Source organism: Serinicoccus hydrothermalis, assembly GCF_001685415.1.
In the GTDB taxonomy this organism is placed as follows: domain Bacteria; phylum Actinomycetota; class Actinomycetes; order Actinomycetales; family Dermatophilaceae; genus Ornithinicoccus; species Ornithinicoccus hydrothermalis.
The window spans coordinates 2,821,999-2,934,917 of sequence record NZ_CP014989.1; the positions used below are offsets into that span (position 1 = coordinate 2,821,999).

Here is a 112,919-nt window from a genome sequence, read left to right on the forward strand (position 1 = left end):
ATGACACTCACCTCCCCCGAGGAACCCTCCCACGCCCACCAAGGTGGTGGGCTGGTACGACCAGCATACTCGAACACCTGTACGAACACAAGAGCCGCGGCGATCTTTCTTGCGTGTGATGTCTCAGGGCATCGGTGGCAGTTCTGCACCAGGACTTTGGTGACGGTTGATGTGTCAGGACATCGGTGTCGTTCAGCCGTTCTTGGGTCGTGTGCCTGTGGGTCGGCCGGACGTACTCGATGCCGGCCCGGGCAGGCGTGACCGCGGTTCCGGTGCCGCCGCCGGGCCCTCGTCCACCGTGCGTCGCGGGATCGCGTAGAACGTCATGCGCGAGATGCCGTGCTCGAAGCAGAAGGTGCTCACCGCCCCGCGCGGCGCATCAGCCCGGTCCAGCAACACCACCCCGGGCCCAAGACCGCCCAGAAATGTCACCATCACACGACCCTGAACTTGTCACCCATGTCCTGACTCAGAACCGTCACCGATGTCCTGCGAGATGGCAGAGATCAACGATCCGCCGATCCTCAGAAGAGCTTCTTCCACCACTTCGGCTCGGTCTCGCCGGGGTCCAGCGAGAGGACGCGCACGCTGCTGACGGCGCCGTTGTGCACGATCGTGAGCCGCCACATACCCGGGTCCGAGACGCCCTCGTAGTCACCCTTGAGCTCGCTGAAGAGCGCGCTCCCGCCCGGCACGTCCACCCCGACGCCCCGCGGGACGATGACCTTGCAGCTGGAGAAGATGTCGTTGAGCCGCAGCTCCACGACGGGAGAGGTCACGACCGCCTCCCGCAGGTCCAGCACCGACTCGGAGAATCCACCGGAGAGCGTCAGGACCGCGGGCACCTGCCAGCGTCCGATCCGCTGCGTCGTGCTGAAGAAGGTCGTGATGCGCGCAGGGGTCGGCGTCGGCTCCCCGCTCCGGGCCGGCACCTCCGCGCGGCCGCCCGCACCCGCCTGCTCGGGTCGCCAGCCGGGCGAGTCCTCCGCCGCCGGCCCACCGATGATGGTCCTCGGCTGCTCGGTCTCGTCACCCGGCCCGGGCAGCGGGGGCTGCCCGCCCCGCGCGGACGGTCCGTTCTCCTCCGGCGTCCCAGTCATGACCCCAGGGTATGCCGTGGGCCGCGAGGGGCGGATCAGTCCCGGTGCAGCAGGCGCAGGTCCGCCCAGACCAGCCGGTGGTCGCTGGTGGGGAAGGGGTAGGTGCCCACGAGACGGAAGAGGGGGTCGTCCTCGGTCGGCCAGAAGACGCCGGCGTCGAGGATGGGCAGCGTCCGGCTCGGCAGCACGTAGTCCACCCGCAGGTTGCCCGGCTCCGGGGAGTCGGTGAAGTCCGCGGTGTCAAAGGCCGGGTCCGCGACGTGGTCCAGGTTGGCGCCACCCTGCAGCTCTGCCTGCTCCACGGCCCCCTCGCTGTCGGGCACCACCCTCGTCCGGACGTCGCGGCTGTCCAGGAGCTGGTTGATCGCGCCGTCCCGCGAGTCCCCGTCGACCGGGTCGGCGTTGTAGTCGCCGACGATGACGAAGCGCTCGAAGCGGCCCAGCCCGCCGGACCGGCCCTGGTCGTCGTAGATGTAGGAGGAGGCGCGCTTGCCCGCCACGTAGTCCGCCCAGAACCGGATCTCGTCGTGGTTGCGCCTGCCGTTGCGGTCCTCCTCGCCGTCGAAGGTCGGCGGCGTGGGGTGGGCCGCGAGCACGTGCAGGGTCCGGCCGCCCACCTCGACCGGCACGTCCCAGTGCGACTTGCTGGACAGGCGCAGGTCCTTGCGCTCCTTCGCGTCGTAGAAGCGCTTCGGGATGAGGTTGCCGGGCATGTCCTGCCAGCGGAACTGCCGGAAGGTGCGCACCTCGTCGGTGTCGATCGGGTAGCGCGAGTAGACGACCATGCCGTACTGGCCCGGGTAGAGCCCGAAGCCGTAGGCGTCGTCCGGCCCGCCGACCGTCCCGTCGTTGTTGAGGTCGTGGCCGCTCGGGACCCCGGTGTTGGACGGCGCGATATAGGCGTAGGGGTAGTCGACCGGCTCGGCTCCGCGCTGCCCGACCTCGAGGTAGTTCTCCCGGAAGAGATCCTCGTTGCCGGGGGCGTAGTCGAACTCGTTGACGAGGACGACGTCGGGCCGGGTGCGCTGGATCGTCTCGGCCACGTTGCGTGCCTGCTCGTCCTCGCCGTCGGAGAGGTCGCTCGTGAGCTCGCCCTCGGCCGACCGGTTCAGCGAGGCGTTGAAGGTCGCCACCCGGACGTCGCGGTCCAGACCGCCGCGGTCGCGACCGGACCGGTCCGGCGTGGCACCGGCGGGGGCGGCGAGGGTGCCGACGAGAGCGGTCGCCACCAGGGCGGAGAAGTATGCCGTGCGCGTCGTCATACCTTTCACCGTAGGGGTTGACCGGGTTTGTGCAAGAGTTCACCCATGAGCGAGAGCACCGCCACGGCGCGGCTCAGCGAGACCGAGCGCCGTCTCGTCGAGACCAACGGCATCGAGATCATCGACGAGACCGAGCGCACCGCACGACCGGCAGACCTGTTCTGGCCGTGGTTCGCCGCCAACGTCTCGGTCTTCGGCATCAGCTACGCCAGCTACGTCTTCGGCTTCGGGATCAACTTCACCCAGGCCCTGATCGTCACCGTCATCGGCGTCGTGGCCTCCTTCCTCGCCTGCGGCATCATCGCCATCGCCGGCAAGCGGGGCTCGGCGCCCACGATGGTGCTCTCCCGGGCCGCCTTCGGCGTCAAGGGCCAGAAGGTCCCCGGCGTCTTCTCCTGGCTGATCTCCATGGGCTGGGAGACCTTCCTCGCGATCATGGCGGTGCTCGCCACCGCGACCGTCTTCACCCAGCTCGGGTGGGGCGGCGGCACGACGACCAAGGTGCTCGCCTGCGCCGTCATCGCGGCCCTCATCGTGGCCGCCTCGGTCGCGGGCTACCACACGATCATGCGGCTGCAGTCGATCCTCACCTGGCTGACCGGCGCGGCGACCATCGCCTACATCCTCATGACCTTGGACCGGATCGACATGGCCGCGGTGACCTCCCGGGAGCCCGGCTCCGTCGAGTCCGTCATCGGCGCCCTGGTCCTGCTCATGACCGGCTTCGGCCTGGGCTGGATCAACATCGCGGCGGACTGGTCGCGCTACCAGCGGCGTGACGCCAGCGGCGGGGCGATCGTCCTGTGGAACACCCTCGGCGGTGCCCTGGCGCCGACCCTGCTCGTCCTCTACGGCCTCCTGCTCATCGGCTCCCAGCCCGAGCTCGAGGCGGGTATCGTCAACGACCCGATCGGCACCCTGGCCACGATCCTGCCGATCTGGTTCCTCGTGCCCTTCCTCCTGGCCGCGGTCCTCGCGCTGGTCAGCGGTGCCGTGCTCGGCATCTACTCCTCCGGCCTGACGCTGCTCTCCCTGGGCATCGACATCCCCCGCCCCGCGGCGGCCCTCGTCGACGGCACGATCCTCACCCTCGGCACCATCTGGGTCGTCTTCTTCGCCCAGAGCTTCCTCGCGCCCTTCCAGAGCTTCCTCATCACGCTCGGCGTCCCGATCGCGGCGTGGGCGGGCATCCTCATGGCGGACGTCGCGCTGCGCCGTCGCGACTACGACGAGCGCGCCCTCTTCGACCCGCGGGGCCGCTACGGCGACTGGAACTGGACCGCGATCGGCCTCATGGTCCTCGCCGCGCTCGTCGGGTGGGGCCTGGTCATCAACACCTTCGCCGACGCCGCCGCGTGGAACAACTGGCAGGGCTACCTGCTCAGTCCGCTCGGCCTGGGCGGCAAGGAGGGCACCTGGGCCTGGGCCAACCTCGGCGTCCTCGTCGCCCTCGCGATCGGCTTCGTCGGGTGGCTCACCCTGGGCCGCGCGATCGTGCGCCGGCAGGAGAACGACTGACCCTCGCCGCGGGTATGCCCGCCCCTCCGGCGCGGGTGCACAATGTCCCTCGTGCCTGCCGAGACCGTGATCCTCGGGCTGGTGGTCGTGGTCGCCCTGGCCTTCGACTTCACCAACGGCTTCCACGACACCGCCAACGCGATGGCCACCTCCATCGCGACGCAGGCCCTGCGCCCCCGGACGGCGGTGCTGCTGTCGGCGGTGCTCAACCTCGTCGGTGCGTTCCTGTCGATCGAGGTGGCCCTCACGGTCACCAACGCCGTCATCAACATCCAGGACTCCGACGGCTCGCCCCGACCTGAGCTCATCGGCGACGGGGGAGTGGCGCTGCTGCTCATCCTGCTCGCCGGGCTCGTGGGGGCGATCGTCTGGAACGTCCTCACCTGGCTCTTCGGGCTGCCCTCGTCCTCCTCGCACGCCCTCTTCGGCGGCCTCATCGGCGCCACCGTGGCCGGGCTCGGCTGGTCCGGGGTGAAGTGGGTCGGCGACGGCTCCACCCTGGACGGGGTGGTGGGCAAGGTGATCCTGCCCGCCGTCATGTCGCCGGCCATCGCCCTCGTGGTGGCGACGGTCGGCACCTGGCTGGTCTTCCGGGTCACCGAGGGGGTCGCGAAGAAGTACCGCGCGGCCGGCTTCCGATGGGGGCAGATCGGGTCCGCCTCCCTGGTGTCCCTGGCGCACGGCACCAACGACGCGCAGAAGACCATGGGCATCATCACGCTCGCGCTGCTCGCGACCGGGCACTGGACCGACACCGGCAGCGTGCCCTTCTGGGTCAAGGCCTCGTGCGCGCTCGCCATCGCCGTGGGCACCTACCTCGGGGGGTGGCGCATCATCCGCACCCTGGGGCAGGGGCTGGTGAAGATCTCCTCGCCGCAGGGGATGGCGGCCGAGTCGGCCTCCGCCGCGGTGATCCTGGCCGCCAGCCACCTCGGGTTCGCCATCTCCACGACGCACGTCGCGACCGGGTCGATCCTCGGCTCCGGGGTGGGCAAGCCCGGGGCGGAGGTGCGCTGGAGCGTGGCGGTCCGGATGGTGACGGCGTGGCTCATCACGCTGCCGATGGCGGGTATGGCGGGTGCCCTCACCTGGCTGCTCGGCCACCTGCTGGGTGGCGGTGCCCTCGCCGCCGCGGTGATGGTGCTGCTGCTGCTCCTCGCGGTCGGCGTGATGTACCGCCGCTCCCGGCAGGCGCCGGTGAACCCCGGCAACGTCAACGAGGAGTGGGCGCAGACCCGGAGCGGCACGGCGGGAGGGGGACGCTGATGGGCGATCTGCTCCTGCTCTGGCTCGCCGGTGGCGGGCAGCTGCTCGTGGCCGGTCTGCTCCTCGGCGCCGGCCTGCCGCTGGTCTTCGCCCTCGGCATACGCGCGCTGGCGCTCGCCGACGGCGGCGACGCGGAGACCGGCAGCCCCGCACCTCCCCGCCCCTGGGCGCGTCCCGTGGCCTGGCTCTGCTTCGCCGCCGTGGTGGCCGGGGTCCTCCTGGGTCTGGCGGTCATCGTGTCATCCGGCGCCGGCTACGAGCTGGTCCTCGACGGCGTCCTGCCGACGCTGCAGAAGGAGGGCTGAGGTGGAGCGGGCAGGTCTGCTGCAGAAGATCGTCGGCTGGCTGCGTGCCGGCTATCCCGAGGGTGTCCCCGACGGCGACTACGTGGCCCTGCTCGGTGTGCTGCGCCGCAAGCTCACCGAGGACGACATCGAGGCGATCGTCACCGAGCTCCTCGCCGACACCGACGGTGCCGTCACCCGGGAGCAGATCCGCGAGCTCGTCGAGGCGTATGCCCTGCAGCAGGCCAGCGACAAGGACGTCGCCCGGGTGAGCGCGCACCTGGCGGCGGGCGGCTGGCCGCTGGCCGACCCGGACGTACCCTAGCGCCATGAGCACCGCGTCCTGGCTCGTCGTCGTCGACGCCCAACGGATCTTCGCCGACCCGTCCTCGGAGTGGTGCGCACCGCGCTTCGCGCAGACCCTGGGGCCGATCCGGAAGCTCGTCGCCGACCACGACGACGGCGCCCGCGTGGTGCAGACCCGGTGGATCCCGCCGCACGTCAAGCACGGCTCCTGGGTGCCCTACTTCGAGCGCTTCCCCTTCGCCGACCGGGAGCAGTTCGACCCCCTCTTCGACCTCGTCGACGACATCGCGGACCTGTCGCTGCCCTACACCGTCTCCGAGCCGACCTTCGGCAAGTGGGGCGAGGGCCTGCGCGAGGTCGTGGGGGCCGACGCCCACCTCGTCCTGGCCGGGGTCGCCACCGACTGCTGCGTGCTGTCGACCGCCCTCGCCGCCGCCGACGCCGGGTGCACGGTCGAGGTCGTCGCCGCCGCCTGCGCCGGGTCCGGCGACGAGGCGCACGAGCGGGCCCTGGCCGCCATGGAGCTCTACGCCCCGCAGATCACCGTCCGCCGCTAGAACCGCTCACCCGCTGCCGGCAGCTGGCGGTGCAGCGCGAACGCACGCAGCGCCGAGGCGATGCCCACCAGCGCCGCCACGAGCACGGCGGGACCCTGCGCGTAGTCCACCTCCTGCAACGGGATCCCGCGGACCAGCCGGACGACCTGCCAGGCGGTCACGAGACCGACGAGGGTGGCGACGGCCCGCACGGCGGTCATCGCGGTGAGCCAGAGCCAGCGCACCGGCCCGGCCGCCCAGCCGCGGGGCATCCGCACGGCCACCGCCCGGCGGACCCCGGCCAGCGCCCACGCGAGCAGCCAGAGCGGCGTGAGCACCCCGATGCCGAGCAGGAGCGCGCCCCACCAGTGCTCGCGCGCCCCCTGCGCCCAGCCCTCCGGGAGCAGCTCGACGATCCCCTCGCTCCAGGGCGGGTAGGCCGCGAGCACGTCGTCGAGGGCGAGCACCGAGCCCAGCGCGAGCAGCGCGGGGATCAGCCAGAGCATCCCGCAGCCGGCGTTGCGCGACCGCTGCGCGGCAGCGGCGTCCTCGGCCGCCTCACGCTGCTGCCGGAGGTACTCGTAGTGGCCGCGGTCGGAGTGGAAGAACTCGGTCTCGTCGGGCGCCATGCCCGAGGATAGCGTCGGCGGACCCGGCTCGGGGGTCGTCGTTCAGTGGCGGTGCGCGAGCACGGCGAGCGTCGCCAGGCCGTAGGCCTCCTCGGCGTTGCGGTGCGTGAAGGTCTGCGGCGCGCCCTCGACGAGCGCGACGACGGCATACACGTCGTCCGGCTCGGTGCCGCGCTTGCCGAGCCCGACGAAGTCGTGCCCGAGCACCGCCCGCAGCTGGTCCTCCCGGGGCAGCCACACGGTGTCGTCCAGCGCGACCGAGTCCAGCGCCCACTCGGCGACCCCGTTGAAGCCGATCACCGAGCCGCCCACGAACTCGTGGACCTCGACCGTCATGTCGGCGAGATAGAAGACGTCGTGCGTCATCCCGGGACGGTCCACGACGAAGCGGTCCCCGGCCAGCGGCGACCAGATGAGACCGGCGTCGTGGAGCTGGTTGGCGAGGTCGACGCTGAGCATGCGCCCATCGTGCCTCTCCGGGTCATCACTCACAATGGGAGGCGATGCCCACCGACCAGACCCTCACCGCACGGCTGCCGCAGGACGGGACGGCCCTCGACCCCGACACGCTCTTCACCGCCTTCGCGACGTGGGCGCAGGAGCGGGGCACCGAGCTCTACCCGCACCAGGAGGAGGCGCTGCTGCACCTGCTCGAGGGCAGCAACGTCGTGCTCGCCACCCCGACCGGCAGCGGCAAGTCGTTGGTCGCGACGGCCGCCTGCTTCCTCGCGCTGGCGCGCGACGAGGTCGCCTTCCTCACCGCGCCGATCAAGGCCCTGGTCAGCGAGAAGTTCTTCGACGCCTGCCGGATCTTCGGCGCGGAGAACGTCGGGATGCTCACCGGGGACGCCGCGGTCAACGCCGACGCACCGATCGTCGTGTGCACCGCCGAGGTCCTCGCCAACATCGCCCTGCGCGAGGGCGAGGGCGCGGACATCGGGGTCGTCGTCATGGACGAGTTCCACTTTTACGGGGACGGGCAGCGCGGCTGGGCCTGGCAGGTCCCGCTGCTCACCCTGCCGCAGGCGCAGTTCGTGCTCATGTCCGCCACCCTGGGCGACACGACCCGCTTCCGCGAGGACCTCACCCGGCGCACCGGGCGACCCACGGCCCTCGTCGCGGGAGCCGAGCGCCCGGTACCGCTGCACTTCGCCCCCGAGCTGGCCATGACCCCGGTCCCGGAGACCATCCAGACGCTGCTCGAGGAGCGTCAGGCGCCCGTCTACGTCGTGCACTTCACCCAGCGGGAGGCCCTGGAGCGGGCACAGTCGCTGCTGTCGGTCCCGCTCGTCGACGCCGCGGAGAAGGAGGCGATCCGCACCCGCATCGGGGCGTTCCGCTTCACCGCGGGCTTCGGTCGCACCCTGTCGCAGCTGGTCCGGCACGGGATCGGCGTGCACCACGCGGGCATGCTGCCCCGCTACCGCCGGCTGGTCGAGCAGCTCGCGCAGGACGGCCTGCTCAAGGTCATCTGCGGCACCGACACCCTGGGCGTCGGCATCAACGTGCCCATCCGCACGGTGCTCTTCACCGGGCTGGCGAAGTTCGACGGGACCCGGCAGCGGGTGCTGCGGGCGCGCGAGTTCCACCAGATCGCCGGCCGGGCCGGCCGAGCGGGTTTCGACACCTCCGGGTATGTCGTGGTCCAGGCCCCGGAGCACGCCATCGAGAACGCCCGGGCCCTGGCCAAGGCGGGCGACGACCCCAAGAAGCAGAAGAAGGTCCAGAAGAAGAAGCCGCCCGAGGGCTCGGTGTCCTGGAGCGAGCAGACCTACACCAAGCTCGTGGGGGCCGAGCCCGAGGCGCTGCAGTCGAAGATGAAGGTCGACCACGCGGTCATCCTCAACACCGTCGCCCGCCGCGGGGACCCGGTCGGCCACCTGTCCCGACTGCTGCGGGACAACCACGAGACGCCGGCCGCGCAGAACCGCCTCGCCCGCCGGGCCGTCGCCCTGGGCCGCTCGCTGCTGGACACCGACGTGCTGGTCCGGACCGACCCGGCCGAGCGCGAGGGGCGCAGCATCGACCTGGCGCCGGGGGTGGCGGAGAACTTCGCGCTCAACCAGCCCCTCGCACCCTTCGCCCTCGCCGCGCTCGAGCTCTTCGACCGGGAGGCGCCCGCATACCCGCTCGACGTCGTCTCGGTGGTGGAGTCGGTCCTGGACGACCCGATGCCGATCCTGCTGGCGCAGCGCTACCGCGCGCGGGGCGAGGCGGTCGCGCAGATGAAGGCCGACGGCGTGGACTACGACGAGCGGATGGCGCTGCTCGAGGACGTGACGTGGCCCCGGCCGCTGGCCGAGCTGCTGGAGGGCACCCTGGCGATCTACCGCCAGTCCCACCCCTGGGTGCGCGAGGACGCGCTCTCCCCGAAGGCGGTCGTGCGCGACATGTGGGAGCGCGCGATGAGCTTCACCGAGTTCGTCGGCTACTACCAGCTGGCGCGCTCGGAGGGAGTGGTGCTGCGCTACCTCACCGACGCCTACCGCACGCTGCGCCAGACGGTCCCGGAGTCGGCCTACACCGAGGGGCTGCACGACCTCGTCCACTGGCTGGGGGAGACCATCCGGCAGACCGACTCCTCGCTGCTGGAGGAGTGGGAGGCGCTCACCGACCCCGAGCGCGTCGCGGAGGCCGCGGCCCGGGAGGCCGCCGGCGCCCCCGCGACACCGGCCCGGCCGATCACCGGCAACGAGCGCGCCTTCCGGGTGATGATCCGCAACGCCATGTGGCGCAGGGTCGAGCTGGTCGCGGACGACGCCTGGGAGGCGCTGGGCGACCTGGAGGCCCAGGTCGCGGCGCTGCCCGAGGAGGCGATCGAGCCGCTCATGGGCCGGGAGGACTGGGACGAGGCGGTCGGCGGCTACTACGACGAGCACGACCAGGTCGTCCTCGACGCCGACGCCCGCGGGCCGCAGCACCTGCGGGTCGCCCCGGTCCCCGCGGCGCAGGCCCAGGTCTCCGGCGGTCGCGCCCGTCGCGTCTGGCAGGTCGCCCAGACCGTCAGCGACCCCGACGGCGACCTGGACTGGGTGATCGAGGCCGAGTGCGACCTGGACGCCTCGGACGAGGCGGGCGAGCCGGTGCTGCTGGCAACGGCCTTCCGCCGGCTCTGACGGGGACGCCGCTCAGCCGCCCGGCGCCTCCTCGCCGTCCGCGTCGAGCCCGAGGACGGCGCGCAGCGCCGGGACGCTCTCGACCGTGCCCCGGCGCTCCCGCGGCGGCCGGTCCAGCGGCGCCCAGTAGCGCAGGTGGTCGTGCATCGGGAGCAGCCGGTGCCACCGGTGCCGGTGCCGCCCGGAGTGGTGCACGGCGAGGTCGCGGATCCCGGTCCCGAAGGTCCCGCGAAGGGGACCGGCGACGGGGTCGCCGAAGAGCCACCCGCGGCGGGGGAAGTAGAGATTGGTCCAGCGGGTCGGCCCGAAGGATGCCCCGTGGTTGCCGACCAGCGCCGTGCGCTCCAGCTCGCCCTTGCGCAGCACCGTCGGGTAGAACGCGCCGGACCGGTCGTCCGCCTCGGCGGTCGGGGCCAGGGACGGCATCGGCGGGCACATCGGCAGCTCCAGGTCGTCCTGGCGGCGCTGCAGCGAGGAGGCGCGGGTGTCGAGCAGCAGCCGGCCGTGCGCCAGCGGCGAGCCCAGGGTGACGAAGTCGGTGACCAGCCAGGGTACGCCCCGTTGCCGGCACTCGCGCCACAGCCGCCGCTGGACGTGCTGGTAGACCTCCACCTCGCCCCGCTCCAGCCCGAGGGGGTTGCTGTAGTCGTGGACCAGGCGCTCCGCCTCGGGCTGCGGGCCGGCCTTCTCGAAGGTGGGGTGCCGTGCCTCGTCCCAGTAGAGCCGGAGGATGTCGTAGCCGATGACCGAGCCGAGCGAGTGGCCCACGACCACCACCTCGTCGTAGACCTCGGTGGCGTGCAGCCGCCGCATGAGCTCCAGCCCCTCGACGCGGATGGCGGTCCGGGCGCGCACCCCGGCCGGGTCCGGGGTGAGGTAGCGCTCGGCGTCGGCGAGCCGCCGGGTGAGCACCTGGCGCAGCCCGGACTGGAGCAGGGCGAAGGCCAGCGCGATCCAGAAGGGCGGCTCGGTCAGCCAGGCGCGCACCCCGTCGCGCATGACCATGACCACCGCGATCGCGGCTGCGGCGGCGAGGGTCAGGACGAGCAGCACGGTGAGCAGGTTGAGGACCGGCGCCGAGGGACTCCCGGACCAGGCCGAGCGGCGGCGCAGCAGCCGGGCCATCCAGCCCAGCACCTGGGGGACGGTGGACGACGGCGCGTGGTGGGCCCAGTAGAGCTCGTAGAGGTCGGTCGGCACCGAGCGACCGCGCCCGGAACGGCCGTAGACCGACATCCGGCGCAGCTCGAGGTTGTCGCTCACCCGGTCCGGCTTGCTCCAGGCGTCCTCCCCGAGCCCCAGGCCGTCCACGAAGCCGCGCAGCGTGCCGGTCGGCTCCTGCTCGCCGATCCCGTGGATGAGCACCACCGCGCGCCGCACCCGGCCGTCGCCCTCGCCGGCGACCGGCCGGGGCGGCTCCGTCGGAGGCGTGCCCCAGCTGCTCATGCCGTCATCCTGGCAGCCGCCACCGACACTGGTGGCCGGGTCAGGCGTCCAGGACCCCGCCGAGGTAGTCCAGCAACGGTGCCCGGACCGGCATGAGGTAGGCGTGGTGGCCGCGCTCGCGGGCGAAGTCGACGACGCGGCGGGCGAAGTCGCGCTGCCAGGGCATACCCGAGTCGAAGCCGTCGGGGAAGACGACCCGGTTGCGCCGCCGCCAGTAGCCCATCGCGCCGCTCGTGGTCACCGACGTCGCACCCCACCAGACCGGCACGTCGCGGGGCAGGACCGCGGCCCAGGCGGACATGAGGTGGGTGTCGAAGAACGGCTGGGTGAAGACGCCGCTCGCCCCGGCCGCCAGCTTGCGGTCGAGGTAGCGCATCTCGGTGGTCATCGCCTGGCGGTAGGGGTCGAGGCCGGCGTAGATCGTCACCTCGGGCAGCTCGGCGCGCACCCGGCGGATGACGTCGACCGCGTCGACCGGGTAGGTCGAGGAGTGGAAGTAGTCGGCGTCGTCGCCGGAGACGACGAGCAGCTCGCCGGTGCGCCGTGCCTCCTGCGCCATCGGCAGCGGTGCGTCCGGGTCGACGTCGGCGGCCCGGATGTGCGGGATCGTGCGGTATGCCGCGCCGTCCTGCCGGGTGGTCGATTCGCGGGCGACCTCGGTCGCCTGCCAGCTGCGCAGGTCGAACTTCAGCAGGTCGGGGATGTTGATGGTGTCGACCACGGGCAGCCGCTCGGCGACCTGGGCCATCTCCGCACGCACCGACTCGGGGCTGCGGGGGACGAGCTCGACGGAGATGCGGGTCTGGGTGGTGGACATCGCCGCCCAGTTTCCCAGCAGGCCCCGCGGGTCGGGAAATCGCCGCCGGCACCGCACCACCTGCGGCGGGCTCCGGTCAGCTCCGCAGCAGGTCCAGCGCCTCTCGATCTTGGTCTCGAGGCTCCCGACCGTGGTCTCGACCCCGGTCAGCCGGGCCTCCACAGCATCCATCCTGGTGCCGAGGTCGGCGATGTCCGCCGTGCCGAGGGGGGCCCGGACAGGCTCGGCAAAGATCTGTGGACAACGCCTCGCCGACAGACCGAGGGCCCCGCGGCAGGTGCGCCGCGGGGCCCTCGGGTCGGGGAGTGGGGGTCAGCCCTCCTCGGTGATCTCCGTCTCGAAGGCGTCCGGGTACTCCTCCAGGAAGGCGTCGATCGCCTCGGCCTCCTGGCCCTCGCCGTACTCGTTGACGACCATGTCCTCGAGGGCGCCGTACTGCTCGTCGTCCAGCTGGATGCCGGCGATGAGCTCGGCGGCCTCCGGGAACTCCTCGGAGAAGCCCTCGGTGCCGAGGAAGTGCAGAGCCTCGGCCTCGCCGAGCGCACCCTCGGGGTCCTCCAGCGTCTTCACGTCGAAGGCGCTGTTGGCCCAGAAGGGCTGCCACAGCGTGACGACGATGTCCTCCTGGTTGTCGATCGCCTCGCCGAGCTCGGTGAGCATCGCCGCGGTGGAGGAGGTGACCAGCTCGTAGTCGCCCTCCAGGTCGTAGGTCGGCATGACCGAGTCCTGGGTGGCGGCGGTGAGGCCCGCACCGGGTTCGATGCCGATGATCTGCCCGCCGAACATGTCGGCGTTGCCGGTGAGGTCGGCGATCGAGTCGATGTCGGTGTAGGTCGGCACCGCGAAGGTGAGCTTCGCGTTGTCGTAGTAGGCGCCGAGGTCCTCGATCCGGTCGCCGTACTCCTCCATGTACTGCGCGTGGGTGACCTCGGGCCACGCCGACGGGTACATGTCCACGTCGCCCTCGGCCAGGCCCGTGTAGAGCAGGGCGGCCTCGGTGAGCTCCTGCATCTCGACGTCGTAGCCCTGCTTGGTGAGCTGGTCCTCGAGCAGGTAGGCGGTGGACAGGCCGTCGGTCCAGGACGGGATGAAGCCGAGGGTGATGGTGCCCTCCGCGCCGCCGGCCTCCGAGCTGCCGCCGTCGCCGCCGGCCTCGGTGTCGCCGCCGGAGTCCCCGCCGCCGCAGGCGGCGAGGGTGAGGCTGGTGGCCAGGGCGGCCCCGGCCAGGGTCATGGTGCGGTTGCGTCGCAGTGTCATTACTGGTTGCTTCCCTTCTTCTGGTGCGACCGCCACGGGACGGTCCGTTCTGTGTGGTCTGGTGTCAGGCGCTGGGTGTCAGTCTCCGACCTGGGCGAGCCCGCGGCCCTTGTCGGCGCCGCCCTCGACCCGCTCCTCGGCCTCGCCCTGCGCCGCGTCGGAGCCGGAGTCGGAGTCCCCACCGACCCGTCGGCGCAGCGCGCTCAGGGCGGAGTGCGGGTAGTCGCCCGGGCGGCCCAGCGCGGCCGTGACCCGGTCGAGGTAGATGGCGATGATGACGACGGACAGGCCGGCCTCGATGCCCTGCGGCCCGTCGAGGGTGGAGATCGAGGCGACGACCTCCTTGCCGAGGCCGTCGGCGCCGGCGATGCCGGCGATGACCGCCATCGACAGCGACAGCATGATCACCTGGTTGACGCCGGCCATGATGGTCGGCATCGCCAGGGGGAGCTGGATCCCGCGCAGGATCTGGCTGGGGGTGGCACCGAAGGCCTGCCCGGCCTCGACGGTCTCCGCGTCCACGCCGCGGATCCCGAGTTCGGTGAGCCGCACGCCCGGCGGGAGGGCGAAGATGACCGTGGCGAAGATGCCGGGGACGACGCCGATGCCGAAGAAGACGACCGCGGGGATGAGGTAGACGAAGGCCGGCATCGTCTGCATGAAGTCGAGCACCGGCCGGACGATGGCGCTGACGCGGTCGTTCCGGGCGGAGAGTATACCGATCGGCACCGCGACCAGGATCGCCACGAGGGTCGCCATGAGGACCAGGGCGAGCGTCTGCATCGCCGTCACCCACTGGTCCATGGCGATGATGAGCAGGAAGGTGATGACCGTGCCGACCGCCAGCTCCCAGGAGCGCACGAGCAGCCCGACGAGCGCGAAGACGACGACGAGCACCAGGGCGGGGAGGAAGATGAGCACGTCGGTCACGGTGGTGACGAGCCAGTTGAGGACCGTGGCCAGGAAGTCCAGCAGCCACTCGAAGTTGTCGTTGATCCAGTCGAGCGTGTTGTCGCCCCACACGCCGATCTCGATGCGGGGGACGATCGAGTCGTTCTCGTTCATGCCGCACCTCCGGTCGGCTGCAGGTCACCGGTGGTGGCCTCGTCGGTCGTGCTCGTGGTGGCGGTCGCGCCCTCGCCGGAGCGGGTGTGCAGCGCCGCCAGCAGGTCGGTCCGCCTGATGGTGCCGACGGTCTGGCCCGAGGCGTCCTGCACCAGCAGCTGCTCGTGCTCGGTGGCCTCGGAGAAGAGGTCCGCCAGCGTGGCGTCCGCGGGCACGACGGCCCCCTCGGACGGGGCCGAGGCGCCGTCCACCGACGTCATGATGTCGGAGGCGGTGAGCACCCGGGAGCGGTCAACGTCCTGGACGAAGTCCGCGACGTAGCGGTTGACCGGGTCGTTGAGGATCTCCTGCGCGGTGCCGATCTGCTCGATCCGGCCGTCGCGCATCATGGCGATCCGGTCGCCGAGGCGCATGGCCTCGTTGAGGTCGTGGGTGATGAACAGGATGGTCTTGTCCAGCTCCTGCTGCAGCTCGATGAGCTGGTCCTGCATGTCGCGCCGGATCAGCGGGTCCAGGGCGCTGAAGGCCTCGTCCATGAGCATGATGTCGGTGCCCGAGGCCAGGGCGCGGGCCAGGCCCACGCGCTGGCGCATGCCGCCGGAGAGCTCACCGGGCATCGAGCCGCCCCAGCCACCCAGGCCGACCATCTCCAGCGCCCGGTCGGCGCGCTTCTCGCGCTCGGCGCGGTTCGTCCCGCTGACCTCGAGGGCATACGCGGCGTTCTCCCCGACCGTGCGGTGCGGGAGCAGCGCGAAGTGCTGGAAGACCATGCTGACCTTCTCGCGGCGCACGGCGCGCAGCTTGTCGCCGGTGAGCCGGGTGACGTCGTCGCCGTCGATGGAGACGCTGCCGCTCGTGGGCTCCAGGAGCCCGTTGACCATGCGGATGAGCGTGGACTTGCCGGACCCGGACAGGCCCATGACGACGAAGATCTCGCCGTCCTTGACGTCGAAGGAGGCGTCGATGACGGCCGGGGTCAGGTCCTGCTGGCGCAGGTCGGCGCGCGTCGCGCCCTTCTCGAGGGCGTCGACGCCGCGCTCGGGACGACGACCGAAGATCTTGTAGAGCTTCTCGGCAGAGATGGAGGCCACGGGACTCCTGTGGGGTGTCGGGATGTGCCGCAGAGCACACGTAACTTTTCGAAAGTAGCAGCGACACGCCGCGTGACGGGGGCTCAGGAGCCGCCCTCGCGGGCATCGTGACGCGACCGTTACGAAGGAAACGGTTGGGTCACGATCGCCGGCGCCAGGAATGCGACCCCGACGAATCGCGAATCCGCTGGTCAGCGCCTCGCGCTCAGGAGAGGATCGGGCCGAGCCAGCGCTGCGCGGTCTCCAGGTCCCAGCCCTTGCGGGCGGCGTAGTCCGCCACCTGGTCCTCGTCGATGGGCCCGACGGAGAAGTAGCGGGCCTCGGGGTGGCCCAGGATGATGCCCGACACCGCGCTGTTCGGGCTCATCGCGCCGTGCTCGGTGAGCGTCATCCCGGCGCTGCGCTCGGCGTCGAGCAGCTCCCACAGCGTGAACTTCTCGGTGTGGTCCGGCTGCGCCGGGTAGCCGGGAGCCGGGCGGATCCCGTCGTAGCGCTCCTTGATGAGGTCGGCGACCGGCAGGTCCTCCTCCGGCGCGTAGCCCCACAGCGTGGTGCGCACCTCCCGGTGCACCCACTCGGCGAAGGCCTCGGCCAGCCGGTCGGCCAGCACCTGCACCATGATCGCGCCGTAGTCGTCCTGCTCCTCCTCCCGCAGCCGCCGGGCGAGGGTCTCGGCGCCGTGGATCGACACGGCGAAGGCACCGACGTGGTCGTCGGCGGGCGCCACGAAGTCGGCGAGCGCGGCATACCCGCCCTGGGTGCGCTCGCGCTGCTGCCGGAGGGTATGCAGGGTCACCGGTGCGCCGTCGACGTCCAGCTCGATGTCGTCACCGTCGGCCGTGCGTCGCGCCGGCCACAGGCCGACCACGCCGCGGGGGGTGAAGAGGTCCTCCTCGAGGATGCGCTCCAGCCAGCGCTGCCCGTCCGCCCAGGTGGCCCGGGCCTGCTCCCCGACCTTGGGGTCCTCGAGGATGCGGGGGTAGGAGCCGCGCAGCTCCCAGGCGGTGAAGAAGGGGGTCCAGTCGACGATCTCGACCAGCTCGGCCACGCTCGGGCTCACCGTGCGGGTCCCCAGGAGCCGCGGCGTAGCCGCCACCGGCTCGCTCACCGCGCGGCTGTCGCCCCGCGCCTTGTCCAGGCTGACGAGGCGCACCTGCTTGCCGCCGTGCCGCTCGCGCAGCTCCTGGTAGGTCCCGGCGACCCGGTCGCGGAGCCGGTCCTGGTGGTGGATCGCGTCGGCGACGACGCCGACGGCCCGGGAGGCGTCGACGACGTGGACCACCGTGCCCTCGTAGGCCGGGTCGATCTTCACCGCGGTGTGGGCCGCCGAGGTGGTGGCACCCCCGATGAGCAGGGGCGTGGTGAGGGTCCGGCGCTGCATCTCGGCGGCGAGCGAGACCATCTCGTCCAGGCTCGGCGTGATGAGTCCCGAGACGCCGATGACCTCGGCCCCCACCTCGTCCGCGGTGGCGAGGATCTTCTCGGCCGGCACCATGACCCCGAGGTCGATGACCTCGTAGCCGTTGCAGCCCAGGACGACGCCCACGATGTTCTTGCCGATGTCGTGCACGTCGCCCTTGACCGTCGCCATGACCACCTTGCCCTTGCTGTGGCCGCCGGTCTCCGCGGCCGCGGCCTCGAGGTAGGGCGTGAGGTGCGCGACGGCCTTCTTCATGACGCGCGCCGACTTCACCACCTGGGGGAGGAACATCTTGCCGGCGCCGAAGAGGTCGCCGACGACGTCCATGCCCGCCATGAGCGGGCCCTCGATCACCGCCAGCGGCGACCCGAGCTCCTGGTAGGCCTCCTCGGCGTCCTCGACGGCATACGTGTCGATGCCCTGGACCAGTGCGTGCCGCAGCCGCTCGGCGACCGGCTCCTCGCGCCAGGCCAGCTTCGCGGCCGCCGCGGCGCTGCGCTCGCCGGGCGCCGCCCCCTCGCCCTGCGCCTTGATCCGCTCGGCCAGCTCGATGAGGCGCTCGGTCGCGTCCTCGCGCCGGGCCAGCACGACGTCCTCGACCGTGTCGCGCAGCTCGGGGTCGAGCTCGGCGTAGACGCCGAGCATGCCGGCGTTGACGATCCCCATGTCCAGCCCGGCCTCGATGGCGTGGAAGAGGAAGACCGCGTGCATCGCCTCGCGGACGGTGTTGTTGCCGCGGAAGGAGAAGGAGACGTTGGAGACGCCGCCCGAGACCAGCGCCCCCGGCAGGTTGGCCTTGATCCAGCGGGTCGCCTCGATGAAGTCCAGGGCATACCGGTCGTGCTCGCTCATGCCCGTCGCGACGGTGAGGATGTTGGGGTCGAAGATGACGTCGTGCGGCGGGAAGGGGTCCGGCAGCGCCTCGCTGCGCGTGGTGAGCAGCCGGTATGCCCGCTCGCACACCTCGATCCGGCGCTGGTAGGTGTCGGCCTGGCCGGTCTCGTCGAAGGCCATGACGACCGCCGCCGCGCCGTAGCGGCGCACGATCGCCGCCCGGCGCAGGAACTCCTCCTCGCCGTCCTTGAGCGAGAGGCTGTTGACGACGCCCTTGCCCTGGATGCAGCGCAGCCCGGCCTCGAGCACCTCCCAGCGGGAGGAGTCGATCATCACCGGCACCCGGGCGACGTCGGGCTCGCCGGCGAGCAGGTTGAGGAAGTGGGTCATCGTCTCCGGCCCGTCGAGCATGCCCTCGTCGACGTTGACGTCCACGATCTGGGCACCGGCCTCGACCTGCTGCCGGGCGATCGCGACGGCGGCGTCCCAGTCGCCCTCCTTGACGTGGCGGGCGAACTTCGGGGAACCGGTGATGTTGGTCCGCTCGCCGACGTTGACGAAGTTGACGTCCGGCGTGAGGGTGAACGCCTCCAGGCCCGAGGTCCGCAGGTATGCCGACGGCTGGGGAGCCTGCCGCGGCGCCACCCCGTCGACGGCCTCGGCGATGGCCCGGATGTGCTCGGGCGTCGTCCCGCAGCAGCCGCCGACGATGTTGATGAGCCCTTCGCGGGCCATGTCGCCGAGCACCTCCGCCATGTCCTCGGGGGTGTCGTCGTAGCCGCCGAAGGCGTTGGGCAGCCCGGCGTTGGGGTGGACCGAGGCCAGGGCGGTGCTCGCGGCGCCGAGCTCGCGCAGGTGCGGGCGCATCTCCTGGGCGCCGAGGGCGCAGTTGAGACCGACGGAGACCAGGTCGACGTGCTCGGTCGAGACCGCGAAGGCCTCCGGGGTCTGGCCGGACAGGGTCCGGCCCGAGGCGTCGGTGATCGTGCCGGACAGCATGATTGGGACCCGGGGCATACCGGCCGCCTGCCGGGTCGCGAGGACGTCGGCGACCGCGTGCAGCGCCGCCTTGGCGTTGAGGGTGTCGAAGACGGTCTCGACCATGAGCAGGTCGGCGCCGCCCTCGAGCAGCCCGTCGGCCTGCTCGGCGTAGGCCGCGCGCAGCTGCTCGTAGGTGATCGCGCGGAACTCGGGGCGCTCGACGTCGGGGGAGAGGGACGCGGTGCGGTTGGTGGGGCCGAGCGTCCCGACCACCCAGCGCGGCCGGCCGGACTCCGCCTCGACCTCGTCGGCGACCTGGCGGGCGACCTGCGCGGAGGCGACGTTCATCGCGTGCGCCAGGTGGCCGGCCTCGTAGTCGGCCTGGGCGATGGTGGTCGAGGTGAAGGTGTTGGTCGTGAGCAGGTCGGCGCCGGCGTCGAGGTAGGCGCGGTGCACCTGGGCCAGCACGTCCGGCCGGGTCAGCGCCAGGATGTCGAAGTTGCCCTTGAGCGTGACCTCGCGCAGCGCCTCCCACTGCTCGCCCTCGCCGTGGAAGTCCTCCTCGACCAGGCCCTCCTGCTGCAGCAGGGTGCCGTAGCCGCCGTCGAGCACGAGGATGCGCTCGCGGGCGAGGTCGCGCAGGTCGGGGCGGGAGGCAGACACCCTGAAGATTCTACGGTCACGGTGCGGCCGGTCGGCGCAGACCGTGCGGCCGGTCGGGCGGTGAGAGACTGGTGCGCGAGATGACAGCGCCCAGCACCCGTCCCCTGACCGCCACCTACCGCCTGCAGCTGCACGCCGGGTTCACCTGCGCCGACGCCGAGCAGGTCGTGCCCTACCTGCACGCGCTCGGGGTGAGCCACGTCTACCTCTCCCCGGTGCTCACCGCGGTCCCGGGCTCCGAGCACGGCTACGACGTGCTCGACCACACCCAGGTCAACCCCGAGATCGGCGGCCGCGAGGGCCTGGAGTCCCTGGCCCGGGCCTGCCACGACGTCGGGATCGGCGTCGTCGTCGACGTCGTGCCCAACCACATGGCCATGGTCGCGCCGCTGTGGTGCAACGCGCCGTTGTGGGAGGTGCTGCGCGACGGGCCGACCGCGTCGCGGGCCGCCTGGTTCGACGTCGACTGGGACCACCTGGGCGGGCGCTTCGGCCTGCCGGTCCTCGGCGAGGACCTCGACGCCGTGCTCGAGCAGGGCCAGATCACCCTCGGCACCGGCCGCGACGACGAGGGACCCGCCGCCGGTATGCCCGTCGCCCGCTACTACGAGCACGTGCTCCCGCTCGCGCCCGGCACCGAGACGATGCCCGCCGGGACCCCCCAGGAGCTGGCCGCCGTGCTCGACGCGCAGCGCTGGCTGCTCGCCTCCTGGCGGGACGCCGCCGACGTCCTCAACTACCGCCGCTTCTTCGAGGTGGACGGGCTCATCGGGGTCCGGGTCGAGGAGCCCGACATCTTCGCCGCCACCCACGAGCTGCTCCTCGAGCTGCACCGCAACGGGGTCGTCGACGGCTTCCGCATCGACCACCCGGACGGCCTGGCGGACCCCACGGCATACCTCCAGGAGCTCACCGACGCCGTGCGCCCGGGCACCCCGGTCTGGGTGGAGAAGATCCTCGAGGGCGACGAGCGCCTTCCCGCCGGCTGGGCGTGCTCCGGCACCACCGGCTACGACGCCAACGCCGCCCTCTCGGCGGCCCTGGTCGACCCCACCACCACCGAGGTCGTCAGCCGGGAGTGGGAGGCCACCGGCGGCGAGCCGGACGTCCACACCGAGATCGAGCGGTGCAAGCGGCTGGCGGCCACCGAGCTGCTGCGCCCCGAGGTGGCCCGGCTGCTGCGGCGCGCCGTCGAGGCGCTCCCCGCGCTCGACCCCGAGCGGCTGCGCGAGGCCCTGCTCGAGATGCTCGTCTCGGTCCACGTCTACCGCGCCTACGTCCGCCCCGGCGCGCCGCCGGACGAGCACGACGAGGCCATGGTCGCGCCCCTGTTCACCGGGCAGGAGCGAGCCCTCGCCGCCCGCCCGGACCTGCGCGAGGAGATCGACGCCCTGGTCACGGTGCTCGCCGACCCGCAGGGGTGCAGCACCGACCCGCTCGCCGCGACGGACCTGTGCGTCCGCTTCCAGCAGACCACCGGCCCGGTCATGGCCAAGGGCATCGAGGACACCGCCTTCTACCGCTGGCACCGGCTGGTCGCCCTCAACGAGGTCGGGGCCGACCCCGCCGTCGGCCTCGACGCCGCCCACGGCGTCGCGACGCTGCACGCCTGGGCCGAGCACCAGGCCGAGCACTGGCCGCAGGGCATGACCACCCTGTCGACGCACGACACCAAGCGCAGCGAGGACGTCCGGGCCCGCATCCTCGCGGTCTCGGGCGACGCCGACGGCTGGACCCGGATCTCGCAGGCCGCCCGGGCCGCCGCGGACCGGCACGGCGTCGACGGGCCGACCGCCCACCTCATCTGGCAGACCCTCGTCGGCGCCGGACGGGTCGACCACGAGCGGCTCTCCACCTACGTCACCAAGGCCCTGCGCGAGGCCAAGGAGCGCACCACCTGGACCGACCCGGACGAGGACTACGAGGCCCGGGTGCTCGCGCTCGCCGACGAGATGCTCGCGGGCGGGGAGGTTGGCGACGCCATCGCCGCGACCCTCGCGGACAACGTGCTGACCACCCGCACCCTCACCCTCGCGCAGAAGATCCTGCAGCTCACCCTGCCCGGGATCCCCGACACCTACCAGGGCTCCGGCGTCGTCGACCTGTCCCTCGTGGACCCGGACAACCGTCGCCCGGTGGACTACGACGAGCGCATCGCCCGGCTCGACCGGCTGGACGCCACCGGCTGGACCGGCGACCTCTCCGACGAGGTGCTCTGGGTCACCTCCCGGGTGCTGCGGCTGCGGGCGTGGCTGCCGCAGGCCTACGGCCCCGGCGCGGGCTACCGCCCCGTCGAGGCGGGCCCCCACGTCCTGGGCTTCCTGCGCGGCGACGTCGCCGCGACCCTCACCATCCGCGCGCCGCGCAGCCTCGGCGCCGAAGGTGGCCTCGGCGACACCCGCATACCCCTCCCGCCGGACCTGTGGGTCGACGCGCTCACCGGGGCCGAGCACCCCGTGGGCGAGGAGGGCGCGCTCGCGGCCGAGGTCTTCGCCGGCGGCCCGGTGGCGCTGCTCGTCCGCGCCGAGCACCTGCAGGAGGGAGCGCAGTGAGCGAGACCCACGAGTTCGGCCTGTGGGCACCCGACGCCGAGCGGGTCGACCTGCTGCTCGGTCCCCGTCCCGAGGACGCCACCTCCGTGCCCATGGAGGTGGGCGAGGACGGCTGGTGGCGGGCGGGCGCCGACCCCGAGCCGCACGAGGGCCGGTATGCCTTCTCCGTCGACGGCGGCATCGCCATCCCCGACCCGCGCTCGCGGCACCAGCCGGACGGCGTGCACGCGCCGAGCCGGCTGGTGGACACCGCCGGCTTCGCGTGGTCGGACGACGCCTGGGCAGGCGTGGAGCTGGAGCGGGCCGCGGTCTACGAGCTGCACGTCGGGACCTTCACCCCCGAGGGCACCTTCGAGGCCGCCGCCGGCCACCTCGACCACCTCGTCGACCTCGGCGTCACCGTCGTCGAGCTCATGCCGGTGGCCGCCTTCCCGGGCCGCCACGGCTGGGGCTACGACGGGGTGGCGCCGTATGCCGTGCACGACCCCTACGGCGGGCCGGAGGGCCTGGCCGCCTTCGTCGACGCGGCCCACGCCGCAGGGCTGGCCGTGTGGCTGGACGTCGTCTACAACCACCTCGGGCCGAGCGGCAACTACCTCTCCCAGGCGGGTCCCTACTTCACCGACCGGCACCACACGCCGTGGGGCGAGGCGGTCAACCTCGACGGACCGGGCAGCGACGAGGTGCGGGACTACCTGCTCGACAACACCGCGATGTGGCTCGAGGACTACCACCTCGACGGGCTCCGGCTCGACGCCGTCCACGCCCTGCACGACGAGCGCGCCGTGCACCTGCTCGAGGAGCTCGCCGAGCTGGCCGACCAGATCGGGGAGCGTACGGGCATACCCCGCTCGCTCGTCGCCGAGTCCGACCGCAACGACCCGGCCACGGTGTCGCGGCGGGGCCCCGGAGGCGCCGGCGGCCTCGGGCTGCACGGGCAGTGGGCCGACGACGTCCACCACGCCCTGCACGTGCTGCTCACCGGCGAGGCGCAGGGCTACTACGCCGACTTCGCCGATCCGGCCGCGATCCCCAAGGTGCTGGGCCGGACCCCGTTCTTCCACGACGGGACCTTTTCCACCTTCCGCGAGCGGGTGCACGGGCGCCCGGTCGACCTCGGGGTCACCGAGCCGTGGCGCTTCGTGGCCTCGCTGCAGACGCACGACCAGGTCGGCAACCGGGCGGTCGGTGACCGCGTGCACCACGGCATACCCCTGGGCCGGCACGCGATCGGGGCGGCGCTGCTGCTCACCGCCGCGTGGACGCCGATGCTCTTCATGGGCGAGGAGTGGTCCGCGGGGACCCCGTGGCAGTACTTCACCGACCACGAGGAGGAGTGGCTCGCGCAGTCGATCCGGGAGGGGCGGCAGGCCGAGTTCGCCGAGCACGGCTGGGCCGGGCAGGTCCCGGACCCCCAGGACGCCGGCACCGTCGAGGCCTCGACCCTGGACTGGTCCGAGCCGGGCCGCGAGCCGCACGCGCAGATGCTCGAGCTCTACCGCACCCTCCTGCGGTGGCGCGCCACGACGCCCGCCTCCGCGCGCGGCACCACCGCCACCGTGACCCGCGAGGCCGACGGGGCCGGGGGAGAGGTGCTCACCGTCGACCGTCCCGGCGTGCTCGTGCTGGCCCGGCTCGGGGGAGAGGGCGCCGTCCGCCGTGAGGTGCCGCAGGGCACGCACGTCCTCATCTCCCACCCGCCGCAGGAGCCGGTGGACGGCGCCGTGGAGCTGGGGCCGGACGGCGTGGTGGTGATGACCCGATGAGCGGCGAGCAGGGCCGGCGGCCCTTCCACCGCCCCACCCTGCGACCGCCGGACCGGCTGGAGGACGCCGCCGCCGGCCCGGACCCGCTGGAGGTGGCCGAGGCCGCCCACCGCAGCGCCGAGCTCGTCGTCGGTCGTGGGCGGGCCGAGTCGGCCGGCGACAGCGAGCTCACCTCGCGCCTCGTCGGGCTGGTGAGCGAGGTCGGTCTGGCCACGGTGGCCCAGCTCTGGTCGGACCGCCCGGCGCGGAGCCTGCCGGGCGCCCTGTGGCGGCTCTACCTGCTGCACGAGTGGGTGCTCCGGCAGCCGGAGGAGGTCGGGCGCCAGTTCGCCGCCGGCTCCGGCCACGCCGAGGTCTACCGCGCCATCGCCGGGGTGGCCGAGCCACCCGACCCGGACGGGCTGCGCCACCTCACCGAGCAGATCCTCGGCGGCGTCTTCACCGGGGACTTCGCGATCGCCCTGGAGCGCGCCAGCGCCTTCTGCCACGTCATGGCGGTCGGGCTCGTCGAGCCCGGCGGCGGGGACATCCCGGGCGAGCAGGTCACCCGGGCGGCGCGGCTGCGGGACACCGCGGACGACCTCACCGCCTGCGCCCGGCTGTGGCGCCTCGGCGACCTGCACTGACGGCCCCCGCCCAAAGTTGGGGAACATCTGCCAGGGGCGTACCGTTGTGCAGTGCGTGCCGGGCCGCGGCAGCCCCGGGCTCCAACACACGCCGCTTCGAGCGGCCACGCGCCGAGAGGCGCTCCCGGCCCGGCACGCACCACTTCCTACGCAGGACGATGCCGCTCGACGGCGACGACGCGGGCCTTCCTCCCGGCGCCGAGCATCGTGCACGCGAGCACCTCACCCTTGTCCATCGGCCGCCCGGCCAGCCGCTTCAGCATGCGCCGGTCGGAGGACTCCAGCGAGGCGTCGGCGCGGGCCAGCAGCATCCCGGCCAGGTCGGGCAGCAGCGGGCCGTGGGTGCACAGCGCCGTCCCGACGCCCTGCGCCATGACCCGCTCGACGTGCTTGGCCAGCGCGCCCGGGTGCGCCTCGAAGCCCTCCTCGGAGAGCCCCTTCTTGGTGGTCAGCGGTATGCCCTCGGCCGCCGCGAAGGGCTCGACCGTCTCCGTGCACCGCACCGACGGCGAGCTGAGGACCACCTCGGGGCCGTAGGCCGAGAGCAGGGCCTGGACCCGGCCGCGCGCCCGCTGGCGCCCCGGCCGGGTGAGGGGGCGGCGGGGGTCCGGGTCGTGCCACTCCGAGCGGGGGACCGCCAGGGCGTGCCGCACCACGAGGAGGGACCAGGTGGCCAGCCGGTCGGCGTCGTCGAGCGCGACGAGGGCGTCGAGCTGGTCCCGGTCGCGGGGGTAGCTGAGCCGCCGGCTCGCCTGCTTCGGGGAGAGCCAGGCCACCTCGTCGACCTCGTGGTCGAGGGCGCCCGCGCCGCCGCTGACCTCACCGGTCCAGTAGTGCACCAGCTTGTCCGGACCGCTCGTGAGGCGGTAGCGCGCCGGGGGCAGCGGCATACCCAGCCGGACCCGCAGCCCGGTCTCCTCCCAGGTCTCGCGCACCGCCGCAGAGGGGAAGTCCTCGCCCCGGTCCAGCTTGCCCTTGGGCCAGGACCAGTCGTCGTACTTCGGCCGGTGGACCAGCGCCACCTCCAGCTTGCCGTGGCGTCGGCGCACCGGCAGCACCCCACCGGCGCGCACGACCGGCGGACCGCCCCCGCTCATGCGTCCGCGTCTCCCGCGGCATACATGACGTCGATCGCGGACCGCTCGAAGCCGAGCCGGTGGTAGGTGGCGATCGCGGGGTCGTTGTCCCCGTCGACGTAGAGCGTGGCCGTCTCCACACCGCGGTTGCGCAGGTGCTGCAGGCCCAGCAGGGTCACCGCCGAGCCGAGGCCGCGGCCCTGGTAGTCGGGGTCGACCCCGACGACGTAGACCTCACCGGTGTCCGGGTGGTCGGTCTCCACCTTGGTCCAGTGGAAGGCGGCCAGCCGCGGCTCGCCCTCGGGGTCGACGTCGGTCGTGTCGACGACGACGAGGAAGCCGGAGGGGTCGAACCACGGCTCCTCCTGCCGGTCGTGCAGGTCCGCCAGCGTCATCCGGCCCTGCTCGGGGTGGTCGGCGAAGGCGCGGGCGTTCAGCGCGAGCCAGGGCTCGTCGTCGGCGCCGACGCGGTAGGTCCGGACCTCGAAGCCGTCCGGCAGCTCGACCTCGGCCGGCAGGTCCGACCACTCGCCGGCCAGCGGGCGGGACATCTGCCACAGCTCGCGCACGACGCGCAGCCCGCGCGAGCCGTAGAGGGTCCGCGCGTCCTGCAGGTCGCCGTGGCTCCACAGCCGGACCTGCGGCCAGCGGCGGAGCACGTGGTCGAGCAGGGTCCCGCCGAGCCCGCGACGCCGGTGCTCCGGGTCGACGACGATCTCGGCCGAGGGGGCGTCCGGGTCGCTGAGGTCGACGTGGCCGTAGCCCGCCACGCCGCCGTCGGTGCGCAGCACGAGGTGGGTGCCGGACTCGTGGCTGTCGGCCTGCTCCGGGAGCCGCCGCGCCTGGAGCACGGTCTGCTCCGAGAGGGGTCTGACCCCGTCGTGCCGGGCCGCGCGGACGGCCAGGGCGAGGACGTCCCCGGACACCTGGCCGGGCAGTGCAGGGAGCTCGTCGATGTCGGGCCGCGGTCCAGGCATGGGGGTCAGTCTGGCACGGAGCCCGGGCGCTCGGGTCCGCGCGCCCCGACGAAGCGGTAGCCCACCCCGCGGATCGTGCCGATGAGGGACTCGCGCTCCGGCCCGAGCTTGGCCCGCAGCCGCCGGATGTGCACGTCGACCGTCCGCGTCCCGCCGTAGTAGTCCCCGCCCCACACCTGCTGCAGCAGCGTGTCGCGGGTGACGACGCGGCCGGGGTGCTGCACGAGGTAGCGCAGCAGCTCGAACTCCTTGAAGGTGAGGTCCAGCGCCCGGCCACCGGCGCGCACCGTCCAGCTCGCCTCGTCGACGACGACGTCGGCGACCCGGATGGCCTCCGGCTCGTCCTCGGGGTCCGCCGCGCCGGCGCGCTCGGCGCCGGTGCTCCGCGGCCCGCGGCCCAGCGCGAGCCGCAGCCGGGCCGCGAGCTCGGCCGGGCCGGCGGTGGCGAGGACGAGGTCGTCGAGCGGCCACTGCTCGTCGAGGACCGCCAGCGCACCCTCGCCGACCACGGCGAGCACGGGCACCTGCAGGCCGAGGGCGGCGAGCGAGCGCAGCACCCCCCGGGCCTGGACGAGGTCGGCCGTGGCGTCGACGAGCACGAGGTCAGTCTCGCTGTCGCTGCGGGTCAGCAGCGCCCCGACGTCCATCCCGGACACCGAGACCCGGTGCGGCAGCAGCGGGAGCCCGGGCAGCACGAGGGCCGCCGACGCGTCGTCGGCGGGGCGGGGGGTCAGCAGGACCAGGTCGGCCACGCACCCAGGATAAGGAGCCTGCGCCTGCGGTCCCGACCGGTCCGGGTGGGGCAAGATGGAGGTATGCCCGTGCCCACCTCCGGCGAGCGCCCCGCGGACCGCCCGACCCGGGGCCTCGTGGGCTCGCTGGTGCTCGTGGTCGTGAGCGTCTCCGGGCTGCTGGCCCTGGCGGCGGTGGCCGCCCCGTGGCTGCTCGCCGTGGGCCTGGCCGCGTGCACCGTCGTCATCGCCTGGGGGTGGTCGGGGACCTTCGGGCTGCCCTCGCCCCGCGGCACGGTCGGGGTGCTGCTCGTGGGCGGGCTCGCGCTGGTGACCTCCGTCGGGGTCCGGGAGGAGGAGCCGTGGCTGGGGTGGGCACCGGCCGCGCTCGCGCTCGCGATGATCGCGGCCTTCGTGCACCAGCTGCTCCGCGTCGACGGGCGGCCGCGCGTCGTGCAGTCGATCAGCTCGGTCGTCCTCGGGCTCGCGCTCGTGGGCTGCGGGATCCTCATGGTGCCCGCGAGCCACACCGCCGAGGGCATCGCGCTGCTGCTGGGCGCGCTCGGCGCCGCGGGAGCGTCCTCGCTCAGCGACCTGCTGGGGCTGTGGGCGCCGCTGCGCGGCTGGGCGATGGCGCTGGCGATGCTCGCGGGAGGGGCGGCGGCGCTGGCCGTCGCCCTGGCGCTGCACGCCAGCCCGACGACCTGGCTCGTCGTGGGCGTGGCGGCCGGCGCGCTGAGCCACGCGCTGCGCAGCGTGCTCGTGGGGCTGCCGCCGCTGGCGCACGCCCGGCCCCGGCTCGTCGCCGGGGTGGTGTCCGTGCTCGTGGTCGGCGTGGTGCCCTACCTCGTGGGGCTGGCCTTCGTGCCGTCGGCCTTCCCCGGATGAGGCCTCAGACCCGCTTGAGCTCGGCGGACATGTAGGACTGCATCTCGTAGCCCTCGGCCGCCATGTCCATGACCCACATGAGGTTGCCGCCGACGTAGCCGTAGAGGCGCTGGGCCGCCGAGTAGTCGCGGGAGCGGGGGCTGCGCACGATGCTGTCCGTGGCGACCTCGACCTTGGCCTGCTCGGTCCGCCCGTAGTACATCTCGACGACGCCGGTGGGGTGGGCCAGGAGCAGCTCGACCTCGCCGTCGGGCTGCGGGCACCAGAAGCCGGTCTCGGTGGCGAAGAGCTCCTCCTTGCCACCCTGCTCGTCCAGCAGCCAGGTGCTCGAGGACCAGTGCAGGAAGGGGCGACCGTCGTGGGTCACCTCGACCTCCTGCCCGAAGTTGCGGGACTCCATCGTGGGGTAGCCGACGACGCCGGCGCCGGCCCAGGAGCCGAGCAGCCAGGCGAGCGGCGCGTTGTCGGGGTGCATGGTCGGGTCGAGTTCGATGGGCACCCGACCATCGTAGGGCCCGGGCGGGTCAGCCGCCGAAGCCGGAACGGGGCGACACCGGGTCGGTGTAGTCCTCCATGGTGTCGTTCCTCAGGTGCTCGGAGAGGTCCGCCATCTGGTCGTCGGCCATGACGACGATGGAGCCGGCCACCGGGTGGTTGGCGATGCCGGTCCACGGGGCGGTCTCGAAGTGGATGTCGTCACCGCGCACCCCGCGCATCTGGAAGCCCAGGTCGCGCATGTCGCCCACCTGCAGGTCGGCGTCCACGGTGAGGTTGGTCGTCGCCGCGTCGACGAAGCTCGCGAGCCGCGCCGGGTTGGTCAGCGTCTCCCGGGACAGCGCCTTGGTCATGATCCCCTGGATGAAGGCCTGCTGGCGCTGGCCGCGCGAGATGTCGCCCTGGGAGAGGGCATACCGCTCGCGGACGAACTCCAGCCCGGTCGCGCCGTCCATGTGCATGACGCCCTCGGGGAAGCCGGGCGAGGACTCGGCGACGTCGACGTCGACCCCGCCGATGGCGTCGGTCATGGCCTGGAAGCTCTGGAAGTTGACGACGACGACGTGGTCGATCGGCACGTCGACCAGCGGCTGCAGGGTCTGGACCAGCAGCGGCGCCCCGCCGTAGGAGTAGGCGGCGTTGATCTTGGAGGAGCCGCCGGTGCCCGCGATGGGGACGAAGAGGTCGCGCGGGAAGTGGATGAGGTCGACCCGGTCGCGCTCGTCGTTGATGTGCATGAGCACGATGACGTCGGAGCGGCCCCGCTCGACCGACAGGTCGCGGCTGTCCGAGCCGATGATGAGGAAGTTCTGCGCCTCCCCGGCCTCGGCCGGCCGCTCCGGCGTCTCCGCCTGGAACTCGCTCTCCCCGACCTCGATCGCCTGACCGTCCTCGCCGACGATCGGGGCGGCGCTCTCCTCCTCGGTCTCCACCGTGCCCTCGAGGTCCACCGACCCCTCCGGGTCCTCGGCGTCCGCCTCGCTGTCCTCGGGCTGCTCGGAGCCGAAGCGGTCCGGCGAGATCGTCACCGTCGAGTCGTCCTGCGCGTTGAGGTCCTCCCGCTCGATGTTGCCCTCGACCGTGCGCTGGAGGAAGAAGGCATACCCCCCGAGCGCGAGGACCCCGACGAGCGCCAGCACGCCGATGCCGGCGGCGAACAGGCGCAGCGGTCGCCGCCGTCGGCGGTCCGGGGTGCCTCCCCCGGGAGTGTGGTCATCCCTCATGGGGGAGGAGTCTACGACCGGTTCCTTCGGACTTCCTGGACCCGCGTACCGTGGAGGTGCTGGTCAGAGAGCAGGCACCGCGACGAGAGGGAGCCCCATGGACGTGCTGCTGGACCGCCCCGGGGCGGTGGACGGTCTCGGCGTCGACGCCGGGGTCGCGGCGCACTACGGCGACCCGCACCGGGAGCAGCGCCTGCTCGAGGAGGGGCTGGCCGTCGTCGACCTGTCGCACCGCGGCGTGGTCACGGTCTCCGGGCCGGACCGGCTCAGCTGGTTGCACTCGCTCACCAGCCAGCAGCTCACCGACCTGCCGCCGCGCACGTCCACCGAGACGCTCGTCCTGACGCCCAAGGGCCACGTCGAGCACGCCCTGCACGTCGTCGACGACGGCGGGACGACCTGGATCACCACCGAGCCCGGCGCCGCGCCCGCCGTGGCCGGCTGGCTGGACTCGATGCGCTTCATGCTCCGGGTCGAGGTCGAGGACGTCACCGCCCGGTATGCCGTGCTCGGCGAGCCGGTGGCGCGCGAGTCCGCCGAGGGAGAGCCGCTCGCCTGGGTCGACCCGTGGCCGGGCCCCGTGGGCGACACGTACTGCTACGGGCCGGAGGGCGATGACCACCCCGGCTCGGGGCGGGCCTGGCGCGAGCTCATCGTGCCGCGCGAGGAGCTCGCCGCCGCGGTCGGCGACCGGCCGCTCGCCGGCACCTGGGCCGCCGAGGCGCTGCGGGTCGCCGCCTGGCGCCCGCGGGCCGGCGTCGACACCGACCACCGCACGATCCCGCACGAGCTGGACTGGCTGCGCACCGCCGTGCACCTGCACAAGGGGTGCTACCGCGGGCAGGAGACGGTCGCCCGGGTGAAGAACCTCGGCCGCCCGCCCCGCCGGGTGGTCTTCCTCCACCTCGACGGCTCCGGGCACGTCATCCCCGAGGCCGGTGCCGAGCTGACCCCGCTCGAGGGCGGGCGCCCCGTCGGCCACCTCACCAGCGTCGCCCGGCACGCCGAGGACGGCCCGGTCGCCCTGGCCCTGGTCAAGCGCACCCTCGACCCCGGTCTGACCCTCCTCGCCGAGGGCACCGCCGCCGCGCAGACGGTGATCGTCCCGGCCGACGGTCCGAGGGCGCGCCGGCCCTGACAGGATCAGGCCCATGCCCACCCAGACCCATCAGACCTCCGGCTCGCCGCTGGCCACCGCTCCCGTCGTCGCGGAGGTGGTGCGCGGCGGCTTCGTGGAGTCGGTGCACCACGGCGTGGTCGCGCTGACCGCGGCCGACGGTGCCGTGCACCTGGCGGTCGGACCGGTCGACGCCCCGATCCTGCCGCGCTCCTCGCTCAAGCCCATGCAGGCGATCGCCATGCTGCGGGCCGGCGCGGACCTGCAGGACGAGCTGCTCGCCCTGGCCTGCGCCAGCCACTCCGGGGAGGAGCACCACCTCGAGGGCGCGCGCCGCATCCTCGCCTCGGTGGGGCTGGACGAGTCGGCGCTGCGCAACACCCCCGACCTCCCGCTCGACGAGGAGCAGCGGCGCGCCTGGATCCAGGAGGGCGCCCCGCCCACCTCCCTCGGGCAGAACTGCTCGGGCAAGCACGCCGGCATGCTCGCGGCGTGCGTCGCCGCGGGGTGGGACACCGCCACCTACCTCGACCCGGAGCACCCGCTGCAGCGCCTCGTGGTCGAGGTCATCGAAGAGTTCACCGGAGAGCAGGTCGAGGTCGCGACCGTCGACGGGTGCGGGGCACCGGCGCTCGGGGTCTCCTCGGCCGGGCTGGCCCGCGCCTTCGGCCGGATCGCGGCCGCCGGGCCGGAGACCGAGGCGGGCCGGGTGGCCGCGGCGATCCGGGCCTACCCGGAGCATCTCGGCGGCACCGGCCGCGACGTCACCGAGCTCGTCCGCGCGGTGCCCGGGCTCATCGCCAAGGACGGCGCCGAGTCGGTGTATGCCGTCGGCCTGCCGGACGGGCGCGGCCTGTCGGTGAAGATCACCGACGGCGGCGAGCGGGCGAGGGTGGTCGTGGCCACCGCGGTGCTGCGCCGGGCCGGCGCGGCGGAGCTGGGGCCGCAGGCCGGGTCGACGATGGACGCGCTCGACGCCCGGGCGGTCGTGCGGGGGCACGGCGAGCCGGTGGGCGGGGTGCGCGCGGTGCTCCCCGACGGGGCCTGAGGTGCGGGCCGTCCTGCAGCGGGTGAGCCGCGCCGCCGTCCGCGTCGAGGGCGAGGTCGTGGGCGAGATCGACCGTCCTGGTCTGCTCGCCCTCGTGGCCGCCACCCACGACGACGGGCCGGCCGACGTCGCGACGGTGGCCCGCAAGATCGCCGAGCTGCGCATCCTGCGCGAGGAGCGCTCGGTCGAGGACAGCGGCGGTGCCGTGCTCGTCGTCAGCCAGTTCACGCTCTACGGCAGCACCCGCAAGGGGCGGCGCCCCTCGTGGGGCGACGCCGCGCCCGGCCCGGTGGCCGAGCCGCTCGTGGACGCCGTCGTCGCCGCGCTGCGGGAGCGGGGGATCGAGGTCGCGACCGGGCGCTTCGGCGCGATGATGGAGGTCGAGCTGGTGAACGACGGCCCGGTCACGGTGATCGTCGACACCTGAGCGCCGCCCCGTCTGGGTGCTGCGTCCAGGGACGGGGACTAGTCTGGGCGCATGGGTCTCATCTACCAGGCGCAGAACACGGTCGAGCTCGTGCTGAGCCTCGGGCTCTTCGCGATGATGATCTGGGCGCTGGTCGACTGCCTGCGGACCCGCCAGGACGCCTTCGCCGCCGCGGGCAAGCGCACCAAGACCTTCTGGTCGCTCATCACCGGCGGGGCCGCGCTGCTCGGCTTCATCTCGATCGGCAACGTCCTGTCGATCTTCACGGTCATCTCGGTCGTCGCGGCCGGTGTCTACCTCGCCGACGTCCGTCCCGCGGTGAAGACGGTGCAGGGCCGTGGCGGCTCCAACAACCACATGGGTCCCTACGGCCCCTGGTGACCGGGCATACCTCCCGTCCGCTCCCGCCTCGCCCTCGGCCGACCGGACAGACCTTCTGTCCGGTGCCGACGCGGACACAAGGGGTGTCCGGTCCGGGGTGAGGGGCTGGTCAGCTGATCAGCCCGGCGCGACGGCGGCCCAGTCGACGGTGAGCTCGCCGAGGCGCCAGCGTGCCGCCCCGCCGCGCACCGGCCACCCCTCCTCACGCAGCGACCGTGCCGTCGCGACGAAGCGCTGACGCGCCCCGAAGCTCGCCAGCGGTGCCGCGCGCTCCCACGCCCGGTCCAGCGCGGTGAGGAAGGTATGCACCCGCTCGCCCGGCACGTTGCGGTGGATGAGCACCTTGGGCAGCCGCTCCGCGACCACCGAGGGCGCGTCCAGACCGGCGAGCCGCAGCGAGATCGTGAGCGTCCGCGGCGTCGGCTCCCCGTTCTCCCCTCTCCGCACGTCGACCCACGCCGCGAGTCGTCCCAGCTCGTCGCAGGTGCCCTCCACCAGCGCACCGCCGGGCGCCAGCCGGCCGACCATCTGCGCCCACGCGGGCGCGACCTCGGGCTCGGCATACTGCCGCAGCACGTTGAAGGCGCGCACCACGGTCGGCCGCACCCCCGTCCCCAGGCCCGCCGGCAGCGGGACCTCGAAGCCGCCGAGCGCGAAGTCCACCCGTGGCGGGTCGGCGAGCGGGGCCCCGCGCCGCACCCGCTCGGGGTCGATCTCCACCCCCACCACCCGGACGTCGGACCGCACCGTGCCCAGCCGGTCGGCGAGCTCGAGGACGGTCACCGGGGAGGCGCCGTAGCCCAGGTCCACGACCACCGGCGGGTCCGGCGCGGAGCGGAGGAGCCCGCCCAGGGCATACCCCATCCAGCGGTCCACCCGCCGCAGCCGGTTGGGGTTCGTCGTGCCGCGGGTCACGGTCCCGACGGGGCGGCGGGCGGGCTGCGGCATGCGGTCAGCCTAGAGGCGTGACCGGCGCCGCGGCCGTGCCACACTGGCGCCCGTGAGCGAGGACCCGACCCGGCGGCCGCCGGTGCGCCGGGTCGCGATGGTCTCGCTGCACACCTCGCCGCTGCTGCGGCCCGGCACGGGGGACGCCGGGGGTCTCAACGTCTACGTCGTCGAGACGGCCGCCGAGCTGGCCCGCCGCGGGGTGGAGGTCGACATCTTCACCCGGGCGACGGGGGCCGGGCAGGCGCGCAGCGTCGACCTCGAGCCGGGGCTGCCGGTGAGCGTCCACCACGTCCCCGCAGGACCGCTGGAAGGGGTGCCGAAGGACCAGCTGCCGGGGCACGTGTGCGCGTTCGCCGACGACCTGTCCCGGCACGTCGCGGGGCTGGCCGAGGGCCACTACGACGTCATCCACGCGCACTACTGGCTCAGCGGGCAGGCGGGCGGGCTCACCTCACGGCGCTTCGACGTCCCGCTCGTGCAGACGATGCACACGATGGCGCGGGTCAAGAACCGCTCCCTGGCGGCGGGGGAGACCCCGGAGCCGCAGGCGCGGGTCGAGGGGGAGCAGGAGCTGGTGGACCGCGCCGACGCGCTCGTCGCCAACACCCCGGCCGAGGCGCGCGACCTCGTCGAGCTGTATGCCGCGGCCCCGGACAAGGTGCACGTGGTGCCCCCCGGCGTGGCCCTGGACACCTTCGCCCCGGGCGACCGGGAGGAGGCGCGGCGCGCGACCGGGCTGGACCCGGACGCGGAGGTGCTGCTCTTCGTCGGGCGGATCCAGCCGCTCAAGGGGCCGGACGTGCTGGTGCGCGCCGCCGGGGAGCTGGTCCGGCGCGACCCGGCCCGCCGGGAGCGGCTGGTCGTGGCGGTCCTCGGTGGTCTCTCGGGGTCCGGCCTGACCCGGCCGGGCAGCCTGGGGCAGGTGGCGCGGGAGGAGGGTGTCGCCGACCTGGTGCACCTCGTGCCCCCGGTGTCCCGGGAGGAGCTGGCGACGTGGATGCGGGCCGCCGACGTGGTCGCGATCCCCTCCCACCACGAGTCGTTCGGGCTGGTGGCCGTCGAGGCGCTGGCCTGCGGCACCCCCGTCGTCGCCGCCCGGGTCGGAGGGCTGCCGCTCGCGGTCGGGGACGTCGGGGTGCTCGTCGACGGGCACGACCCGGGGGAGTGGGCCGACGCGCTGGCCGAGGTGCTGGACGCCAGGGAGGACGGGTCCGGGCTCGCCTTCGCGGCCCGCGCCCGGGAGCACGCGCAGGCATACTCCTGGGAGCGGACCGTCGACGCGCTGCTCGACGCCTACGCCGCCGCCGTGACCACCCGCCGAGGAGGACACCATGGATGAGAACGCCCTCGCGACGCTGCGCACCCACCTGGACGCGCTCGGGGTGGAGTGGGAGGAGGGCACCCGGCCGGGCGAGACGGTCGTCGCCCTGCCCGGCGAGCGCAAGCTGCGCACCGTCGTCTCGCTCGTCGTCGGCGAGCGCGCCGTGGAGCTGCGCGCGTTCGTCATCCGCAACCCGGACGAGAACCACGAGGGGGTCTACCGCTACCTGCTGCGGCGCGCGCTGCGGCTGCCCGGCGTGGGGTATGCCGTCGACGCCAGCGGCGACGTCTACCTCACCGGGCGGGTGCCGCTGGCCGGCCTCGACGAGGACGTGCTCGACGACCTGCTCGGCGCGGTGCTGGCCGCCTGCGACGAGCCCTTCAACGAGCTGCTGCGGCTGGGGTTCTGGACCTCGATCCGGCGGGAGTGGGCCTGGCGCAACGACCGCGGCGAGTCCACCGCCAACCTCGAGGCGTTCCGGGCCGAGCTGGAGTCGCTGCCCGCCGCCGGGCCCGACCAGCGCTGATCGGTAGGGTGGGCGCCATGAGCGAGGCCGCATACACCCTGATCCTGCTGCGCCACGGCGAGAGCCGGTGGAACGAGAAGAACCTCTTCACCGGCTGGGTCGACGTCGACCTGACCGAGAAGGGCCACGAGGAGGCGCGGCGCGCCGGCGAGCTGCTGCGCGAGGAGGGGCTGCTGCCCGACGTGCTGCACACCTCGCTGCTGCGCCGCGCGATCACCACCGCCAACACGGCGCTGGACGTCGCCGACCGGCACTGGATCCCGGTGCACCGCAACTGGCGGCTCAACGAGCGCCACTACGGCGCGCTGCAGGGGCTGGACAAGGCGCAGACGCGGGACAAGTACGGCGAGGAGCAGTTCATGGCCTGGCGCCGCGGCTTCGACACCCCGCCGCCGCCGATCGAGGACGACGACGAGTTCTCCCAGGCCGGCGACCCGCGGTATGCCGACCTCGGCGCCGACCTGCCGCGCACCGAGTGCCTCAAGGACGTCGTCACCCGCATGCTGCCCTACTGGGACAGCGACATCGTGCCGGACCTGCGCGAGGGGCAGACGGTGCTCGTCGCGGCGCACGGCAACAGCCTGCGCGCCCTGGTCAAGCACCTGGACGGCATCAGCGACGAGGACATCGCCGGCCTCAACATCCCCACCGGTATCCCGCTGCTCTACGAGCTCGACGCCGACCTCGCCCCCGTCACCCCCGGCGGGCGCTACCTCGACCCCTCGGCCGCCGCCGAGGCGATCCAGCAGGTCGCCAACCAGGGCAAGAAGTAGGCGCCCGAGTCCCTCCCGGTCAGGTGGTCTCGAACTTGTAGCCCAGGCCGCGCACGGTGACGATGTGCTGCGGGTGCGAGGGGTCGGGCTCGATCTTGGCGCGCAGCCGCTTGACGTGCACGTCGAGGGTCTTGGTGTCGCCGACGTAGTCGCTGCCCCAGATGCGGTCGATGAGCTGGCCCCGGGTGAGCACCCGCCCGGCGTTGCGCAGCAGCATCTCCAGCAGCTCGAACTCCTTGAGCGGCAGCGAGACCGACTCACCGTCGACGGAGACGGTGTGCCGCTCGACGTCCATGCGCACCGGCCCGGACTCGACGGTCGAGGGCATGAGCTCCTCGGGCTCGCTCAGCCGGCGCAGCACCGCCTTGATGCGGGCGAGCAGCTCCCGGCCGGAGTAGGGCTTGGTGACGTAGTCGTCCGCGCCGAGCTCCAGCCCGACGACCTTGTCCACCTCGGAGTCCTTGGCCGTGAGCATGATGACCGGGACGCTGGAGCGCTGCCGCAGGGCGCGGCACACGTCCACGCCGGACATCCCCGGCAGCATGAGGTCGAGGAGCACCAGGTCGGCACCGCCGCGGTCGAAGGCGGCCAGCCCCTCGGTCCCGGACTCGGTGACGGTGACGTCATACCCCTCCTTCTCGAGCAGGTAGGACAGCGGGTCGGAGAAGGACTCCTCGTCCTCGACCACCAGGATCCTCGTCATCGGGTCACCTTTCCTCGGGGTATGCCGGCCAGGGCGGTCGGCGGCGCCGTCTCGCCGTGGGCGGGGTCGGGCACCCGGGCCGGCCGGCCCTGGCGGTGCGGGGCGGGGGAGCCGGGCTCGCGGGGGTCGTCGACCGCGGGCAGGCGCAGGGTGAAGGTCGACCCCTGCCCCTCCTCGCTCCAGACGGTCACCGACCCGCCGTGCCCCGCGCTGATGTGCTTGACGATGGACAGGCCGAGCCCGGTGCCGCCGGTGCGGCGCGAGCGGGCGGGGTCCACCCGGTAGAAGCGCTCGAAGATCCGCTCCTGGTCCTCGGGCGAGATGCCCCGCCCCTGGTCGGACACGGAGACCTCGACGACGTCCTTGACGCGGCGGGTGACGACGCCGACCCGGGTGCTGTCCTCGGAGTAGGCGATGGCGTTGGTCACGAGGTTGCGGATCGCCGTCGTCACCAGCTCGCGGTCGCCGTAGATCCGCAGCTCCTCCGGGCGGCCCGCGGGCGCCGCCACGACGGTCCGCTCACCGGCCACCACCCGAGTCTGCTCGACGGCCTCCGCCGCGCACGCGGCGACGTCGACGAGCACCATGTCGGCGAGCAGGTCGTTGGCCTGGAGCCGGGACAGGTCGACGATCTCGGCGACGAGCCGGGTGAGCCGCTCGCTCTCGGTCTTCATCCGTCCGGCGAAGCGGCGGACCGCCTCCGGGTCCTCCGCGGCGTCCAGCACGGCCTCGGCAAGGAGGGCGAGCCCGCCGACCGGGGTCTTGAGCTCGTGGCTGACGTTGACCACGAAGTCGCGGCGCACCGCCTCGACCCGTCGCGCCTGGGTGCGGTCGTCGACGAGGATGAGCGCCAGCCCGTCCGCGAAGGGGGCGACCCGCACGGCGAGCAGCACCTGGCTCGAGGAGAGCGGGCCGCGCACGATCTCCAGCTCGGCCTCCTCGACGGTCCGCTCGCCGAGCACCTGGCCGACCATCTCCCGCAGCCGCGCGTTGACGAGGTTGTCGCCCCGCACCAGGCCGAAGGCGAGGGCCGCCCCGGTCGCGACGTGGACCCGCGCCGACCCGTCCACGACGATGGCCCCCGAGCGCAGCACCGACAGGACCTCCTTGACCCCCTCGGGCACGACGAGCTCCGGGGCCGACTCGACCGGCACCCCGGCAGCACGCCACTCGCGCCGCAGCCACCACAGCAGGAGCACCGCGAGGACGCCCAGCGCGGCACCCAGCAGGCCGGAGGTCAGTGGTGTCACATGACCAGCCTAGGGTCATCCGGGGACCCCTTCGTGCACGACAGATGCCCGCAGGGTGTCCTGTCGGGCCAGTGTTCATCTGCGGGTCGCGCGTCGTTCACGTCCTGCTGCGACCGTCTCACCTTGGTGCCGGATGCCCGGGCGCCGACAATGGGTGGGTCCGACCCTCCGCCCGCACGAGCGACGACCGACGAGGAGCATGCATGCGCAGCGCGTTCAACGAAGAGCTCGACCTCATCAGCGAGCAGCTGGTGCAGATGAGTCGGCTGTCCGCGACGGCGCTCCAGCGGGCGACGAGGTCGCTCATGGAGACCGACCTCGGGCTGGCCCAGGAGGTCATCTCCGACGACCAGCTCATCGACGCCCTGCGGCGCGAACTGGACAACCGGGCGATCGACGTCCTGGCCCGGCAGCAGCCGGTCGCCACCGACCTGCGGCAGATGGTGACCGCGCTGCGGATGAGCTCGGACCTCGAGCGCAGCGGCGACCTGGCCCGGCACGTGGCCAAGCTGACCCGGCTGCGCTACCCGGGCCACGCGCTGCCCGAGCAGCTGCGCGCGATCTTCGCCGAGATGGCGACGACCGCCGAGGCGATGATCCTGCGCGCCGGCGACATCATCGGGAGCAAGGACCCCGACGGCGCCGCCGAGCTCATGAAGGCGGACGACACGATGGACCGGCTGCACCGGGAGGTCTTCCAGTCGCTGCTCGACCCGTCCTGGTCCCAGTCGACCCAGGTGACGGTCGACGCCACGCTGCTGTCCCGCTACTACGAGCGGTATGCCGACCACGCCGTCTCGGTCGCGCTGCGGGTGGTCTACCTCGTCACCGGGGTGTGGCACGACGAGCAGCTGCCCGGCGACGACGAGCGCTTCGCCTCGAGGGTGCCGCGGGAGGGCTGAGGGCCGACCCGGCCGAGGGGGGTCCGACCTAGTGGTCGTCCTCGCCCTCCTCGGCGGCCGGGGTCTCGACGGGGCCGCCGGCGTCGTCGACGAACTGGGCGTAGGGCCCCTGCGGCAGCAGGACCGGCGCGAGGGTCGACAGCGTCTCCTGGCCCTCGACCTCGACGCGGACCTCGACGGTCTGCCCGGCGGGCGACTCCAGCTCCGGCAGGATGAGGGGCTCGCCGTCGGAGCCGTCGGCGTCGACGCCGTCCAGGCGCACCGTGGAGTGCGCCCCGACGCTGACCGTCGGGGTGACCTCCGTCCCGGAGACCGACACCAGGACGGTCACGGGCTCGGAGGAGGAGTTGATGACCGAGCCGGAGACGACGGCCGGGGCGCCCTCGCCGTGGCTGACCACGAGCAGGTCGCGCACGTCGACGGTGTCGCCGTCGAGCTCGACGCCGTCCGCCGGGGCGTACCGCAGCGTCGTGGCCGCAGGGGAGTTGACCGAGCATCCGGCGAGGACGAGGGCAGCGCCGGCGGCGAGCAGGGCGCCGGCCCGGCGGGCGGGGCGGGAGGTGCGTGCAGTCGTCACGGCACCAGCCTAGCGCCCACCCCCGGGTGAGGCCCTGCGCGCCCTGCGACCTGCGGGAACACCTGCTTCGGGAGGGGTCGCACGGGCTGCCGGGGCGGGCGTCCGGGCATACCCTAGGAGGGTGTCTGCGGACTCCCTGGATGCACACAGACTCGAGGTTGTCAAGCCCCTGACCAGCGGAAATATCATTCCCGTGATTCCGGGACGGCGCCGGTGCGTGGTATCCTGGAGGTCCGCGAAAGGGGCTTTACCACGATGACGTTCAAGGTCGGAGAGACGGTTGTCTACCCCCACCACGGGGCCGCTCTCATTGAAGAGATGAAGACGCGAACCATCAAGGGCGAGGAGAAGCTCTACCTCAAGCTCAAGGTCGCCCAGGGCGATCTGACGATCGAGGTTCCTGCTGACAACTGCGACCTGGTCGGCGTGCGTGACGTCGTCGGCAAGGAGGGCCTGGACAAGGTCTTCGCGGTCCTGCGTGCCGAGCACACCGAGGAGCCGACCAACTGGTCGCGCCGCTATAAGGCGAACCTCGAGAAGCTCGCGTCCGGTGACGTGATCAAGGTCGCCGAGGTCGTCCGCGACCTGTGGCGCCGCGACAAGGACCGGGGCTTGTCCACCGGGGAGAAGCGGCTGCTGTCCAAGGCCCGCCAGATCCTGGTGAGCGAGCTCGCGCTCGCGGAGAAGACCAACGAGGACACCGCCGAGGCCACGCTCGACGAGGTCCTCGCCTCCTGAACGTCGGGCTGATCCTGGTCGCTGCCGGCCAGGGGACCCGTCTCGCCGCCGGCCGGCCCAAGGCGCTGGTCCGCGTCCCCGACACCTCCTACGGACGGTCGCTGGTCGCGCACGCGCTCGACCACGCCGCCCGGACGACGGGGCTGACCCAGGTCGTCGTCGTGGCCCCTCCCGGCCCCGGCACTGCCGAGGTCGAGGAGGCCCTGGCGGAGGTGCCGGTGCCTGAGGACGTCCACGTCGCGGTCGTGCCGGGGGGCGCGGAGCGCACCGACTCCGTGTCGGCCGGGCTGGCGACGCTGCGCACCGACGTCGGCATCGTGCTCGTCCACGACGCGGCCCGCGCCTTCACCCCGCCCGAGGTCTTCGACCGCGTGGTCCACACCGTGCGCTCCGGGCACGCCGCCGTCGTGCCGGCGCTGCCCGTCACCGACACGGTCAAGGCGGTCCGCAGCCACGGCGACGTCGAGATCGTCACCGGCACCCCCGACCGGGCGAGCCTGCGGGCCGTGCAGACGCCGCAGGGCTTCCTGCGCGAGACGCTCGAGCGGGCGCACGCGCAGGTCGTAGGGGCGCGACGGCATACCGACGACGCGGGGATGGTCGAGGCCAGCGGCGTCCACGTCGCCGTCGTGCCGGGTCACCCGCGTGCCATGAAGGTGACCACGCCGCTGGACCTCGTCGTCGCCACGGCCTGGGCCGAGGTGCAGGGCGAGGGCGCGAGGACAGGTCCGTGCCTCGTGGTGCTCTCCGGGCTCCCGGGCGTGGGCAAGACCACGCTGGCGCGCGAGCTGTGCGCTCGGCGCGGCGCGGTGCACCTGCGCGTCGACACCGTCGAGCAGTCCCTGCTCGGCTCGGGCATCAGGGAGACCGAGCTGGGTGCAGGCGGGTATGCCGCCACCCTCGCGATCGCCGCGGACCAGCTGCGGGTGGGGCTGGACGCCGTGGCCGACCTGGTCAACGCGGTGCCGGAGGCACGCGAGGCCTGGGAGGAGCTGGCGGAGAGCGCTGGGGCGCGTCTCGTGCGGGTCGAGCTCGTGTGCGCCGACGAGGAGGTGCACCGCGCCCGCGTCGAGGACCGGACCGGCGACATCGAGGGTCACCGGCTGCCGACCTGGGCGCAGGTGGTGGAGCGCGCTTGGGAGCCCTGGCCCGGCGCCGAGCTGAGGATCGACACCGGGCGCACCTCCGTCGCGGACGCCGCGACGCTGGTCGAGGAGGCCTGCCGATGAGCGACCGACTGCCGCGCACCGGGATCGGGGTGGACGTCCACGGGTATGCCGAGGACGACCGGAGACTCATGCTCGCCTGCCTGGAGTGGCCGGGGGAGCGCGGCATCGAGGGGCACTCCGACGGCGACGTCGCGGCGCACGCCGCCTGCGACGCGCTGCTGTCGGCGGCCGGTCTGGGCGACCTGGGCTCGGTCTTCGGGACCGGCCGGCCGGAGATGGCCGGAGCGAGCGGACAGCAGATGCTCGAGCACGTCCTGCGCCTGCTCCGCGCGGACGGCTGGGCGGTCGGCAACGTGGCCGTCCAGGTGATCGGCAACCGGCCCAAGGTCGGGCCGCGGCGGGACGAGGCGGCCGCCGCGATGTCGGCGGCCCTCGGCGGTGCACCGGTCTCGGTGAGCGCGACGACCACCGACGGGCTCGGCCTCACCGGCCGCGGCGAGGGCGTCGCCTGCCTCGCCACCGCCCTCGTCGTCCCGGCCCCCTGACCCCCTGGGCCGACCCCCTACGCCGATCCGTCCGTGCTGACGACCTCCGGGTCCTCGTCCGGCGTGGGTGCCTCGAAGCCGTCGACCCAGCTGCGCAGCACCTCCGGGTCGAGCCGCGCGTCGTCGGGGTGCGCCCCGGCCCGCCGGGCCACCCGCCCCAGCAGCACCTCCAGCGGTGCCGTGACGAAGACCAGCCGGGTCGGTGCGCCCAGGCCCGCGGCGAGCGCGCGGTACTCGTCGCGCATCGCCCGGGTCGAGAAGGAGTAGTCCAGGACGACGTCGCCGCCCTGGGCCACCAGCTCCTCCAGGCGGGCGTCCAGGTCGACCTTGACCTCCTCGGCCAGCTCCTTCGGTGCGGGGTGCGTGCCGCGGAAGCCGCGACGCCAGAACTCCTCGTCGTAGGACAGACGGGTGGCGCCCGCCGCCTCCAGGGCGCGGGCGTGCGTCGTCTTGCCGGCGCCCGCCGGACCGCACATGAGGATCACCGTGCCGACCACGTCCGCAGCCTAGGGAGCTCCTCAGGGGCCGCGGACGTCCGGGTCGTTGAGCGGCAGCAGCGGCGCGATCTGCGGGAAGACCCAGGTGAAGCAGACCACCACGACTGCAGCGAGCGCGAGCAGCACGAGCAGCAGCCGGACCCAGACCGGGCCGGGCAGGGCGCGCCAGAGAGCGGCATACACGTCAACCACCGACCTCGGGTGGGGGACCGTCGGACCGCGGCACGAAGCGGTCGAGCAGCGCGAAGGCCGCGATCCGCTGGGCGGCGCTGAACTTCGGGTGGCACGCGGTCATGACCATCCACGCCTCCGTCGGCTCCGCACCGGGTCGCCGGGGACGTCCGCGATGACCTCGGTCTGCGTCGGCGCGATGATCTCGGTGCGGTCGAGCCTGCAGACGTTCCACCCCTGCGCCGTCTCGACGACGATCGGGTCGCCCAATGCCATCTCCCCGATCGCCCACAGCGGGGCGCCGTAGGTCGTGCGGTGCCCCGCGACGGCGAAGTTGCCGACCTCCCCGGGCAGGTCGCTGCTGGGGTAGTGCCCCAGCACCCCGAGGTTGAGGATCGGCAGGGTCACGCCTGCGCGACCGGGCGCAGCTCGCCGATGGTGGGCAGGTGGACCAGGGCCAGGTCCTCGCCCTGGGCCCAGGTCTGCCGCCCCTGGTCGGACGCGTTCCCCTCGCCGTCCGGCCCGCCCGGCGTGCCGTCGGCCCCGCCGTCATCGCCCTCGGCCTCGGCCTCGGTCTCGTTGCCGGCGTCCGCGGTCGGTCCGCCGCTGCCGGGGAACTCGGCCCCCGAGGCGAAGGACTCCTGCAGCGCCGCGACGCGGTCCTCGCTCGCCGCGTCGGCGACGACGTCGGTCCACCAGAACTGCCACAGCGCGAAGAGCAGGACGAGCGCGCCGGCGCTGATCATGAGCTCCCCGAGCACACCGGTGGCGACGCGCGCCGGTCCCCGGGGTGCTGCACTCACAAGCAGAGGGTATGCCGTCGGCCCACCCCTCAGGCACGCTTGTGCGACAGGGTGTGCGTGCGCTGGTGTCTCAGGCGTGCCCAGGAGCACGCGTGAGACACACGAAGATGCACAAGGGTGAGGGTGGAGCCTCGGTCAGCGCGGTGGGACGACGCGCACCTGTGGTGGCGGCGTGGGCGGGCCGAGCCGGACGAGGGCGTCCACCCGGCTCAGGAAGCTGCCCGGTCGTCGGTACAGCGTCCACGGAGTCACCCCGAGAACCCGCAGGCCGGCGCTGACCATGGCACTGTCCTTCTCCACCGTGTGGGCCCAGCGGTCGCCGCCGCGGTCGTCGATGCCCTGGTGATGCTGGCGGGAGTGGACCTGGATCACCAGCCCGAGCGCAGCGGCAAAGCCGTCCGGGCACCCGAGGAACTGGCCGGAGGACACCTGCTCCAGGCCGACGTTGGTCTGGAGCGGCGGCAGGTCCGGCCGACCCTCCCAGACCCGTCGCAGCGCCGCCTCGGGCCGCGACCAGGCGCCGTCCTGGAAGGCGTCCAGACCGCGGCGTGCGGCCTCGACCTCGCGTTGCGGCCGGTGCCACAGCTCGAGGTCGAGCTCGTGCGGGGTGGTGAGCCCACGCTGCAGGCTCGAGATCGTCAGGGCCTCGAGGTCGTCGGGGCGCACCTGATCCCGGGCCGCCGCCTCGGCGAGCGAGCGCGCTGCACCGGTCATCGCCACCACTCCGACGCGCTTGGCCACAGGCACCGGGCGGGAGGTCCGCACGACCTCGAGGTCGCCGTGCCGACGACTGCGCGCGGAAGCCGGGACCAGGAAGTAGGCCCGCTGGGCACGTGGCGTCTGCAGGCCCCACTCGCCCAGCGCCACCAGTCCTGTGAGGACAGCACGGTCACCGGCCCAGAGGGCCGCCGCAGCGAGCTGGGTCGGTGCGTCGAGCGGACCTCTGTGGGCGGCGACGACCTGGGGGTATGCCGTCTGCCACGTCGTCGACCGCCGGTGCCGGATCTGGTGCGCGCTCCAACCCGCGTCCAGGAGCTGGGCATGCGTCGCCAGCCCGTGCTGGCCGGGGATCGTCGGGAACGCGGGTTCGTCCGTGGGCATGCCTCCCAGGGTGGCGCGAACGGCATACCTCGCGCTGCGGGCCTGTGGACAAAGCACGCCTGTGCATCTCCTCGTGCCGCAGCCTGCGTCCCACGCGTGCTCAGAAGCACGCGTGGGACACCAGGAGATGCACGAGAGGGCGCACAAGGGTGCGGGTGGCGTGGGTGGGAGGAGACATCGGGCGGGCGGGGTGTGCGTCGGTCGGCGGCGCGGCATACCGTGGGCGGCAGCACCGTGACCCCGCGTCAGAGAGGACCGCAGCCATGCCGCAGACCGTCAAGGGCGTCATCGCCCGCAGCAAGGGGGCCGACGTCGAGGTCGTCGACATCGTCGTGCCCGACCCCGGCCCGGGGGAGGCGGTGGTCAAGGTCGAGGCGTGCGGCGTGTGCCACACCGACCTGCACTACCGCGAGGGCGGCATCAACGACGAGTTCCCGTTCCTGCTCGGTCACGAGGCCGCCGGCACGGTCGAGGCGGTGGGCGAGGGCGTCACCGAGGTCGAGCCCGGTGACTTCGTCATCCTCAACTGGCGCGCGGTCTGCGGCCAGTGCCGGGCCTGCGCGAAGGGCCAGCCGTGGTACTGCTTCGCCACGCACAACGCGGGCCAGAAGATGACCCTCGCCGAGGGCGACGAGATGGCGGGCGCCGAGCTGAGCCCGGCCCTGGGCATCGGCGCCTTCGTCGAGAAGACGCTGGTCCACGCCGGCCAGTGCACCAAGGTCGACCGGGAGGCCTCGGCCGTCGCGGCGGGCCTGCTCGGCTGCGGCGTCATGGCCGGCTTCGGGGCGGCCGTCAACACCGGCGGGGTGACCCGCGGCGACTCGGTGGCCGTCATCGGCTGCGGCGGGGTCGGCGACGCCGCGATCGCCGGGGCCTCCCTGGCCGGCGCCACCACGGTCATCGCCGTCGACGTGGACGACCGCAAGCTGGAGACCGCGAGGTCGTTCGGCGCCACGCATACCGTGAACAGCAAGGAGAAGGACCCGGTGGAGGCGATCCAGGAGCTCACCGGCGGCAACGGCGCCGACGTCGTCGTCGAGGCGGTGGGGCGCCCGGAGACCTACAAGCAGGCGTTCTACGCCCGCGACCTGGCCGGCACCGTCGTGCTCGTCGGGGTGCCCACCCCCGAGATGGAGGTGACGCTGCCGCTGCTCGACGTCTTCGGGCGGGGCGGTGCGCTGAAGTCCAGCTGGTACGGCGACTGCCTGCCCAGCCGCGACTTCCCCATGCTCATCGACCTCTACCGCCAGGGGCGCTTCGACCTCGACGCCTTCGTCACCGAGCGGATCGGGCTCGGCGACGTCGAGGCGGCCTTCGACAAGATGCACGGCGGCGACGTGCTGCGCTCGGTCGTGGTCGTCGACGAGGCCGCCGCGGCCGGCGGAGGGAGCCCGGCATGAGCGCGCGCATCGACCACGGCACGACGAGCGGGACCTTCGAGCTGGACGGCGGCTCGTGGGAGGTCGACAACAACGTCTGGCTGCTCGGCGACGACACCGAGTGCGTCGTCATCGACGCCCCGCACGACGCGCAGGCCATCGCCGACCTCGTCGGCGACCGCACGGTGCGGGCGATCCTGCTCACCCACGCCCACTCCGACCACGTCGACGCCGCCCTCGACCTGCGTGAGCGCACCGGCGCGCCGCTGCACCTGCACCCCGACGAGGCGCCGGTCTGGGAGCTCACCCACCCCGACGCGCGCTGGGACACCGACCTCGCCGACGGTGAGCGGATCGAGGTCGCGGGCGTCACCGTCGAGGTGCTGCACACCCCCGGGCACGCCCCGGGCGCCTGCTGCTTCCACGTCCCCGAGCTGGGGGTGGTCTTCTCGGGGGACACCCTCTTCCAGGGCGGCCCGGGCGCGACGGGCCGGTCCTTCAGCGACTTCGACGTCATCGTGGAGTCGATCACCGACCGGCTGCTGACCCTTCCTGAGGACACCGTGGTCCACACCGGCCACGGCGACACCACGACGATCGGCGAGGAGAAGCCGCACCGGCAGGAGTGGATCGACCGGGGGCACTGAGCAGTGTGCCGGGCTGCAGAGAGTCCTGCCGCAGCAGCGCGTGAGTGGACTCATCCGATGCGCCGTCTGGCATGGGGCCTGGCGTTCTTCGCCGTGCTGTTCCTGCTCCTGGCCGCGTGGGAGGTGGTCGACGGCAATCTGGGCGAGGCTGCGTGGAGGGCCGTCTTCGGGGGAGTTGTTGGTCTGCAGGCGTGGATGACCCTGAGCACGCGCACGACCGCCGACACCACGGGACTCCGGTTGCGGCAACCGCCGTCTCGCACGGTTCACCTGGCCTGGGACGACGTCGTCGATGTCGAGGTGCGGCGCGAGCCGAAGATGCTCGCGCGCGTCGTGGTCGAGACCGTCGACGGTCGGGAGATCCGTCCACCGATGGTGCCCGTCGAGGACGTCGAGGAGCTCCGCTCGTGGTGGCTCGCCGCGCGCCGACCGGAGGAGCACGGGCTCGCGGACGACGGCGGGCCGGCCAGGGACGAGTAGGCTGGCCCCATGAGCAGCCGGGTCGAGCAGGTGCCCCTCCTGGGGTTCGTGCTGCCGCTGCTCGCGGTGATGGCCATGGTCTCGGCCGCCGCGACCCCTGACCACCTCCTCGTGGCGCTCGCCGCCGCGGCGGTCGTCGCGCTCGCCGCCGACCGGGGCGCGCTGCCCCTGCGGGCCCAGGTCGTCTCCGCCCACCACCGCAGCGAGGTATGCCGGTGCGCCGGCGTGCGCTCCAGCGACCCGGACCGCTCCGGCTGGGTCCGGCCGCGGGCACCCGGGCAGGCCTGACCCGGCTCCTCCACCGGTCAGCGACCTGACCGCACGCAGGAGCCGGGGCTCTCCCAGCCGCCCTGCCCACGGCATACCCCCGCGGTGTGCCCCCGCCCCTGGAGACCCGCGTGTTCGCCTTCCTGGATCCTCTGCTCATCCACGTGCACGACCTGCTCGCCGTCCTCGACGAGTGGCTGCCACCAGCCCTGGTCATCATCCTCGTCACCCTCGCGGTGCGCTTCGCCCTGCACCCCATGAACCGCGGCCTCGCGCGCGGCACGGTCCGCCGCCGCGACCTGCAGCCGCGCATCGCCCAGCTGCGGTCCGAGCACCAGGGCGACCCCCGCGCGCTCCAGCAGGCGATCCTCGAGCTGCACCGCGAGGAAGGGGTCTCGCCGCTGCCGGGCTGCCTGCCCATCCTCATCCAGATCCCGATCTTCTCGATGATCTACCGGCTGTTCAACTCCCCCCAGATCGACGGCCGGCACAACGAGCTCTTCGACCACACCTTCCTCGGGGTGGGGCTGTCCGACCACCTGTTCACCGCGGGCGCCGGTGACCGCTGGGTCTTCTTCGTGCTCATCGGCCTCACCGTGCTCGTCGCGGCCTTCGCCTCCCGGCAGATGCGGCGGCACATGGCGCAGGACCGCGAGCGGCTCGCCGCGCTCGACCCCGGCGCGCGGGAGCGGCTCACCGACGCGCAGCGGGCGATGCAGGACTCGATGGAGCAGATGACCAAGGTGCTGCCGATGCTGTCCTTCCTCACCGTGCTCGCCGTGGTGTCGCTGCCGCTCGCCGCCGGCCTCTACCTCGTCACCAGCTCGATCTGGGGGCTGCTGGAGCGGGCCAGCCTGCGGCGGATCAGTGCACCGCCACCCGCCCCCGCGGGCTAGGACTGCCCTAGTCTGGCGCGATGGAGCAGGGGACGCGGGTATGGCGGGAGGTGCCGCGAGTCCTGCGTGTCCTCATGGTCGTCGCTCTTGCCCTCTTCGCGGTCGCAGCGGTGCTCCTCGTCATCGAAGGTGTGCGATCCGGGCTGGACGGGACGAGCGTCTTCCTCGCCTGGCTCCTGCCCTTCAACGCGGTGACCGTGGCCGTGCTGTGGTGGTCGTCCCGGGCCCGCTGGACCGAGGCCGACCGGCACGGCCTTCGCCTCCACGAGCCCTGGCACGGGTCGGTCGACCTGCCCTGGGGCAGTATCGCGGACATCCGGTCCCGGGGAGGGGTGCTGCACTCTACGATCTTCGTGATCACCGAGGGCGGCCGCGAGTATGCCCTGGGCTGCGTCCCTCCCCGCGACCTCCCCGAGCTGCAGGAGATCTGGCGACGGCACACAGACCCCGCCGACCTCTAGCTCGCCGTGACGATCTCGGTCAGCGCGCCGACGAGCCCGTCGTCGAGGTCGACCGAGCGCAGCTCGTCGGCGGCCCGCGCCGCCCCGGCGCCACCGTCGCCGAGCCCGCGCCGCAGCACGGCCCAGGCCCGCTCCTTGGCGTGGTGCCCCACCTCGGCGGCGTCGAGCAGCGCGAAGCACTCGCCCAGCACGTCCGGCGCGTCGTTCACCCGCACCGTGTAGGTGCGGCCCTCGGGGAGCAGCGCGGCATCGCCCTCGACCGTCCCGACGTCCAGCCGTGAGGAGGCGTCGTCCCAGCGCAGCGGGGTGCGGGCGACCCGGCGGGTCGCCTCGGGGCCGTCGTCGTCCTCGACGAGCACGTGCTCGCCGTCGGCGCCGGGGAAGACCACAACGTCGAGGTGCTCGGGCAGGTCCACGCCGTTGACCGGCTCGCCCGCGCTCAGCGGCAGCACGGTGCCCGCCCGCGCGAAGACCGGGGTGTGCCCCAGGTCGCGGTATGCCGTGACCGTCCGCCCGTGCGCGCCCGCGGCGTAGCGCCGCCCGGTCTGCACGTCGAACCAGTCGCCGGGCGGCAGCCACAGCGTCGTCGCAGCGAGCCCGAGCCCGGGCAGCCGCGGCGTCACCACCGGCGCGCAGAGCAGGTCCTCGCCGAAGAAGAAGCTCGCCGGGTGGGCATACGCCTCGTCACGGTCCGGGTGGCGGTGGTAGACCGGCTCGACCAGCGAGATGCCCGCCGCCGCGGTCCGCTCGGCCATCGTCGCGAGGTAGGGCAGCAGCCGGTGCCGCAGCCGCAGCGCCTCGCCCATGAGCCGCTCGCCCTCCGGGCCGAAGCGCCACGGCTCCTTGCCCTGGAACGGGCTGGCGCTCGCGTGCAGCCGGTTGACCGGCGACCACACGCCGAGCTGCACCCAGCGCACCGCGAGCTCGACGTCCTTGGCGCCGTGCCAGTGGCCGCCGATGTCGTGGCTCCACCAGCCGTAGCCGATGTTGGCCGCGCTCGCGGTGAAGACCGGCTGGAAGGCCAGCGACTCCCAGCTGATCAACGTGTCACCGCTGAAGCCGATCGGGGTGCGGTGAGAGCCAGGCCCGGCATACCGGGAGAAGACCAGCGGCCGCCGCCCGTCGGCCTCCTGCTGCGCGAAGTGCCGCTCGTTGAGCAGCCACAGGGGGTCGAGCCCGGGCAGCGCGGTGTGCGTGCCCTGCTGCCAGTCGATCCACCAGAAGTCGACGCCCTGCTCGGTGAGCGGCCCGGCGACGTGCTCGAAGAAGGCGCGCCAGAAGCGCTCGGAGGTGGGGTCGAACTCCACCGGCTCCCCGCCCGCCGGGTCGATGCCCATCACCTTTGCCATCTGCGGGTAGGCCTCTTCGTGCCGGCGGATCCCGTCGGCCGGGTGGTCGTTGAGCGTCACCGCGAGCCCGCGCCGGTGCAGGTCGTCGAGGAAGGCCTGCGGGTCGGGGAAGAGGTCGCGGTTCCAGGTGTAGCCGGTCCACCCGCTCCCGATCTGCGGGTCGACGTCGACCAGGTGCCAGTCCATGTCGATGACCGCGACCGAGAGCGGCAGCCGGTCGGCCTCGAAGCGGTCCAGCAGCGCGGCATACTCCTGCGCGGAGTAGGGGTGGTAGCGGCTCCACCAGTTGCCGAGCACGAAGCGCGGCACCCGCGGCACCGGCCCGGTCAGCGCGTGGAAGTCGCGCAGCGCACCGCGGAAGTCGAGGCCGTGCGCGAAGACGTAGAGGTCGACCGCGCCGGGCTCGCGCGGGGCGAGGTCGGTGAGCCCGGGCCCGGTGCGCACCAGCGCGGCGGAGTCGTCGAGCACCCCGATCCCGCCGCGGGACAGGATCGAGGGCTCCAGCGGCACCGCCCCGTCGGCGTCGTCGAGGGTCCGCGTCGTGCCCGGCAGCGGCGACTCCACGGGCTCCCCGAAACGCCAGGTGGAGTGGTATGACGTGAGCCCGCCGCGGGCCTGCACGCTCAGCCCCGCGGGGGAGGGGTCGGCGCCGTCGTAGCGGACGTCGAAGCCGTGGCTGACCACCCGCACCCCGCCGCGCCAGGGCTCGACGTGCAGCGCCGGCTCGCCGCGGTCGGCCGGCCAGAGGTCGCGGTCGACCACCGTCTGGGTCGGCGCGTCGGTGAAGGTCCCGGTCGGGGACCACTCGATCCGGAGCAGGTGCGGGGTGAGGGCGGTGAGGCGGCAGCGGTCGTTCTCGTGGACGATCGGCATACCCCGACCCTACGGGGCCTCGCCGCCGCCGATCGGGTGGGCGTCGAGGAAGGTGGTGACCGCGCCGGCCACGTCGGCGGCGTGCGTCAGGGCGAGGTCGTGCCCGGCTCCCTGCACCAGGTGCTCGTCCGCGTGCGGGAGGATGCCGCGGACCCAGTCACGCACCTGGGCGAACCACGGCCCGCTGGCCGTCCCGCTCACCGACAGCACCGGCGCGGTCACCCGCGCCACGGCGGCGTCGTCCATCCGCCAGGTGAGCAGCGCCGGCACGTCGACCTCGAAGAAGGTCCGGGCGTCACGTCGCGCCTGCGCGACCGCGCCGGGGAGCAGGTGCTCGTAGGCAGCGGCCCACCCCGGGCCGGACACCAGCGTGAGGAAGTGCTCCAGGGCGGCGGCCGGTCCGTCCGCCAGCGAGCGCTCGAGCAAGTCGGCGTTCGCGGCGCGGAAGTCCGGTCCGGCCGGGACGTGCACGGGTGGTGGCTCGATCAGGGTGAGGGTGGCGACCCGGTCGGGGTGGTCGGCCCCCAGCCGTAGCGCGACGGCCGCGGCGTAGGACAGGCCGACGACGTGCGCCCGCGGCCGCGCGCAGGCGTCCAGGACGCCCAGCGCGTCCAGGGCGTCCCGCCCCACCGAGCCCGGAGAGGTGGCCGCGTCGCTGCCGGCATACCCACGTCGGTGCTGCAGGACCGAGGCATACCTCCCGGTCGCGGTGACGATGCGGGCGCACGGCACCAGCTCGTCCGCGAGCAACGCCGTCTGGATCCACAGCACCGGCTCGCCGGTCCCGAGGACGTCGACCTCGAGGTCGACCTCCCCGACCGGCACGCGGGACCAGGCCATGGGCAGGAGCATAGGGCGACGGGTGCGGCGGGTCGCGGACCGCAGGGACGGCATACCCTCCGCCAGCCCGTAACCTTGACCCTCGTGAGCCTGCACCTGTTCGACACCGCCACCCGGGAGCTGCGGCCCTTCGTGCCGCTGCAGGAGGGCAGCGTCGGCATCTACATCTGCGGGCTCACCACCCAGGGCAGCCCGCACATCGGGCACGTGCGCTTCGCCGTCGCCTTCGACGTCCTGCGCCGCTGGCTCGAGCGCGGGCACGGCTACGACGTCACCCTGGTCCGCAACGTCACCGACATCGACGACAAGATCCTCACCAAGGCGGCGGACGCCGGGCGGCCGTGGTGGGCCTGGTCCTACCAGCACGAGCGCGAGACGAGCGCCGCGCTGGACCTGCTCGGCGTGCTCCCGGCGACCTACGAGCCGCGGGCGACCGGGCACATCACCGAGCAGGTCGCGCTCATCGACGCCTTGGTCGAGAAGGGGCATGCGTATGCCGCGGAGGACGGCTCGGGCGACGTCTACTTCGACGTGCGCTCCTGGCCGGACTACGGCTCCCTGACCCGGCAGCAGCTCGCCGACATGGAGCCGGCCGGCGACGCCGACCCGCGCGGCAAGCGCGACCCGCGCGACTTCGCGCTGTGGAAGGGGCACAAGGAGGGCGAGCCGGAGACCGCCAGCTGGCCGACGCCGTGGGGGCGCGGCCGCCCGGGCTGGCACCTGGAGTGCTCGGCGATGGCGCGCAAGTACCTCGGTGACGCCTTCGACATCCACGGCGGCGGCGTCGACCTGCGCTTCCCGCACCACGAGAACGAGCAGGCCCAGTCGCACGCCGCCGGGCTCGGTTTCACCAACTTCTGGCTGCACAACGCCTGGGTCACGGTCAAGGGCGCCAAGATGGGCAAGTCGCTCGGCAACGCGCTCGCCGTGACCGAGCTGACGAGGACGGTGCGGCCGCTGGTGCTGCGCTTCTACCTCGGGGCGGTGCACTACCGCTCCGTCATCGAGTATGCCGAGGGCTCGCTGGAGGAGGCGGCCGCGTCCGTCGAGCGCATCGAGGGCTTCCTGGAGCGTGCACTGGAGGTGCTCGGCACGTCGGCCGACGAGGTGGTCGAGGCCTCGGCGGCCCTGGCCGTCGACGAGGCCTTCCCGGCCGCCTTCCGTGCCGCCCTCGACGACGACGTCAACGTCTCGGAGGGGCTCGCGGTGGTCTTCGGCGCGGTGCGCGAGGGCAACCGGGCGCTCGAGGCGGGCGGCGACCTGACGGCGGACGGCGAGCTGCGGCATACCGTGCTGCAGGTCGTCGCGATGCTCGACGTGCTCGGCGCCAACCCGCTCGACCCGCGCTGGAGCGGCGGGCCCGGCGCCGCCGACGGGCAGGCCCGGGGCGCCGAAGTGCTCGCGGCCCTGGTCCAGGAGCGGCTCGACGCCCGGGCGCGGGCCCGCGCCGACAAGGACTTCGCCGCCGCCGACGCCATCCGCGACCAGCTGGGCGAGCTCGGCGTGGTCATCGAGGACACACCGGCAGGGGCCCGCTGGGCCCTGCGCTGAAGGAGAGGGACATGGCAGGCAACCAGCGGCGTCGCGCCGCGCGCACGAGCAACAAGAAGGGTGCGGTCGTCGGCTCCGGCGGCCAGCGCCGCAAGCAGCTCAAGGGCAGGGGGCCGACCCCGCGGGCCGAGGACCGCACCGGTCACCCCGCGGCCCGGCGCGCCGCGCGCGCGGACAAGGCCGCCGCACCGCGCGGCGGTCGCCGCAGCGGCGGCGGCGGCAAGGCCTCGACCGAGGTCGTCGCCGGGCGCAACAGCGTGCTCGAGGCGCTGCGCACCGGGGTCCCGGGCACGGCGCTGCACGTCGGGACCCGGATGGAGTCCGACGACCGGGTCAAGGAGAGCATCGCGCTGGCGACCGAGGCGGGCATCCCCGTCATGGAGTCGCCCCGCGGCGAGCTGGACCGGATGACCGACGGCGCGGTCCACCAGGGGCTGGCGCTCGCGGTGCCGCCCTACGAGTACGCCCACCCCGACGACCTGCTCGGCCAGCAGCTGTCCGGCACCCCGCTCGTCGTGGCGCTGGACGGCATCACCGACCCGCGCAACCTCGGCGCCATCGTCCGCTCGGCCGGGGCCTTCGGCGCGCACGGCGTGCTGGTGCCGGCCCGCCGCTCCGCCGGGATGACCGCTGCGGCGTGGAAGACCTCGGCCGGGGCCGCGGCCCGGGTGCCCGTCGCCCAGGCGACCAACCTCACCCGGGCGCTGGAGGCCTACCGCAAGGCGGGCTTCTTCGTCGTCGGGCTGGACGCCGACGGCGACGTCTCGCTGCCCGGGCTCGACCTGGCCGACCAGCCGCTCGTGGTCGTCGTGGGCTCGGAGGGCAAGGGGCTGTCCCGGCTGGTGCGGGAGACCTGCGACCAGGTGGTCTCGATCCCCATGGCCGCGGTGACCGAGTCGCTCAACGCCGGGATCGCGACCGCCGTGACGCTCTACGAGATCGCCCGGCTGCGCGCCCGCCGCTGACCAGCGCGAGCCGCTATCTTCGGTCTCGTGACCAGGTCGACACGGGACAGCAGCTGGGCGCTCGTGCGCCTGGCCTCCGCCGCGCTCGTCCTCGCCGCGGTGCTGGCCCAGGCCCGCGTGACCCTGATGCTGGCGGTGGACGGCGACCGTGACCTCGTGACGACGGTCGTCAACTTCGTCAGCTTCTTCACCATCCTGTCCAACGCGTCCTCCGTCGTCGTCCTGGCGTGGGCAGGGGTGTGGCTGCTGCGCCGGCGGGGGGCGTCGGACGGCCGCGAGCCGGCCGGCCTCGCCGTCGCGCTCGCGTGCGTGACGACATAAATGCTGGTCACGGCTGTCGTCTACAACACCCTGCTGCGGGGGATCGAGCTGCCGCAGGGCACGACCGTGGCCTGGTCCAACGAGGTCCTGCACGTCGTCGGGCCCGCGCTGCTCCTGCTCGACCTGCTGCTCGCGCCGAGGCGTCGCGCGCTGCCGTGGCGTGCCGTACAGGTGGTGGTCGCCGTCCCGGTCGTCTGGGTGGCCTACACCCTCGTGCGCGGCCCGCTGGTGACCAACCCGGTCACCAGGGTGGGCCACTGGTACCCCTACCCGTTCCTCGACCCGAGCAACCCCGACCTCGTGCCGGCGGGGTATGCCGGTGTCGCGGTCTACGTCGTCGGGATCGCCCTGGTCATCGGCCTGGTCGCCGCGGGGGTCGTCGGGGTCGGTCGCGCCCGGGCCTGAACCCGGTCAGATCGAGATCCGCGCGCGGATCGGGATCTCCTCGGTGTCGACGCCGAGCACCGAGATCTCGTCCGGCTTGGTGGGCAGGACGGTGGCGACGTAGTCCTCGACCGCGTCCTCGATGGGGATGTCGTGCCCGCGCCGCTCGGAGAGGTACCAGCGGTGCTCGAGGATCTCGTGGAAGAGCTCGGCCGGCTCGAGCTTGGTGCGCAGCTCGCGCGGGACCGAGCGGGTGATGGGCTCGTAGATGCGGGAGAGCCAGTCGTGCGCGACGAGCTCCTCGTCCTCGTCCTGCCGGTCGGTGCCGGCGCGGTAGGCGTCGAGGTCGTTGAGCAGGCGGCGCGCCTGGTTCTCCTCCACGTCGAGGCCGGTGAGGCGCATGAGGCGGCGGGAGTGGTGCCCGGCGTCGACGACCTTGGGCTGGATGCGGATGTATGCCCCGTCGAAGTCGGTCGTCATCTCCAGCTCGTCGACGTCGAAGCCGAGGTTGTTGAGCCGGCGCATCCGCTCGTCCACGCGCCAGCGGTCGCCCTGCTCGAAGCGCTCCTCGCCGGTGAGCTCGTCCCAGAGCAGCTCGTAGCGGTGCATGATCCGGTTGGCGATCTCGATCGGGTCCTCGCCCTCGTCCAGCGCCCCTGCGGCCTCGAGGTCCATGAGCTCGCCGGCGATGTTGCCGTGGGCGACGTAGAGGTCGTGCTCGCGCTGGCCCCGGGACAGCTCGGGGTGGAGCTCGGCGGTCTCGGCGTCGACGAGGTAGGCCGCGAAGTCGCCGGCGTCGCGGCGGAAGAGGGTGTTGGAGAGGGACACGTCGCCCCAGAAGCAGCCGGTCAGGTGGAGCCGGACGAGCAGGACGGCGAGGGCGTCGAGGGTGCGCCGGGCGGTGTCCGGGCGCATGCGCTGGCTGAAGACGGCGCGGTAGGGGAGCGAGAACTTCAGGTGCTGCGTGACCAGGCAGGCGTCCAGCGGCTCCCCGTCGGCGTCGATACGTCCCGCGACGACGGCCAGCGGCTTGACCGCCGGCAGGTCGAGGCGGCGCAGGTTGCGCAGGGTCTGGAACTCGCGGCGGGCCAGCGGCTCGGCGATCTCCTTGATCGCGAGCACCTTGCCGTTGAGCTTGACGAAGCGCACGACGTGGCGCGAGATGCCGCGGGGCAGCGCCGCGAGGTGGCTCTCGGGCCAGTCCTCGAGCGGGAGGTCCCAGGGGAGGTCGAGCATCGCCGGGTCGAGCTTGATCGCGCTGATGTCGAGCGGCATACCCGAAAGCGTAGCGGGACACGACGAGGCCGCCTGCCCCGAAGGGGAGCAGGCGGCCTCGTGGGGTTCAGTTGCTGATGCGCTCGCCGGACTCGACGTTGAAGAGGTGCACGTGGTCGCCCTTGGGGGTGAAGTGCACGACCTCGCCCTTCTTCGGCGGGGTGCGGCCGTCGACGCGCGCGATGAACGGCTTGTCGGTGGCGCCGGCGCCGGGCAGCTCGCCGTAGACGTAGGCGTCCGCGCCGAGCTCCTCGACGACGTCGATCTCGATCGGCAGACCGCGACCGGAGTCGGACAGGTCGACGTCCTCCGGGCGGACACCGAGCACGAGCTCGTTGCCGGCCTTGGCGAGCACGTCGCGCTCGACCGGGTGGACGTAGTCGCCGAGCTTGATGCCGCCGTCGGCGACCGGCACGGTCATGAGGTTCATGGCCGGGGAGCCGATGAAACCGGCGACGAAGACGTTGTTCGGGTGGTCGTACATGTGCCGCGGGCTGTCGCACTGCTGCAGGATGCCGTCCTTGAGGACCGCCACCCGGTCGCCCATCGTCATGGCCTCGACCTGGTCGTGGGTGACGTAGACGGTGGTGACGCCGAGGCGGCGCTGCAGCGAGGCGATCTGGGTGCGGGTCTGGACACGCAGCTTGGCGTCGAGGTTCGACAGCGGCTCGTCCATGAGGAAGACCTGCGGCTGGCGCACGATCGCGCGACCCATGGCGACGCGCTGACGCTGACCGCCGGAGAGGGCCTTCGGCTTGCGCTCGAGGTACTGCGTCAGGTCCAGGATCTTGGCCGCCTCCTCGACCCGCTCGCGGATCTCGGACTTGGACTTGCCGGCGATCTTGAGCGCGAAGCCCATGTTGTCGGCGACGCTCATGTGCGGGTAGAGCGCGTAGTTCTGGAAGACCATCGCGACGTCGCGGTCCTTGGGCGGCATGTGGGTGACGTCCTTGTCGCCGATGAGGATGCGACCGCCGTTCACCTCCTCCAGGCCGGCGAGCATGCGCAGGGAAGTCGACTTGCCGCAGCCGGAGGGGCCGACGAGGACGAGGAACTCGCCGTCGGCGATCTCGATCTCGAGCTCGTCCACGGAGGGGGTGTCCGCCCCCGGGTAGATGCGCGTGGCCTTGTCATAGGTCACCGTTGCCATGATGCTTCTCCTTCACCGGCAGGTACGTGCCGGACGATCCGTCGTAAAGGACTGACTCCGCGCCGGTTGACGCTGGGTCATCTCCGGGCGGCGAGGGTGGCGGCGGTATGCCGTCACGGGCGCCGTTGCCGGTGACGGGCGTCACGTTAGCAGATCGTGACCGACAGATCCCTTGCAAGTTCTTGCACTCGCCGACGCGTTCTTGCATACTGACGTCACCGGTTGCCGCCCCACCCTTCCGTGGCGGCAACCGGCGGCACCGTCGCCGCTCCTCGAGCAGCGCCGGGCCGGTGACCTCATCACTGTTCGAAGGAGAACCATGAAGCGCACCACCGGTGCTGTAGCCATCACCAGCGCGGCGGCGCTGCTGCTGTCCGCCTGCGGCGGCGACTCGTCCGAGGAGAACACCGACTCCGGCGCAGCCGCCGAGGAGAGCGCGGACGACCCGGCCGCCGAGGAGGACGACGCCGCCGAGGACGAGGAGGCCGCCGGCGATGACGCCGCCTCCACCGAGGCCCCCGTCCGCGACGAGAACGCCGAGCTCGTCATCTGGTCCGACGACGTCCGCGCCCCCATCCTCACCGAGTGGGCCGAGCAGTTCGGCGAGGAGTACGGCATCACCACGCAGGTGCAGGTCGCCACCGACGTCCGCCAGCAGTTCAAGGACGCCGCCAACGTCGACCAGGGCCCGGACATCGTCGTCGGAGCCCACGACTGGCTGGGCGAGTTCGTCCAGAACGGCATCGTCTCCCCGGTCCAGATGTCCTCCGACACCCAGGGCATGTTCACCGAGGACTCGCTGGCCGCCACGATGTACGACGGCCAGATCTACGGCGTCCCCTACGCCACCGAGTCGCTCGGCGTGATCCGCAACACCGCGCTCGCCCCCGACGCCCCGGCCACCATGGAGGAGCTCGTCTCCACCGGCCAGGAGCTCGTCGACGCCGGTGACGCGGACCAGCCGATGGTCACCGTCGTGTCCTCGGTCGGCGATGCCTACCACGCCTACCCCTACCTGTCGGCCTACGGCGGCGGCATCTTCGGCACCAACGACGACGGCGGCTGGGACGCCCAGAACGTCATCGTCGACTCCGAGGAGACCATCCAGGGCGCCGAGAAGATGGCCTGGCTGGCCGAGGAGAACGCGCTCAACGTCAACATCGACTTCCCGACCATGGAGTCGCTGTTCGCCGAGGGCCGCACGCCCTACATGATCGCCGGTCCGTGGACCATCCCCAACGTCGAGGGCGCCGACATCGAGTACGCCATCGACCCGATCCCGGACTTCGAGGACGGCGGCGACCCGGTGCCGTTCCTCGGGGTTCAGATGTTCTACGTCGCCTCTGGTGCCCAGAACCCGACCCTGGCGCAGGAGTTCGTCAACACCTACGTCACCACCGAGGACATGCAGCTCGCGCTCTTCGAGGCGGGCCAGCGTCCCCCGGCACTGCAGTCCGCGCTGGACACCGTGTCCGCCGAGGACGAGGACATCGAGGCCTGGTCGGCGGCGGGCGAGGGTGCCTCGCCGATGCCGAACATCCCGGCGATGAACGCCGTCTGGCAGCCGCTGGGCCAGGCGACGGCCGACATCGTCTCCGGCTCCGACCCCGCTGAGCGGCTCGAGGCCGCCCAGGAGGAGATCGTCTCCAACATCGGTCGCTGACCCCGGCCGGCAGTCCCTGCCCGGCGGTGCGGACGTGAGTCCCACCGCCGGGCACGGGGCCCGTGCCCGGCGGCCCTGCCCCCACCTTCTTCTCCAGCAGCACTACCCCAGCCCAACCGTCACCTCGGCCGCGGCCGTGATCAGAGAGGGACGATGATGTCCGAGACAGAGCGCAGCGAGCGGGACGCTGCACTGCAGAGCCTCGAGCCCACCGGGGAGGGCCTCGAGTTCAGCTCGCGCACCCCGCTGTGGGTGCAGATCGTCAAGTGGGGCTCCATCGGCCTCAGCATCGTCGTCCTCGGCTGGATGGCCCAGCAGATCATCGAGGCGGGCCACTGGCTCATGGTGTCGATGGTGGGCTTCATCGCCCTGTGCGTCATCGCGGTCTACGCCACCCGGCGGGCGATCCCGGCGAAGTACCTCTTCCCCGGCGTCCTGCTCATGCTGCTGCTGCAGATCTGGCCGCTCGTCTACACGGTGCAGATCTCCTTCACCAACTTCGGCGACGGACACATCAGCTCCAAGGAGGAGGCGATCGCCTCCATCACCTCCAACTCGGTGCGCGAGGTCGAGGGGTCCTCGCGGTATGCCCTCAACATCGCCGTCCCGGAGGGGTCCGACGTGGCCACCGGTGACGTGGCCTACCTCCTCACCGACGCCGAGGACAACTACTACGTCGGCACGCTGGACGGCCTCGAGGAGCTCCCGGCCGACGGCGTGGAGGCCGGCCCGACCGGCCGCATCATCTCCGCCCCCGGCTGGACCACCCTGACGCCGCAGCAGGTCAACGAGCGGTCCGCCGACCTCGCCGACTTCGGCGTCCCGGTCTTCGACGACGCGGGCGAGCAGACCGCCGGCATCAAGCAGGTGGGCCTGTCCGAGGCTTTCGTCGGCACGCCGACCAAGGTCTACGACGAGGAGGCCGACACGATCACCGACACGGTGACGGGCACGGTCTACGTCGCCGAGGACGCCAACTTCGTGCCGGAGAACGGCGAGGGGGCCGCGCTGCCGCAGGGCTGGCGCGAGTTCGTCGGCTTCGACAACTACACCAGCGCCTTCACCAACCCGACGCTGCGGGAGGGCCTGACCAAGGTCTTCGTGTGGAACGTCTTCTTCGCCGCGTTCACCGTCGGCGCGACCTTCATCCTGGGCATGGCGATCGCCATCCTCATGAACGACGAGCGGCTCAAGGGCAAGGCGATCTACCGCTCGATCCTCATCCTTCCCTACGCCCTGCCGATCTACGTGACGGCGCTCGTCTGGGCCTCGATGTTCAACCAGGACTTCGGCCTCATCAACGGCCTCTTCGGGCTGGACATCCCGTGGCTGACCAACGCGTGGTGGGCGAGGGCGGCGCTGCTGCTCACCAACCTCTGGCTCGGCTTCCCCTACTGGTTCATCGTCTGCACCGGTGCCCTCCAGGCGATCCCCAACGACGTCAAGGAGGCCGCGCAGATCGACGGCGCCGGACCGCTCACGACGATCCGCAAGGTGATCATGCCGCTGCTGCTCGTCGCCGTGGGGCCGCTGATGATCGCGTCCTTCGCGTTCAACTTCAACAACTTCTCGCTCATCTGGCTCTTCAACCAGGGCGGGCCCTTCGTCGGCGGGCAGAGCTCGATCGGCTCGACCGACCTGCTCATCAGCCTCGCCTACCGGCTGGCGCTGGGCGGGGCGACCCCGAGCTTCGGCTTCGCCTCCGCCATCTCGGTCATCATCTTCTTCCTGGTGGCCACCATCAGCTACTTCGGCTTCCGGCAGACCGCCGCCCTCGAGGACGTGAACTGAGATGACCGCACCCACCCAGACCCCGGCCGCCAAGCCGAACGACTCCGTCTACACGGTCACCACGAAGTCCCGTCGCAGCTCCTTCCGCGCCGTCTGGTGGCGGCACGCGCTGGCCCTGCTGGCGCTGGCCTTCGCGCTCTTCCCGGTGATCTTCATCGTGTCCTCGGCCTTCAACGACGCGGGCACCCTGTCGACGTCCGGCCTGCTGCCGACCCGTCCCGGGCTGCGCAACTTCGACGCCCTCTTCAGCGACGGCGCCCGCCCCTACTGGACGTGGTACAAGAACTCGCTCATCATCTGCGGGGTCGCCACGATCATGACGCTGGTGCTCGGCGCCTCGGCCGCGTATGCCTTCTCCCGGCTCCGCTGGACCGGTCGCCGGTTCGGGCTCCTCTTCATCCTGCTGGTCCAGATGTTCCCCGCGATGCTGGCCTTCATCGCGCTCTACATCACCTTCGCCAACGTCGGCGAGGTCATCCCGCAGATCGGCCTCAACACCCTCTGGGGCCTGCTCCTCGTCTACCTGGGCGGCGCGATGGGTTCCAACATCTGGCTCTTCAAGGGCTACTTCGACACCATCCCCAAGGAGCTGGACGAGGCGGCCAAGATCGACGGCGCCAGCCACGCCCGGGTCTTCTTCACCATCATCCTGCCCCTGGTGAAGCCGATCCTCGCGACCGTCGGCATCCTCGCCTTCGTCGGCCTGTGGGGCGAGTTCCTGCTGGCCAGCATCTTCCTCACCCAGGCCGACAGCCAGACCCTCGCGGTCGGCCTCTACAACACCCGCGAGGCGGACCAGAACCGCTACTTCGGCCAGTTCGTCGCCGGCGCCCTGCTGGCCTCGCTGCCCGTCGTGCTGGTCTACCTGAGCCTGCAGCGGCTGCTCATCGGCGGGATGACCCAGGGCTCGGTCAAGTGATCACGGCGGAGAGTCCTCATCACGACGGGTCTCCGCTCTACGTCAGCGACCAGCGGCCCGCCACCGGGGCCGTCGTCTCGGTGCGGGTGCGGGTGCCCCGCGGGTCCGGGGTGGGTGCCGTGCACGTGCGGACCACCCCGGACGGCGAGCAGTTCTTCACCGACGCCCGCCTCGTCTCGCGCGAGGAGCACGAGGACTGGTGGCAGGCCGAGATCACCTGCCACAACCCGGTGACCAACTACCGCTTCCTGCTCGAGGGCGGCGAGGAGGCGGCGGACGGCGGCGGGCAGGCATACCGGTGGCTCAACGGCGACGGCGTGCACCCGCGCGACGTGCCCGACACCAGCGACTTCCGCATCACCACCCACCCGGCCCCGCCGGCGTGGGCGCAGCGGGCGGTGGTCTACCAGGTCTTCCCCGACCGCTTCGCCCGGGACGCCGGCGCCGAGCCGGTCGGTGACCCCGGCGGGCCGCGCACCGACCTGCCGGACTGGGCGGTCCCGGCCCGCTGGGACGACACGGTGGTGCTGGACCGGGGCAACCCGGCGCAGGTCTTCGGCGGCACCCTCGACGGGGTGCGCGAGCGGCTGGACCACCTCGTCGGCCTCGGGGTCGACGTCCTCTACCTCACGCCCGTCTTCCCGGCCCGCTCCAACCACCGCTACGACGCGTCGACCTTCGAGGCGGTCGACCCGGTGCTGGGCGGCGACGCGGCGCTGCTGCGGCTGCAGGAGGCGGCGCACGAGCGCGGCATACGCGTCATGGGCGACATCACGACCAACCACACCGGGGACGCGCACGAGTGGTATGCCGCCGCGCGCCGGGACCCGGACGGCGAGTTCGGCGCGTGGTACGTCCGCGACGGCGAGGACCGCGGCCGCTGGGTGACCTGGCTCGGCGTCGAGAGCCTGCCCAAGCTGGACCACGCCAACGCCGGGCTGCGCGCCCGGCTCACCGAGGGACCGCAGTCGGTCATCGAGCGCTGGCTGGGGGAGGGCGGCGGCTTCGACTCGTGGCGGGTCGACGTCGCCAACATGACCGGGCGCTACAAGGGCAGCGACCTCACCCACGTCGTCGCCCGCGAGACCCGTGCGGCCGTCGACCGGGCGACCGGCGGGCAGGGGCTGCTCGTGGCCGAGCACACCCACGACCACAGCCGGGACGTCGACGGCGACGGCTGGCACGGGGTGATGAACTACTCGGGCTTCACCCGGCCGGTGTGGACCTGGCTGCGCGCGCCGGGCTTCGCGCCGAAGTTCCTGGGCAGCCCGCTGCCCGTGCCGCGGCTGGGGGCCGAGCTGGTGGCGGAGACGATGCGCGAGTTCTCCTCGATCGTGCCGTGGCGCTCCTGGGTGCACAGCATGACGCTGGTGGGCTCGCACGACACGACCCGGATCCGCACCCTGGTCGGTGAGGACGTCGAGCAGGTCAAGGTCGCGGCCGGGCTGCTGCTCACCATGCCGGGGATCCCGATGATCACCTACGGCGACGAGATCGGCATACCGGGGGACTTCGGCGAGGACGGCCGGCGGCCGATGCCGTGGGACTCGCAGGGTGCCGGTGACGGCCGGTGGGACGAGGACCTGGCCGCGCACTACCGCGAGCTCATCGCGCTGCGTCGCGACTGCCCCGCGCTCTGGGGCGGCGGGATGCGCTGGCTCTATGCTGAGGGGGACGTCATGGTCTTCCTGCGGGAGCACCCGGAGCAGACGGCCCTCGTGCACGTCGCGCGGGCGGCCCACGACGGCGTCGAGATCCCGACCACCCAGGTGGCCGGAGCAGGGGCCGCGCAGGGCCGGACACCGCAGACCGCGGGGCTCGACGTGACCGGGAGCGGGGTGCGGCTGGCCGCGCCCGGCCCGACCGTGCAGGTGTGGACCTGGGCGACCGACGCACCGGCCTGGGAGCCGGTGCCCGAGACCTACCGAGGTGGTTGGTGAGCAGCACATCCGTCCCCGTGCGCCCCGGCGCGGGTGAGGGCTCGGGCGCCTCGCGCGGCCGGCTCGCCGACCTCGCGGCGTACGCCGGGGTGAGCGAGGCGACCGTCAGCCGGGTGCTCAACGACAAGCCCGGCGTGGCGGTGGCGACCCGCCAGGCCGTGCTCACCGCGGTCGACGTCCTGGGCTACGAGCGGCCCAGCAAGCTGTCCCGCAACAGCGCCGGCCTCGTCGGGCTCATCACCCCCGAGCTCACCAACCCGGTCTTCCCGATGTTCGCCCAGTCGATCGAGACGCAGATGGCGGCCGCCGGGTTCACGCCGGTGCTGTGCACCCAGACCCCCGGCGGGGTGCACGAGGACGAGTACGTCCAGATGCTGCTCGACCGCGGTGTCTCGGCGATGGTCTTCGTCAGCGGCTACCACGCGGACAGCAGGGCCGGGGTCGAGCGCTACGCCGCGCTGCGCGAGCGGGGGCTGCCGATCGCGCTGGTCAACGGCTACCGCGAGGGGATCGACGCCACCTTCATCAGCCACGACGACCATGCCTCGATGCGGGTGGCGGTGCGGCACCTGCGCGACCTCGGGCACACCCGGATCGGCTTCGCGACCGGGCCGGCGCGGTATGTGCCGGTCCAGCGGCGGATCGAGGGGTTCCGTGAGGCGATGGCCGACCTCGTCACGGGAGGGCAGGGGGGCGAGCCGGTCGACCTCGACGAGCTGATCTGCACCACGCTCTTCTCCGTGGAGGGGGGCGCGGCGGCCGGGCGCCAGCTCATCGAGGCGGGCGCCACCGGCATCATCTGCGGCTCCGACGTCATGGCGCTCGGGGTCTTCCGGGCGGCGACCCAGCTGGGCAAGCGGGTGCCGGACGACCTCTCGGTCGTCGGTGGTGACGACGTGCCGTTCATGACCTTCGTCGACCCGCCGCTGACGACGGTGCGGATGGATGTCATGGGGATGGCCGAGGCCGCGGTGACGGCGGTGCTCGAGGAGATCGCGGGCGAGCCGGTGGACCGGCGGGAGTACCTCTTCGACCCCGAGCTCATCCTGCGCGAGTCGACCGGGCCGGCGCCGCGCTGACGGTCAGCCGCGGCGGGCGGCAAGGAGGGTCTGCAGCAGCTCGACCATCTCGTGCTCGTCGGCGACCCGGTGGCGGGCTGACGTGTCGCTGTCTCCGACGTGCACGGTGAGCGCGCGGGCGGTGTGGGGGTCGTCGGCCAGCGCCTCGAAGCCGTGCTCGTCGGTGAGGTCGTCGCCGGCGTAGAACACGGCCTGCGCATCGACGTCCCGGGCGAGCGCGACGAGGGCGACGCCCTTGCCGACGTGCGCGACGGCCAGCTCGACGACATCCTTGCCGGGCGTCACATCGAGGGCGGTATGCCGTGCCCCCAGCTCCTGCGCGGCGTCGAGGGCGGCACGCGCCTCGTCGTCGGGGAGTCCGCGGGTGTGGACGACCCGGCTGGCCGGCTTCTCCTCCACACGCAGGCCGGGGTGCTCCTCGCGCAGGGTGGCGAGCTCGTCGCCCAGGGTCTCCAGCAGCTCCTGCTGGTCGGCGTCGAGGGCGAGGCCGCTCTCGGACCGGGAGTCCTCGGCGCCGTGGCTGCCGATGAGCACGAGCGGGCCGTCGGGGTCCGCGCCGGAGAGCTCGCGCAGCGGCCCCAGTGCACGGCCGCTGACGAGCGCGACCGTGGTCCCTGGGAGCTCGGCGAGCGAGGTGAGAGCGGGCATACCCCCGTCGACGGGGCGGGAATCCATCGGGTCCTGCACGAGGGGTGCGAGGACGCCGTCGAAGTCGGTGGCGACGAGCACGCGGTCGAGCCGGGCGAAGTCCTGGACCGCGGCGACGAGGTCGGGGGAGAGGCTCACGACGTCTCCTTCGACCCGCCCCGGCCCGGCTTCTCGGGTGCGGCGGCCAGGCCGGCGAGGAAGTCCTGGGCCCAGGTCTGGACGTCGTGCTTGCGGACGCGGCGTCGCAGCCCGCGCATCCGCCGCTCCTTCTCCGCGGGCTCGTCGCGGATCGCCTGCAGAATGGTCTCCTTGAGCCCGGCGATGTCGTGCGGGTTGCAGCGGTAGGCCTGCGGCATCTCCTCGGCGGCGCCGGTGAACTCCGACAGCACGAGCGCGCCGCCGCCGTCGTGGCGGGCGGTGACGTACTCCTTGGCGACGAGGTTCATGCCGTCACGCAGCGGGGTGACGAGCATGACGTCGGCCACCTGGAAGAGCGCGGCCATCTCCTCGCGACCGTAGGACTGGTGCAGGTAGTGGACCGCGGTCGCCCCCAGGTGGGAGACGTCGCCGTTGATGCGCCCGACCATGCCCTCGATCTGCTCGCGCAGGGTGCGGTATGCCTCGACCCGCTCCCGGCTGGGGGTCGCCACCTGCACGAAGGTGACCTGGTCGGGGGAGATCTCGCCGTCCTCGAAGAGCTCACCGATCGCGCGCAGCCGGTGCCGGATGCCCTTGGTGTAGTCGAGCCGGTCGACCCCGAGCAGCACGACGTCGGGGTCGCCGAGGGACTCGCGGATCTCCTCGGCGCGGGCCTGCACCTCGGGGGAGTCGGCGAGCTCGCGGAAGCCCGAGGCGTCGATGGAGATGGGCACGGCCGCGGCCCGGACGGTGCGGGGAGCGGCGCCGAGGCGGCCGTCGTCGGCGCCGGCCCACTCGACCTTGTCGCCCTTGGTCGTGGCGCCGAGGACGGCGCGGCAGGAACGGGCGAAGTTGCGGGCGTCGTCGGGGCGCTGGAAGCCGAGGAAGTCGGCCCCGAGCAGCCCGCGCAGCACGGTCGCGCGCCACGGGAGCTGGGCGAAGAGCTCGACCGGGGGGAACGGGATGTGGTTGAACCAGCCGATCCGCAGGTCCGGGCGCTGGTCGCGCACCATCGCGGGCACGAGCTGCAGCTGGTAGTCGTGGATCCAGACCTGCGCGCCCTCCGCGGCGACCTCGCAGACGGCGTCCGCGAAGCGCTGGTTGATGGTGCGGTAGCAGGTGAACCACGAGCGGTGGAAGGTCGGCGCCACGATGACGTCGTGGTAGAGCGGCCACAGGGTGTCGTTGGAGAAGCCCTCGTAGTAGTCCGACAGCTCCTTGCCGGAGAGCGGGACGGGGTGCAGCCGCAGCTTGCCGTCGTCGAAGGGCTCAGGCGCCTCACCAGGGAAGCCGGCCCAGCCCACCCAGGCCGCGCCGCTCTCCCAGCCGCGCATGACCGAGTCCATGGCCGTGACCAGGCCTCCGGGGGCGGTGCGCCACTCGGTGCTGCCGTCGGGGTGGACGTGCCGGTCCACCGGCAGCCGGTTTGCGGCGATCACGAAGTCATACGTCTGCTGGCTGCTCATGCACGCTCCTCCAGGTCCCCCGTGGTCAACTCGGTGCCCAGCCTAGGAGGTGGGCGGCCCCCGTGCTTGTGCGGGCGGCTCGGGGGCCGGGTCCCCGCGCTGCTGCTGCTCAGAAGGGTGGGGGTTCGTGGTCGCGGGGTGGGGGGTGCTGGTCCCGGGGTGGGGCGTTGCGTGACTGGTCGTGGTCGTGATTGGCGTCGGTGTCGGCGCGGTGCCTGGTCCGGGTGTGGCGTTCGTTCTTGGTGATGAACATCCAGCGGGAGAGGGGTCCGCCGTGGTCGCCGGTGCCGGGGTGGTCGTCGTGGTCGGTGAGCAGGGCGTCGGGTCCGCGTTCGGAGAGCAGGGTGTAGAGGGCGCGGTTGAGCAGGTCGCGCTGGGCGTCGGGGTCGGCGTGCTGCTGGTGGGCAGGGGTGTCCTGCTCGTGTGGAGGCTGCGGTGGGGGTGTGTGGTAGTGGCGGTAGTCGTGGGTGCGGGTGGTGGTGGTGTGGCCGAGCAGGGTGGTCCAGGTGAGGTCGCGTAGGTGGTTGATGGTGGCGGTGGCGATGCCGAGGGTCTTGAGCTGGTGGTGGCGTTTGTCGAGGGTGACGAGGTTGGTCTCGGTGGTGGTGCCGCCGGGGGCTTGGCCGGTGGTGGGGTCGGGTGGTCCGGTCCAGGGGGTGACGTGGTCGAGCTCGCAGCTGGTGGCGGGGTGGCCGGTGCCGGGGGCGCGGGAGTGGACGTCGGCGGCGTGGATCTGGGTGCGCATGGCGGTGTCGGGCCGGTAGGTGCTCTGGGTGCGTTCGATCAGGCGCCCGTCGGCGGGGTCGGTCAGCAGCCGGGACAGGGTGGTGCCCGGGGCCAGGGCGAGCTCGCGGGCGTGCCCGGGGGTCAGGTAGGCCGGGTACCCGATGAGGTGACCCACCCCCCGGCCCGGCGGTTCACGATCTGTGCTGCCGTGCCCATCAGGCCGGTGCTGGGTGTGGGTGCAGGCGGGGGTTGCGGTGAGGGTGTCCCAGGGGATGATGACCTGCAGCTGGATCGCGGGCATCCCGGCCACGACGCGGGCGATGGTTCCAGGTCCGGGGTCTGCAGGTCCCGCCACACCGCCTCGGCATCCCTGACATCTTCGTCCCTGGCCTGTGTGTCGCCGGTCGTGGTGTCCCCGGCCTGGGTGCTCCCGTCGCTGCCCCGGTGTGGGGCAGGGGGAGGTGTCCGTGGATGAGCAGGGTGGCGGCGATGTCGGCGCGCAGCTGGTCCAGGGTGCGGGTGTCGCCGTGCTTGCGGAGGAGGCGGGCGGCGCGTTCGATACGGGTGTGGGCGGCGGCCATCGCGATCAGCGGGCCGGTGATGGACAGGGTGGCGGTGCCGTCCTCGCCGACGGTCATGGTGGCGCGGCGGGCCTGGTAGGCCGCGCGGCGGCGTTCTCTTTCTGCTTGGGCGTCGGTGCCCTCGGCGCGGGTGGCCTCCCGTTCCAGCGCGGCCTTGTAGTCGGCGGCGTACCACGGTGTGCCGCGCAGGTCACCGCCGGGGGTGAGACGCTCACGGGCGGCGGTCGCGGGATCGGTCCCGAAGAGGGCCTCGGCGACCAGGGCGCCCTGGTCGACCGGGAGCCGGGCGCAGCGGGCCCAGAAGTCGCGGACCATGGCCCAGGTCGCCTCCCCGGCGTCCAGCGCGGCCAGGACCGGTCCCCGGATGGTAGCCGGTGCGCAGGCGATCCCGACCAGGTGCCGGGTCTCCCCGACGCCCATGCCGAGGGTGGCCTCGATCTCGGCGCACGCGGCCCGTTTGGCCTCGGCGCGCCACATCTTGCGGCGCGTCTTGGAGAGCTCGTCGACGCTGGTGAAGCCCTTGTCCGCGAGCAGCACCGCCCCGGTCGTGGCGACCACCACCCGGGCGGCCTCGATCAGTCTGGCCTCCAGGCCACCCCGGGCGGTCGCGATCACCCCCAACGCCCCCAGCACCGCCGACTGCGGACCCTCCCGTCCCGGCTCGACCACCGTGACCGCCATGACACCCACCTCCCCCGAGGACCCTCCAACACCCACCACCGTAGTGGGCTAATACGACCAGCATACTCGAACATGTGTACGAAGGCAAGACCGACGTCCATCGCGTGTCCTGGCAATCCGCCCGACGTCGCGCACTCGAACCCTCGCTGCGGCCGCTGGACGGGAACCACCGCCCACCCTCGGTCGTTCACCCGCTCGTGCGGGGCCCCGCCACACCATGTCCACCGTGAACACACCGCAGATCCAGGAAGAGCGCATACCGTGGAACTCGTGACCGCCGACCTGCCTCGCACCGACGACGCGCGCCGAGCTGCGACGCGCGCGGTGCCCTCGGGGGGTCGGGGCGCAGGTCCGGCGCAGTCGGACGCGACCGAGGCGGTGCCGGTGGTCGTGCCCCGCACGCTCGGTCCGTGGACGCTGCGCGAGCGCGTCGGCGAGGGCGGCATGGGGGTCGTCTGGCGCGCCGAGGACGACCGCGGCCGGGAGGTCGCCATCAAGGTGCTGCGCCCCCACATCGCGCACGACGAGGGCGCGCGCGCCCGGCTGCGGCGCGAGGTCACGACCCTGGCGCGCGTCCATCACCCGCAGGTCGCGTCGGTCATCGACGCCGACGTGGACGGGCCGGCGCCCTACATCGTGACCGACTTCGTCCCCGGTCGTCCGCTCGACGTCGTGATCGAGGAGCAGGGTCCGCTGGGGCGCGAGGCGCTGCTGCGCCTGGCGCGCGGCCTGGCGGGCGCGCTGCAGGCGATCCACGCGCTCGGCATCGTGCACCGCGACCTCAAGCCGGGCAACGTGCTGCTCGTCGGCGAGGGCGACAACCTCGAGCCGGTCGTCATCGACTTCGGGATCGCGCAGGTCGCCGACGACGTGCGCCTCACCTCGACCGGTCTGGTCATGGGCACGCCCGGCTATCTCTCGCCCGAGCTGGTCGACGGCGGCGAGATCACCGAGGCGACCGACTGGTGGGGCTGGGCGGCGTGCCTCGCGTATGCCGCCTCCGGCCAGCCGCCCTTCGGCCGCGGCCCCATGACCGTGGTCCTCGACCGCGTCGTGCGCGGCCGGGTGCAGCTGGACGGGGTCGACCCCGAGCTCGCGCCGCTCCTGGCGACGGCGCTCTCGCCCAAGCCGTCGTGGCGGCCCAGCGCCGAGGAGGTGCTCGAGGCGGTCGAGCTGTATGCCCGGGGTCAGGACGTCACCGGGGCGCTACCCCGCTTCCCGCACGAGGAGCCCGCGCACGACGTCACGCGCGGAGCCGACGCCACCCAGGTCACCCCGCAGGTGCACCACACCCGCGAGGCCCCTCAGCGCGTCCCCGACGCCACCCGCGCGGCACCGACCGGCCCGCGCACCCGTCAGTGGCAGCAGCCCGCCCGCGGCGCCGTGGCCCCCGCGCCGACGCAGCCGCGCGAGCCGCAGCAGTGGCCGATCTCGGCCGAGCAGCAGCGCTACGCGGCCGCCCAGGCCCCGGACCAGCGGTCCCAGGGCTGGGCGCCGGCCCCCGACCAGCAGGACCCCTACCTCCCGCGCCGCGCCGAGGGTGGGGCATACCCGGCGGTCGGCGGTCCCCAGGGCCCCGAGCAGGGCCAGCCGGACCCCCGGATCGGGCGCAGCGCGCGCAGCGGCACCCTGGCGGCGATGCTGGTCGCCTTCGCCGCAGTCGCCTCGGTGGCGCCGCTGCTCGCGTGGGGTCTGTATGCCGCGTGGGGGCTGTCGACACGGACGGTGGACCGCGCGCTCACCGGGCTCGTCGTGCGCCGGCACGAGGCCGGGCGGCGGCGCAGCGACGTCCCGATGGCTGTGCTCGCCTCGCCCTGGCACCTCGTGGCCGCCGCGCTGTCGACGGTACTCTCCCTGCTGCTGCCGCTGGCGATCGCCGGCGTGGTGGCACTGGTCGTCTCCGGGCTGCTCAGCACGACCGCGATCGCGCCGGGCATCGGCGTGACCCATCCCATCTCGGTCGCTGTCGGCTCGCTCGTCGGCGGCTGGCTCGGGTGGTGGGGTCCGGGCAGCACGGCGCTGCGGCGGGGGTCGCGCACGCTGGTGCGTGGCGCGGTGCCGCCGGGCCTCCCGACCCTCGTCGTCGTGACGCTGTGCCTGGTGGGCGGGGCGGCGCTGGCGTACTGGTCGCTTCTCGACGGCGACGTCGTCTCCTGGTGGCCGCTGCCGGGCGGGATGACGCCGCTGGACTACCTGCCGTTCGGGCTTTCCTGAGCCATGCGCATACCGTCACACGAGCCTCACGCGTCGCATTTGTCGACGTGAGTCTCGTCACACAAGTCTTCCCAGGCCCGGCCTGCTGCCCTACGGTGGTTCGGGCGCCACGTCCCAGGCGTCACATCAGTCCCATCCGGAAGGACCACTATGGCCCGCCCTGCCCGTCCTCGCGTCGCCCGCACCGGTGCCGCCCTGCGCCGCGCCGGTCAGGCCACGCTCGCCGGCACCGCGTCGTTGGCCTCGGTCGGCCTGACCGCGCCGAGCGCTGCGGCGGACGACCACAACGTGTGGGACCGCGTGGCGGACTGCGAGTCGAGCGGCAACTGGAGCATCAACACCGGCAACGGGTTCTACGGCGGGCTGCAGTTCTGGCACCCGACGTGGAAGGGCTTCGGCGGGCAGGAGTTCGCCGGGTATGCCCACCAGGCGACGAAGGCGGAGCAGATCACCGTCGCGCAGCGCGTGCTGCGGGTGCAGGGGCCGGGCGCCTGGCCGGTGTGTTCGGTACGCGCCGGGCTGACGATGAGCAACGGTCTCGAGCCCTACCCCGGTGGCGGCAGTCCTGCCCCCGAGCCGGAGCCCCAGCCGGATCCGGAGCCGCCGCGCGGCGAGGTGCAGACGTGGAAGGTGAGCGCTGGAGCCGGCGCCAACATCCGCTCCGGCCCGAGCACCGGGCACAGCGTCATCGGCGGTGCGGCCAACGGCACCCGCTTCCAGGGGGTGCAGAGCAACGGCTGGGTGAAGCTGCAGGGCCGCTCGGGGTGGATCAGCGCCAGCATCATGACCCGCGTCGGTGACGACGGCGGCGGTGGGGGAGGTGGCGGCTCGCTGATGGCGCCGCTCGTCGCCGACGGCATCCGCGGCCCGCTGACGACCAAGGCGATCCAGCGCTGGGTGGGCGTCTCCGAGACCGGCCGGTGGGACGGCACGACCATCCGCGCCGTGCAGGCCCGCGTCGGCACCGGCGTCGACGGCGTCTGGGGCCCGAAGTCGCAGGCCGCGCTGCAGAGCTACATCGGCGTCTCCCGCGACGGCTCGACCTACATGAACCACCGCACCGTCGTGGGCCTGCAGAAGTGGCTCAACAGCAACGTCATCGGCTGAGACGGGTAGCATCGACGCGCTGTCCGGCCTCCGGGCTGGACGCGCTGGCGTGGCGCAATTGGTAGCGCACCTGTCTTGTAAACAGGTGGTTGAGGGTTCGAGTCCCTTCGCCAGCTCTCCTCGTGACCAGCGATTTCACCCCTCTGACCTGCGGAAACGCGGCTGGCATGCCCCGAACCAGCATGGTCACACGTTGTCAGAAGTGGGCACGAAGTGGCACCCTTAGTGCACGTATGATGCACGAAATGGGGACGCGATGGCATCGAGACGAGGCTTCGGAACGCTGAGGCGGCTGCCCTCCAAGCGGTGGCAGGCCACCTACGTGGGGCCCGACCTCGCGCGCCACACCGCTCCGCACACCTTCGCCGCGAAGGTTGACGCGGAGGCCTGGCTGGCCAAGGAGTGGGCCCTGGTGAACAGCGACGGCTGGGTCGCGCCGAAGCGGCGGGTGGAGCTCGCTGAGCGGCTGGCACCACCGACGTTCGGCGAGTTCGCCCGCCAGTGGCTCACCGACCGGTCCCTCAAGCCTCGGACACGTGAGGGCTACGAGCATCTCCTCCGGCGCTACCTCGAACCTGAGTTCGGCGACCTGCTCGTCTCCGACCTCACGCCGGCACTCGTGCGCCGGTGGTGGGCCGGCCTGTCGGCGGACCACCCCACGGTCAACGCCCGCGCCTACGCACTCCTCCGGGCCATCCTGACCACCGCGGTCACCGACGAGCTCCTGGCCAGCAACCCGTGCCGCGTCCGCGCCGCCTCGAACCCACCGACCAAGAAGGAAATCCGTCCCGCGGCGCTCGCCGAGCTGGACGTGCTCGTGAAGGAGATGCCCGAGCAGCTCGGCGCGCTGGTCCTGCTGTGCGCCTGGTGCGCGCTGCGCGTGGGGGAGGTGCTCGAGCTGCGCCGGCGCGACCTCGACCTGAACCGCGGCGTCGTCAAGGTGACCCGGGCGGTGTCATGGGTCCGCGGCCAGCCGATCGTCGGCACTCCTAAATCGGCCGCCGGCACCCGCGAGGTGACCGTGCCGCCGCACATCGTCCCCACCCTGGAGCGGCACCTGGAGAAGCACGTGCGCTCCGGAGCAGACGCCCTGCTGTTCCCCTCCATGCGTGATCACCAGCGTCATCTGCAACCGACGGTTCTGCACACGGCATGGCGCAAGGCCCGAGCCGCTGCCGGACGGGAGGACCTGAGGATTCATGACCTCAGGCATACCGGAGCGACCATGGCCGCTATGACCGGCGCTACGCTCGCCGAGCTGCAGGCTCGTCTCGGCCACTCGACCGTGGCGGCCGCCCTTCGTTACCAGCACGCCGCTCAAGGTCGTGACGCGGAGATTGCCGCCAAACTTTCCGACCTCGCCCGTCCCAAAGGAGAGTAGAACGAACATCTCGGGCAAGGTGGCAAGCCGGGTAGAGGCGTGACATCGCGCTCACGCCGAGAGTCGGACGTCTGCTGACTGAGCAGGGGTGGGCCGCTGATGAGAAGAGGACGATATGCCCGCGTTTGAACCGGCACTGACACGATGCCACTCCTTACTAGTCGTTTCCATAGTCATCATCAATAACGTCCTGCTGGAATCGCTCAGTCAGGTCCTCCCACTCCTCCTGCACAAACTGCTGGCGTAAGCCAGCAGCCACAATCTCAGCCGTACTGGTTAGTTCCAGCGTGCAGATGGGGCAATGGAAGGCAACGGCGACGTAGATCGCATCCCGGACCAAACCGTCGTCTACGAACCGCTCGCCACTTGCTCGGACGCGCTCCATAACAATCGGGACTTCGTGCTGGCAGCCCGGGCAAATCACGACGCGGACTGGGGGACGTGCAAACGAGGCTACCGCGATGGGCATCCGACTAGCAATCTCCTCCTCCGTTAGCTTCGAGAAGAACGCCTGCGCCTCCCTTATTCGCTGATTCACTTCGTGCGCAAGTTTCTTGTCCTCCAGATCGACTAGGGAGCGGGCGAGTTCGATTACTTCTGGGTCAAGCACATCCTGAAGATTCGCCTCCAGGTAGGCGCACACAACCTCGCCTACTCTAAGGAGCTTGGGTAGCCAGAAATCGTTGGCAACATTCCCTGCGGCGGCCTCGCCCGTATGTAGTTCAACGTTACGAATGTTGAGCAGGGTAACCGAATCCTGTTGTCTTTCCTTCGTGAAGTTGGGCACTATTTGCATGAGGCGGCTGATAACTGTATGGGAAGGAATCGACTTCGACTCGTTGGACGTCGGGATACCGTTAGCTGCGAGGATGCTCTCCCCTTCGGGTGCGGCGAGCAGGCTCGGATGCACTTTCGCCAACGGCGCCCGCAGCAGAAACTCAAAGCCTAAGAGGTGCCAAAGAACGAACTCCTCATCGTCGGAGTGTTCGTGCGCCGCACCCCGCGCGAAATAGACTTTCGCCTTACCGTAAATGCTATCGAAATCCCACATCATGTCACCTCTCGATGTACGTCCGCACCAGCCTTCGGGGCGCTGCCGGAGAGACTGGAGGACGCCTATGCAGTAGGCCCCAGTTGTCGACAACTAGGATGCGACCCTCTTTCCAAAGACATACAGCGCTCGGACCTTGTTCTTCTATGAGACGAGGAAGCTCTGCGTCGTTGACTTCACACACCCGGGGGTCCCAACGGAGTCGCATTTCACCCGCTCCGGTCGGCGAAACCGCTGGGAGATGCCTCACTCTCCCCGTTCTGTTCCGCACAACCATTGCACACCGACGCAAGCGCCCCAGCAACTCCTTACTCGGCCTCAAAAGCTCTGTGGCTGTGCTCTCCTCCGCCATCACGCACTCCAACACCATCCATCGGGGTGGCTCAGACGTTAGTGCACCGTCAGTGTGCCACGGAAAGGCGCCGAACCCGTACCGATCTGAGTGGCTCCATTGACGGCCATTCGTCGGTTTAGGCTCGAGGACCTCTCTGTGGTCTTCAGTACCGAGTGATGCGAGAACAGGCTCGGCCTCTGCTCGCGATTCGAAGATCAGGAAGCCGTGCTCTCGCAGTACCTGCCGCCTCGATCCAGGTGCTTGGGACTGCAACATGTCGCTGAATCTAGCAGGGTACGGAACGGAGCAGGTCGACCGTCGCGCGGTCGAGGTAGGTTCTGCTTGTCACGAATTGCCGTCCCTTGTTCTGCGGGACCGAGCTCGGGCCTTGTCACTGTGACAGCGCAGGTCAACAGCTGAGGTCCGGCCGTGCGGTATCTCTAGCGACAGCGCCTGTTCTTATGCGGGAAGACTCCGTCGGCGGTGCTCGCCAATGCCTGTGCGGACGGCCCCTGGTTATCGGCGTCCTGACTGGATAGATGGCGGAAACGCGTCAATGCAGCCTCCTCCTGGGCCGGCCTTAGCTCCATAACTCCGTGAAGCCCACCCCGATCTCGAAGACGGGTGCACTCGTATACACCCGATAGATCCGCGTCGAGCTCGAGCTCCGGTGAGGGTCAACGACGGCAAGGCGCGGGCTTCACTGAGCCTCAAGGAGTTCGGGTGAGGTGCTATACGACGTCCGCACGCACGCTCATCCTCAGCTCTCGGTCGTCAGGATCCGGCTCCCCAGTGCGGGAGAGCTCCACGCGGTCGAAAAGCGCGTTGTTCCAAGGATGGTCCACCCAGAGCCTTCGTGTTCGCGAACTGCTGTGCCCAGTCGGAGTCGAGTTCCTTTGCGCTCCTCGTGGTCGAACAGATCCATGTCCCAGGACAAGATCAGGCTGGGCTCCTCGGGGCACACCGCCCGGTCTCGGTGCCCGTCCGAGACGCCGTACGAGAAGTGACCGTCGGCCACGCCCCCCATACAACACGCGGTGGTGGAAGTCTGAGCTTTCGCCGCTCGTGCGCGATCGATGTCCCGATCCCGTCCTACCCCGTCGCGCTACCCGGTCGCCTCGTCGTCCACGATCTCTCCCTCGACCACCTCACCACCAGGGTTCCCGACTGTCGGGCCCTCCTCGATCCCGGTCGCCTCCATCAAGGGGCCCAACTGGTTCAAGCCCGCCCCCTCCGGAAAGAAGACCTCAAGCATCAGCCGCAGGAAGTGGACGATGAGCGGGCCCCACTCCTTGAGCAACTCAACGCCCCCGAGCCGCTGAGGCGACAGAGCGACCGCGCCCACAGCCCTCTCAGCCGCATGCTGAACGCCTTCGGGACCAGCGACTTTGTAGTACCGGAGAGCCCACTCGACGTTCTGCAGGGCGTCCACCATTGCGGACTTCGCCGGGTTCGCGATCGTGCGGTCTGCATCGATCTGACGACGGAGGTCGGCAACCTCGTCGGCCCATGCGAGGCGGCGGTCCTCGTCATCCTCCACCTCGGTCGCTGGGCGCACCCTGTCCAGATAGGAGGCGACAGCCTCCAGGTGCTCCATCGCGTCGTCATCGATGTGCGCAATGCGAGGGTTGGCCTCTGCGATCACCCCGTTACCTCCCACCGGTATGAATACCCCGGTGAGGGCCGGCAGCGACTTGTGGAACAGCCGAAGCATCGCCTTGTTATTCGCTGCAACCAGTGCCCGGTCAATGTCGTCCACCAGGCCAAGCACCCGGATGGCCGCGATGTCTAGGTCAGGCGACACCCCCGGAACGAGGCTCTGCTTCCAAGCTGCTCGGAGGCTGGCAGAGGGCTGTGCCCTCACCTCCGCATGCACTTCGTCGAGGAGGAGGTGGAGGCGCCAGGCCGGGTTTGCCAAGTTGAGTTCGTCATCTGCCATGTGTCGGAGACTATCCACAGCCCGTGACACATCCCGCGGTTATCTACAGATGTTGTCTTACGCGGTCAGGCCAACCCACCCGCACGTCTGCCCACGGCTCCGCGTTCGGCGCACACGCCCGCTGGCCGCGCGCCCGCTGGCGCTGGACGAGTGCGCCCCACGCGACGATTTTCGCGCATCTCCCGGTCGGCCACCCGGCGGGCGGGATCCTCTTCGCGCCCGGTCTCGACGTCCGGTATTGGTTCCCCTCTGTGTCAAGGGGCCCGGGTCCGTCGCTTTCTAGGGTGCGCCGCCGTTGGTCGCCGTCAAGGTCGTTCGTCCTGTGGGGCGCTCCACCTTGACGGCTCCGGCGCGGCGACGCTGGGTGGCCGCTGCCGGGACCGGGAGGGGGTGGTCGCCGGGGTCGGGCGGGGGTAGCGTCGGGTGTGCGGGTCCGGGAAGTGGCTGATCCGAAGTGCCGATGTGCGGGGGCAGGTCGGCCGCGCTGGATACGTCAGACGCCCCGCAGTGCCCTCCCGGACCCGCCTGAACGTCTGCGTCGTCGAGTGGTTCGGCGTCGGCGACGAGCTGGCGGTACACCACGTCGGACAGGCGCCGTTTGAGTGCGCGCAGCGCCTCCATCGACGTCTTGCCGGCGGCGACCTTGCGGTCGAAGTAGGCCCGGCCCTCGGTGTTGTTGCGCAGCTGCACGGTCGCGGCGATGTGCAGGACGTGGTTCATCCGGCGGTTCCCCGCGCGGGAGAGGCGGTGGCGGATCTGCTGGCCGGAGGACGCGTCCAGGGGCGCGGTCCCGGTCCAGGACGCGAAGCGCGCCCTGGTCGGGAACCGGGCGACGTCGCCGGTGTCGGCCAGGATCCGTGCCGCGCCGACGGGGCCGACACCGTGGATGTCCATTAGGTGCGACCCGCGCGCGAGGACCGCGGTCTTCAGCTCGGCGTTGAGCGCCTTGAGCTTGGCGTCGACGGCGACCAGGTCAGCCAGCTCCTCGACCGCCATCCGGCGCCGGGTCCGTCCGGCCACGTCACGGGGTCGGACGCCGGCGAGCATCTTCTTGGCCTGCAACGCCGACAGGTCCCGCTTCCGCTTGCCCGGGATCAGTTCACCGAGGAGCCGTTGCAGCCGGTTGACCGTCTGTACCCGTAGGCGGGACAGCTCGTCCCTGCGGTCCGCGAGCATCCGCAGCGCCTCGAGCTCCCCGTCGCGGTGCACCACCCGCAGCCCCGGCGTGCGGACGGCGACGACGGCGATGGAGTGCGCGTCCAGGGCGTCGGTCTTGCGGTTGTGCCCGGTGTCAAACAACCGGACCCGGGCGGCCAGCTTGGCCGGGACGTCGACGACGCGTTCTCCGTCCTGGACCAGGCGCTGGGCCAATGGCCGGCCGGTGCCGTTGGCGCCCTCGACCGCCCAGAGCCGGTTGCGGGAAGGTGCGCACGTAGGACCGCATCGCGGTGTACCCGCGCTGGTCGGTGTCGAACCGGCCGGTGGCGACCAGCCGTTCCTGACGGTCCACGACCTCGATCGTCGCAGACAGCTTGTGGGGGTCGACCCCGATGATGACCTCTGCCATGCTCCTCGCCTCCATGGGCGACTCGAACCGATATGAGGAACGGCGAGGTGGGCAGTGCTACTACGAGCAGGGCAATCCCCTCTTGAGCCACGCCTCGTCAGCGGCGCCCGACGAGGCACAGTCCAATAGAGAGCCACACCCCCTTACAGGGTGGGCAGCCGCGATAGGGAGCGTCCCGCCGGGCACCTAGATCGAGTCTGGCCCGACCCGATCATGAAGAGAAGTCTCCTAGTAGCCGCGCCCAGCACGTGGCGCACGCGTCCGTCGACAAGGAGCCACTTAGGCTAGATCGGTGCTTGCTGCCGCACGGAACTCGTCGAGTGCTATCACCACCTTCGCCTCGAGTGCTTTCCGCGCCCGGCTGACGGAAGGTTTGAAGCCGCCGCGGGCATGGGATTGGGCGCTGCGATCCGTGGCTAGCGTTGTCAATGCGTCCACGAGTTCCTGACCCTTCTCGACGACCTTGGGCGATCCGATGGTTGCCACCGCCTCCCAAGCGCGCGAGAGGCCCACCAAGTCGTCTGCGAGGCGGTCAACCATCTCGACGTGGACACGGTAGCCAGTGATCGCCGGGACGACCGCGAGGCGGCGTCGCCTACCCGCAACCACGGCGTGCAACAGGTTCAGCCGGACATGCGCGCGCTGAATACGCGAGGTGAACTCCTGATAGGCGACGGCTCTCGCGTCAGCCTTCGCCGATCGAGCACCGAGCCATCGGTGTCCTGCATGGACGGTCTCGCCGATCGCGACCTCGAACAGCTTCATGACGGCTACCTGGATGTCGATCATGGTGGGCAGTCTGTCGCTCCCCACCGACACACTCATTTGCCGCACTGAGCGTGGCCGCACGCTACTGCCACCACTCGGTTCTCGCCCACCGGGTGCGATCACATCTGGGGCGTCTGACGCCGGGTTGTCGGCAACGCGGCCGGACTGGCTTCAGGGGCGGCTCATATAGAACGCCCGCGGTGGAGCTTGTTGCTGCGTTCGGAGAAGGAGATCAACACCCGCGACAGGGCAGGCTCCAGCTCGGCGAGGTCCGCCTTATCCATGCGGTTCGTGTTCAGAGCCCAAGTGAGACGGTCGAGCACGTCGATCCACTCGCGGGTGGAGTGCGGGGACTGCCGAACCGGCACGTTGACTCGGCGTTCGACGACCTTCTCCCTCTCGACGATCACCTCGACCGGTCGGTCGACGATCTTCACCGCTGCGAGGCCGGCGTCAGCGGCACGGCGTTGCTCCCAAGCTCGATGCCGACAGGAGCTGGAGCACCACTTCGGAACACGCCCACGAGAGGGGATCGGGGCCTCCGCTCCGCACCATCCGCAACGGACCGTCTGCCCCGGTTTGCGGCCAGTGACAGGTGCGCCCCCACCGCTGGGGACGTTGCCCGAGTTGGTATCCATGGGAGCACCTCCAGGGCTCGCACCGGCGAGGTTTATTCTGTGCCAACGATATACCCTACTGGTGGACAGCCCTATCGGAACCAGTCCTTATAGCTGGCCCGAAGCAGGCGACGCCCCGCAGGTCAGGCGCCCGGAATGGGAGGCGTCACGCTCCGTCGTTCGGCGCTTCGTAGGGTCCCGGTTTGTCAGAGTCCGAATGCGCCGCCGCTGACGAGGATGGCTATGCCGAGGCCGATCAGGACGATCGGGAAGAGCACGTGTTCCCATCGCTCGAGCACCTCGGCGATAGGCCTGCGGGTGGCGACATACCTGGCGAGAAGGACCAGCACGCCGACGAGCAGCAGGAACACGACGCAGAAGATGACCACGGTTGCCGTGCTGACGTTCAGGAACACCGGGACGTAGACGCCGATGTTGTCTCCGCCGTTGGCGAAGGTGACCGCGGCGACAGTCAGGATGCCGACCTTCTTGCCCTCGACCTTCTCGTCGTCGTCGTCACCGTCGCCTCGCCATGCCTGCCACGCCGCCCAGATACCGAGCGCCAGGGGGATGAGCCCGAAGTAGGGAATGGCGCTGGACGGCAGGACCAGCCCGGCCCCCCAGGCGACCAGCAGCGCAGCACCGAGGATCCCGACGAACCCCAGGTACTGCCCCAGCGCGATCCGGGTGGTGGTGCCTCGTTGGCCGGCGCCTCGGGCGAAGAACAGAGAAAGAATGATGATGTCATCGATGTTGGTGGCCATGAACAGCCCGATCGCCTGCAGGACCGTGGTGAGGATCACCGGCTGACCTCGCAGCCGGCGACGGGGCACTGCGGATCCAGGCACGGGGCGTCCTCGTTCACGGCGAGGGTCACCTCGACCAGCGCGAGCAGCGCGTTGGTGAGGTGCGGGTCGGCGATCGCGTAGAGGGTCTGTCGTCCCTGCGGTTCGGCCACGACGATGCCGCAGTCGCGCAGACAGGTCAGGTGGTTGGACACGTTGGGCCGCGTCAGGCCGAGGTCCTCGGCAAGTCCAGCGGGATAGGCAGGCCGTTCGAGCAGCGACAGCAGGATCCGAGCCCGCGTCGGATCTGCCAGGGCCCGGCCGATCCGATGCATCGCGTCCAGCTTGGAGGAAGTAGTCAGCACGGGCTGAACTATACAGTTTGTGCTGAACCGTCCGTGAGGTCGGGGGTGCAACGGGAAGTCATCAGCTTCAGCGTCGGAGGTGGGTGTCGCGTTGGGCGGTGTAGGCGCTCCAGTCTCGTGAGGCCAGGGCGGCCCACCGGGTGGCGGTGTTGGGGGCCAGGCCGAGCACCTCTGCCAGGATCGGGGTGGGCATGCTCGCAGCAAGCTGGAACATGGCGGCGTTGCGGGCGGCCATGGGCTGGATGCCGCGTTCGACGAGCTGGGCGCGGACGTTCTCCGTCGCCAGGTGCTTGCCCGGGATGCCGCCGGGGAAGAGCCAGGTGTCGGGACGGCTGACGTAGGAGGCCTGCCCGCGACGGGTCAGGTGGGTGCGGACGAGGCGGTCGAGCGGGCCCGGCAGCTCGACGGGGAAGGTGTCGAACGTGGCCGTGGTGACGCCGACGGCGTCAACGGTGATCTGGTCGGCGCGCATGCGACAAACCCGGGCCAGGGGTTGGGCGTAGAGCAGGACGAAGAGACCGGCGACGCGGGCGTAGAGGCGGATCGTGTCGTCGTGCAGGAGCAGCTGGACGTGCGACCACCTGTCCTCGTCGGAGAGGGTGACGGCGGGCTGCGTGGTGGGGCGGGTGGCCGCGGACAGATCCCCTCCGAGGCCGGTGCGGGCACACCAGGCCAGGAACGGTCGCAGCGCGAGGGCGCGGGCGCGGTGCTCCTCGGCGAACCGGTCCAGGTCACCCTGTTCGATGTCGGCGAGGTCCGTGCCGTGCTCGGTGAGCCAGTTCATGAAGCGGGCGGTGACGACGATGGTCGCTCGGGCTGCGGAGATCGCGCCGTGGGTGAGGGTCCCGTGCTGCTCCTGGCGGCGCAGCCTGCTCAGCACCTGCCAGCGGGCGAACCGGGCCAGTACCTCGGACTGCCCGGCCGGCAGGGTGCCCAGCAGCTCCTCCAGCCACGGGCTGACCCGCTCGAGCTCGGCGTGGAAGGGCGGCAGGACCCCCAGGGCGGTGAGCAGGTCGCGCAGGTTAGGTGTTGGTCCTGTCGGCCGGGAGCGTGTCGAAGGTCGCGTGGGAGATTTCGAGCTCGTCGCGGGCCATCGCGCCCAGGGTGGCCGGGCCGGTGGAGCGGGTGAACCAGTACAGGGTGGTCTGCGGTCGTGGCCCCGAGATCAGGGCTTCGTACACCGGCCGCAGTCGCGGGTTGATGCCGCCGTCGGGGCCGGACAGCAGCGCGGTGGTCTTCTCCTTCAGGGCGCAGTGCCCGCACAGCCGGCCCCACGGGGAGTCCTCCCTCCCGCAGGCGGTGCAGGCGTAGACGGCCTCGTTGCCGGTGCAGGGCGCGCACGCCGGCCGGCGGTCGGCGTAGAAGGCCAGCACCCTGATGTTGGCGCAACCGGGGCAGGGTTGGGCGGTCCGGGCGAAGCGCAGGGTGCAGCGCTGGCAGACCGCCTCCTCCAGGACGATCCGGGTGCACCGGTCGTGTCGCCCGCAGTGCGCGCAGTCCTGGCGCGGCAGCCGCGGACGTGGGCTCACCGGCCCTCGGGCGGGCGGCGGACCCGGGCCCGGATCGGGCGCAGGTCACCGATGCCCGGACCGCGGTCCCCGGTGCCGGTCTTGGCGGGTTGGTCCTCGACGACGGTGGGGACCAGCAGGTCGTTGGGTTCGCAGTCCAGGATGTCGCACAGGGCCGCCAGGACGTCCATGTTCAGCCGTTGCGGGGTCCGGGCCACCAGCCGGTAGACGTGCTCTCGGGACAGGTGGACCCCGCGCTCGGCCAGCAGCGGGACGAGCTCGGAGGTCTGGTACATGCCGTGGGTGGCCATCACCTGGCGCAGGTTCCACCCCATCACGGTGCGGACGGTCATCCCTGGTCCTCCTCATCGGTGGGTGCGTAGACGCGGGCCAGCGCGGCCTTGAGCGTCTTGTCCTTGAAGTCGTTGCTGACCGAGGCGTAGATCGCGGTGGTCGAGGCGTAGGCGTGCCCGACCTGCTCCTGGACGAACCGTTCGGGATAGCCGAACTCGACCAGGTGGGTCACGTAGGAGTGGCGCAGGCAGTGCAGCGACAGCACCGGGTCCAGGCCCGCCTGGTTGCGGACCGCCGCGAAGCGGGCGTCGAAGTGGCGCAACGAGACCCGCGAGAGCCGCTCGGTCACCCACAGGGCCGGGTGGCCAGGCACGCCGAACAGCGGCCTTGCCTGCTCGACCCACTGGCGCATCCCCTCGATGGCCCAGTCGAACTCCGGCACCGCCAGGACCGTGCGGCGGCGCGGGGTTCCACCGCGGACAGCCTTGCCGTAGCGGACGTGCACCGAGCCGTAGGTACCCCACCGGGGCACGTGCGGGTTGGGCCGCAGGTCGGCCACGTCCAGTCGGCACAGCTCGTTGCGGCGCAGGCCGAACGCGTAGGCGGTCTTGAAGACCTGCGCGTCACGCAACGCGCTCAACGCTCCCTTGCGGCCCGAGGACGCGGCCCGTTCGACCTGGGCGTCCAGGTGGTCGAAGAGATCCTGCAGCTCTCCGTAGGTCAGCGGCCGTCGTGCCGGACGGCCCTCGTACTCGTTCAGGTGCGCCACCGTGTTCCACTCGTGGCACACCTGCGAGGGCACCGAGCCGAACCGGTCGCGACACTGCCGGGGCCACTCGTACCGGGCGTCGGTCAGGTAGTCGCAGAACATCCGCAGCGCCAGGTGGTACCCGCGGATCGTCGAGGGTGACCGCCGACCGTCCCCGCTGGCCAGGGAGACGGTGAAGTCCTCCACGTCCCCAGGACCCCACGCCCACGGGTAGGACTCGGCGAACTCGGTGAACCGACGGACCAACCGGACCCGGTCGCCGATGGTCTTCTCACCCAGCAGCCGGGAGGCCTGCTGACGACCCCACCCGGTCAGCATCGCCTCGAAGACGGCGCTCTCCTCGTTCAGATGAGCCACGCCGGCGATCAGGACGAGCCCCGCTGATCCGGGTATGCCGACCATCAGGACCGCCGATCCGTCGTTGCCGCAGAAGCCATATTGTTGCTCCTGACGTTACACCTAGTAGGACGTCCCTGGTCAACGAACTCGCGTGGGGACGTCGGCGTCCCTACTAATCCGCAGACCACCCAACGGGTGTGACTTCTGACGCGATAATGCTCGCTTGGTCCGGCAATGCAAGAGGTGTAACGGAGTTGGGACCTGCGGTCCCTGTGCCGGTCGCTGAGAATGGGGGTGTCGTCCGGCGACGTCGGCACACACTGGTGCGGGGAGAGCCCGTAGAGGTGTATGGCGCGAGGTCCTCGGGTGCCGCTGGATTGTTGCTACGAGCACGTGGGTCTGTGTCCTGGCAGAGGATCTTCCGGGCGGCGTCGGTCGCGAGGGCCGCGGCCGCTGACCGGAAAGGGGGCTGGGTCGGGGTGGAAGTGCTTTTCGAGCGGGTGGCCGGCCTTGACGTCGGCAAGGACTCGGTGACGGCGTGCGTGCGCATCCCGGGGGCGCGACGCGGCCGGCACACCGAGACGCGCACGTTCAAGACGACGACCGGATCGCTGCGGGTGATGCGGGAATGGCTGCTGGAGTGCTGGTCACGATCGCGGCGATGGAGTCGACCTCGACGTACTGGAAGCCGCCGTTCTACTGCCTGGAGGAGGTGATGGAGGTCTGGCTCCTGAACGCCGCGCAGATGAAGGCGGTGCCTGGACGTAAGACCGACGTGCGCGACGCGGAGTGGATCGCCCAGCTGCTCGAGCACGGGTTGCTGGCGCCCTCGTTCGTGCCGCCACCACCGATCCGTTTCTTGCGGATGCTGACCCGCTACCGGATGCAGCTGATGGGTGACCGCACCCGGGAGTGCATCCGGCTTGAGATGATGTTGGAGGACGCTTCGATCAAGCTGTTCACCGTCGCCTCGACGCTGACCACGGTGTCGGTGCGGGTCATCCTGGCGGCGATGATCGAGGGGGAACGGGACCCGGTGGTGCTGGCCCAGCTGGCCAAGGGCAAGATCCGCCGCAAGATCCCTGACCTGGCCCAGGCGCTGGAAGGACACTTTGAACCGCCCCGGGTTTGGTGGAGGGTCTTGATCTCTACGGGAGAGTGGAGTCATGCCTGCACCGAGGAAGTACAGCGACGAGCTGCGTGAGCGTGCGATCCGCACGGTGAACGAGACGATCAGGGAGAATCCGGGGATGCCGGTCAAACGCGCCTGCAGCCAGGTGGGTGAGCAGCTGGGCATCCCGGGGCCGACCCTGCGGAACTGGTTCCGTGGGCCCGGTCCCGCCGCCGGGTCGACCGCAACGGCGACTGACCCCCACGAGCGGTTGGTGCAGCTGGAGAAGGAGAACCGCGAGCTGCGCCGGGCGAATGCGATCCTGCGGTCGGCATCGGCTTTTTTCGCGGCGGAGCTCGACCGCCCCTCAAGTCGCTGATCGCCTACGTCGACGAGCACAAGGACCAGTTCGGGGTCGAGCCGATCTGCACCGTCCTCACCGAGGCCGGTGCCAAGATCGCCCCGAGCACCTACTACGCGGCCAAGAAGCGCCCACCGTCGAACCGGGCGCTGACCGACGCCGCGATCGATGAGCGCATCCAGGCCACCTACGAGGCCAACTACCAGGTCTACGGGGTGATGAAGATGTGGAAGGTGCTCAACCGCCAGGAGGTCCTCGACGAGCACGGCCGGCCCACCGGGCGCCGCTACCCGCCGGTGGCGCGGTGCACCGTGGCCAGGCGGATGAAGGCCCTGGGCCTGGTTGGCGCGGTCGCCGGTGACCACAAGCGGCCGCGGACGACGATCCCGGGCAAGGACGTCCACCCGGCCGACCAGCTGAACCGGAACTTCACCGCCCCGGCACCGGACAACCGCTGGGTGGCCGACATCACCTACGTGCCGACCTGGGCCGGGTTCGTCTACGTCGCCTTCGTCATGGACCTGTTCTCCCGGCGCATCGTCGGCTGGCGGGTCACCAGCTCGTTGCACACCGACCTGGCCCTGGACGCCCTCGAGCACGCCGTCTGGCAGCGCCAGCGCCAGGGACGAGACCTGACCGGCCTGGTCCACCACGCCGACCGCGGAGTCCAATATCGAGCCATCCGCTACACCGAACGCCTGGAGGAGCTCGGGATCGTGGCCTCGGTCGGGTCCAAGGGCGACTCCTACGACAACGCCGCCGCCGAGGCGCTGAACCGCGTCTTCAAGACCGAGCTCATCCGCCGCCAAGGCCCGTGGAAGACGCTCGAGCACGTCGAGCTCGAAGTCCTGCGGTGGGTCGACTGGTACAACACGACCCGCCCGCACTCCTGGTGCGACTACCTCGCACCCGCAGCGTACGAGAACGGCTACTACGCTGCCCGCAACCCTTCGACGGCGACCGCCGCCGAAGCACACACGACTCTCCACTGAACCCGGGGCGGTTCATCGTGCTGCCGGTGACGAAGCTGGCGCGCTCTGAGCAGACGAACGAGACGGCGTCGGCGACCTCGTCGACGTGGGCCAGGCGCCCCATCGGTGTGCGGCTGACCACCGCGGCCGAGTCGAAGCCGCCGTCCTCCATGGCGACCCGGACGTGGTCGGTCTCGGTGTAGCCGGGGGCCACGGCGACTACGCGCACCCCGTCGGGGGCCCACTCCGTGGCAAGGGCCTTGGTGAGGCCGATCAGGCCGTGCTTGCTGCTGACATAGGCCGCGCGTCGGCCCGCGGACATGCGTGAGTAGACGGAGCCGATGTTGACGATGACGCCGCCCCCGCCCTCGCCCTGGGTCATCCGTGGATGGGCGCACTGGGCGGTCACGAACGGCGCGGTCAGGTTCAGAGTCAGCACGCGGTTCCAGTGCCGCAACGGCATCGACGTGGAGTCGGCGATGGAGGCCATCCCGGCGTTGTTGATCAGCGCGTCGAGGCGCTCGAACCGAGCGTCGAACCGCGTGAACAGGTCCTCGATCTCTTCCGGCCTGGACAGGTCCGCAGCGAAGCCGTGGGCCGTGCCTCCGTTGCCCCGGATCCACCCCACCGTCGCGTGGGTGTGCTCCTCGGCCCGGGCTGTGACCGCGATTCTGAAGCCCTCTCGGGACAACCGTTTCGCGATCGCGGCTCCGATGCCGGTGCTCGATCCGGTGACCAGAGCAACCCTCGGTGTGTCGGCATCCTCGCTGATCATCTCCACCTCTTCCCTTCACGGATCCATGAGTCGTGTGCGCCTAGCGCAAGGCGCTGCTCCTGATGAGGCCCTCCTGGGTCACCGTGCAGACCAGCCGGCCGTCCTGTCGGTAGACGTGCCCGCGGGCCAGCCCGGTCCGCGCCGTCCCGGCCGAGGAGAACTGGTCGAAGAGCAGCCACTCCGACACGTCGGGCTCGGCGTGGAACCACATGGAGTGGTCCAGCGAGGCCACGTTCTGGGCACCCGGCATGACGGTGCCCCACCGGGCAGTGAGGACCGGGTCGAGGATCGTCTGGTCACTGGCGTAGGCGAGCAAGCAGCGCTGCATGAGCGGGTCGTCAGGGACGTCCCCGCGGGCGCGCACCCAGACCTGGCTCCGGGGGCCGGGATCCTGCTCGCCGTCGGCGGCCAGCCGCGGTGGGACGTCGGGGTAGTGCAGGTCAAAGGGGCGGGGGCGCACGAACCATCCCTCCCACTCGTCGGCGTACGGGGTGAGCTGCTCCTGGACGGGGGAGAGCCCCTCCGGGCCAGAGACCTGCGGCATCGGGTCGTGGCTGGTGGTCTCCGGCCAGCGGGGCCCGCCGGCCACCATGAGCTCGAGGATCGCGTCACCCTGCTGGGACACCACGACGCGACGCGCGGACAGGGCGCCGCCGTCCCGGTGCCGGACGACCGAGAAGTCGAGTGGCCGGGTGAAGTCGCCGGGTCGGATGAAGTAGGCGTGCAGACTCTGCGGCAGCCGCCCGTGCGGGAGGGTCCGGCCGGTTGCTAGCAGCGCCTGAGCCAGGACGTGACCGCCGAAGGCCCGGGTGCTCACCGGGTGGGGCTGGGGCGCATGGCCACGAAAGGTGTCCGGCCCGACCTGCTCGATCCGGAGGTCTTGGATCACCGTCGAGACGTCCATCGCCACTCCTTCCGCTCGTCATCGACAAGACGCAAGCATACGATAATGTATACATGTAGCGAGCCGCAGCCTACCCAGAGCGGATGACACCATGAAGACTTTCGATAGTGCACAGTCCCTGCTTGACGCCGTGGGGGAGGAACTCGGCACGAGCTCCTGGCTCACGGTCGACCAGGACCGGGTGAACGCCTTCGCCGACGCGACCGGCGACCACCAGTGGATCCACGTCGACGTCGAGCGCGCCAAGGACGGGCCGTTCGGGGGAACCATCGTCCACGGCTACCTCACCCTGTCGCTCCTGGTCCCCCTCATGAAGGAGACCTTCCAGGTCAGCGGTCACCGCATGGCGTTGAACTACGGTCTCGACAAGGTGCGCTTCCCGGCCCCCGCCCCGGTAGGCAGCCCCATGCGCGTCACCACCTCGGTCCACGAGGCGAGGGAGGTGGCCGGCGGTGTGCAGGTCACCTGGCGCGCGACGGTGACCGCGGAGGGCGTGGATAAGCCGGTCTGCGTCGCAGAACCGGTATCGCGCTACTACTTCTGATGGTCGGCGGGCGAGGTGGTCGGATCGCGGATGATCCCGGCGCGCCACGGGCCGGCCGATGACGGGGGAAGGGTCGCCCCTCGGCGCCGCGGGCGTGCCGGCGCCGCGCAGCCTGCTGCGCATCGCCATGGACCGGGTCTTCGGTCCGTTCTTCGTCGGCAAACTGCTGGCGAACGTTGGCATCTGGATCTTCAACATCGCCACGGTGATCCTGGTCTTCGACAGCACCGGCTCTCCGCTGTTGGTCGGTTTGGTGAGCGTCATGCTGTTCGCCCCGCAGGTGCTCCTGGTCACGGTCAGCGGCGCCGTCGCTGACCGGGCGAACCGCAAGGTCCAGCTGCTGGCCGGGCGACTGCTCTGCACCGCCGGCACTCTGGCAATCTGGCTCCTGCTGTGGGTCGGCGGCGAGTCCCCGCCGACCTGGGCGGTCATGGCGGCGGTCGCCACCGTCGGCGTCGGTTTCACCGTCGGTGGCCCGGCCATGCAGGCGATGCTCCCCTCCCTGGTGCGTCCTGGCGAGACGCCGAAGGCCGTTGCGCTGGACAACTTCTCGTTCGCGATCGGCCGCGCCTTCGGGCCGGCGGTCGGCGGGGTCATGGCCGTGACGGTAGGTCTCACCTGGGCGTTCGGCGTCAGCACGGTGCTGCACGTCGTCTTCGGGGTCGTGGTCGCCACCCTCCCGTCCGGCGATCATCCGCGCGACGCTGCTGATGACGTCTCGATCCGAGCCGGCCTCGCCTACGTGGCCAGCCGGCCGGCGATCGCCGCTGTGCTCCTGGGGGTTGCGGCGATCGGCATCGGCGCCGACCCGGCGATCACTCTGGCGCCGAGCCTGGCGAGCCAGGTCGGCGGGGGTGCCGACCTGGTGGGCACGTTTGCGTCTGCCTTCGGGCTCGGTGCCTTTGTGGCCTTCTTTCCGCAGTCGCTCCTCACCCGCCGACTGGGCAGTGAGCGGCTGGCGAGCCTCGGTCTCCTCTGCATGGCGGCGGGCGCGGTCGTGCTGATCGTCGCCACCGCGACGTGGGTGGCGGTGCTGGCCTTTGGGCTGGCCGGGGTCGGCATGACGATCTCGCTCACGGCGCTGGGGACCGAGCTGTACGCGCGGGTGCCGGGCGCTTTCCGCGGCAGGGTAATGGCGCTGTGGCTCCTCGGCTTTTTGGGGTCCAGGCCGCTTGCCGCAGGCCTGAACGGCGTGCTCGCGGACGTCCTGTCCGTCGGGGCCGCCCTGGCTGCCACCGCCGTGCTCGTGCTCGGGGCAGCCTGGGCGTGCCGGCCGCTGGTGCTGCGCGAGCCGCCAAGCGGGATCGAACCAGGTGCGAGCGGGTCAGCGACGACGTGATCGGCCGAGACGCTCTATCGCGAGCCGCTCGGTGCCCTTGCGATGCTCATCGGTCACCCGAATCAGTTCCTCGATGTCCTCGTCGCGGACTGCCTCGATGATCAGGCCGTGTTCGTGCAGGACCTGCAGCGTGGTCGGTGCCTCGTGAAGGTAGAGCGACCGGTAGAAGCCCGAGCGATACCAGAGGCGGTCAACCTCCTCGCGGACCAGGCGCAGGGGGGAGGCGTCGAACAGGTGGAAGTGGAACTCGTGGTTGATGGCTTGGTAGGTCTCCGGGTCGGTCGCGACGTCCACCTTGCGCAGACGCTCGTTGATCTCCTGCAGACGGTCGGCCTGCTGCGCCCCGAGCGGGGCGCTGCGCAGGAGCTCGGTCTCGAGGAGTCGGCGCATCAGGTAGAGCTCGGTCAGGTCCTCACTGCTGAAGCGGGAGACCTGGTAGCCGGAGTTGGGTCGGTGCGTCAGCACGCCCTCTGCCTGGAGTCGGGACAGTGCCTCACGCAGCGGGATGCGGCTGACGGAGAGCTGTGCCGCCAGGTCCGCCTGGTGCACCTTCTCCCCCGGCAGGAGCTCGCCGGTCAGGATCATGTTGCGCACCTCGACCAAGCACCGCTCCACGCTGGAGGTGCCAGTCTGCCCTGTGGCTTCGCCGACGGTCATCGCACTTCCTCTTCTCCTGTTGTCAGGCAGCAGCCTGCGTACCCGACCTGTCGGATAGGCCCTGTTGACATCCGGAATCAATCCTTAGTATACATTTGTGCATGATCTTCAGTATGCATAACTCCCGACAGCTGGAGCAGTAAGCATGAGCAATGACGCTACACAGGATGCGCGCCCCTCGGTGGGCGCGCCTCGCCTACACGGCTTGGAGGCTGTGTTCGCGCCGCGGTCCGTCGCGGTCATCGGAGCGTCGTCGCACCAGTTGAAGATCGGTGGCCGACCGATCCACCACATGAAGAGCCACGGGTTCGAGGGGGCGATCTACCCGATCAACCCGAGCTACACCGAGGTGCAGGGCGTGCAGGCCTACCCCTCGCTCGAGGCGCTCCCGGAGGTCCCCGACCTGGCCGTCGTCGCGGTCCCCGGGCCAGCGGTGATGGAGGCGGTGCGCGGCTGCGCTGACGCCGGTGTCAAGGCAGTCGTCCTCTTCAGCGCCGGATTCGCCGAGGCAGGCGAGGACGGGGAGCGGCTGCAGGCGGAGCTGACCCGGATCGCCTTGACGAGCGGCATGCGCATCATCGGACCGAACTGCATCGGCGCCGCGAACATGGTCACCGGGGCGCTCCCGACCTTCGCCGCGGCCGTCATGATTCCTCGTGACCACGTCATCGCCGACGTGCCGCGCATCGCGCTGGTGAGCCAGAGCGGTGCCCTCGGTGGGCACTGTGTCGCGCTGGCAGCGAACCGGGGGTTCGAGTTCACTCCGTGGATCACGACCGGCAACGAGTGCGACGTCGATGTCGCCGACTCGATCGCCTACTTTGCGGAGCAGGACGAGGTGTCAGCGATCGCCGTCTACATGGAGGGGTGCAAGGACGGTCGCCGGCTCCAGGCGGCCCTGGCCTCGGCACGTCGACGCCGGAAGCCGGTCATCATGCTCAAGGCCGGGGTCTCGGACGTCGGGGCAGCTGCCGCGAGCTCGCACACGGCTTCCCTCGTCGGTTCGGACGACGCCTACGACGCCCTGTTCCGGCAGTATGACGTGTGCCGGGTCACCTCGGTCTCCGAGCTGATGGACCTCAGTCACGCCCTCGCGCTGGGCGGGCTGCCGCGGGGCGGCCAGGTCGCCATCTTCACGGGCTCCGGCGGCGCGGGCATCCTGATGGCCGACGCCGCCGAGGAGGCGGGCCTGCAGGTCACTCCGCTGCCGCTCGGGGTGCAACAGCAGCTCAAGAGGATCTGGCCGCCCGCGGGGGTCACCAACCCAATCGACACGACGGCCCAGGTCACCAACGACCCCGCCCTCTTCCCCGCCTTCCTCAATACGGTCATCGACGGCACGGACTACGACATGGTGCTCGTCTTCCTGACCTACCTGGGCCTGATGGAGCCGTGGGCCACCACCGTCGTCGACTCGTTGCGCACGGTGCGTGAGGCCCACCCGGGGGCCCACATTATGGTCTCCTCGCTCACCAGTCCCGAGACCGCCCACGCGCTCAACACTTTGGGGATGCCCCACTACGAAGACCTGCGCAGCATGGTGGAGACGGCCGGGCGTCTGGCCAGGCTCGGCTCGGTCCTGAGCGTCCCGATGGCCAAGGAGTTTCGCCCCCTGTCCGCCTCGTCGGCCTCATTGACCGGGGAACTGACCGAGGACCGGGCCAAGAAGATCCTTCGTGACGCCGGTGTCCCGACGGTGCCCGATCGTGTCGTGCAGTCGGCCGACCATGCGGTGCGTGCCGCGAAGGAGTTCGGTTACCCGGTGGCGCTCAAGATCGTCTCGCCTGACATCGCCCACAAGAGCGACGTCGGTGGCGTCCGACTCGACCTGACCGACGCAGCGCAGGTCGAGGCCGCCTACGCACAGATCCTCGCCTCGGCGCAGGCTGCGGTGCCGCAGGCACGCCTGTCCGGAGTCCTGGTGACCCCGATGGTCACGGGCGGGGTCGAGACCATTCTGGGCGTCAAGAACGACCCGTCGCTGGGGATGACCGTGGCCTTCGGCCTCGGCGGGGTCTTCGTCGAGGTGCTCCAGGACGTCACGCTGCGGCTGGCCCCTTTCGACGTCGCGACCGCCGCGGAGATGATCCGCGAGGTGCGCGGGTTCGAGCTCCTCGACGGGGCCCGCGGGACCGAGCCTGCGGACACAGAGGCACTCGCCCATGCGCTCAGCGACCTCTCGGCCTTTGCCGCCGCCCATGCCGACTCGATCGAGAGCATCGACGTGAACCCCTTCGTCGTCATGCCGCGTGGACAGGGCGCCTATGCGCTTGACGCCCTGATCAGCACCCACACACCAGGTCCGGAGCCAACTCCGGAGCCGGGGCCGCCGCCTCACGCCGTGGTCACCTCCCCTCAAAGAAGCTGAGAGATTGGAATACGCATGTCCAAGAGCAAGGTTCTTGCTGCATTTGCCGCTGGTGCGTCACTCCTCGTGGTGACCGCCTGCGGTGGCTCCGACGGCGCGTCGTCATCCGACGAGTTCCCGTCCGATGACGTCAACATGATCATCAGCTATGCCGCGGGAGGCCCCACCGACGTCGGCGGCCGCGCGATCGCTTCGTTCATGGAGAAGGACCTCGGCACCACGTTCGTCGTGGAGAACAAGGAAGGTGCCTCCGGGTCCGTCGGGACGGCGGACGTCGTCCGGTCTGAGCCAGACGGTTACACGATCGGGATGACCACTTCGTCAGCGGCGGGCCGGGTCCCCCTCATCGAGGACGTCGGCTACGACCTGGAGGACGTCCAGGCCATCGGCGTGGGCACCTTTGGCCCGGGCCTCATCATCGTGCCGGCCGACTCCGGCTACAGCAGCATCGACGATCTGATCGAGGAGGCCAAGGCCAACCCGGGCGGGATCAAGGTAGGCACCGCGGGAGCGAGCTCGCCGCAGCACGTGGAACTAGTGCGGATGGCCGAAGAGTACGACGTGGAGTTGACCGCGGTGCCGTTCAAGGGCGAGGCCCCGGCGGTGACGGCGCTGCTCGGCGATAACGTCGACGCCTGTTTCTGCTCCAACGCGCAGACCACTATGGCGCAGGTGGATGCCGGTGAGTTCACCATCCTGGCGACCGGTGCGCCCGACCGGCTGGGCTGGATTCCTGACGTCCCCACGCTGGCGGAGTCGGGCTTCGAGAGCCTGATCTACGGGAACTCCTACTTCATCCTGGTGGCCCCCGCCGACATCCCCGAGGACGTCCTCGCCACCCTGGAGGGATCGCTGGAGAAGGCTCTGCAGGACCCCGCGACCGTCGAGGTCATCGGTGAGGTCCGGCTTCTCGACGAGTTCATGGGCGCCGACGCGCTGCAGGAGATGATGGCCGACGAGCAGGAAACCCTGGGCCCGATCCTGACGGAACTGCTGGGCTGACAGGCAACCGGAGCTGGCCGCTGGCATCAGCGGCCAGCTCCACCCCCCGAGGAGGATAGATGGACTCTGAGCAGACCGCCGTGGCGACCCACAGCGTCAAGGACAAGATCTTCCAACGAGTCCCGTACGCGGTTGGCGCCCTCATCGGCCTCTACTTCCTCCTAGGGGCGATCGGCCTCGGCGTCGGCACACTGTCGGCCCCCGCGCCCGGCCTCTGGCCGAGCATCGTCGCGGTGGTCCTGATCGGCTGCTGCGTCCTCGGCATGCTGATCGGCGGCAACGGAGAAGACATCGAGGAGCTCGCCGGTCGCCTGCTGCGTCCCGCTATCGGTGTGGCGACGCTGTCGCTATTCATCCTCATGTTCTCCAGGTTCGGGCTGGTGCTGAGCGGCCTGGTGGTGCTCCTGATCTGGTTCCGGTTCCTGGCCCGCGAGACCTGGTTCATGTCCGTGGTCCTCGCGGTCGGGGCCACGGTGGTCACCTACCTGCTGTTCGTGCACCTGCTGGGTGCTCGCTTCCCCGACGACGTGATCGCCCAGCTGTGGGGAGGCCGCTGACCATGGACAGCCTGACAAACCTGATCGACGGTTTCGGCGTCATCCTGACGCCGGCCAATCTGCTGTACGTCCTCCTGGGCGTCATGATTGGCACCGTCATCGGCGTGCTGCCCGGTCTCGGGCCTACCGCCACCATCGCCCTGCTCCTGCCGTTCACCTACAGCATGGAGCCGACCTCGGCGATCATCATGCTCGCCGGCGTCTACTACGGGTCGATGTACGGCGGGACCATCACCTCGGTGCTCCTGCGGATCCCGGGAGAAGCCGCCAGCGCGGTCACCGCGATCGACGGCTACGAGATGACGAAGGCGGGTCGGGCAGGGCCTGCCTTGGCGATCTCGGCCGTGGGCTCCTTCATCGGCGGCACAATCTCGATCATCGGCCTCATCCTGATCGCGCCGAGCCTCGCGGGCTTCGCCGTGCGGTTCGGTCCGCCCGAGTACGTGACGCTCACCGTGCTGGGCATCGTCATGGTGACCTACTTAGGCACCAAGTCGACCCTCAAGAGCGTGATCGCCGCGGCGATCGGACTTCTCCTCGCCGTGGTGGGCACCGACCCCATCGCCGGCACCACGCGCTTCACCCTCGGCCTGCCGGGGCTGTTCTCGGGGATCGACCTGGTCGCCGTCGCGATGGGCCTGTTCGGCGTGAGCGAGATCCTCTATGTCATGGAGCGGAGCGGCCAGTCGCACGGCAAGATCGGCGAGGTCGGCCGCTTGACCTTCTCCCGCGAGGACTGGAAGGCATCCCGCGGACCGATCACCCGAGGGTCGCTCCTCGGCTTCCCTATCGGCGTGCTGCCCGGCGGGGGCGGCGTGCTGTCCTCCATCGCGTCCTACGGCGTCGAGAAGCGCCGTTCCAAGCATCCCGAGGAGTTCGGCAAGGGAGCGATCGAGGGCGTCGCCGGGCCGGAGACCGCCAACAACGCCTCCTCCATCTCGGCCTTCATCCCGCTGCTGACCCTCGGCCTGCCGTCCAATGCCGTCCTGGCACTCATCCTGGGCGCGCTGATGGCGCAGAACATCACGCCCGGGCCGCAGCTGATCACGGCGCACCCGGAGCTGTTCTGGGGTGTGATCGCCTCGATGCTCGTCGGCAACCTCATCCTGCTCCTGCTCAACTGGCCAATGGTCGGCTTCTTCGTCCAACTGCTCCGGGTGCGGATCGGCATCATCGGCGGGATCGCGATGCTCATCACGCTCGTGGGCGTCTACACGCTGAACAACAGCACCTTCGACATGTGGGTGATGCTGATCATGGGCGTGCTCGGCTACTTCATGCGCAAGTTCGGCTTCGAGCCGGCGCCCCTCGTGCTGGCCTTCGTGCTGGGCGCGATCCTGGAGGAGTCGTTCCGCCAGTCGATGCTGCTCTCCGACGGGTCCCTGGCGATCTTTGCCACCCGGCCGATCTCCGCCGTGCTGTCTGTGTTCGTCCTGTTGTTCATCGCCTCCTCCATCTGGGGAGCGGTCCGCAAGGACAAGAAGCCCTCGATCATCGACCAGGCCAAGGAATTGGCGGGGGAGGACTAATGGACCTCATGTTCAGCGACGACCTCGTCGCGTTCCGGGCCGAGGTGCGTGCCTGGCTCGAGAGCAACCGGCCCAAATGGCGGTTCCAGCCCTACTACACTGAGGATGGCCTGGCGCAGCACCTTGAGTGGGAGGCCAGGCTCTTCGCCGCCGGCTACTCCGCGCCCGGGTGGCCCAAAGAGTTCGGTGGGCTCGGGCTGGACCACTGGCACCAGCTCATCTACGACGAGGAGTACGCCCGGTTGAACCTGCCGGAGCGGGTCAACAAGATGGGCCTGCTGCACGGCGGGCCGACGGTCATGGCACACGGGACGCCGGAGCAGCAGGAGGCGTGGCTCCCCGGCATCCTGAACAACTCCGATATCTGGTGTCAGGGCTTCTCCGAGCCCGACGCCGGCAGCGATCTGGCCGGGCTCCGCACGACCGGCCGGATCGAGGGCGACCAACTGGTCCTCAACGGACAGAAGACCTGGACGTCCTTCGGTGTGATCGCCACCAAGATGTTCGCGCTCGTCCGAACCGACCGTGAGGCGCCCAAGCACCGCGGCATCAGCTTCGTCATCCTCGACCTGGACACCGAGGGTGTCGAGGTCAGACCGCTGCGCCAGCTTCACGGCCACGCGGGGTTCGCCGAGGTGTTCCTCACCGAGGCGGCAGTTCCGCTGGCGAACGTCGTCGGCCCGCTCAACGAGGGGTGGCGGATCGCCCAGACGTCGCTGAAGCTCGAGCGGGGCATGGGGCGCGGCACCCACACCAAGATGCTTCGCACCGTCGACGAGATCGCTCGGCGCCTGGGGGCCGACCCTGACACCGGATCACTCGAGCGCCTCGGGTCCCACCGTGCCTGGGCCTTCGCCTACGAGCAGGCCACGTACGAGCTGACCGACATCTTGTCCCGGGGCCGCGACGAGGGTGCGCTGCCCAGCGTCCTCAAACTGCGGCTCTCGGAGATCCTGACCGGGATCCGCGAGGAGGAACGCAACCTCCTGGGTGAGCGGGCCGAACAAATCCCCGCCGGTCCCCCCGAGGCCCCGCTCCCCCCGACGCAGCGCGAGTACTGGCACGCCCGGGCCGGTGAGATCTACGCGGGCACCACCGAGATCCAGAAGAACATCATCAGCGAGACCGCGCTCGGACTGCCGAGGGAGCCCCGACCATGAGGTATGCCTTCTCCCCAGAGCAGCAGGCCTTCGGCGAGTCGGCCACGGACCTCTTCGCCAGGCACTGCTCGCCGGGTGCGCAGCGACTGTCATGGACGGACGACTCCGGCCGGGACCCGTCGTTGTGGCGCGGGGTGGTCGATCTCGGGGCACCCGCGATCCTGGTCTCCGAGGAGTATGACGGGTTCGCAGGCACCGAGTGCGACCTCCTGCCCGTGCTGGAGGAAGCGGGCCGTCAGGCCGTGCCCGACGCCCTCCTCGAGTCGGTCTTCGTGGGTCCGTTCGCGCTCGTTGCCTGTGGCAGCGAGGATCAACGGCGCCGCTGGCTCCCGGCCATCGCCTCCGGCGAGTCACGGGTCACGATCGCGCTGTCCGAAGGCGGTCTGGTGCCCGACGCGCACGTGAGCGACCTGATCGTGCTGGCCCGGGATGGTCAGCTCCGGATCCACGAGGCCGGCGAGGTCGCCCTCGAGAGGGTCCACGTCGAGGACCCGTCACGACGGTTGTTCCAGGTCACCCCCCGCACCGAGGGAGAGCTTCTCCCCGCCTCCGGAGACCTGCGCGACCAGGTGGTCGCCCGGGAGCTGGTGGGATCCGCGGCCGTGCTCAACGGCATCGCTAGCCACTTGCTGAGCGCCACGGTCGCCTACGCCAAGGAGCGCCAGCAGTTCGGTCGACTCATCGGGTCGTTCCAGGGCGTCAAGCACCTGCTGGCCGATGCGTTCTCCAAGGTGGAGCTCGCCACCACGGCCGCGCGGGCCGCGACCTGGCGGGTGGCCGCCGCGGATCCGGAAGGTCTGGCCTCCGCACGGCTGGCCAGGATCTGCGCCGTGGAGGCCGAGTTCGTCGCCAACAAGGTGGCGTTGCAGGTCCACGGAGGCATCGGCTTCACCTTCGAGCACGACCTGCAGCTGTGGCTCAAGAGGGGCAAGGCGCTGGAACAGTCTCACGGCGGACGACACCGGGTCGCCCGCCTAGGAGGGCTCGACGCCGTGGCGTCCGCCCAGCGGGATCCGCAGAATGAGGAGGACGACTAGATGGATGCCAACTACCAGGCCTGGAACGAGGGGAGCGTGCTCGCCAGTGAAGCGGGGCGGGTCCTGACGATCACCCTGAACCGGCCGGAGCGGAAGAACGCCATGGATCCGGCGTCCTGGGACCTGCTCTTCGACATACTGCGCACCGCCGAGGTCGACCCTTCGGTGCGGGTCGTCGTCATCACCGGGGCCGGAGATGCCTTCTGCGCCGGTGCCGACATCTCGTCCGCGCCCGTGGGTCATCCGGTCACCCGCGTCAGCAGGATCGCGAGGACGGCCGCGGCGCTGTTCGGCTTCCCCAAGCCGGTGATCGCCCGTGTCGACGGTGCGGCGGTCGGCGCCGGGTGGAACCTCGCGCTGTGCTGCGACTTCGTCGTCGCCTCGGACCGGTCCCGGTTCTCGGAGATCTTCGTGCGCCGCGGGCTGTCGGTCGACTTCGGGGGGTCGTGGCTGCTGCCGCAACTGGTCGGTCTGCAGCAGGCCAAGCGTCTGGCGCTGCTGGGCGACTTCGTTTCGGCGGCGGAGGCCAGGGAACTGGGGCTCGTCACTACGGTCTGTCCGGCGGAGAGGCTGGATGGCGCCGTCGCCGACCTCGCGGGCCGGCTCGCTGACGGGCCGCCCATCGCGCAGGCGCTCAACAAGGCGCTGCTCAACGAGGGGACGCTGTCCACCTTCGAGGCCGCCCTTGCAGCCGAGGTGCGGGCGCAGGCCGTGAACTACGCGACTGCGGACGCGCGCTCCGCCCGCGAGGCGTTCGCGCAGAAGACGACCCCCAGCTTCTCGGGGGAGTGGGTCGGATGACCTTCGCGCAGATCGACTACACGGTCGCCGACGCCATCGCGACGATCACCCTCAACCGCCCCGACCAGGGGAACGCCTTCACCCAGGTGATGCGCCGCGAACTTGTGGACGCACTGGACCTCGTCGACGCCGACGACGACGTTCGGGCCGTGATCCTCACCGGGAGCGGGAAGCACTTCTGCGTCGGTGCCGACCTGTCGGGCAACACCGGCGACCAGCCCTTCGCCTACCGCGGCGAGGGACAGTCCGACACGAGGTCGGTGCCGGACACGATCAACGGCGTGCCCCGCGACGGGGGCGGGGTCGTGACCCTGCGACTGGCCGCGATGCGCACCCCGACGATCGCCGCGATCAACGGAGCAGCGGTCGGGGTGGGCGCGACCATGACTCTCCCGATGGACATCCGCATCGCGGCGGACAGCAGCCGGTTCGGTCTCGTCTTCGCCCGACGGGGGATCATGCCGGAGGCGGCGTCCAACTGGTTCCTCCCGCGCGTGGTCGGCATTGCGCAGGCGATGGAGTGGGTGGTCACCGGCCGCATCTTCCCGGCCGAGGAGGCGCTCGCCGGCGGGCTGGTCTCCCGCGTCGTCCCGCGCGACGACCTGCTCGACGTGGCGCGCGCCCTCGCAGCCGAGATCCGTGACTCCACCTCGTCCGTATCGATCGCGGTGGCCCGACAGATGTTGTGGTCCTCCCTGTCCGAACCCTCGCCGTGGTGGGCCCATGAGCGGGAGTCGCTCATTATGCGGGACCTCAAGGGAGGACCCGACGCCGCGGAAGGCGTGGCCTCGTTCATGGAGAAGCGGTCGCCGTCCTTCCCCGCCCGGGTGAGCACGGACTACCCGGAGCACGCGCCGACCTGGCCCGAGCGGCCCGACCATCTGCAGATCCAGGCGGCGACCGACTGACCACCCCGTTCGAGGAGACATCATGTTCACGACACGGTTCACCCAGCTTCTGGGGATCGACCACCCGATCGTCCAGGGCGGCATGCAGTGGGTCGGACGCGCCGAGCTGGCGGGGGCAGTGTCCAACGCCGGAGCCCTGGGGATCATCACGGGCCTGACGCAGCCCACACCCGAGGCCCTGGTGGCGGAGATCGCGCGGTGCCGGTCCCTGACCGACCGGCCCTTCGGCGTGAATCTGACAATCCTCCCGGCGATCAATCCCCCGCCATACGCTGAGTACCGCCAGGCCATCATCGAGTCCGGTGTGAAGATCGTGGAGACTGCGGGTGCCAACCCCGTTGACCACCTGCCGGACTTGAAGGCTGCCGGGATCACCGTTGTGCACAAGTGCACCAGCGTCCGGCACGCGGTGAAGGCGGAGAAGGTCGGGGTCGACGCCGTGAGCATCGACGGCTTCGAGTGCGCTGGACACCCCGGCGAGGACGACATCCCAGGTCTGGTGCTCATCCCTCGGGCGGCCGAGGAGCTGACCATCCCGTTCATAGCCTCTGGCGGGTTCGCCGATGCCCGGGGACTCGTCGCCGCCCTGGCACTGGGTGCCGACGGCGTCAACATGGGGACCCGCTTCATGTGCACCCAGGAGTCCCCGATCCACGACACGGTGAAGCAGGCCATCGTCGCCGCCAGCGAGCTCGACACCGAGCTGATGTTCCGGCCCCTGCGCAACACCGCGCGCGTCGCGAGCAACACTGTCAGCCGCGAGGTCGTGCAGATCCTGGACGCGGGTGGACAGTTCGAGGACGTCCGCGACCTGGTTGCCGGGGCACGCGGCCGCACCGTCTACGAAACGGGTGACCCCGAGGCCGGCGTCTGGAGCGTCGGGATGGTCCAGGGCCTCATCCACGACGTGCCGACCGTGGGCGACCTGGTCGAGAGGATCATTCGCGAGGCCCGGGGCCTCGTGACCGGACGTCTCGCCGGCCTGCTGGCAGACACGCAGAACGAACCGGTCTCGGTCATTTCCTGAGGCTCCGGTCACGGCAGCGGGATCCCGCGTGCCAGTGGCCGTCCTGGCCGCCGAAGCAGACTGTGGCGTTCTCCGCCGCGTCAGGGGCCGTCCTGGTCGCTGACGACTCTGTCGCTCCTCGCCCCGTCAGCGTGCGTGGAATGTCGGCTGCTCCCGGCGGAGGTTGGCCTCGATGGCCGCCTTGCTGTCCTCCGTCTGCCACAGCCAGTCCTGCTCGCTGAGCTCCCGCTCGAGCACCGTCTCCACCCGGTCGGCGAGCCCGCCCCGGAGGGTGGCCTTCATGGAACGCACGGCGAGGGGAGCGGCCCTGGCGATCTCGTGGGCGTAGTCCAGGGCGCCGTTCCGTTCCTGCCCCGGCTCGACAAGTCGGTCCGCCAGCCCGATGTGGTGTGCAGCGACGCCGTCGAGGCGGCGGCTCGTGTAGAGCATGTCCAGGGCGTGCTGCTGACCCACGATCGACGGGAGCGACTCGCTGAGTGCGAAGCCCTGGTGGAAGCCGAGCATCGAGAAGTTGGCGTGGAAGCGCGATGCGGAGGAGGCCACCCGGAAGTCCGCGGCGCACGCTAGGCCGAGACCTCCGCCGACGGCCGACCCCTGCACCGCCGCGACCACCGGCACGGGAGCACGGAAGAGCTTCATCGCCTCCCGGTAGAGCTTCGCCGAGGTCGCGGAGCGGTCCTGTGTCATCTCACCATGGGCGAAGTCCGCGCCGGCGCAGAAGTGCTTGCCCTCCGACGCGAGCACGATCGCCCTGGCGCCGCCGTCGGCGAGCTCGGTGAAGGTCGCGGCCAGCTCGGCGATCAGCGGGAAGTTGAAGTAGTTTGCGGGCGGTCGGTTGATGCTGACGAGCGCCACGTGGTCGTGATGCTCGACGAGTACGTCCCCACTCATGCCTGCTCCATCGTTCCGGCGCTGGAGGTGATCAGTCGCGCGATCCCGTGCTCGGTCGCCGCGGCTCCGATGGCCTCCGCCAGGTCGGCGCTCGTGCCGACCTCTCCGAGCCAGCTGTTGAGGCGCCTTGTGAGCAGCTGGAGTCGATACTCCTGGGTCATTCCGATGGCGCCGTGAGCCTGGTGCGCGGCCCGGACGGCCAGCCGCGCGCCTTCGTTGGTGATGAGCTTCATCAGCTTGACCTCGAGCGCCGAGGGGTTGACCTCGGTCGCGGCGGCTGCGCGGTTGACTGCCAGCAGTGCGAGCGTCGCCTGCTGCTCGAGGCGGACGACGTGCTCCTGGACGGCCTGGAAGCGCCCGACCGGACGACCGAACTGGACGCGCTCGCCGACATACTGCCGTGTGAGGTCCGCGACCTCCTCCAGCGCACCGGCCATCAGCGCGCCGCGCAGCAGCGTCAGCCGGGCCATCAACTCGTCCGACGCCCCCGGCCAGGGGGAGACTCCTACCCGGACGGCATCGATGCTGACCCTGTCCTTCGGCTGTCGCGCGAGGTCATAGCCGGTGCGCACGGAGGCGGACTCCAGGGGGATCGCCACCAGCACGGGGCCATGGTCGGTCGTCAGGACCGTCACCGCGCATGTCGCGACCCGGGCCCACGGCACGTCGTGCACGACACCGTTCGCGACCCCGTCGGTGACCGTCAAGGTGTCGCGTGGGTCGCCCGGCACCACGGTGAGCAGATCACCGGAGACCCGGGCACCTGTGCGTGCCAGCGCCCAGGAAGCCGCGGCGGTCTCGGCGAGCGGGACCGGCGCGCATGCGCGACCCGCGGCCGCCAGGACGACAAGCAACTCACCGATGGTGCCGCCCGAGCCGCCGAGCGCCTCGTCGACACCGATCAGCGGAAGGCCCATCTCCGTCACCTGCGCCCACAAGGACTCGTCGAGGTCCCGCTGCTCCGCGGCGGAGACCCGCTCTGGCGGGGATTGCTCCCGGAAGAACTGCGCCATCAGCGGAGCGAAGCTGGGGTCGACGTCCTGTGAGGTCATGCTTGGGCCAGTCCTTTGCTGACGATGTTGCGGAGGATCTCGACGGTCCCGCCCCGGATGGACCACGACGGGGAGACGAGGATGGCGCGGGCCAGGAGCGACTCGTAGGGGTCGTCACTGGTCAGGTCGGGGGTGCGGCCGTAGTGGCGGGTCACGATCTCCACGCAGTCCTGCTCGAAGCGGGTCGCCATCTCCTTGGCCAGCGCGGCCTCGATCGAGGGTGACTTGCCGGAGTCCACCATCCGCGCTATCGCGAGGGAGACTCCGCGGAAGGCCCAGCAGCGGGCCGTGATCTGGCCGGCGTCCGCGGTGGCGGCGGCCCCGAGCGGACCCCAGCCCCCGCGTGCCCAGTGGTCGAGCACGGCCATCAGTGACATCCACCGGTCGACCCCACCGCGCTCCAGCGCCAGCTCGGCCGTGTTCTGCCCCCATCCGGCGCCGACCTCACCAAGCACCATCTCGTCCGGGATGAAGACGTCCTCGAACGCTAGCTCGCAGAACTCACGGGTCCCGTCGATGAACGGGATGGGGGAGACGGTAAGCCCGTCCAGGTCGCGCTCGACGATGAACTGGGTGAGCCCGTGGTGGCGGTCGTCGGACGTGCGGAACAGCGCGAGGATGTGCGTGGCCTGCGCGGCCCCCGTGGTCCAGATCTTGGTCCCGTTGACGCGCCACCCACCGGGGACGCGCTCGGCACGGGTGCGCAGGCTGGCCAGGTCCGAGCCGGAGTCGGGCTCGGACATGCCGATGGAGAAGGAGAGCTCCCCGCTGGCGATCCCCGGGAGCAGCGCCCGCTTCTGCTCCTCGGTGCCGTTGGCCGCGATATTCGGCCCCGACTGTCGGTCACCGATCCAGTGGTAGGCGACCGGTGCCCCGACCGCGAGCAGCTCCTCAACGACCACCAGGCGCTCGACAGCAGTGCGCCCACCTCCGCCGTACTCCGGCGGGAGCGACATCCCCAGCCATCCGCGGGCCCCCAGGTCCCGCGAGAACTGCGGGTCGGAGGCGCCAGTCATCCCCAGCCCCACGTCATACGAACCGGGTGGGAGCCGTTCGGCGAGGAACTCCCTGACCTCCTGCTGGAGCCGGATCTCGGACTCGCTCAGATCGGTGGCGTCGAGGTGCATGGTCACTCCTGTCGCGTCGCTGGCTGAGGGGCCCGCGGCGAGGCGGAGACCTCGTCCAGCACCTCCTCGGTGTGCTCGCCGATCAACGGTGCTGGCCGGCGGACTGTGGGCGGAGTCAGGCTGAAGTTGGCCAGGTGCGGCGTGACCCGGTAGCTTCCGACGGCGGGGTGGTGCTCGAGCGGGAGCTCGTCCACGAGGTCCTGGATGGTCGCCACCCGGGTGGCTGGGATCCCTGCGGTGCGGCAGTAGTCCAGCCACTCCTCCGTCGTGCGGGAGGGGCAGAGCGCCCGGATGTCCCGGTAGAGCGAGTCGGAGTTGGCGAGTGTTGCGCGTTGATCGACGTAGCGCGGGTCATCCGCCGCGCCCTCGACCCCGGCCTCGGTGAAGAGATCCACATAATGCTTGGGGAGGTAGGGGAACAGGTGGATCCACCCGTCCTTCGTGCGGTGCGGCCGACGCTCCTGGGACAGGATCCGGGGGTAACCGCTGGCTACCTGACCCTCCGCGGGAGTTGGTGGCTCGGCGATGGCCCCGCTGCCGTGCTCGGCGAGCATGAAGGCGCTCATCGCCTGCAGCATCGGCACCTCGATGTGCTGACCCTCGCCGGTCCGGGCATGGTGAAACAGTGCTGCCGTGATCGCCTCGGCCATCACCAGCCCACACACCTTGTCGGCAAAGATCGTGGGGATCAGGCCAGGCTCCCCGTAGATGCGCTCCATCACGTCCGAGACCCCGCTCGCGGCCTGGATGATGTCGTCGTAGGCAGGCTCCGAGGCGCGCTCGCTGGCCAGCGGGAACCCTTGAGCCTGGCAGTAGACGACATCCGGCCGGAGCTCCCGCACGCTCTCGTAGTCCAACCCCAGCTTGGTCAGGGCCTGGGGGCGCATGGTGCTCACCACGACGTCACACGTCGGGATGAGGGCCCTCACGACGGCCGCGCCGTCCGGCGACTTCAGATCGACGTCGATCGACCGCTTGTTCCGCAGCAGGTTCAGAGCGATGCCGGACAGCTCGGGGTGCGGGCCCGGTCCCATGACCCGGTTGGTGTCCCCGCCGTTGGCCTCCACGAGAATGACGTCGGCTCCCTGGTCCGCAAGCAGCTGCGTGCACAGTGGTCCCATCACCACGCGCGTCAGGTCCAGGACCCGCACTCCCGCCAGTGGCCCGACGCGATGCGCCTGCTCGGCGACTTCGGCAGAGCGGTCCGGCATCCTGGCTCCTCACGACAGCGGCGGTCACGGTCTTGACGATGACTGTATGTCTAAATGTATACTAAAGTGAATGCATCAGTCCAGTCCGGTTGGTCCAGGCACCGAGGAGAATGTGTGATCGACAACGTCCACACTGATGTGGAATCCCTGTCGGCGGAAACTGCGCCCGGCACCGTATTCGATCAGTACGCCGCCGAGGGCGTGCTCGCCTACCAGCGGTGCGGAGGTTGCCGCCACGCGGTGTTCCCGCCCCGAGTGCTCTGCCCGTCCTGCGGCTGCGACGACCTGGCCTGGCAACCCTCGGCCGGCCACGGGACCGTCTACTCCGCCACAGTCATCGCCCCGCGGGGGAAGGAGCCGTACACCGTGGCCCTCATCGACCTCGACGAGGGGTTCCGGATGATGAGCACCGTCACGGCCGGTGACGGCAGCGCAGTCGCGATCGACGACCACGTGCGGGTCGAGTTCCGGCCGGCGGGGGAGGACGCGCCGCTTCCGGTGTTCGTCCTGGAGACCGCCCGATGAGCACCTCGGAGCGGGCGCTGCGCGGCCGGGCCGCCATCGTCGGGGTCGCCGAGTCCAGCCTCGGAGAGGTGGGTCCGGGGATCTCGTCGCTGGACCTCATCGGCCAGGCCACCGTGCGGGCACTCGCCGACGCGGGGCTCAGCAAGCACGACATCGACGGACTGTTCACCCACTCCGCCTTCTTCTCCCAGCCGGTCCTCACGACCGCGGAGTACCTGGGAATCCGGCCGCGCTTTGCGGACGGGACGGCCACCGGTGGGTCCTCCTTCGTGGGGCATCTGTGGCACGCGGCCGCCGCGATCGAGGCCGGCCTGTGCGAGGTCGCGCTCATCGCCTACGGCTCCACCCAGCGATCCAACGGGGGCGGGCTCGTGGCCTCCGGGGCGGCGCTTACCCGGTCCTGGGAGACCCCCTACGGCCCGCGCATGCCAGCGTCGGCCTACGCACTGGCGGCCGCGCGCCACATGCACGAGTTCGGCACCACCCGGGAGCAGCTTGCCGAGGTCGCAGTCGCGGCCCGTCAGTGGGCCAAGCTCAACCCGCAGGCCTTCGTGCAGGACGACCTGACTGTCGACGACGTCCTGTCCTCGCGCATGGTCTCCAGCCCCCTCACCGTGCGGGACTGCTGCCTGGTGACGGACGGCGGCGGTGCCGTGATCGTGACCTCCGCCGAGCGCGCCCGCGACCTGCCCAAGCCCCCGGCATACATCCTCGGGGCGGGCGAGGCCACCTGGCACATGAACATCTCCCAGATGCCCGATCTCACCACCACGGCGGCGCAGGACTCCGGCCGTCGGGCCTTCGACATCGCCGGGGTCGGTCCGCAGGACATCGACCTCGTGGAGCTCTACGACGCCTTCACCATCAACCCGATCCTCTTCCTGGAGGATCTCGGGTTCTGCGCCAAGGGTGAGGGTGGGGCGTTCGTCTCCGACGGTGCCATCGCGCCCGGCGGGTCGCTCCCGGTGAACACCAACGGCGGCGGCCTGTCCTACTGCCACCCGGGGATGTACGGCATCCTCCTGGTGATCGAGGCGGTCCGGCAGCTGCGTGGCGAGGCCGGGGCGCGCCAGGTCGACCGCCACAGCCTCGCCCTCGCGCACGGCAACGGCGGGACCCTGTCCAGCCAGGTCACCGCCATCCTCGGTGACGAGAGCACCCTCTGACCACCTTCAACCCACCCGGAGAGCACAGGAGCACCACCATGAGTGAAGGCAAGCTGCAGGACCGCGTCGCCGTCGTCACTGGCGCAGGCCAGGGCATCGGCGAGGGCGTGGCCCGACTCTATGCGGCCGAGGGCGCCCAGGTCGCCGTCGTCGACATCAACCAGGAGGCCGCCCAGGCCGTCGCGGACAGCATCGTCGCCGATGGCGGCCAGGCGGTCGCGGTCGTCTGCGACGTGGGCAACCGTGCCAGCGTCGACGAGGCTGCGGCGACCGTGGTCGAGCAGCTCGGCGTCATTGACATCCTGGTCAGCAACGCGGGCGTGACCCGCCCGGCCATGCTCTGGAAGATGACCGACGACGAATGGAACATGGTCCTGGACACCCACCTCGGTGGCAGCTTCTACTGGCTGCAGGCCGTGGCCGGGGGGATGCGTGAGCAGAAGTACGGCCGCATCATCTTCACGACGTCGGCCGCCGGCATCATCGGCACTATCGGACAGATCAACTACTCCGTCGCCAAGGCCGGCCTGCTCGGCATGACCCGGTCTGCCGCCCGCGAGCTGGCGGACTCGAAGATCACCGTCAACGCGATCGCGCCCGCGGCGTCGACGCCGATGACCGAGGTGATCCGCACGGACGAGCGCTTCAAGGACACCTACCTGCAGTCGATCCCGCTCAAGCGCTGGGCCGAGCCCGACGAGGTGGCCGCCTCCTACCTCTTCCTGGCCACCGAGGAAGCCGGCTACCTCACCGGTCAGTGCCTGTCGGTCGACGGCGGCCGGGTCATGGTGCGATGACTCTGCCCGACCTCGACCCGCTGCTCCGCCCGCGGTCGGTAGCGGTCGTCGGCGCCTCCCTGACCAACCCCACCAACGTCGGGTCACGCACCCTCCACCAACTGCGTCGCTTCTTTGCGGGCCGGACCTACCTGGTCCACCCCCGGGGGACCGGCGAGGACACGGTGACCGACCTCGCCTCACTCCCGGAGATCGTGGATCTGCTCGTAGTGGCCGTCCCGGCGCCCGCCGTGGTGCCGGTCGTCGCGGAGGGTGCCCGGCTGGGCATACGGGCCGCCCTGATCTTCACCTCTGGCTTCGCCGAGGGAGGGGCCGAGGGCGCGGCAGCCCAGGCCCAGTTGCAGCGCATCGCGGCGGAGACGGGGATGCTGATTAACGGGCCCAACACCATCGGCTTCATGAACCTTCACGACCGTACCCTTGCCACCTTCTTCCTGCCTCCGGACATTGAGCTGCCCGCGGCGGGGCCAGTAGCGATCGTCTCTCAGAGCGGTGCCCTGGCCACCTACATAGACGAGATGGCCCGGGACCGGGGCATCGCCCCCGGGTGGCTCGTGACGACCGGAAACGAGGCCGGAGTCACCGTGACGGACTGTTTGGCCTACCTGGTCGAGCGTCCGGAGGTCGCCGTTCTCGCCGCGACCAGCGAGGGCATGCGCGACCCGCAAGTTTTTGTTCGGGTGGCCACGCGGGCCGCGCAGCTGAATAAGCCCTTCGTCTTCGTGAAGGCTGGCCGCTCGGCGGCGGGGAGGGCGGCCGCGCAGTCGCACACCGCGTCCATCTCCGGCGGGGACGAAGTCTTCGACGCCGTCTGCCGGCAGTATGGCGTGCTGCGTGCGGACAGCTTGGAGCAGGCTCTTGACTGGCTGAGCGTCTTCCAAACCCAGCGGCGGCTGGCCGGCGAGCGGATTGGGCTGCTAACCGGGTCGGGCGGAGGCGGCGTCATGATGGCGGACGTAGCGCATGACGTCGGGCTGGACGTGGCCACGACTCCGCCTGCCGACCAGGAGCTCATCGAGCAGTGGATCCCAAGCTTCGGCTCGGCTGTCAACCCCGTAGACGTCACGGCTCAGGCCATCGCGTCAGGGGTCGGTAACTATCGGCGGATCCTCCAGACTCTCGTCCACTCGACCGGTTTCGACTGCGTAGCCGTTGGGTCGGGCCTGCGCGGCCCGCAGGCTGTCGAGGTCGCGGAGAAGGTCGCGGCCACGTACTTGGAGACCGACAAGCCCTTCGCTCTAACCTGGTACAGCACCAACCAGGACTCCCGCCGCATCATGGTAGATGCTGGAGTGCCGACCTACCAGGACCCGACCCGCGCGATCGGCGCGTTGGGTGCGCTGCGCCGGTTCCAGGAGCAGTTGGGCCGAATCACCGAGGAACCGGTGAGAGTGCCGGACCGGGCTCGTGCGGCCCGGGCGCGGACGCTCCTCGGCGATGACCCCGCCCTTACCGAGGCTGCTTCCAAATCGCTGCTTGGTCTCTATGGCCTGCCCGTGGTGCAGGAGTCGGTGGCGACCACCGTTGAGGGCGCGGTGGCGGCTGCGGAAGCGATGGCTGCCTACCCGGTGGCGGTCAAAGTGCTCTCGGTGGACCTGCCACATAAGTCGGATGTGGGCGGTGTGCGCCTCGGCGTGGCCGACGCGGCAGGTGTCCGTCATGCGAGTGAGGGCATCCTCGCCGACGTCGCCGAGCGTCGACCCGACGCGCGGATCGAAGGCCTTGTGGTCCAGCAGATGGCCCCTAGCGGGGTGGAGCTGGTCTGTGGCATGCATCGGGATCCGGTTTTCGGACCTGTGGTAACTGTTGGTCTGGGCGGAGTGTTGGTTGAGCTTTTCGCGGACGTCGCCCTATGCAAGGCGCCCCTGACGAGGCAACACGCACAGTCCGCGCTCGCGGAGGTGGCCGGCGGCCGCCTGATGAGCAACTCCCGTGGGATCTCCCCCGATCAGGCGGATGCGATTGCCGACATCATGGTGCGGCTCGGAGACCTAGCGGTGGAACTCCCTGAGATCGCGGAGATCGACGTCAACCCCTTGATCGTCTCCCGCTCGGGTGTCGTTGCCGCCGACGCTTTGGTGGGTTTGTCCTGACCTGAATCTTCGTTATTGGCGCGCCCCCCGACGTCAACAGAGAGCGATGGTGCTTAGGCGGCGGTCGCACTCAAAGGGTTTCCTGCAGCACTAAGGAGAGGTAGACGTGAACATCGTCGTCTGTGTGAAGTACGTGCCGGACGCCCAGGGTGACCGGGGCTTCGAGGCTGACAACACCACCGACCGCCAGGGGGTGGACGGGCTGCTCTCGGAGCTGGACGAGTATGCGGTGGAGGCCGCGCTGCAGCTGTTCGAGGCCGGCGAGGGTGAGGTCACGGTCCTGACCATGGGCCCGGAGGACGCGGTCGCGGCGGTGAAGAAGTCCCTGCAGATGGGTGCGGACAAGGGGGTCGTGGTCACCGACGAGGCGATCGCCGGGTCGGACTCGGTGGCGACCTCGCTGGTGCTGGCCGAGGCGATTCGCAAGATCGGTGAGGAGGCGCCGGTGGACCTGGTGCTGACCGGCCTGGCCTCGACCGACGGTGTGATGTCGGTGGTGCCGGCGATGCTGGCCGAGCGTCTGGGCCTGCCGCAGGTGACCTTCGCCTCCGAGCTGGCCGTGGAGGGCTCCACGGTGCGGATCCGCCGTGACGACGAGACCGCCAGCGAGACCATCGAGTCGAGCCTGCCGGCCGTGGTCAGCGTGACCGACCAGATCAACGAGCCGCGCTACCCCTCCTTCAAGGGGATCATGGCGGCGAAGAAGAAGCCGGTGCAGACCTGGGGCCTGGCCGACCTGGGCGTGGACGCCGCGCAGGTCGGGCTGGACGCCGCCTGGTCCACGGTGGTCGAGGTCACCGCCCGGCCGCCGCGCACGGCCGGTGAGGTCGTCACCGACGAGGGCGAGGGCGGCACGAAGCTGGCGCAGTTCCTCGCCTCCCGCAAGTTCGTCTGAGCCGACCAGTAGACAAGGTGCAATGACAGATGGCTGAAGTTCTCGTCCTGGTCGACCACGTCGACGGCGACGTCCGCAAGTCCACCCTCGAGGCCCTGACCGCCGCCGCCCGCCTGGGCGAGCCGGCCGCGGTCTTCGTCGGTGCCGGCGCGCAGGGCGCCGCCGAGGTCCTCGGCCGCCACGGTGCCACCACGGTGTATGCCGTGGAGTCGGCGGAGGTGAGCGACCACCTGGTCGCCCCGACGGCCGAGGTGCTGGCGCAGCTGGTGGGCCAGTCCTCCCCGGCCGCGGTCCTGCTGCCCTCCTCCAACGACGGCAAGGAGATCGCCGCCCGCCTGGCGATCAAGACCTCCTCGGGCCTGGTCACCGACGCCGTCGACGTCGCCCCGGCCGACGGCGGCGGCGTGCAGACCGTGCAGTCCGTCTTCGCCGGGTCGTACACGGTGACCTCGGTGGTGACCCAAGGCTGCCCGGTGGTGACGCTCAAGCCCAACTCCATCCCCGTGGAGGAGACCGGCGGGGCCGCCCCGGCCGCCCCGGCCGTCCAGGCGGTCGAGGCGCAGGTGTCCGAGGCGGCGAGGGCGGCGCGGATCACCGAGCGCACGGAGAAGGCCGCCTCCGGGCGCCCGTCGCTGACCGAGGCCGCGATCGTGGTCTCCGGCGGCCGCGGCACCGGTGGCGACTTCGCCCCCGTGGAGGCCCTGGCCGACTCCCTCGGCGCGGCCGTGGGTGCGTCCCGGGCGGCGGTCGACGCGGGCTGGTACCCGCACTCGAGCCAGGTCGGGCAGACCGGTGTGTCGGTCTCCCCGCAGCTCTACGTCGCCGTGGGGATCTCCGGGGCGATCCAGCACCGCGCCGGGATGCAGACCTCCAAGACGATCGTCGCGGTCAACAAGGACCCCGAGGCCCCGATCTTCGAGCTGGTCGACTACGGCGTCGTCGGCGACCTCTTCACCGTCCTGCCCCAGGCCACCGAGGAGATCAGCGGACGGACCGGCTGACGCCTAGGGGGCCTCTGGGTATCGCCGTGTTTCACCTTGGACTCAAGGGTCTTCCGTGAGAGGCACAGACGGACACGAACGGGCACCCATGATGCACGTATGTTGCACGGAGTGGCCCAAACGGCACTGTGATGTGCGATATCCGCAGGTCAGCGAGTTTCACCTGGATGTCTTGTAAACAGGTGGTTGAGGGTTCGAGTCCCTTCGCCAGCTCTGAAATCGCTTGTGTCGCAGGCGATCTGGGCTCTGCCGTCTCCATTACAGTCTGCTGTTCAGAACACAGGTAAGTCGGCCTGCGCAAAGTCACTGACCTGCGGTTTGTGGTGCAGGGCAGGTCGAGGGTGCTTTGGTCATCCGAGTCACTGATGCCCGTATGTTGCACCTCGACGGATGGGGAGCAGGAGTGATTGCTCCCCTCGGCGCCCAGCTGCGGAGGTTGGGCGCGCTGCGCATCCGTCAGCATCACAGTTCCGCCGCCATCTGCAGCAGCCCCGTCGCGTTCAGCCACCCAAGTGCTTTCGGGTCCAGAGTGCGTGGCGGGTGTTCGGTCAGAGGGTCGCCAGGAGATATGACAGGACGAAGCCGGCTGCGGTCGCGAGGGCCACCGTGGGACCTCCTTCTTCGCCACCTGTGCCTTCGCCCAGGGACACGCCCAGCGCGACATTCTCGGGTACGCC

107 protein-coding genes, 1 tRNA gene, 2 pseudogenes and 1 other annotated feature (2 of these 111 only partly in view) are annotated in these 112,919 nt (G+C 71.4%); of the genes and pseudogenes, 59 read left to right on the forward strand and 51 right to left on the reverse strand.

The genetic code is table 11. The features are described 5' to 3' along the window. The 3 genes from SGUI_RS13155 to SGUI_RS13165 form a co-directional block, all read right to left on the reverse strand. On the reverse strand, positions 1-2 hold a 2-nt sliver of the coding sequence (locus SGUI_RS13155) for an HNH endonuclease signature motif containing protein (RefSeq protein ID WP_066641036.1). Its footprint begins 2,137 nt before the window's first position; just 2 of its 2,139 coding nucleotides fall inside the window; the start codon is cut by the window's left edge — 2 of its three bases fall inside, at positions 1-2; the stop codon falls past the left edge of the window. A gap of 522 nt (positions 3-524) precedes the next feature. Further along, positions 525-1,100, reverse strand: coding sequence for a hypothetical protein (locus SGUI_RS13160; RefSeq protein WP_066641038.1), 576 nt, complete (start codon positions 1,098-1,100; stop codon positions 525-527). Positions 1,101-1,135: 35 nt separating this feature from the next. Beyond that, a complete protein-coding gene (locus SGUI_RS13165; RefSeq protein WP_066641040.1) occupies positions 1,136-2,362 on the reverse strand; it encodes an endonuclease/exonuclease/phosphatase family protein in 1,227 nt (408 codons plus the stop codon). A gap of 45 nt (positions 2,363-2,407) precedes the next feature. Here SGUI_RS13165 and SGUI_RS13170 point away from each other — a divergent pair, with 45 nt between their 5' ends. From SGUI_RS13170 to SGUI_RS13190, 5 genes are read left to right on the forward strand one after another with little or no spacing between them, the layout of a single operon-like run. Beyond that, positions 2,408-3,880 (forward strand): purine-cytosine permease family protein, encoded by a 1,473-nt coding sequence (locus SGUI_RS13170; RefSeq protein WP_066641042.1) that lies wholly within the window; start codon positions 2,408-2,410, stop codon positions 3,878-3,880. Between the two features lie 42 nt (positions 3,881-3,922). After that, positions 3,923-5,146 (forward strand): inorganic phosphate transporter, encoded by a 1,224-nt coding sequence (locus SGUI_RS13175; protein ID WP_066641043.1) that lies wholly within the window; start codon positions 3,923-3,925, stop codon positions 5,144-5,146. Beyond that, complete coding sequence (locus SGUI_RS13180) at positions 5,146-5,451, forward strand: hypothetical protein (protein ID WP_066643394.1); 306 nt, start codon at positions 5,146-5,148, stop codon at positions 5,449-5,451. Before SGUI_RS13175 ends, SGUI_RS13180 begins: the two co-directional genes overlap by 1 nt. Position 5,452: 1 nt before the next feature. Beyond that, complete coding sequence (locus tag SGUI_RS13185; RefSeq protein ID WP_066641044.1) at positions 5,453-5,755, forward strand: DUF3349 domain-containing protein; 303 nt, start codon at positions 5,453-5,455, stop codon at positions 5,753-5,755. A 4-nt stretch (positions 5,756-5,759) separates the two neighbouring features. Next, complete coding sequence (locus SGUI_RS13190) at positions 5,760-6,293, forward strand: cysteine hydrolase family protein (RefSeq protein WP_066641045.1); 534 nt, start codon at positions 5,760-5,762, stop codon at positions 6,291-6,293. Here the strand turns inward: SGUI_RS13190 and SGUI_RS13195 are convergent. Beyond that, complete coding sequence (locus SGUI_RS13195) at positions 6,290-6,901, reverse strand: hypothetical protein (protein ID WP_066641046.1); 612 nt, start codon at positions 6,899-6,901, stop codon at positions 6,290-6,292. The two genes, SGUI_RS13190 and SGUI_RS13195, sit on opposite strands and share 4 nt — an antisense overlap. Positions 6,902-6,943: 42 nt before the next feature. After that, complete coding sequence (locus tag SGUI_RS13200) at positions 6,944-7,360, reverse strand: hypothetical protein (RefSeq protein WP_066641048.1); 417 nt, start codon at positions 7,358-7,360, stop codon at positions 6,944-6,946. Positions 7,361-7,404: 44 nt separating this feature from the next. Between SGUI_RS13200 and SGUI_RS13205 the strand changes: the two genes are divergently transcribed. Next, positions 7,405-10,017 carry a DEAD/DEAH box helicase gene (locus SGUI_RS13205; protein WP_066641050.1) on the forward strand — a complete coding sequence of 871 codons (2,613 nt, stop codon included), beginning with the start codon at positions 7,405-7,407 and terminating at the stop codon, positions 10,015-10,017. A gap of 12 nt (positions 10,018-10,029) precedes the next feature. Here the strand turns inward: SGUI_RS13205 and SGUI_RS13210 are convergent, their stop codons facing one another. From SGUI_RS13210 to metH, 6 genes are all read right to left on the reverse strand, one after another. Then, the gene (locus tag SGUI_RS13210) at positions 10,030-11,463 is read right to left on the reverse strand and encodes a hypothetical protein (RefSeq protein WP_066641052.1); all 1,434 of its coding nucleotides are present in this window, start codon (positions 11,461-11,463) and stop codon (positions 10,030-10,032) included. A gap of 40 nt (positions 11,464-11,503) precedes the next feature. Then, a complete protein-coding gene (locus SGUI_RS13215; protein ID WP_237141359.1) occupies positions 11,504-12,442 on the reverse strand; it encodes a methylenetetrahydrofolate reductase in 939 nt (312 codons plus the stop codon). A 150-nt stretch (positions 12,443-12,592) separates the two neighbouring features. Next, positions 12,593-13,537: a glycine betaine ABC transporter substrate-binding protein gene (locus SGUI_RS13220; protein WP_066641054.1), complete on the reverse strand. Its 945-nt coding sequence runs from the start codon at positions 13,535-13,537 to the stop codon at positions 12,593-12,595. A gap of 78 nt (positions 13,538-13,615) precedes the next feature. Next, on the reverse strand, positions 13,616-14,602 hold the full coding sequence (locus tag SGUI_RS13225; RefSeq protein WP_066641056.1) for an ABC transporter permease: 987 nt from the start codon (positions 14,600-14,602) through the stop codon (positions 13,616-13,618). Further along, complete coding sequence (locus SGUI_RS13230; protein ID WP_083190685.1) at positions 14,599-15,693, reverse strand: quaternary amine ABC transporter ATP-binding protein; 1,095 nt, start codon at positions 15,691-15,693, stop codon at positions 14,599-14,601. The genes SGUI_RS13225 and SGUI_RS13230 overlap by 4 nt, the downstream gene beginning before the upstream one ends. Positions 15,694-15,898: 205 nt before the next feature. Next, entirely contained in the window at positions 15,899-19,591 is a 3,693-nt protein-coding gene (gene metH / locus SGUI_RS13235; protein ID WP_066641058.1) for a methionine synthase, read from the reverse strand. A gap of 80 nt (positions 19,592-19,671) precedes the next feature. On the opposite strand from metH, the gene treY reads away from it, so the two are divergent. From treY to SGUI_RS13250, 3 genes are read left to right on the forward strand one after another with little or no spacing between them, the layout of a single operon-like run. Further along, a complete protein-coding gene (treY, locus tag SGUI_RS13240) occupies positions 19,672-22,143 on the forward strand; it encodes a malto-oligosyltrehalose synthase (protein WP_066641060.1) in 2,472 nt (823 codons plus the stop codon). Next, a complete protein-coding gene (treZ, locus tag SGUI_RS13245) occupies positions 22,140-23,909 on the forward strand; it encodes a malto-oligosyltrehalose trehalohydrolase (protein ID WP_066641062.1) in 1,770 nt (589 codons plus the stop codon). The genes treY and treZ overlap by 4 nt, the downstream gene beginning before the upstream one ends. Then, a complete protein-coding gene (locus tag SGUI_RS13250) occupies positions 23,906-24,535 on the forward strand; it encodes a hypothetical protein (RefSeq protein WP_066641063.1) in 630 nt (209 codons plus the stop codon). The genes treZ and SGUI_RS13250 overlap by 4 nt, the downstream gene beginning before the upstream one ends. A 146-nt stretch (positions 24,536-24,681) precedes the next feature. Here the strand turns inward: SGUI_RS13250 and SGUI_RS13255 are convergent, their stop codons facing one another. From SGUI_RS13255 to SGUI_RS13265, 3 genes are read right to left on the reverse strand one after another with little or no spacing between them, the layout of a single operon-like run. Further along, positions 24,682-25,632, reverse strand: a complete 951-nt coding sequence (locus SGUI_RS13255; RefSeq protein WP_066641064.1) for an NUDIX hydrolase — start codon at positions 25,630-25,632, stop codon at positions 24,682-24,684. Further along, positions 25,629-26,588: a mycothiol synthase gene (mshD, locus tag SGUI_RS13260; RefSeq protein WP_066641065.1), complete on the reverse strand. Its 960-nt coding sequence runs from the start codon at positions 26,586-26,588 to the stop codon at positions 25,629-25,631. Before mshD ends, SGUI_RS13255 begins: the two co-directional genes overlap by 4 nt. Before the next feature lie 5 nt (positions 26,589-26,593). Continuing rightward, positions 26,594-27,340, reverse strand: a complete 747-nt coding sequence (locus SGUI_RS13265; protein ID WP_066641066.1) for a winged helix-turn-helix transcriptional regulator — start codon at positions 27,338-27,340, stop codon at positions 26,594-26,596. A 63-nt stretch (positions 27,341-27,403) separates the two neighbouring features. Here SGUI_RS13265 and SGUI_RS13270 point away from each other — a divergent pair, with 63 nt between their 5' ends. Then, positions 27,404-28,207 carry a hypothetical protein gene (locus SGUI_RS13270; RefSeq protein WP_066641067.1) on the forward strand — a complete coding sequence of 268 codons (804 nt, stop codon included), beginning with the start codon at positions 27,404-27,406 and terminating at the stop codon, positions 28,205-28,207. A 4-nt stretch (positions 28,208-28,211) separates the two neighbouring features. Here the strand turns inward: SGUI_RS13270 and SGUI_RS13275 are convergent, their stop codons facing one another. Next, complete coding sequence (locus SGUI_RS13275) at positions 28,212-28,706, reverse strand: heme-binding beta-barrel domain-containing protein (protein WP_083190686.1); 495 nt, start codon at positions 28,704-28,706, stop codon at positions 28,212-28,214. Between the two features lie 25 nt (positions 28,707-28,731). Continuing rightward, positions 28,732-29,925, reverse strand: a complete 1,194-nt coding sequence (locus SGUI_RS13280; RefSeq protein ID WP_066641068.1) for an LCP family protein — start codon at positions 29,923-29,925, stop codon at positions 28,732-28,734. A 97-nt stretch (positions 29,926-30,022) separates the two neighbouring features. Between SGUI_RS13280 and ygfZ the strand changes: the two genes are divergently transcribed. Genes ygfZ through SGUI_RS13300 form a run of 4 tightly spaced genes read left to right on the forward strand, consistent with a single transcriptional unit; the run spans position 30,023 to position 32,898 of the window. Then, a complete protein-coding gene (gene ygfZ, locus SGUI_RS13285) occupies positions 30,023-31,063 on the forward strand; it encodes a CAF17-like 4Fe-4S cluster assembly/insertion protein YgfZ (protein ID WP_066641069.1) in 1,041 nt (346 codons plus the stop codon). A gap of 13 nt (positions 31,064-31,076) precedes the next feature. Beyond that, the gene (locus SGUI_RS13290; RefSeq protein WP_066641071.1) at positions 31,077-32,090 is read left to right on the forward strand and encodes an asparaginase; all 1,014 of its coding nucleotides are present in this window, start codon (positions 31,077-31,079) and stop codon (positions 32,088-32,090) included. A 1-nt stretch (position 32,091) separates the two neighbouring features. Beyond that, on the forward strand, positions 32,092-32,517 hold the full coding sequence (dtd, locus tag SGUI_RS13295; RefSeq protein ID WP_066641073.1) for a D-aminoacyl-tRNA deacylase: 426 nt from the start codon (positions 32,092-32,094) through the stop codon (positions 32,515-32,517). 51 nt (positions 32,518-32,568) lie between these two features. Beyond that, entirely contained in the window at positions 32,569-32,898 is a 330-nt protein-coding gene (locus tag SGUI_RS13300) for a DUF2516 family protein (RefSeq protein WP_066641074.1), read from the forward strand. A 117-nt stretch (positions 32,899-33,015) separates the two neighbouring features. Here SGUI_RS13300 and SGUI_RS13305 read toward each other — a convergent pair whose 3' ends face one another. After that, complete coding sequence (locus SGUI_RS13305) at positions 33,016-33,846, reverse strand: class I SAM-dependent methyltransferase (protein WP_066641076.1); 831 nt, start codon at positions 33,844-33,846, stop codon at positions 33,016-33,018. 52 nt (positions 33,847-33,898) lie between these two features. Between SGUI_RS13305 and mshA the strand changes: the two genes are divergently transcribed. Genes mshA through SGUI_RS13320 form a run of 3 tightly spaced genes read left to right on the forward strand, consistent with a single transcriptional unit; the run spans position 33,899 to position 36,469 of the window. Continuing rightward, positions 33,899-35,188, forward strand: a complete 1,290-nt coding sequence (gene mshA / locus SGUI_RS13310; RefSeq protein WP_237141360.1) for a D-inositol-3-phosphate glycosyltransferase — start codon at positions 33,899-33,901, stop codon at positions 35,186-35,188. Beyond that, the gene (locus SGUI_RS13315) at positions 35,181-35,696 is read left to right on the forward strand and encodes a YbjN domain-containing protein (RefSeq protein WP_066641078.1); all 516 of its coding nucleotides are present in this window, start codon (positions 35,181-35,183) and stop codon (positions 35,694-35,696) included. Before mshA ends, SGUI_RS13315 begins: the two co-directional genes overlap by 8 nt. 17 nt (positions 35,697-35,713) lie before the next feature. Beyond that, the gene (locus SGUI_RS13320; protein WP_066641080.1) at positions 35,714-36,469 is read left to right on the forward strand and encodes a phosphoglyceromutase; all 756 of its coding nucleotides are present in this window, start codon (positions 35,714-35,716) and stop codon (positions 36,467-36,469) included. A 19-nt stretch (positions 36,470-36,488) separates the two neighbouring features. Here the strand turns inward: SGUI_RS13320 and SGUI_RS13325 are convergent, their stop codons facing one another. Both SGUI_RS13325 and SGUI_RS13330 read right to left on the reverse strand, forming a co-directional pair. Then, positions 36,489-37,172 (reverse strand): response regulator transcription factor, encoded by a 684-nt coding sequence (locus SGUI_RS13325; protein WP_066641083.1) that lies wholly within the window; start codon positions 37,170-37,172, stop codon positions 36,489-36,491. Continuing rightward, the gene (locus SGUI_RS13330; RefSeq protein ID WP_066641085.1) at positions 37,169-38,422 is read right to left on the reverse strand and encodes a sensor histidine kinase; all 1,254 of its coding nucleotides are present in this window, start codon (positions 38,420-38,422) and stop codon (positions 37,169-37,171) included. The genes SGUI_RS13325 and SGUI_RS13330 overlap by 4 nt, the downstream gene beginning before the upstream one ends. Before the next feature lie 203 nt (positions 38,423-38,625). Between SGUI_RS13330 and phoU the strand changes: the two genes are divergently transcribed. Then, positions 38,626-39,324 (forward strand): phosphate signaling complex protein PhoU, encoded by a 699-nt coding sequence (phoU, locus tag SGUI_RS13335; protein ID WP_066641087.1) that lies wholly within the window; start codon positions 38,626-38,628, stop codon positions 39,322-39,324. A gap of 28 nt (positions 39,325-39,352) precedes the next feature. On the opposite strand, the gene SGUI_RS13340 is transcribed toward phoU, so the two are convergent. Next, positions 39,353-39,901: a hypothetical protein gene (locus SGUI_RS13340; RefSeq protein ID WP_066641089.1), complete on the reverse strand. Its 549-nt coding sequence runs from the start codon at positions 39,899-39,901 to the stop codon at positions 39,353-39,355. Between the two features lie 255 nt (positions 39,902-40,156). On the opposite strand from SGUI_RS13340, the gene SGUI_RS18110 reads away from it, so the two are divergent. The 3 genes from SGUI_RS18110 to ispF are packed head-to-tail and all read left to right on the forward strand — an operon-like array spanning position 40,157 to position 42,353. After that, positions 40,157-40,639: a CarD family transcriptional regulator gene (locus SGUI_RS18110; protein ID WP_010149048.1), complete on the forward strand. Its 483-nt coding sequence runs from the start codon at positions 40,157-40,159 to the stop codon at positions 40,637-40,639. A 14-nt stretch (positions 40,640-40,653) separates the two neighbouring features. Beyond that, complete coding sequence (gene ispD / locus SGUI_RS17750) at positions 40,654-41,868, forward strand: 2-C-methyl-D-erythritol 4-phosphate cytidylyltransferase (protein WP_237141514.1); 1,215 nt, start codon at positions 40,654-40,656, stop codon at positions 41,866-41,868. Next, positions 41,865-42,353 (forward strand): 2-C-methyl-D-erythritol 2,4-cyclodiphosphate synthase, encoded by a 489-nt coding sequence (ispF, locus tag SGUI_RS13355; RefSeq protein WP_066641093.1) that lies wholly within the window; start codon positions 41,865-41,867, stop codon positions 42,351-42,353. Before ispD ends, ispF begins: the two co-directional genes overlap by 4 nt. Positions 42,354-42,370: 17 nt before the next feature. Here the strand turns inward: ispF and SGUI_RS13360 are convergent, their stop codons facing one another. The 5 genes from SGUI_RS13360 to SGUI_RS13375 form a co-directional block, all read right to left on the reverse strand. Then, the gene (locus SGUI_RS13360) at positions 42,371-42,850 is read right to left on the reverse strand and encodes a P-loop nucleotide/nucleoside kinase family protein (protein WP_237141361.1); all 480 of its coding nucleotides are present in this window, start codon (positions 42,848-42,850) and stop codon (positions 42,371-42,373) included. 21 nt (positions 42,851-42,871) lie between these two features. Next, the gene (locus tag SGUI_RS17755; RefSeq protein WP_191090912.1) at positions 42,872-43,033 is read right to left on the reverse strand and encodes a hypothetical protein; all 162 of its coding nucleotides are present in this window, start codon (positions 43,031-43,033) and stop codon (positions 42,872-42,874) included. A gap of 108 nt (positions 43,034-43,141) precedes the next feature. Further along, entirely contained in the window at positions 43,142-43,429 is a 288-nt protein-coding gene (locus SGUI_RS13365) for a sortase domain-containing protein (RefSeq protein ID WP_066641095.1), read from the reverse strand. Continuing rightward, positions 43,426-43,824, reverse strand: coding sequence for a class E sortase (locus SGUI_RS17760; protein WP_191090913.1), 399 nt, complete (start codon positions 43,822-43,824; stop codon positions 43,426-43,428). Before SGUI_RS17760 ends, SGUI_RS13365 begins: the two co-directional genes overlap by 4 nt. 135 nt (positions 43,825-43,959) lie before the next feature. After that, complete coding sequence (locus SGUI_RS13375; protein ID WP_066641099.1) at positions 43,960-44,925, reverse strand: hypothetical protein; 966 nt, start codon at positions 44,923-44,925, stop codon at positions 43,960-43,962. 263 nt (positions 44,926-45,188) lie between these two features. Here SGUI_RS13375 and SGUI_RS13380 point away from each other — a divergent pair, with 263 nt between their 5' ends. From SGUI_RS13380 to SGUI_RS13405, 6 genes are all read left to right on the forward strand, one after another. Further along, positions 45,189-46,325, forward strand: a complete 1,137-nt coding sequence (locus tag SGUI_RS13380; protein WP_066641101.1) for an S-(hydroxymethyl)mycothiol dehydrogenase — start codon at positions 45,189-45,191, stop codon at positions 46,323-46,325. Further along, positions 46,322-46,951 carry an MBL fold metallo-hydrolase gene (locus tag SGUI_RS13385; protein ID WP_066641106.1) on the forward strand — a complete coding sequence of 210 codons (630 nt, stop codon included), beginning with the start codon at positions 46,322-46,324 and terminating at the stop codon, positions 46,949-46,951. Before SGUI_RS13380 ends, SGUI_RS13385 begins: the two co-directional genes overlap by 4 nt. Positions 46,952-47,008: 57 nt before the next feature. Beyond that, positions 47,009-47,431 (forward strand): PH domain-containing protein, encoded by a 423-nt coding sequence (locus tag SGUI_RS13390; protein WP_066641108.1) that lies wholly within the window; start codon positions 47,009-47,011, stop codon positions 47,429-47,431. A gap of 9 nt (positions 47,432-47,440) precedes the next feature. Next, on the forward strand, positions 47,441-47,719 hold the full coding sequence (locus SGUI_RS13395; protein ID WP_066641110.1) for a hypothetical protein: 279 nt from the start codon (positions 47,441-47,443) through the stop codon (positions 47,717-47,719). A gap of 86 nt (positions 47,720-47,805) precedes the next feature. Then, entirely contained in the window at positions 47,806-48,594 is a 789-nt protein-coding gene (locus SGUI_RS13400) for a YidC/Oxa1 family membrane protein insertase (protein ID WP_191090914.1), read from the forward strand. Positions 48,595-48,614: 20 nt separating this feature from the next. Continuing rightward, on the forward strand, positions 48,615-49,055 hold the full coding sequence (locus SGUI_RS13405) for a hypothetical protein (RefSeq protein WP_157621846.1): 441 nt from the start codon (positions 48,615-48,617) through the stop codon (positions 49,053-49,055). Here the strand turns inward: SGUI_RS13405 and SGUI_RS13410 are convergent. Next, the gene (locus SGUI_RS13410; protein ID WP_066641117.1) at positions 49,052-51,277 is read right to left on the reverse strand and encodes a glycoside hydrolase family 31 protein; all 2,226 of its coding nucleotides are present in this window, start codon (positions 51,275-51,277) and stop codon (positions 49,052-49,054) included. The genes SGUI_RS13405 and SGUI_RS13410 overlap by 4 nt on opposite strands. A 9-nt stretch (positions 51,278-51,286) precedes the next feature. Continuing rightward, positions 51,287-52,117: an alpha/beta fold hydrolase gene (locus SGUI_RS13415; protein WP_191090915.1), complete on the reverse strand. Its 831-nt coding sequence runs from the start codon at positions 52,115-52,117 to the stop codon at positions 51,287-51,289. An 84-nt stretch (positions 52,118-52,201) separates the two neighbouring features. Between SGUI_RS13415 and cysS the strand changes: the two genes are divergently transcribed. Genes cysS through SGUI_RS13430 form a run of 4 tightly spaced genes read left to right on the forward strand, consistent with a single transcriptional unit; the run spans position 52,202 to position 55,359 of the window. Continuing rightward, positions 52,202-53,668, forward strand: a complete 1,467-nt coding sequence (gene cysS, locus SGUI_RS13420; protein ID WP_066641119.1) for a cysteine--tRNA ligase — start codon at positions 52,202-52,204, stop codon at positions 53,666-53,668. 11 nt (positions 53,669-53,679) lie between these two features. Further along, the gene (gene rlmB, locus SGUI_RS13425) at positions 53,680-54,633 is read left to right on the forward strand and encodes a 23S rRNA (guanosine(2251)-2'-O)-methyltransferase RlmB (RefSeq protein WP_066641121.1); all 954 of its coding nucleotides are present in this window, start codon (positions 53,680-53,682) and stop codon (positions 54,631-54,633) included. Between the two features lie 27 nt (positions 54,634-54,660). Beyond that, positions 54,661-54,954: a hypothetical protein gene (locus SGUI_RS18115; protein ID WP_237141362.1), complete on the forward strand. Its 294-nt coding sequence runs from the start codon at positions 54,661-54,663 to the stop codon at positions 54,952-54,954. Continuing rightward, positions 54,955-55,359 (forward strand): Pr6Pr family membrane protein, encoded by a 405-nt coding sequence (locus SGUI_RS13430; protein ID WP_237141363.1) that lies wholly within the window; start codon positions 54,955-54,957, stop codon positions 55,357-55,359. It abuts the gene before it with no gap. A 6-nt stretch (positions 55,360-55,365) separates the two neighbouring features. On the opposite strand, the gene SGUI_RS13435 is transcribed toward SGUI_RS13430, so the two are convergent. Together SGUI_RS13435 and SGUI_RS13440 are read right to left on the reverse strand one after the other, a co-directional pair. After that, the gene (locus SGUI_RS13435) at positions 55,366-56,613 is read right to left on the reverse strand and encodes a DUF4032 domain-containing protein (protein WP_066641126.1); all 1,248 of its coding nucleotides are present in this window, start codon (positions 56,611-56,613) and stop codon (positions 55,366-55,368) included. Positions 56,614-56,680: 67 nt separating this feature from the next. Continuing rightward, the gene (locus SGUI_RS13440) at positions 56,681-57,763 is read right to left on the reverse strand and encodes an ABC transporter ATP-binding protein (RefSeq protein ID WP_066641128.1); all 1,083 of its coding nucleotides are present in this window, start codon (positions 57,761-57,763) and stop codon (positions 56,681-56,683) included. Positions 57,764-58,082: 319 nt separating this feature from the next. On the opposite strand from SGUI_RS13440, the gene SGUI_RS13445 reads away from it, so the two are divergent. From SGUI_RS13445 to SGUI_RS13465, 5 genes are all read left to right on the forward strand, one after another. Further along, the gene (locus SGUI_RS13445; protein ID WP_066641130.1) at positions 58,083-59,426 is read left to right on the forward strand and encodes a sugar ABC transporter substrate-binding protein; all 1,344 of its coding nucleotides are present in this window, start codon (positions 58,083-58,085) and stop codon (positions 59,424-59,426) included. Between the two features lie 153 nt (positions 59,427-59,579). Further along, the gene (locus tag SGUI_RS13450) at positions 59,580-61,217 is read left to right on the forward strand and encodes an ABC transporter permease subunit (RefSeq protein ID WP_335675271.1); all 1,638 of its coding nucleotides are present in this window, start codon (positions 59,580-59,582) and stop codon (positions 61,215-61,217) included. Position 61,218: 1 nt separating this feature from the next. Continuing rightward, positions 61,219-62,136, forward strand: coding sequence for a sugar ABC transporter permease (locus tag SGUI_RS13455; RefSeq protein ID WP_066641133.1), 918 nt, complete (start codon positions 61,219-61,221; stop codon positions 62,134-62,136). After that, positions 62,133-64,076, forward strand: coding sequence for a glycoside hydrolase family 13 protein (locus SGUI_RS13460; RefSeq protein ID WP_066641139.1), 1,944 nt, complete (start codon positions 62,133-62,135; stop codon positions 64,074-64,076). The genes SGUI_RS13455 and SGUI_RS13460 overlap by 4 nt, the downstream gene beginning before the upstream one ends. Next, the gene (locus SGUI_RS13465; protein ID WP_418314002.1) at positions 64,073-65,155 is read left to right on the forward strand and encodes a LacI family DNA-binding transcriptional regulator; all 1,083 of its coding nucleotides are present in this window, start codon (positions 64,073-64,075) and stop codon (positions 65,153-65,155) included. The genes SGUI_RS13460 and SGUI_RS13465 overlap by 4 nt, the downstream gene beginning before the upstream one ends. Before the next feature lie 3 nt (positions 65,156-65,158). Here SGUI_RS13465 and otsB read toward each other — a convergent pair whose 3' ends face one another. The 3 genes from otsB to SGUI_RS13485 form a co-directional block, all read right to left on the reverse strand. Continuing rightward, the gene (gene otsB, locus SGUI_RS13470; protein WP_066641141.1) at positions 65,159-65,941 is read right to left on the reverse strand and encodes a trehalose-phosphatase; all 783 of its coding nucleotides are present in this window, start codon (positions 65,939-65,941) and stop codon (positions 65,159-65,161) included. Next, the gene (locus tag SGUI_RS13475; RefSeq protein ID WP_066641142.1) at positions 65,938-67,407 is read right to left on the reverse strand and encodes an alpha,alpha-trehalose-phosphate synthase (UDP-forming); all 1,470 of its coding nucleotides are present in this window, start codon (positions 67,405-67,407) and stop codon (positions 65,938-65,940) included. The genes otsB and SGUI_RS13475 overlap by 4 nt, the downstream gene beginning before the upstream one ends. Before the next feature lie 941 nt (positions 67,408-68,348). Further along, positions 68,349-69,395: a hypothetical protein gene (locus tag SGUI_RS13485; protein WP_066641146.1), complete on the reverse strand. Its 1,047-nt coding sequence runs from the start codon at positions 69,393-69,395 to the stop codon at positions 68,349-68,351. A gap of 270 nt (positions 69,396-69,665) precedes the next feature. Here SGUI_RS13485 and SGUI_RS13490 point away from each other — a divergent pair, with 270 nt between their 5' ends. The 4 genes from SGUI_RS13490 to SGUI_RS13505 all read left to right on the forward strand — a co-directional run bounded on the left by SGUI_RS13490 (position 69,666) and on the right by SGUI_RS13505 (position 74,097). After that, complete coding sequence (locus SGUI_RS13490) at positions 69,666-71,609, forward strand: serine/threonine-protein kinase (RefSeq protein ID WP_066641147.1); 1,944 nt, start codon at positions 69,666-69,668, stop codon at positions 71,607-71,609. A gap of 150 nt (positions 71,610-71,759) precedes the next feature. Beyond that, positions 71,760-72,716, forward strand: a complete 957-nt coding sequence (locus SGUI_RS18310) for a transglycosylase family protein (protein WP_066641148.1) — start codon at positions 71,760-71,762, stop codon at positions 72,714-72,716. A gap of 43 nt (positions 72,717-72,759) precedes the next feature. Beyond that, positions 72,760-72,832: transfer RNA gene (locus SGUI_RS13500), tRNA-Thr, on the forward strand. Between the two features lie 140 nt (positions 72,833-72,972). Further along, positions 72,973-74,097: a tyrosine-type recombinase/integrase gene (locus tag SGUI_RS13505; protein ID WP_066641150.1), complete on the forward strand. Its 1,125-nt coding sequence runs from the start codon at positions 72,973-72,975 to the stop codon at positions 74,095-74,097. Between the two features lie 157 nt (positions 74,098-74,254). Here the strand turns inward: SGUI_RS13505 and SGUI_RS13510 are convergent, their stop codons facing one another. The 11 genes from SGUI_RS13510 to SGUI_RS13555 all read right to left on the reverse strand — a co-directional run bounded on the left by SGUI_RS13510 (position 74,255) and on the right by SGUI_RS13555 (position 84,451). Next, the gene (locus SGUI_RS13510) at positions 74,255-75,151 is read right to left on the reverse strand and encodes a hypothetical protein (RefSeq protein ID WP_066641151.1); all 897 of its coding nucleotides are present in this window, start codon (positions 75,149-75,151) and stop codon (positions 74,255-74,257) included. Between the two features lie 1,436 nt (positions 75,152-76,587). Continuing rightward, the gene (locus SGUI_RS13515; RefSeq protein ID WP_066641152.1) at positions 76,588-77,421 is read right to left on the reverse strand and encodes a hypothetical protein; all 834 of its coding nucleotides are present in this window, start codon (positions 77,419-77,421) and stop codon (positions 76,588-76,590) included. A gap of 279 nt (positions 77,422-77,700) precedes the next feature. After that, positions 77,701-78,792 (reverse strand): IS110 family RNA-guided transposase, encoded by a 1,092-nt coding sequence (locus SGUI_RS13520; protein WP_237141364.1) that lies wholly within the window; start codon positions 78,790-78,792, stop codon positions 77,701-77,703. A gap of 475 nt (positions 78,793-79,267) precedes the next feature. Continuing rightward, complete coding sequence (locus SGUI_RS13525) at positions 79,268-79,777, reverse strand: hypothetical protein (RefSeq protein WP_157621850.1); 510 nt, start codon at positions 79,775-79,777, stop codon at positions 79,268-79,270. Between the two features lie 161 nt (positions 79,778-79,938). Next, positions 79,939-80,193, reverse strand: a complete 255-nt coding sequence (locus tag SGUI_RS13530; RefSeq protein WP_066641158.1) for a hypothetical protein — start codon at positions 80,191-80,193, stop codon at positions 79,939-79,941. 386 nt (positions 80,194-80,579) lie between these two features. Then, positions 80,580-81,176 (reverse strand): cadmium resistance transporter, encoded by a 597-nt coding sequence (locus tag SGUI_RS13535; RefSeq protein WP_022921927.1) that lies wholly within the window; start codon positions 81,174-81,176, stop codon positions 80,580-80,582. Beyond that, positions 81,173-81,523: a Cd(II)/Pb(II)-sensing metalloregulatory transcriptional regulator CmtR gene (gene cmtR / locus SGUI_RS13540; RefSeq protein ID WP_066641160.1), complete on the reverse strand. Its 351-nt coding sequence runs from the start codon at positions 81,521-81,523 to the stop codon at positions 81,173-81,175. Before cmtR ends, SGUI_RS13535 begins: the two co-directional genes overlap by 4 nt. Before the next feature lie 67 nt (positions 81,524-81,590). Continuing rightward, positions 81,591-82,403, reverse strand: coding sequence for a hypothetical protein (locus SGUI_RS17860; protein ID WP_202816582.1), 813 nt, complete (start codon positions 82,401-82,403; stop codon positions 81,591-81,593). A 142-nt stretch (positions 82,404-82,545) separates the two neighbouring features. Beyond that, positions 82,546-83,052 carry a hypothetical protein gene (locus SGUI_RS17865; RefSeq protein WP_202816583.1) on the reverse strand — a complete coding sequence of 169 codons (507 nt, stop codon included), beginning with the start codon at positions 83,050-83,052 and terminating at the stop codon, positions 82,546-82,548. Then, the gene (locus SGUI_RS13550) at positions 83,049-83,384 is read right to left on the reverse strand and encodes a helix-turn-helix domain-containing protein (protein WP_022921924.1); all 336 of its coding nucleotides are present in this window, start codon (positions 83,382-83,384) and stop codon (positions 83,049-83,051) included. Before SGUI_RS13550 ends, SGUI_RS17865 begins: the two co-directional genes overlap by 4 nt. After that, complete coding sequence (locus tag SGUI_RS13555) at positions 83,381-84,451, reverse strand: tyrosine-type recombinase/integrase (RefSeq protein ID WP_237141365.1); 1,071 nt, start codon at positions 84,449-84,451, stop codon at positions 83,381-83,383. The genes SGUI_RS13550 and SGUI_RS13555 overlap by 4 nt, the downstream gene beginning before the upstream one ends. A gap of 622 nt (positions 84,452-85,073) precedes the next feature. Between SGUI_RS13555 and SGUI_RS13560 the strand changes: the two genes are divergently transcribed. Beyond that, on the forward strand, positions 85,074-85,637 hold the full coding sequence (locus SGUI_RS13560) for an IS110 family transposase (RefSeq protein ID WP_191090916.1): 564 nt from the start codon (positions 85,074-85,076) through the stop codon (positions 85,635-85,637). Continuing rightward, positions 85,600-86,897 (forward strand): annotated as a pseudogene (locus SGUI_RS13570) (IS3 family transposase). The gene SGUI_RS13560 and the pseudogene SGUI_RS13570 overlap by 38 nt, the downstream one beginning before the upstream one ends. After that, positions 85,881-86,009: a sequence feature (AL1L pseudoknot), on the forward strand. Its footprint overlaps the pseudogene before it by 129 nt. A 73-nt stretch (positions 86,898-86,970) precedes the next feature. Here the strand turns inward: SGUI_RS13570 and SGUI_RS18415 are convergent. Together SGUI_RS18415 and SGUI_RS13575 are read right to left on the reverse strand one after the other, a co-directional pair. Next, positions 86,971-87,651: pseudogene (locus SGUI_RS18415) on the reverse strand (SDR family NAD(P)-dependent oxidoreductase); the annotation flags it as partial. Positions 87,652-87,691: 40 nt separating this feature from the next. Continuing rightward, positions 87,692-88,555, reverse strand: a complete 864-nt coding sequence (locus SGUI_RS13575; protein ID WP_066641166.1) for an acyl-CoA thioesterase — start codon at positions 88,553-88,555, stop codon at positions 87,692-87,694. A gap of 91 nt (positions 88,556-88,646) precedes the next feature. Between SGUI_RS13575 and SGUI_RS13580 the strand changes: the two genes are divergently transcribed. Both SGUI_RS13580 and SGUI_RS13585 read left to right on the forward strand, forming a co-directional pair. Continuing rightward, the gene (locus SGUI_RS13580) at positions 88,647-89,099 is read left to right on the forward strand and encodes a MaoC family dehydratase (protein WP_066641167.1); all 453 of its coding nucleotides are present in this window, start codon (positions 88,647-88,649) and stop codon (positions 89,097-89,099) included. Positions 89,100-89,157: 58 nt separating this feature from the next. Then, a complete protein-coding gene (locus tag SGUI_RS13585) occupies positions 89,158-90,438 on the forward strand; it encodes an MFS transporter (protein WP_066641168.1) in 1,281 nt (426 codons plus the stop codon). Here the strand turns inward: SGUI_RS13585 and SGUI_RS13590 are convergent. Next, complete coding sequence (locus SGUI_RS13590; RefSeq protein ID WP_066641169.1) at positions 90,424-91,095, reverse strand: GntR family transcriptional regulator; 672 nt, start codon at positions 91,093-91,095, stop codon at positions 90,424-90,426. The two genes, SGUI_RS13585 and SGUI_RS13590, sit on opposite strands and share 15 nt — an antisense overlap. Before the next feature lie 145 nt (positions 91,096-91,240). On the opposite strand from SGUI_RS13590, the gene SGUI_RS13595 reads away from it, so the two are divergent. From SGUI_RS13595 to SGUI_RS13635, 9 genes are read left to right on the forward strand one after another with little or no spacing between them, the layout of a single operon-like run. After that, complete coding sequence (locus SGUI_RS13595) at positions 91,241-93,463, forward strand: acetate--CoA ligase family protein (protein WP_083190691.1); 2,223 nt, start codon at positions 91,241-91,243, stop codon at positions 93,461-93,463. 15 nt (positions 93,464-93,478) lie between these two features. Next, entirely contained in the window at positions 93,479-94,465 is a 987-nt protein-coding gene (locus tag SGUI_RS13600; protein WP_066641177.1) for a Bug family tripartite tricarboxylate transporter substrate binding protein, read from the forward strand. A gap of 59 nt (positions 94,466-94,524) precedes the next feature. Beyond that, the gene (locus tag SGUI_RS13605; protein WP_066641178.1) at positions 94,525-95,022 is read left to right on the forward strand and encodes a tripartite tricarboxylate transporter TctB family protein; all 498 of its coding nucleotides are present in this window, start codon (positions 94,525-94,527) and stop codon (positions 95,020-95,022) included. Between the two features lie 2 nt (positions 95,023-95,024). Next, positions 95,025-96,551 carry a tripartite tricarboxylate transporter permease gene (locus SGUI_RS13610; RefSeq protein WP_066641180.1) on the forward strand — a complete coding sequence of 509 codons (1,527 nt, stop codon included), beginning with the start codon at positions 95,025-95,027 and terminating at the stop codon, positions 96,549-96,551. An 8-nt stretch (positions 96,552-96,559) separates the two neighbouring features. Beyond that, positions 96,560-97,711 (forward strand): acyl-CoA dehydrogenase family protein, encoded by a 1,152-nt coding sequence (locus SGUI_RS13615; protein ID WP_191090917.1) that lies wholly within the window; start codon positions 96,560-96,562, stop codon positions 97,709-97,711. Further along, positions 97,708-98,748, forward strand: a complete 1,041-nt coding sequence (locus SGUI_RS13620) for an acyl-CoA dehydrogenase family protein (protein WP_066641187.1) — start codon at positions 97,708-97,710, stop codon at positions 98,746-98,748. The genes SGUI_RS13615 and SGUI_RS13620 overlap by 4 nt, the downstream gene beginning before the upstream one ends. Then, positions 98,749-99,549 (forward strand): enoyl-CoA hydratase/isomerase family protein, encoded by an 801-nt coding sequence (locus tag SGUI_RS13625; RefSeq protein WP_066641188.1) that lies wholly within the window; start codon positions 98,749-98,751, stop codon positions 99,547-99,549. Then, positions 99,546-100,457: an enoyl-CoA hydratase-related protein gene (locus SGUI_RS13630; protein WP_066641189.1), complete on the forward strand. Its 912-nt coding sequence runs from the start codon at positions 99,546-99,548 to the stop codon at positions 100,455-100,457. The genes SGUI_RS13625 and SGUI_RS13630 overlap by 4 nt, the downstream gene beginning before the upstream one ends. Positions 100,458-100,479: 22 nt before the next feature. Then, on the forward strand, positions 100,480-101,484 hold the full coding sequence (locus SGUI_RS13635) for an NAD(P)H-dependent flavin oxidoreductase (RefSeq protein ID WP_066641190.1): 1,005 nt from the start codon (positions 100,480-100,482) through the stop codon (positions 101,482-101,484). A 126-nt stretch (positions 101,485-101,610) separates the two neighbouring features. Here the strand turns inward: SGUI_RS13635 and SGUI_RS13640 are convergent, their stop codons facing one another. From SGUI_RS13640 to SGUI_RS13655, 4 genes are read right to left on the reverse strand one after another with little or no spacing between them, the layout of a single operon-like run. Continuing rightward, positions 101,611-102,375, reverse strand: coding sequence for an enoyl-CoA hydratase/isomerase family protein (locus SGUI_RS13640; protein ID WP_066641193.1), 765 nt, complete (start codon positions 102,373-102,375; stop codon positions 101,611-101,613). Continuing rightward, positions 102,372-103,427, reverse strand: a complete 1,056-nt coding sequence (locus tag SGUI_RS13645) for an acyl-CoA dehydrogenase family protein (RefSeq protein ID WP_066641195.1) — start codon at positions 103,425-103,427, stop codon at positions 102,372-102,374. Before SGUI_RS13645 ends, SGUI_RS13640 begins: the two co-directional genes overlap by 4 nt. Continuing rightward, entirely contained in the window at positions 103,424-104,554 is a 1,131-nt protein-coding gene (locus SGUI_RS13650) for an acyl-CoA dehydrogenase family protein (protein ID WP_066641197.1), read from the reverse strand. Before SGUI_RS13650 ends, SGUI_RS13645 begins: the two co-directional genes overlap by 4 nt. 2 nt (positions 104,555-104,556) lie before the next feature. Beyond that, positions 104,557-105,765, reverse strand: coding sequence for a CaiB/BaiF CoA transferase family protein (locus SGUI_RS13655; protein WP_066641199.1), 1,209 nt, complete (start codon positions 105,763-105,765; stop codon positions 104,557-104,559). 114 nt (positions 105,766-105,879) lie between these two features. Here SGUI_RS13655 and SGUI_RS13660 point away from each other — a divergent pair, with 114 nt between their 5' ends. The 6 genes from SGUI_RS13660 (at position 105,880) to SGUI_RS13685 (ending at position 112,242) form a co-directional block, all read left to right on the forward strand. Further along, a complete protein-coding gene (locus SGUI_RS13660) occupies positions 105,880-106,290 on the forward strand; it encodes a Zn-ribbon domain-containing OB-fold protein (RefSeq protein WP_202816584.1) in 411 nt (136 codons plus the stop codon). Next, a complete protein-coding gene (locus tag SGUI_RS13665; protein ID WP_066641201.1) occupies positions 106,287-107,456 on the forward strand; it encodes a thiolase in 1,170 nt (389 codons plus the stop codon). Before SGUI_RS13660 ends, SGUI_RS13665 begins: the two co-directional genes overlap by 4 nt. A gap of 38 nt (positions 107,457-107,494) precedes the next feature. Then, positions 107,495-108,253: an SDR family NAD(P)-dependent oxidoreductase gene (locus SGUI_RS13670; RefSeq protein WP_066641203.1), complete on the forward strand. Its 759-nt coding sequence runs from the start codon at positions 107,495-107,497 to the stop codon at positions 108,251-108,253. Continuing rightward, positions 108,250-110,346, forward strand: a complete 2,097-nt coding sequence (locus SGUI_RS13675; RefSeq protein ID WP_066641205.1) for an acetate--CoA ligase family protein — start codon at positions 108,250-108,252, stop codon at positions 110,344-110,346. Before SGUI_RS13670 ends, SGUI_RS13675 begins: the two co-directional genes overlap by 4 nt. A gap of 106 nt (positions 110,347-110,452) precedes the next feature. Beyond that, complete coding sequence (locus SGUI_RS13680; RefSeq protein ID WP_066641206.1) at positions 110,453-111,241, forward strand: electron transfer flavoprotein subunit beta/FixA family protein; 789 nt, start codon at positions 110,453-110,455, stop codon at positions 111,239-111,241. A 29-nt stretch (positions 111,242-111,270) separates the two neighbouring features. Further along, positions 111,271-112,242 carry an electron transfer flavoprotein subunit alpha/FixB family protein gene (locus SGUI_RS13685; RefSeq protein WP_066641207.1) on the forward strand — a complete coding sequence of 324 codons (972 nt, stop codon included), beginning with the start codon at positions 111,271-111,273 and terminating at the stop codon, positions 112,240-112,242. A gap of 548 nt (positions 112,243-112,790) precedes the next feature. Here SGUI_RS13685 and SGUI_RS13690 read toward each other — a convergent pair. Next, a protein-coding gene (locus tag SGUI_RS13690) for a ZIP family metal transporter (protein WP_202816585.1) crosses the window boundary here: on the reverse strand, positions 112,791-112,919 show its 3' portion. The gene runs 297 nt beyond the window's last position; the window shows 129 of its 426 coding nt (coding positions 298-426); the start codon falls outside the window, past its right edge; its stop codon occupies positions 112,791-112,793.

Coding starts and splice junctions, on each gene's coding strand:
- SGUI_RS13170 (WP_066641042.1), top strand. CDS start 2,408: ATGAGCGAGAGCACCGCCACGGCGCGGCTCAGCGAGACCGAGCGCCGT.
- SGUI_RS13220 (WP_066641054.1), bottom strand. CDS start 13,537: ATGACACTGCGACGCAACCGCACCATGACCCTGGCCGGGGCCGCCCTG.
- SGUI_RS18310 (WP_066641148.1), top strand. CDS start 71,760: ATGGCCCGCCCTGCCCGTCCTCGCGTCGCCCGCACCGGTGCCGCCCTG.
- SGUI_RS13165 (WP_066641040.1), bottom strand. CDS start 2,362: ATGACGACGCGCACGGCATACTTCTCCGCCCTGGTGGCGACCGCTCTC.
- SGUI_RS13505 (WP_066641150.1), top strand. CDS start 72,973: ATGGCATCGAGACGAGGCTTCGGAACGCTGAGGCGGCTGCCCTCCAAG.
- SGUI_RS13405 (WP_157621846.1), top strand. CDS start 48,615: ATGGAGCAGGGGACGCGGGTATGGCGGGAGGTGCCGCGAGTCCTGCGT.
- SGUI_RS13315 (WP_066641078.1), top strand. CDS start 35,181: ATGGATGAGAACGCCCTCGCGACGCTGCGCACCCACCTGGACGCGCTC.
- SGUI_RS13390 (WP_066641108.1), top strand. CDS start 47,009: ATGCGCCGTCTGGCATGGGGCCTGGCGTTCTTCGCCGTGCTGTTCCTG.
- mshD (WP_066641065.1), bottom strand. CDS start 26,588: ATGCCTGGACCGCGGCCCGACATCGACGAGCTCCCTGCACTGCCCGGC.
- SGUI_RS13205 (WP_066641050.1), top strand. CDS start 7,405: ATGCCCACCGACCAGACCCTCACCGCACGGCTGCCGCAGGACGGGACG.
- SGUI_RS13670 (WP_066641203.1), top strand. CDS start 107,495: ATGAGTGAAGGCAAGCTGCAGGACCGCGTCGCCGTCGTCACTGGCGCA.
- SGUI_RS13635 (WP_066641190.1), top strand. CDS start 100,480: ATGTTCACGACACGGTTCACCCAGCTTCTGGGGATCGACCACCCGATC.
- treY (WP_066641060.1), top strand. CDS start 19,672: ATGACAGCGCCCAGCACCCGTCCCCTGACCGCCACCTACCGCCTGCAG.
- SGUI_RS13225 (WP_066641056.1), bottom strand. CDS start 14,602: ATGAACGAGAACGACTCGATCGTCCCCCGCATCGAGATCGGCGTGTGG.
- SGUI_RS13325 (WP_066641083.1), bottom strand. CDS start 37,172: ATGACGAGGATCCTGGTGGTCGAGGACGAGGAGTCCTTCTCCGACCCG.
- SGUI_RS13270 (WP_066641067.1), top strand. CDS start 27,404: ATGCCCGTGCCCACCTCCGGCGAGCGCCCCGCGGACCGCCCGACCCGG.
- ispF (WP_066641093.1), top strand. CDS start 41,865: ATGAGCGACCGACTGCCGCGCACCGGGATCGGGGTGGACGTCCACGGG.
- SGUI_RS13440 (WP_066641128.1), bottom strand. CDS start 57,763: ATGGCAACGGTGACCTATGACAAGGCCACGCGCATCTACCCGGGGGCG.
- SGUI_RS13600 (WP_066641177.1), top strand. CDS start 93,479: ATGTCCAAGAGCAAGGTTCTTGCTGCATTTGCCGCTGGTGCGTCACTC.
- SGUI_RS13665 (WP_066641201.1), top strand. CDS start 106,287: ATGAGCACCTCGGAGCGGGCGCTGCGCGGCCGGGCCGCCATCGTCGGG.
- SGUI_RS13375 (WP_066641099.1), bottom strand. CDS start 44,925: ATGCCCACGGACGAACCCGCGTTCCCGACGATCCCCGGCCAGCACGGG.
- SGUI_RS13455 (WP_066641133.1), top strand. CDS start 61,219: ATGACCGCACCCACCCAGACCCCGGCCGCCAAGCCGAACGACTCCGTC.
- SGUI_RS13305 (WP_066641076.1), bottom strand. CDS start 33,846: ATGCCGCAGCCCGCCCGCCGCCCCGTCGGGACCGTGACCCGCGGCACG.
- SGUI_RS13320 (WP_066641080.1), top strand. CDS start 35,714: ATGAGCGAGGCCGCATACACCCTGATCCTGCTGCGCCACGGCGAGAGC.
- SGUI_RS13630 (WP_066641189.1), top strand. CDS start 99,546: ATGACCTTCGCGCAGATCGACTACACGGTCGCCGACGCCATCGCGACG.
- SGUI_RS13250 (WP_066641063.1), top strand. CDS start 23,906: ATGAGCGGCGAGCAGGGCCGGCGGCCCTTCCACCGCCCCACCCTGCGA.
- SGUI_RS13585 (WP_066641168.1), top strand. CDS start 89,158: ATGACGGGGGAAGGGTCGCCCCTCGGCGCCGCGGGCGTGCCGGCGCCG.
- SGUI_RS13575 (WP_066641166.1), bottom strand. CDS start 88,555: ATGGACGTCTCGACGGTGATCCAAGACCTCCGGATCGAGCAGGTCGGG.
- ygfZ (WP_066641069.1), top strand. CDS start 30,023: ATGGACGTGCTGCTGGACCGCCCCGGGGCGGTGGACGGTCTCGGCGTC.
- SGUI_RS13195 (WP_066641046.1), bottom strand. CDS start 6,901: ATGGCGCCCGACGAGACCGAGTTCTTCCACTCCGACCGCGGCCACTAC.
- SGUI_RS13290 (WP_066641071.1), top strand. CDS start 31,077: ATGCCCACCCAGACCCATCAGACCTCCGGCTCGCCGCTGGCCACCGCT.
- SGUI_RS13605 (WP_066641178.1), top strand. CDS start 94,525: ATGGACTCTGAGCAGACCGCCGTGGCGACCCACAGCGTCAAGGACAAG.
- SGUI_RS13550 (WP_022921924.1), bottom strand. CDS start 83,384: ATGACCGTCCGCACCGTGATGGGGTGGAACCTGCGCCAGGTGATGGCC.
- SGUI_RS13445 (WP_066641130.1), top strand. CDS start 58,083: ATGAAGCGCACCACCGGTGCTGTAGCCATCACCAGCGCGGCGGCGCTG.
- SGUI_RS13615 (WP_191090917.1), top strand. CDS start 96,560: ATGTTCAGCGACGACCTCGTCGCGTTCCGGGCCGAGGTGCGTGCCTGG.
- SGUI_RS13300 (WP_066641074.1), top strand. CDS start 32,569: ATGGGTCTCATCTACCAGGCGCAGAACACGGTCGAGCTCGTGCTGAGC.
- SGUI_RS13210 (WP_066641052.1), bottom strand. CDS start 11,463: ATGAGCAGCTGGGGCACGCCTCCGACGGAGCCGCCCCGGCCGGTCGCC.
- SGUI_RS13280 (WP_066641068.1), bottom strand. CDS start 29,925: ATGAGGGATGACCACACTCCCGGGGGAGGCACCCCGGACCGCCGACGG.
- SGUI_RS13380 (WP_066641101.1), top strand. CDS start 45,189: ATGCCGCAGACCGTCAAGGGCGTCATCGCCCGCAGCAAGGGGGCCGAC.
- SGUI_RS13610 (WP_066641180.1), top strand. CDS start 95,025: ATGGACAGCCTGACAAACCTGATCGACGGTTTCGGCGTCATCCTGACG.
- SGUI_RS13640 (WP_066641193.1), bottom strand. CDS start 102,375: ATGAGTGGGGACGTACTCGTCGAGCATCACGACCACGTGGCGCTCGTC.
- SGUI_RS13590 (WP_066641169.1), bottom strand. CDS start 91,095: ATGACCGTCGGCGAAGCCACAGGGCAGACTGGCACCTCCAGCGTGGAG.
- SGUI_RS13395 (WP_066641110.1), top strand. CDS start 47,441: ATGAGCAGCCGGGTCGAGCAGGTGCCCCTCCTGGGGTTCGTGCTGCCG.
- SGUI_RS13515 (WP_066641152.1), bottom strand. CDS start 77,421: ATGGCAGATGACGAACTCAACTTGGCAAACCCGGCCTGGCGCCTCCAC.
- SGUI_RS13675 (WP_066641205.1), top strand. CDS start 108,250: ATGACTCTGCCCGACCTCGACCCGCTGCTCCGCCCGCGGTCGGTAGCG.
- SGUI_RS13160 (WP_066641038.1), bottom strand. CDS start 1,100: ATGACTGGGACGCCGGAGGAGAACGGACCGTCCGCGCGGGGCGGGCAG.
- rlmB (WP_066641121.1), top strand. CDS start 53,680: ATGGCAGGCAACCAGCGGCGTCGCGCCGCGCGCACGAGCAACAAGAAG.
- SGUI_RS13580 (WP_066641167.1), top strand. CDS start 88,647: ATGAAGACTTTCGATAGTGCACAGTCCCTGCTTGACGCCGTGGGGGAG.
- SGUI_RS13620 (WP_066641187.1), top strand. CDS start 97,708: ATGAGGTATGCCTTCTCCCCAGAGCAGCAGGCCTTCGGCGAGTCGGCC.
- SGUI_RS13685 (WP_066641207.1), top strand. CDS start 111,271: ATGGCTGAAGTTCTCGTCCTGGTCGACCACGTCGACGGCGACGTCCGC.
- SGUI_RS13485 (WP_066641146.1), bottom strand. CDS start 69,395: ATGGCGGTCACGGTGGTCGAGCCGGGACGGGAGGGTCCGCAGTCGGCG.
- SGUI_RS13595 (WP_083190691.1), top strand. CDS start 91,241: ATGAGCAATGACGCTACACAGGATGCGCGCCCCTCGGTGGGCGCGCCT.
- phoU (WP_066641087.1), top strand. CDS start 38,626: ATGCGCAGCGCGTTCAACGAAGAGCTCGACCTCATCAGCGAGCAGCTG.
- SGUI_RS13190 (WP_066641045.1), top strand. CDS start 5,760: ATGAGCACCGCGTCCTGGCTCGTCGTCGTCGACGCCCAACGGATCTTC.
- SGUI_RS13645 (WP_066641195.1), bottom strand. CDS start 103,427: ATGACCTCACAGGACGTCGACCCCAGCTTCGCTCCGCTGATGGCGCAG.
- SGUI_RS13410 (WP_066641117.1), bottom strand. CDS start 51,277: ATGCCGATCGTCCACGAGAACGACCGCTGCCGCCTCACCGCCCTCACC.
- SGUI_RS13415 (WP_191090915.1), bottom strand. CDS start 52,117: ATGGCCTGGTCCCGCGTGCCGGTCGGGGAGGTCGACCTCGAGGTCGAC.
- SGUI_RS13200 (WP_066641048.1), bottom strand. CDS start 7,360: ATGCTCAGCGTCGACCTCGCCAACCAGCTCCACGACGCCGGTCTCATC.
- SGUI_RS13525 (WP_157621850.1), bottom strand. CDS start 79,777: ATGATCGACATCCAGGTAGCCGTCATGAAGCTGTTCGAGGTCGCGATC.
- SGUI_RS13430 (WP_237141363.1), top strand. CDS start 54,955: ATGCTGGTCACGGCTGTCGTCTACAACACCCTGCTGCGGGGGATCGAG.
- SGUI_RS13450 (WP_335675271.1), top strand. CDS start 59,580: ATGATGTCCGAGACAGAGCGCAGCGAGCGGGACGCTGCACTGCAGAGC.
- SGUI_RS13650 (WP_066641197.1), bottom strand. CDS start 104,554: ATGCACCTCGACGCCACCGATCTGAGCGAGTCCGAGATCCGGCTCCAG.
- SGUI_RS13180 (WP_066643394.1), top strand. CDS start 5,146: ATGGGCGATCTGCTCCTGCTCTGGCTCGCCGGTGGCGGGCAGCTGCTC.
- SGUI_RS13655 (WP_066641199.1), bottom strand. CDS start 105,765: ATGCCGGACCGCTCTGCCGAAGTCGCCGAGCAGGCGCATCGCGTCGGG.
- SGUI_RS13435 (WP_066641126.1), bottom strand. CDS start 56,613: ATGCCGCTCGACATCAGCGCGATCAAGCTCGACCCGGCGATGCTCGAC.
- SGUI_RS13175 (WP_066641043.1), top strand. CDS start 3,923: ATGTCCCTCGTGCCTGCCGAGACCGTGATCCTCGGGCTGGTGGTCGTG.
- SGUI_RS13510 (WP_066641151.1), bottom strand. CDS start 75,151: ATGATGTGGGATTTCGATAGCATTTACGGTAAGGCGAAAGTCTATTTC.
- SGUI_RS13385 (WP_066641106.1), top strand. CDS start 46,322: ATGAGCGCGCGCATCGACCACGGCACGACGAGCGGGACCTTCGAGCTG.
- SGUI_RS13255 (WP_066641064.1), bottom strand. CDS start 25,632: ATGAGCGGGGGCGGTCCGCCGGTCGTGCGCGCCGGTGGGGTGCTGCCG.
- SGUI_RS13625 (WP_066641188.1), top strand. CDS start 98,749: ATGGATGCCAACTACCAGGCCTGGAACGAGGGGAGCGTGCTCGCCAGT.
- SGUI_RS13475 (WP_066641142.1), bottom strand. CDS start 67,407: ATGAGCAGCCAGCAGACGTATGACTTCGTGATCGCCGCAAACCGGCTG.
- SGUI_RS18110 (WP_010149048.1), top strand. CDS start 40,157: ATGACGTTCAAGGTCGGAGAGACGGTTGTCTACCCCCACCACGGGGCC.